The sequence below is a fragment of the Thalassobacillus sp. CUG 92003 genome (assembly GCF_013618635.1).
Lineage (GTDB): Bacteria > Bacillota > Bacilli > Bacillales > Halobacillaceae > CUG-92003.
In genome coordinates, this window is sequence record NZ_JABLSJ010000002.1 from 57,672 (window position 1) to 170,946 (window position 113,275).

Genomic DNA, 113,275 nt, shown 5'->3' on the forward strand with positions numbered 1-113,275 from the left:
TCTATTTTAGTAATATTGTTTTGTTTGGTGCTGCCGCTCTCGCAATTGTGGCTACGCACCTCGTATCAATGAATCTTAAACTTGCTAAGAATATCACGCCGTATATAGCGAAAATTTTCAGCCCGCTTGTCCTGGTCACATTGTTGGTTTATCTTGTAACGGTTATATGGGTGGAGAAAAATCCATTTCTGGACCGCGATTTTCTGATCGCTTTCAACGGCATTCTGCTTGGTGTGTTAGTCGTCACCATATTTTCCATAACGGAAAGAGATTCAGAAGAGAAAAAGAACATTTCAGATTATATCAATGTGTCGTTGATTGGCCTTGCGCTCATCATCAACAGTGTGGCTTTGTCAGCCATTGTGTTCAGACTTTCTTCGTTTGGCATTACGCCAAATCGATTCGCTGTGTTAGGTGTAAACATCCTTATATGGGCAAATCTTATTTGGATCATGTTCTCCTATATACAGTTTTTACAAAACAAATCTGGACTTTCAACTATCCAGGATGCTGTTACGAAGTATTTGCCGGTCTACGGACTTTGGGCAGCGTTTGTTATATTTACTTTTCCAATACTATTTAATTAGAACGGCTCTTTTATTCAGATTTGTATCGTTTTAGCTTATTTAATTTGAAATCGAGTATTAAACAAAAATGGGGCAATTATTCAATAAGAGTAATTGCCTTATCTTTATCTTCATTTTTCCCTCTTTAAAAACTCCACAGTGGACGCAGCCATTTGAATGATTTTATTTCGTAACGCTTTCGGTGTCACTACTTTTATTTGGTCTGCAAATCCTAAGATATACCCGATTGCTTCCTCTTCAGTATCAAAAGAGAGCTTAACAGGTATCCAGTCATCTTTTCTCTTATTTCCAATTTCAATGATACGGGCAAAACGACCAGTGAATGTTAATCTTGGTAAGATAGACTGGGTGACTTCCACACTCACTTCAAAAGCAGGCAAATTCTTCACGAAGGCCTTTGCCGAGGATTTCCAATACTGGGCAAGGTTGAAATCGGCGGGTCTTTCAAAGGTTTCATCAACAGGAACAGCATGCTGAATCCGTGAGGCTCTATAAGTTCGCAGCTCACCATTTTCTTTAGACGCAATTAAGTACCAAAGGTCCGATTTGGCCACTAGGCCAAGGGGTGCTACAATACGATCATCCTTCTTTCCGTCTGCACGTTGATAGCTGATTTTTAATTTATTTTCCTTCCATATGGCGGTTTTAAGGACTTCGAAGGAAGCTATTTCTTCTTTTTGCTTTCGCCAGCCACTTGTGTCGATATGAATTCGATTCCATACATCCTTAGCATTTTCACGGTAGATGGATGGAAGGGAAGCGACTAGTTTATTTCTTGCGTCATCAGAGGTTCGTGTCATCCCCAGGTCTTCGAGCAACTGCGAGGAAGGCGATACAAACAAAGCGCGTATTTCAGATTCTTTCAAACCCGTTAAATCTGTCTGGTAGTCTTCTAATAGTGACCACCCTCCATTTTTTCCACGTTCTCCAATAACAGGAATCCCTGTTCCACTCAAGGCATCCATATCCCTATAAATGGTTCGTTCGGAGACTTCCAGCTTCTCTGCCAATTCTTTGGCGGTCATGCTACCCTGTGCCTGTAATAATAAAAGAATGGATACCAAACGGTCCCCTCTCATCCACATCACCTATTTTCCATTGATTATATTTATTTAAATAAATATGACACAAGGTGTCAAGAATTGATGGTTATAATGGTAATACTTTAGTCATGAAAGGGATGGGTGATATGAAAGCTTTACATGGAAAGATTGCACTTGTTACTGGAGGAAGCAGAGGAGCCGGGCGGGGCATAGCCATTGAATTAGGAAAGGCTGGCGCAACTGTTTATGTCACCGGCCGAAGCATGAAAGGTGATTCCACCAATGATTGGCCTGGTACTATTGATGACACGGTTGCTGAAATTGAAGTCCATGGGGGAAAAGGGGTGGCGGTTCGTTGCGATCATACGAATGATTTAGAAACAGAAACTGTCATCAATCAAATTCGTCAGGAACAGGGAAGGTTAGATATTCTTGTCAATAATGTGTGGGGGGCGCATGATCTTGGCGTTGATGCTAAGCCTTTCTGGGAATTGCCATTGAAACATTGGGACACGATGTTCACTGCTGGTGTACGAGCCCAGTTGGCCACGAATCACTATGCCATTCCATTACTTCGTGAAAATGAAAGATCGGTCATTATTCACACGACTTTCTGGGATGATGGCAAATACACCGGACAGTTTTACTATGATTTAGCGAAGAATGCATTAATACGTATGGCTTATGGTCTTTCCATCGAATTAAAACAAGATAATGTTGCCGTACTTGCCGTTTCCCCAGGGTTTATGCGAACGGAACTTGTGTTGAAGCATCATCAATCGGATGAAGAACACTGGGAGGAATCAGAAGATTTAAGGAGAACCGAAACGCCACATTATGTCGGACGAGGAATTACAGCTGTGGCCAGTGATCCGAATGTGATGGAGAAAAGCGGACATGTATTAAAAGCGGGAGATATCGCCAGAGAGTATCAGTTTACTGATATTGATGGCAGATATATTCCGCCGTTTACCATCTAGTTTGTAGAGTATAGAATAAAAAAATGTAACATTTGCTAGTTCCTTTAAAAGTTTATAGATATTAAATACCTCTGATACAATGCCTGAGCTATAGCTTGAAAATAGTGGCGAAAGGTGGCATAAAAACTATAAAGTTGTCCTTTTTGGCAATCCTGTTTATGGTGGGTGAGCAAAAAGGCAGCCAACGTTCTATCGTAGTTCGATTCCTGAAATCTTAGTTCTAATAATAACTGACAGCATTTCGGTGTTATGAATTGAATTTAAGAAGTTCATTATATCTCTTAAGAATTTTTAACATTCTCACCAATAAGGATATAACTATAGAAAGTAATAAGATAATGACCAACCCTACAGAAAGAACGCCATTACGGTCATCAAATGCGCTTGCAAATAAAAATATTAGTATTGCACTTGAAATAAATAAACAAGCTGTATAAATCGTAACTTTTTTCATAGAGTGCCTCCACAGGAACAAATTTTAATCGATCGGTGTAAGAAAATCCGGTACTACAGAGAGAGCTGCTGGGTTTATGCTGCAATGAATCATAGTTTAACTAAATTATGACGAAGGACTCCACCTATCAAGTGGAGTCCTTCGTCGATTGGTCATATTCTACATCTTCTCACACAATTGGTTAAAAACGTGAGAAATTGAGGTCACTCCAAATTGTAATACAGGAGGGACTGTATGTAAACGTGCTTTAAAGTGTAAAAGAGCGGGTGTTATCCAATATTAAGCATTTAGATTAATGTGTTATTATGATAGTGTATTTTACATAATTTAGGCAGGGGGCATGACGAGTTGATTCATCACAACAAAATAGCAATGCATGGGACAAAAAAGTAGAAGAAGGCTCGAGATACACGACGTCTGTAAGCCGTGAAATCATCAAAAGAGCCAAAAATATTGAATGGGAAATCACTGTGACGACCGAAAGGGCTGTGCCAAGACAATAGTTTCCTGCATTGTTAAAAGGTTTGAGAATACTCTGCTTAGCGTCTGGCGGGGGACAACAAGCTCCCGTGCTTGCTGCAGCAGGAGCCGACGTAACTGTAACAGATATATACAAAAAACAGCTGGAACAAGATGAAAAAGGCCATGGGCTTACCCAGCATTTGGAATCCTACAGCGATCGAGTAGATCAATGGTTTCAAAAGCATATCAGTACCATGGGATAGTTTTGAAGGTTGGCAAATACATAGATGGCAAGGGAAGCAAATGAAGACGAAGGAGTCTTATTATGCAAAACAATAGAATAATAATGGGTACTGTCGTATGCGTGATGTTATTGGCTGCATGTGAACAAGCACCTGACGCGTCAACAAGTGACGATTCTACTCATGTGGAATCGAAAGAAAATGGTTCAAACACGGAACATACTGATACAGATACAAACGAAAATGATACAAGTGAAAAAAATAACGTGCCTCTAAAAGATGAAGACTCGAGCTCTGAGGCAGGTCTGAAAGAAGCGTATCAGACAAAGTTAGTGGACTCCAAACAAGAAACGGAACGATTGGAAGCCGCAGATTCATCAACATACGCGTTGAAAAAAGTTGAAAATGATAGATGGGACATTTGGGATGAATTATTGAATGATATTTATGGAGTCTTAAAAGAGCGACTGTCACCAGAAGAAATGGAGCAATTAAGAGAAAAACAACGGAATTGGATCGAATTTAGAGACGACCGTGCATTGGAAGCATCGCAAAAATATGAAGGCGGCACGCAAGAACATTTAGAATACGTGGCTGTGCTTGCAAATCTCACTGAAGAAAGATGCTATGAATTAGTTGAGGATTATATGAAATGAGACCTTTTGCATGGATGTTACTATTAATCCATTCCGTTATATTAGTGCTTTGGATCATGAATGCGGAATCCTTATTCTCAACCACTGGTATCGTGTTTTGGCTCATTACAGTGGCTGCCGGGTTTATGATCCAAACAAAGTTAAATACGGAATTGTTAGTAAAAAAACTCGTTGTATCGTCGAGTTACTTTATGGTATTTCTTTGCGTCATGACGCTATGTATCTATGTTACGACGCGATCTATGCCGTAAACGCTGTTATCTGAACATTCCCTGATCGTGAGGGGGTGTTCTTTTTTTGCTTGTGATGTTGTTTTTCAATCCAAAAGAATAAATATTTATTGTAATTCGATAAATAATGTGGTAAATTTAAATGGACATTAAAATTGGTGAGGTGGTCTTGTGAAACATGGAGCAACCATTTTCTTAAAGGCAGTGGTTATTCTTGTTGGATTGGCAGTTCTTGCTTTATGTATAGGTTTCATACCGTGGATGATTAACCAAGAAGGTATTAGCCCAGAGTATGCGTATATCATTTATTCCATTTTAATCGCGATGTATGTGGCGGCGATTCCGTTTTTCATGGCACTGTATCAAGCATTAAGACTGTTACACTATATTGATAAGGATACAGCATTTTCGGATTCCTCCGTAAAAGCGTTAAGGTTGATAAAATTGTGTGCAGGCACTATAAGCGTGGTGTATGTGGGTGCGATGCCATTCTTTTATCTGCTAGCGGAGAAAGACGATGCGCCTGGCGTTATCTTAATCGGATTGGTCTTTATTTTTGCTTCAATTGTGATTGGCGTTTTTGCTGCCATTCTTCAAAAGCTATTAAAAAATGCCATAGATATTAAATCAGAAAATGACTTAACGGTCTGAGGTGAATTAAAAGATGGCCATAATAATCAATATCGATGTCATGCTGGCTAAGAGGAAAATGAGCGTCACGGAACTTTCTGAACGGGTTGGCATAACAATGGCGAACCTTTCTATATTGAAAAATGGCAAGGCGAAAGCGATTCGGCTGTCAACGTTGGATGCAATTTGTAAGGCTTTAGACTGTCAGCCTGGTGATATTTTAGAATACACGGATGAGGAAGGGGATTAAGGAGCCGCCATTTGCTCGTGTTTAACGCATGAGCAAAAATAAAACAAGGCTCCTGTAGAACCTTGCTTTAACCTCGCATGATAAAATTCAGCTTCGCTTTAATCCCATCATACAACGCCTCTTTTCCGATTTCATCATGATAAAGATAAAGCAGGAACTCAAACGCAAGTGAACTGTAAATGACTTCAGCGGCCTGATTCGCAGCAAAATCCTCAGGTAGCACACTTTTTTCCTTCAGTTGGTTCAAGTAATGGATCAATTCATCCACAAACATGAAATCAAGGTCAATCATTTTTTTCAACCTTTCAGGGTTGGACATATACAGCGACACATTCATCAGCGGCCGGAGTATCTTCTTGCTTACCAGCAAATAGCGATTCATTCGCTTATAGATAAATTGAAACACAAGCTCGGAAGCTGCTTTATTTAAATCCTGTTCCTGAAGGGTGATCTCTTGTTGGTCCATCTCTTCCATAAAGTCATTGGCAAATGCGTCAATCAGGATATCAGCCTTCGAATCAAAATAGTTAAACACGGTCCCCGTTCCAACATCGGCTCGGTTCGCAATATCATCTGTGGTCGTTCCTTCATAGCCGTGTTCGAGGAAAAGTGTTCTTGCCGCCTCTATAATCGCGTCTCTCGTTGCTTCTTTCTTTTTATTCCGGATGCTTTTCATAGGTATCACCTCTTATAAAAAGTGAGCGTACTCATAAATGAACGTACTCATATTATCTGCTTCTTTTCATCTTATGTCAAATCCTTTCATATATCTTGTGAAACATTTCCCATCTCAGTCCGTATACATTAGGTAATCAAAGGGAGGGGGGTATATGAACAATTCTTTAATCGTCCTGTTGACGGTGATTTTGGAATCGCTATTTCTTTATATCATCGCTGCGCTGTTTAGCTGGAAATGGATTGATATTGCGTTTTTAGGCGGCCTAGCTATCTTCGGGGTACTATGGATTTTTCACTATCAATCAGCTCAAACTAGAAATAGGGAGAACGCCAGTATCCGTGGCAACACTGGAATCACGGCAGAGAGTATACATTCACCTTTACACTTTCACCTGTGGTGATTGGTCTGATCGTATTCCTCATCGGCAGTTTCATCATCGCAATCATTTACTACTCTTCTTACTTTTAATCATACATATACACTTACGATTTAATAGGGGGCAGCTTCTTATTTTTGATAAAATGGTAGAATAAACATAAGCACTGAAGTCATGAGGTGAACCTATGAAACGCGAAACAATCGTTGAGAAAATGAAGGATCATACGCCTGCGATTATAGGCAAACAAAATTTAACAGAATATTCGATTCTATTACCACTCATTGAAAAGGACGGCGAGCTCCATCTCGTATTTGAGGTCCGTTCCCAAAAGATGAGGAGGCAGCCTGGAGAGGTGTGCTTCCCGGGAGGTAAGGTTGATGCTGAAGACTGGTTGAAGCAAGACACAGCGACGCGGGAAGCGGAAGAAGAGTTGGGAATCACCCACGATGAGATTTCAGATATCTACCCGTTCGATTATATCGTGTCGCCGTTTGGTATGATTGTGAATACGTATGTCGGGTTTCTTAGTTGTGCGGAAAATCGTCTTCAACCCAACCCGGATGAGGTGGACGAGGTGTTTACCGTTCCGCTTAGCTATTTCATGGAAACCAAACCGCACATCCACTATGTGAATGTGGAAGTAAAGCCGCAAGCTGATTTTCCATTCCACCTAATCGAAAATGGGCGGGACTACCGCTGGCAAACGAAGCAGTTAGAAGAATTATTTTATATTTACGATGATCGCGTGATTTGGGGCCTCACGGCAAGAGTACTCTATTATTTTGTTCAGATGATTCAATCAAGCGGCATGGAATGAGGTGGGGGTTAGTTGAATAAGAAGCCGAATCGCATACATATTATTGGTTCTGTGGGAAGCGGAAAAACAACTTTAGCAAAAGCGTTATCCGAAACGTTCACTATCCCCTTTTTTGAGATCGATAACATCGTATGGAAAAGGTATCCCTCAGGCGATATCAGAAGGACCGAGCAAGAAAGAGACGATTATTTGCAGGAGATTATCCAGTCAGAGCGCTGGATCATCGAAGGGGTGCACAACGAAGCCTGGGTGGCCGATAGTTTTCGAAAGGCTGATTTGATCATCTTTCTCGACCCCACGTATTCAATACGAACGTATCGGATCATAAAGCGGTTCGTGTGGCAAAAACTTGGATTGGAACAGGCTAATTATAAGCCGACGCTGCGAATATTTTTTAAAATGTTTAAATGGAATAAGTATTTTGAAGAGGTAGGGAAACCGAATTTCTATAAGGAATTTGGAGCGTATCAGGACAAGGTATGCGTTGCTACTAAAAAGCGGTGTATTAAGAAGCATTTCGAGTAGGGGGAGAGTGTACTTGGCTTTGTATGTTTCTAGTGTCATTCTCTGAACCTCATATAAAAAAATGATCATGCAGAAAAGAGCTTGAAGCATTTTCAAGCTCTTTTTTTAAAACGCACCAACTTCCTTAAAATCTGACAGGCATTTGCACGAGGTCTTGAATGCTCCCATCTCTCGCGCTTCGCGTATAAACCCATAGCTCGCCCCTGGATGTTGTGGGAGAATTGTCAAATGCGATCGGTTTGGAAAAGGTGCCATAAGCTGGGGCACCGGCTGAAGTTTGAATGGATGTTTCACGTGAAACAATTTCGTCGGCGCTATCCACGATCCGGTATAATATTGTTCCTTCAAACGCGCGTGCGAAGCCTTCCAACGGTTGTCCTTCTTGAATTTTCGTGCCTGGATAAGGCCGGAACACCACAATGTTAATGGAAGATGGGAGTGGAACGATCACCCGGAACCCTGGGTAAATAACATCTTCAGATAACCCGGGGCGTTCCCGGTTTGCCTCGAGTAAAGTGGATAAACTTATGTCGAAGCGGCGGGCGATAGCGTATAAGGTATCGCCTTGCACAACCTCATAACTAAAAGCGGGAACGAGCAGCGCCTGGTTGACGAAGATATAATTCGGATCTCCGATTTGGGGATTAATGCCTTGGAGTAAATCAACATTGGTATTATAACGCTGGGCATAGTGAAAGAGCGTGCCCCCGGGGTTGACGGTTTGATAGATATGGTTTTCTCCGAATGAGGTGGAAGGGACGACGAGAACTTGTCCCGGAAATATTAAGCCTGGATCTGTAATAGGGGGATAGAGGGCGTTGGCTTCTTCGATTAAGGCAACCTCACTCCCGAAACGTGCGGCAATGGCATACAGCGTATCGCCCGGCTGCACGGTATAAATGAATTGGGTGCGTATATTGATCGGCATACTACCTACTCCTTTTCAAGTACTCCCTTTACAATTAGCCCCTGTAAATCTCCGTGTCGATGCTCTATTTAAGCCCCTCCGCCTTATGCAGCAACAGGTCCTATCTACCAATAGACTGATAGATGAATAATACTTATATGATCCCTCACCAACACGTTTAACGGGGCCAACCATTAAAGGGGAAATGCTTGTGCTGCATGGAACATATTAATCGTTGGACGAGAACTCCAGCTGTATTATCCTACTCGTGGACTTTCTCATTTATGCTACGAGGCTCTATGTATTGAACCGGAGGGAGAGGGGTCCCCTTAATGAAAGCAAAAAGAAAAGCGCCTTTTCCTTATAGGAAACAGGCGCTTTCGCAGTATGAAGTTAACTTCTTGATTGTCGTAGGAATCTTGGGTACGCTGCATAAGCAAGAATGCCGCCTGCCGCGCCCGCTCCTACCAATATCAGAAGGGGCTTCCAAATATCAGAGACTCCGCCATCCTGAAGGATAATTTCTTTATAGCCTTCAAGCGCCCAATATTGGGGAAGCATCTGGCTGATGGTTTGCACGTAATCCGGCATGATTTCCACGGGCATCCATAAGCCTCCTAACAAGGCACCGCCGAGCGCGATAACTTGAGTCAGGGCGATGCCCATGTTTTCCGTTTTGACAAGCACAGCCATCGCCATTCCAAAGCCAGTCACGATAAAAGCAAGGGCTAACGATAATGTAATGAGTGCGATCGGGTCGCCTAAGGCAAGATCGTACACAAGGACGCCAAAGGTTAATAAAACGGTAATTTGAATTAAAACGATCATCATAAAAGGGATCCACTTGCCAATGAAATAATCCTTGATCGGCAGCGGGGTGCTGGCAATCCGCGCAACCATTCCGCGTTCCCGGTCTTTAACGAAGGCGATCACCATGGAAATCATAATAAAAAAGGCAAACATCACCGTGTAGCCGGGAATGATTTGGGTGACAACTTCCTGATAACTGGCACTCTCATCCCCTTTGAAAATCGCGACAAAAGCAACGATAAAGATGATAGGTAGGACGAACGTCCAAAACCAAAGGCCAATATCTTGAATATTTTTTTTCAACTCTGTGCGTGCAATCGCCCACATGATCAATCACTCCTTATATTAAGCATCGCGAAGCTGCGTTCCGGTCAGGTGAAAGAAAATATCCTCGAGTCTCGGGCGATAAAGCTCCAATCTGCGAGGGTCGATGCCATCTTCGCGAAAACGGCTGACCAATTGTTCCAGCGTATCTAACGGGCTGTCGCTGGTCAGTACGAATCCGTCTCCTTTTTCAACGGGAGAGCCAAAAGGTGCGAGCATGTCGTGGTCGATGCTTCCGCCAGCTACGAATAAGGAAGGGGCGGCATGCCGTTCTAACAACTCATTCATGGCGCCAAACTCCACGAGCTGCCCCTTATCAATCAGCCCGATGCTGTCACATAAATTTTCGACTTCTTCCATATAGTGACTGGAATAGATGATCGTACTGCCTGAGGCCTTCAATTGTTCGATGATGGTGAAAATTGAATTCCGGGATTGCGGATCGATGCCGACCGTAGGCTCATCCATAATCACCACGTCAGGTTCATGTAACAGGGCACAGCCGATGTTCAACCTGCGTTTCATTCCGCCCGAAAAGGTCGTAACTTTATCTTTGCTGCGGTCGCTCAGCCCGATTTGCTCTAGTACGCTCTCCATTCGGTCTTGCAGCTTTTTCCCCGAGAGTCCATAAAGCTTTCCGAAAAGTATCATATTATCCCGTGCGCTCAGCGTTTCTTCCAGGCAAATCTCTTGCGGGATATACCCGATCCGCTTCTTAATGTACATTCTTTCCTTTGCCACCGAGTGGTCGTTGAGCAGCATATCCCCTTTAAATTCAAGTAAAATACCGGATAAAATTTTCATCAGCGTCGATTTCCCTGCGCCGTTTGGTCCGACGACGCCGAAACATGACCCTTCTTCGATTTCAAAGCTGATGTTGTCTAATGCCTGAATGGCCCCATACTGCTTACTTATGTTGACGACATCAATCATTCGCCTGCCTCCCTTCAATTGTTAAGCTAACGACTATATTTATGCTTAGACAATACTGTGTACGAATGACGAAAGAATTAGTTTCATGTTCGGTACTTTTTATTCAGATGGCGTTGATGGAAAAAGATAATCGGGACTTTAGTGATCTCTAAAAGAAAAACCTTCTGCTTCTAAAGCCGTTTTTAATGTGGGAATGGAAGCTGGACCTACGCCATGAAGTTTCAAAATTTCTTTCTCGCTGTAGTGAGAGAGGTCTTGTAATGTGTGGATTTCTTCGTGAAGCAAGGCATTTCTCGCAGGTGAACTCAATTTGGAAAGGAAACCATCTTTAGGCTTACTTTCCTGATTACAAATCGGGCAACTTGTACAATCACTACTTTTATAGTACTTGTGGCCTTTGTCACATACCTTTAAATGTTTTTCTGCTGGCAATCTGAACACCTCCTCTCAATTTGATATTAAAGATGAAACGGCCTGTTTTTGAAAGAAAATGATCGGAAAGTCTACCACCATTTTTAATACGACTGAACAATGCTAGGTAAATTCCACAAAATTTACACATTTATGATCTGTGTTCATTTTATCATCGTTGAACCCCTTTGTGACAGTCCATAGAATATTTATTGAGAAGGTGAACTGGTGATGTCGGGCATAGTTGATAGGTATAAAACCTGTTACAATGGCACACACGAGGAATAGGAAAGGAGAATGAACATGAGGAATAAATGGTTATTAAGTTTAATGTTGGCCGTGTCGTTATCTATGCTAGCTGCATGTAATAGTGACGATAGTTCCAGTGAAGATAGTAATGGAGAAGCAAATCAAGAGGAGCAGGCAGACAGCGGCCAAAGTGAGGGCAGCGAAGGCGGCGAAGGTTCTGAACAAGCTCAGATGCCGGAAGCTGATTTAGAAGACGTTCCTGACGTGGTCGCGGAAGTCAATGGCGAAGAAATAACGAAAGAAGAGTTCAGTACGAATTTCGAAAGCCAATTGCAGCGCTCGGCTATGCAATCCCAGATGTCAGGTCAAGAAGTGGACCAGGAGCAATTAAAGACCCAGGTGGCGGACAGTCTGGTCGGGCAGGAGCTCCTTATCCAGGAAGCTAACAGCCGTGATTACGAAGTGACCGACAAAGAAAAGAATAAGACGTTAGAAGAGTTTGCTCAGCAACAGCAAGTTGAATCAACTGATAAACTACTCGCTACTTTAGAAGAGCAGCAAGGCATGGGTGAAGATGAAGTCATGTCTCAGATTGAACAACAGGTAAAAGTGGATAAGCTGATTGAGAAGGAGTCTGGCGACTTGGAGCCAACCGAAGAAGAAATGAAAGAAACGTATGATCAGCTGAAAGAGCAGCAGGGAGAATCTGGTGGAGAAAACCAGATGCCGTCTTTTGAGGAAGCAAAACCGAACATTAAAGAACAAGTGAAGATGCAAAAAGAATCGCAGGCTGTCCAAAAGCTCGTGGACAACCTTCGTGAAGATGCAGATGTGACGGTGAATCTATAAAGTTAGAAAAAACCAGGTCCGAATGGGGCCTGGTTTTTTTGGTCTATTTTTTGTTGCGGTATAAATACATGGTAAGCGGCGCAAAGATGATTGTGAAAATGAATGAAGCCAGAAGGACCCACCCGATTTGTTCAAAGGTCACGGCGTCATGCATAAACCCGCGGACCGCTGTCACCAAAAGGGAAATGGGGTTAATATCAACGAAGCCTTCTAGCCATGATGGCAGTGTTTCGGGTTCCACAAACACATTGCTTACGAATGTAATAGGGAAGAGGACCATCATACTCACCATCATGAGCGATTTTTCTGAGCGCATAATCAGCCCGAGTGTTGTCCAGACCCACGATAAACTGAACGAGAATACTAATATTAATGCGACAGCTCCAATGACGCCGGGGAAACCGCCTTCTGGCCGAAATCCGAGTATCAGTCCGAGCACAATCATGATGGTCGATGCCATCGAATACCGCACCGTATCGACAAGCAACGCTCCGACTAGCGCTGAAGGGAGCCATATCGGCAAGGTGCGGAAGCGATCAAAGATACCTTTTCGAATGTCGTTGTTCAAATCGATGCCGGTGTACATCGTGATTTGCGAAACGGTCATGACGAGTATGCCGGGCAGCAGGAATTGCAAATAATCGCTTGTGGATCCGGCGATGGCACCGCCAAAGAGATACGTGAACATAAGTAAGAAAATAATGGGAAACACGGTCACATCAAACAACTGCTCCGGTACATGCTTAATGCGCAGCAAGGCACGTGAAGCAAACGTGAAAGACGAGGACAACCCATTTGGCCGGCTAGGACGCTCACTTGATGCAATCGCGTCGATCAATTGTCCATTCGCGCCGCCTTGTTTATTTGTCTCAAATGATTGTGTCACCGTGTTACCCCCTCTTCATGAGCGGCATTCTCTTCTACTGGCTGGCCTGTCAGCGTCAAGAATACTTCATCAAGACTGGGCTGGCCGAGTGAAAAAGTCGTCATGCGAATGTTTTCCTTCTGCAGCTCTCCGAGTGCTTCAGCCACAACCGATGGGTCTAAGACTTGCGCGGTAAGCGAGGCAGGGTCGGAACCGGGACGGACCGAATCGTCCAGTTTTTGTGTAAGCACTTCGATCGCTTTGTCACGGTCCTGCTGATCGAAAAGGGACACATGTAACGTGCTCATTCCGACAGAGGCCTTCAGTTCACTGCTCGTGCCTTCTGCAATGATCTTTCCGTGATTGATGACAGCTATGCGATCGGCCAATTGATCGGCTTCCTCCAAATACTGCGTCGTCAGCAATACAGTGGTCCCTGCATTGACGAGGGCACGAATAATATCCCACACTTGATTTCGGCTGCGCGGGTCCAGCCCCGTGGTCGGTTCATCCAGGAAAAGCAGATCCGGCGTCACCACGATACTGGCAGCGATATCAATTCTGCGGCGCATGCCGCCTGAGTAGTTCTTCACTTGCTTTTTTGCTGCATCTGCAAGGCTGAAGGCGTGCAGCAATTCGTTAGCGCGCGCTTTCGCCTGTTTGCGGGAGTAGCCCATCAACCTGGAGATCATGATGAGGTTTTCGATCCCCGTTAAATCCTCATCAATCGAAGCATACTGCCCGGTCAAACTGATGCGGCTCTTGATGGCAGCGGTTTCTGACACAAGATCGTGTCCAAAAATTTGCGCATGCCCCTCATCCGGCTGCAGCAAGGTTGCCAGCATACGGATCGTAGTTGTTTTCCCTGCCCCATTGGGACCTAGGAAGCCATAGACGGATCCTTTTTTTATCGATAAATCCACACCATCAACGGCGCGGTCTTTTCCAAAAACTTTCACAAGGCCTTTCGCCTCGATTGCCATCGTTTGTTTCGTGTCATCCATATTTCTCATCCTCTAGTCATTTAGGTTGGGTAGATCGTTATAGAGTAAGCATACTGGAAAAATCAACAAATGAACAGTCTTGTTATTTCAGTGGGGCCCCCTTCCTGGATTCAGCTGTCACGGCGAGTGTCTTCTAGCGTTTATGCGGCAAAATTAAATTATATGCGGCGAAATCCGGATTTATGCGGCAAACTCGAAATTTATGCGCGATTTTCTTAATTTATGAGGCAAAAGCTACTTTTTATGCGGAACTCGACAAGAAGCTTAATTTTTCCCGCTCAATCTGAAACCATTCGAAAAATCTTCCCGTCAAATGAGTAAACAACATAATTGAGAAACAATGAAGCGAAAGGAGGGCTATCAGCAAGCACCCGGCATTGAAAATCAACCGTAGAGAAAATATTTCACATTACCAAGGAGGGGAAAATCATGAAAAAAACAATGTATCTTGCACCGGTTATTGCTTTAGGGATGACGTTAGGTATAGGCGCTGGCAACGTGTCAGCTGAGAAGACGGCCGTCACTGTTGAAAAAGGGGATACCCTTTGGAGCATCGCCCAGCAGCATGAAGGTGTAACGGTCAATGATTTATATGAATGGAACCCTGGTATTGAGGCAAATGCGTTGCAAGTCGGTTCGGAAATTACGGTGAACATGGGTGATAACTCAGATGACAACAACACACCACATGAAGAATTCCACACTGTCACACCGGGCAGCACGCTCACTAGCATCGCAAATCTTCACGCAGGCGTGACATTAGATGATCTCTACGAACTGAACCCTGGCATTGATGCCCGAAATCTACAAATTGGTTCTGAGGTCAGAGTCAGCCCGGGCGAAGGATCCAGTAAAGATTATCATACCGTTAGACCAGGCAACACCTTAACCAGCATTGCCAATCTTCATGCAGGTGTAACGCTTGATGATTTATATGAGTTGAATCCAGATATCGATCCTCGTAACCTGCAAATTGGGTCAGAGGTAAGAGTAAAATAAACGATAGAAAAAGCTTGCTTCGTCGATTACACCGGCGAAGCAAGCTTTTTTTTACTTCATTTTGACGGTAACGTTTCTCGTCAACAGTCGAACGAGCCAGAACGTACCTGTTAATAACAGAAGGGTAACGATAAAGGAAAAAGCGATCGAGATGTCCGCGGCGTTTACATTGAAAAAGGTGAGCCACGGCTCGCTCATATCACCTTCCCAAAATAAATCAGATAGTGAAACGATCACCATGGCGAGCACGATGTGACCTAACCCGATTAGCCAGCCTGAGCGGTAGATTCCTGCCCCGACCAGCCATCCTGCAGCAAAGTATACCAGGACATTCAAGAAGAACGAGAACATGATGAGCGGCAAGGACGCCTCATCGTTTAACATGTGCACGGTGATCTGAGATCCCGTGAGTAGATGCTGGAACCCTGAGATGATACTGGCAATTATACTTAAAGCTAGAGACAGGGCAATGGCAGCCAGTGCTGAACCGTAAAAATAATCGCGTCGTGTAATCCCTTGCCGGACGTAGAAAGTGAGAAATACGGCAGGTGACATAATGCCAAGGATCAGCATAAAGATTTTAGACGGTTGAAAGGCAAAGGGAAAGAAGCTGATTTGATTTTGATCGACCACCATACGAAAGACCACATAGATGATACATACTGTTGAAAGGAACCAGGCTGCCCATTTGCCCTGAACGAGAAACAAATCGAGCGATAGTTTCGAGGTGTTTTGCTTCGTATTCATCTCTATTCCCCCTCCCGTGTTAAATGAATAAATAAATCCTGAAGCGACACGGGGCCGATCTCAAGGCCTTTTTCCCTTGCTTCCTGTCGCTTCGCATCCGACAGTTCCCCGTAAATCATGACCGATTTAGTGCCGCCTAGCTGCTGTTCATTCAGCTTCTTCATATCATGGACAAAACCATCTACCACATCTGCGCCTCCGGTAATGGCTGCGCCTCTGTTAAGAAGCTCGTCATAAGGTTCATGCAGCACGAGCCGCCCTTTATCAATAATGACAACCTGATCAAATAAGTAATCCATTTCCGAGACTAAATGGGTGGACAAGATGATGGTGCGCGGATGAGACGCTTGTTCTTCTAACACTTCCTGATAAAAGATTTCGCGCGTGGGAGCGTCCATACCTAAATACGCCTCATCGAAAATTGTGATAGGGGAGCGGCTGGCTAATCCGATGGTCACATTAAGCGCAGACTGCATTCCGCTTGAGAGCTTTTTAACAGGTTTGTCAAAAGGCAGATTGAAGCGTTTGGCAAGTCTGTGGGCATAATCTGTATCAAAATAAGGGCGATAGCGTTCGGCTGTTTCGATGAACGCTTTCACTTTTTCTTGCTCCTCCCTGTAATCAACCTCGTATACAAAGGCTACTTGCGACATGATGCCGGCATGTTCAAACGGTTCTTCTCCTCCCACTCGAATCGAGCCCGAGGAAGGCTTCATAAAAGAAGCCAGCAAGGAAAGAAGCGTAGTCTTTCCTGCGCCGTTACGGCCAATCACACCGTACGTTTTGCCGCTTTCCATGTGAACCGTTACATCATTGAGGGCTTCAAATCTTCCGTAATGCAAGGCGACATTGTGCATATCAATATCAAGCATCATAGGGATCACGTCCTTTTACTTGTTTAATAATGGCCTTCATTTCCTCTTCGGTAATACCCAATTTATCTGCTTCCTGGATCATCGGCAGCACGTATTCATCGGCAAATTCGTCCTTCCGTTTTTGCAGCAATTTCTTCTTTGCCCCCTCGGCAACAAACATCCCAACACCCCGCTTTTTGAAAATAATACCTGCGTCGGCCAATAAGTTGATCCCTTTGGCCACGGTTAAATGGTTGACTTTATAAAAGTTGACCAATTGAGTGGTCGAGGGCACTTGATCACCTTCTTTCAGCTGATCATTCACGATTTGGTCCTCAATCCTGTCTTTAATCTGTAAGAAGATCGGTTTACTTTCATCAAACGATTGCTTCACCAGGTCACCACCACCTTACGTATAAGCTTATACGGTTATATAGTTATGTATATAACCATAATGCTATTTCTGTGATTTGTCAACACAATAAAAAAACGGCTGCTTTCCGGCGCAGACTTCAGCGCCGTTATTCAATCATATATCAGTCTAATTCATGAGATATCGGTCCAGCTCAGGCGTTTATCAGTCAGAACGATACGTATATCGGTCTAATTGAAAATATATCGGCCGGAAGTGTTTCCAGAATTCGGATTTGCTGATAAGCTATATGGTATAACAAGATACTTGGTGTTATACAAGGTAGGTGGAGAACGTGTCCCTGCGCAGTCAATTGTTAAAAGGGATTTTAGAAGGGTGCATTCTGTCTGTGATCTCCCGTCAGAGTGTGTACGGTTATGAACTCTCATTGAAGCTGCACGATTATGGGCTTTCTGTTAGTGAAGGGTCGATTTACCCTGTATTATTGCGGTTGCAAAAAGAAAAATGGATTCAGGGTGAAATGAAGCCGTCCCCGAGCGGACCCAATCGCAAGTATTATGAACTTACTGAGCAAGGCGAAGCGGCATTAGCAGAATTCAAGTCAAATTGGGAAGGCATCAAAAAGCCGGTCGATGCTTTACTGGAAGAGGAGAGATGAACATGAGTGCCGAGGAACTCGTAGAGTTGAATAACCAAAAACGCGACATGCTTAATCAAGTAAATGTGTCCTATTATGAGGATATGCTTGTTTACATCCGCCTGTCCTATGATAAGTCGGATGAAGAGTCAGAAGAAATTTTAATGGAACTGCTGGACCATTTACTAGAGGCGCAAGCAGCAGGCAAAACCGCAGAAGAGGTTTTTGGAAATCATCCTAAGCACTATGCGGATGAAATTTGCGGGGAGCTGCCAAAGATGGTGACCAAGAAACGAACCCTGTATATCCTGATGAGCCTGTTTTATTTCGTGGGCGTCAGTGCGGCTGTTTATGGTCTCTTTGATCTTATCCGATATTATCTGTTTAATGTGGGAGACGACGTCCTAACCATTAACAGTGGAACAGCTGTTGTTAACACCATGCTTTCATTGCCGATTGCATTTTTTTTCATAAATGGGCTCATTCGTTATTTACGCTGGTCCTGTTTCAAACAGATCTCTAAGGTCTTGGAATCCGTGATATTTGGTCTTCATGGTGCCGTGAGCTTTAGCGTGTTTTTCGTATTGATTTACTTCATGCCCACCTTTGGACCATCGATTGACGTTCCGATTTATGTGACGTTTTTGCTTGGTATGGCTTTGTGTCTGCTAGGGTACCTGACATTAAAAGCCATTTCTAAATAATCAGTGTGTGAATGGAAGGTTAGGTGATGACCATGAATGTTGAACTTGCAATGCCTCATCGTTTGTTACGCCCGTGGATTGAATGCTATTGGCATGTAGAGTTGGATAGGGGTGGGGTCAAGAAAACGGAAACGATTCTCCCCAACGGAAAAATTGAATTGATCTTTGCTTTGGAGGGGAACTACCACGTCCTGAATCGCAACAGCCCCCGGGTGAAGCATGCCTGGTTATCAGGTCTTCACCACACCCCTCTACATATTGAATATAGCGGAAAATCACGATTATATGGCATTCGTTTTCGCCCGCATGGCATCTTTCCATTTTTTGATATCCCTATCCATGAAACAGTGAATCAGGTGGAGAATCTTGAATATTTCTGGGGCGCATTGCAGGGGGAAATGTTCGAAGCGTTGTGCTCAGCGCCTGATATGCACCACATCTTTAACATGTTCGACTATTTTTTATTGGACAAAATTTCAGAGCGAAAGACCAGGCATCAGCGTTGTATTAGCTATTTTGTCAATCAGGTTTGTCAAGACCCCACCTTGTCCATACCACAGGTAGCAGCCGCCTTAGGTTTTACGCAACGTCATATGAACCGGTTGATTAAAGATCATATTGGACTGCCGCCAAAGTTGTTAGCTCAAATCTATCGTTTCGAGCAGTCATTTTCCTGTTTGTATCAACATCCCATCGATGATCTTCCTGATTTGACCCCCTCGCTCGGTTTCTATGATCAGTCGCACTTCATCAAAGAATTCAAGCGTTTCTCCGGTATGACGCCACGCGAATATAAGAAAAACGCATTCGAAGCTGAGAATTTTCTTTAGTGTGGAGAAAAAATGTCCAATTTTTACAATACGTGCGTGTCTGTTACCGCTATACTAAAGCTATTCGAGTAAGGGGAAGGGGAGGGTTTGATGGGACTGGAGCAATCAATCCAATCGATCAATTATTTCGCTGTATTAGCAGCGGCCTTGTCCGCGTTTATAATTGGCGGACTCTGGTATTCCGTTTTATTTGGCCGCGTTTGGATGAGAGAAAATGAGTTTGACGAAGCGCGTTTAAAGCAGAGTAAGATGGTTCCTATATTTGGAGGAGCGTTTGTATTATCTGTGCTGATCGCGTTTGTGTTGGCATTATTTCTGGGGCCGGAAAGAACTGCGTTGATGGGCTCGTCTGCCGGCTTTATGGTGGGACTCTTTTGGGTAGCTGCGGCGTTAGGCATCACCTATTTATTTGAACGGAAATCGTTCACGTTATTCTGGATTAATGCGGGCTACCACATCCTAACGTTTACGCTCATGGGCCTGATTTTAGGCGTTTGGAGGTAAGTGAAGATCGCTTTCCACTTTCATCCCTTTTTGATGGGGCTTGTTTCTTTAAAAAAAATAAACAATGTTTTTTAACAGAGCTATTCTTGAGCTAATGCTGTCAGGATAGCTCTTTTTAATATGGTAACGGCATCTGGTATGACGGATTGGTTAAACGTCATGTTCGGATGATGGAGCCCCGGCTTCAAATCACAGCCGATTCCGAGCATCGTCGCTTTGAGGTGCGGTCGTTTAATCGTATAAAAATGAAAGTCGTCGCCTCCGGGAGTCATAATCTCGGGTTTTAATTGTTCTGTTCCGACCGATGATTTGATAGCCTCTGCCATGATGGAACGTGCTTGCTCATCAATCACAGCCGCGGCTACATCGGATTCAATGTCCAGGTAGATCTCGTTCCCGTGATACGTTTGCAGGGCAGAGGTTATGTTATTCAGTTGGTCAGCCATTGTCTGCATAGCTGCATTCTGTTGGGCTCGGAGGTCCAGCGTGAAATCCGCTTTCCCCGGTATGATATTCGGCGTAGTGCCTCCCGCGTGAAATGAAGTGAGTTTAGCAGAATGAGAGATGGCAGGGTCCACCTCCATATGATGAAGCATTTGGTTAAGTTCCGCCCCGACTTGGATGGCATTGACATTCAGATGAGGGCGTGCCCCGTGAGCATCTTCGCCATTGATGCTGCCTCGTATAAATCGCGCAGCCCCGTGTTGGATAGCAGGCGCGAATGTGCCATGACCCAGCTCTTGATACGGCCGTAAATGAAGCCCGAATAAATAAGCCGCATCGTCAACAATCCCTTTTTCCACCATTTTGAGCGCCCCGGTTGCCTGTTCCTCAGCAGGTTGGAAAATAAAACGGACCGTGCCATTCAACTCCTCCTGCTTGTCTGCCAATGCAAAAAATACCCCGATGACAATCGTCATGTAGGCGTCATGACCGCACGAATGATTAGCACAGAACGCCTCTTCAACTTCTTGCCATAAAGCATCCATATCAGCACGAACCGCTACCACCGGTTCTCCCTCGAGGATTTCGGCCACCACGCCAGGACAATCCCCAAATGTTGTGATGTCGCACGAATAGCGTTCCAATGTTGCTGCGATATACTGGGTCGTCTCCCATTCATTCCAGCTGGTTTCCGGATGGCTATGCAAATGATGGAATATACGATCCAATGAAAGGTGCTCCATACTCCTTCTCCTTCGTGTTACAGGTTTACTTATGAAGATAACATACCCCAGCTTTATTTTATAACGTTTCCAGCTTCAAAAAAATTTCAGCTTAAAGGTTTAAGTTTTGAAAAGGGAAGGTATATAAAAACTATATAAAAGTTATACATTTTTTATAAAAGGAGTGGAGTTAGTATGAAAGGTCTAAACACTGTAGCACTTTTATTAATTATTATAGGTGGCTTGAATTGGTTGTTAGTCGGTTTGTTCCAATGGGACCTTGTCGGCGGTATTTTCGGAGGTATGGACAGCGCGATTGCACGTATCGTCTACGTTCTTGTGGGAATAGCAGCCATTTATTCACTGCGATTATTTAAACAAGTTGGATAAGCAAAAAGAAGAGAGGGCAGTCCCAATACGGGGCTGCCCTCTCTTTTGAATAGGATCATATATGTTTGTGGAATGTTTCAAGCCATTCCAGCCACGCTTCATAATCAGAATTAAGATACCATGTGTTAGGCATCGATTCGTCTGGTTCAGCTCCTTTTCCCCCGACGACAAATTGCAACGTCTGCTTGGTTCGGCTGAGATGGTTGATATAGTCATGCAAGGTGTCCTTCTGACTCTCGTTTGAAATCGAGAAACAGACCAGGCGTATATCTTGATTAAGAATGATGGTGTCCAATCCATCAAGCGGTGTACTTTGACCAAGGTACAAGACGGGGAATCCGTTTTCCCGCAAAAATAAGGTGAACAATAAAAGGCCGAGCTGATGGTTTTCGCCAGAAGGACAGAGCGCAAGTACTTTAGGCAGTGTGTAAGAAGTAGGGAAGACACGAAAAAATTGATTGAAGCGCTGTTCCACGATATGACTGATCATGTGTTCTTGTGCAACTCCTAATGTATCACGTTCCCATTGCTCGCCAACTTTGTTCATTAGCGGAACAATGATGGCGAAAAAGACCACCCGGTAGTGAAATTGAGTGAAGTATAAGTCCAGTAAGTAAGTGCATCTTTCGGCATCTACCTGGACGACGGCTTGATAAAGCGATTCAATTTCATTCTCGTAATGCTCTGTTTTCAAAAGCCCCGTGCTGCGGGACTCTGTTAAGGGGGGGCGAGCGCGTTTCAGCTCATGTAATTGCCTGACGGCTTCGCTGATTTTTACCCCGTGCTCATGCACTTGTTTTTTCAACCATTTTAAATCCTCGACGTTTTGCTCGGTGTAAAGCCGATGTCCTGAAGGAGAGCGTTCTGGTTCGATTGCTTGGTAGCGTGTTTCCCACGAGCGGATCGTTACTTTGGGCATATCGAGCATTTTAGCTGCTGCTTTAATATTGTACATGTTACCAGCCCCATCCAGCTTATTTATGCATAGGTTATATAAAAACGATAGGATAATTATACAACTGGAGTTGCATCGCGTAAAGATGGCCAGCCATTCATCCTCATTAAAACGACATAGATATTTCCTTAATTATGCAAGGGGGTGGGTCGATATAAGGAGTGGATTATTAATAAGATAGTGGGGGATTATGATGTTACAGATATTTGCGACCAAATCGAAATCAACCGAGCAAGCGAGCCTCGGGGAAGGATTTACTGGAATTATTGAAATGGAAAGAGGCAGTGAGCTGGAAACACAGATCAATATGATTAATTTGACGGAGGCCGATTTAGCCGTCCTCAAATCACTCCAGCCTATCGTGAAAGAGAACATTACAGCGATTGTCGATCAATTTTATAAAAACCTTGAACATCAAGCGTCACTGTTGGCCATCATCAATGAGCATAGCTCGGTTGATCGCTTGAAACAAACGCTTAACGTACATATCCAGGAAATGTTCAATGGCGTGGTGGATGCCGCTTTCATAGAAAAAAGGAAGAAGATTGCCGCTGTTCATGTCAACATCGGTCTGTTGCCGAAATGGTATATGTGCGCCTTCCAGGATATGCTCCTATCTTTAACAGCGATTTTCGAACGTACCATTGACGATACAACTCAGTTTAGTCAAGCCATGCGAGCAACAACGAAGATATTGAATCTGGAACAACAGCTGGTCCTGGAGTTGTTCGAAGCGGAGCATGCTCGTATACGCGAACAGGATGCAGAGGAAAAAGCTAAGATGTATCACAAAATTGACCAGATGTCGGGAGAACTGGCAGCGATCTCAGAAGAAGCAAACGCCTCAACGGAACAATTGACAGAGCAATCGGATAAAATTCTCGATGATTCCAAAAAGGGAGCTGAGCTTGCTCAAAACGTAGAAAATCAATCCACTGAAGGCAAAGAGCAGCTGGAATATCAACAGCAGCAAATGAATCATATCCAGGAAAGCATCAAACAAATCTCGAATGAAATGGAACAATTGAAGGGGATAGCGGATGAGATCAGTAAAATCGTCACGATTGTCTCGAACATCGCTGAACAAACGAACCTGCTCTCACTCAACGCCTCGATTGAAGCGGCACGAGCAGGAGAGCATGGAGCTGGCTTCACCGTCGTAGCCAATGAAGTCAGAAAGCTCTCGGAACAAACGAAAGATTCCGTGTCTGAGGTAACGGGGCTGATCGAATCGACCAATGCTCAAATCCATAACGTATCAAACAATGTGCTGAGTATCGATGACTTAATTACAGAAGGCACAGACAATATGAATCAAATCAATCATTTCTTTACTGAAATCGTCGATGCCATGGTTCAAAACAAGCAGTATAACACCGGCATCGAACAGGAATTAGAAAGCTTTGCGAATGTCATCCAGGAAATTAACAGTGCGGTCACCCAAGTTGCCGCTTCGGCCCAACATCTGACCGAATTGACAGAATAGCGCATAACGAAACCTCCACCGGCTCACGGTGCGAGGTTTTTTGGTGATGCTTATTTTCTCATATTGAAATGGGCGTTGAATTGCCCGCGGCGCAGCTTATCACGGACATTGCTGTTTTTCTTCTCATTTAGCATATCCTGTTTAATCTCGTATGTTTGCACGCCTTCTTCCCGTTTGTTTGCTATTTCTAACAACAACTCGATATCGGCGAAGGAATATTTTCTCGTCCCACGTTCAGAGCGTTCCGGGAAAATTAAACCACGCTCTTCGTAATAGCGGATCATCCGTACCGACAACCCTGTTAATTCATTCACAATCCCAATCGTGATTACTTTCTTGTCCTTATAAGAAGACATCGTATCCTCCTCTGCCTGCCTTGACCCACCTTTTTACTATTATCCTATGTTTTGAGGAAAAGCTCAATTTTTATGTTAGAAAATCTGACAATAAAATAAAAGGTGAGAAACCACCCTGAATGGAGGTTTCTCATCTGTTAAGCTTTCGGGAGACGCTGGACCATCATTTCCAGTTCGCTGACGGTCAAGTTGTAAGGCTCACAATCTTCAGCGTTAAAGACACCAGCATCGATCAGTTTATTAATGTAGTATTGTTTCATTATCTCTATAGCTTGACGTAATTGATTGGCCATCTTTAAGCACCTCCATAGATTAGTATTTCCTATCTTATGCTGACAGCAAGCAGGAGTATGGGCGCCAAAAGCATCAAAACACACCTGGCCGTTAACTGCTATAATTTGTTAATTTAAGCTTAGAGCATTAGAACGAGGTTGTCAGCAAACATGTTAGAAAATATCACATACTTTTTATGCTGATGCATCGCAATTGTTTCACGTGAAACATTACGTTTTACTTTGCGTGTGCGGTGTGGTGATAAAGGATAAATAGAAGCGTAATCATGGCAATATCTAACCTGGCATTAAAAAAGGCGGAAATCAGTCCGGTATGAAGGGTAGGAACTTTCGTTAGTAGGATGGCGGCGATCATGATCCCCATTAATAGAATGATAGTTTTCCTTACATACTTATTAAGCAATAGAAAAATGCCGCACACAATTTCTGTAATAGCCAAGGCATACATCAGATTCACAGGATAAGGAATGCCCAAATTGATGAAAAAGTTGATCAAATCATTACTTGTCAGTTTCATAACACCAGACACAATAAAAATGAAGGCAACTAAACAGCGAATGGTTTTCATAGTGTTCATGACTTGTCCTCCTTTAATGGAATTATATGCTGGAGGTACGTGTTGACATGACTGAAGCGGTCATAAAAGAGGAAGCGGAAGGGGGACCAGCTAATATATTGATCGATGCGGGAAATCGGAATCGTGGTAATGCTATTTATAGTCGGCTCGTGCTCATTTACCGTCGGATCATCTAGCTTTGTCGTCGGTCAGTGAGCAAATAACGTCGTTACGCAATTTATCATCGCACCGCGATCATTTATCGTCGGATCTCTGGCGCTTGTCGTGGTTCAGCGAGCAAATATCATCGTTACGCAATTTATCATCGCCTCGCGCTTAATTATCGTCGGATCTCTGGCGCTTATCGTCGTTCCGTGAGCAAATATCGTTGTTACGCTGTTTATCATCGCACCACGCTCATTTATCGTCGGATCGCAGGCGCTTGTCGTCGTTCCGCGAGCAGATATCATCGTTACGCAATTTATCATCGGAACGCGCTTAATTATCGTCGGACCTCTGGCGTTTATCGTCGTTCCGCGAGTAAATAACGTCGTTACGCAATTTATCATCGCCTCGCGCTTAATTATTGTCGGACCTCTGGCACTTATCATCGGGGCGCTTATCAATATCGTCACTCCGCAACTTTTTGCCGTATTAAAGGAAATCACAGAAGAGTAGAGAATATGTAAAGAACGAAAGGAGGACACGCATGATTATCAAGCAACGCCAATTCCCTCACCAGCTCCGTCAGCTTGAAGCGCTGCACAGGAGGCTGCCCTCGCATCATCCCAAGCTTAACCTGATATCTGAAGCTGCCGCACGTAAATGGTCAGGCTACCAAGGTGAAACGTCACTGGATTTCCACTTGGATTTTCTCCCACCCGATCAATACCTCATATTAAAAGGTCTCCGATTATTTGACGGAAAGCATTTCTTTCAACTGGATACCGTCCTTGTCTCCAGGTCGTTCCTGGTCATATTAGAAGTGAAAAATATATCTGGATACTTGACGTTGGATAGAGATATCCACCAGCTGACCCGCCAGACCGAAGGCTTTGCTGACCCCGTCATCCAAATTGATCGCCAGCAGCAACAACTCAAACAATGGGTGGCAGAAACGTGTGAAATTTCCCTTCCTGTAGAGTCATTCGTTCTCTTCACTCATCCCAAAGTGACGCTTGGTTTCACGCATGACAGAATACTGAAAAGTGAAGGTGTGGCATATCGATTAAAAAACCTGATGTCCCGCTATTCTCGGCCGATAATTTCCACCAAGCAAATGGAGAAGATCGCCAGAAAGATGGCTGCTCACCATTCCGATTTACAACAAGATATTTTGCTGCAGTACGAAATCCAGGCTGGCGATCTGGTAACAGGTGTATACTGTGAGAATTGCGCTCAAAACGTCCGTTGGTACAAAAAGCGCTGGCACTGTCAGGCTTGCGGCACCAGAAGGTTGACCAGCCATCATCAAGCATTGCAAGATTATGCTCTTCTCATCAGTCCAACCATATCAAATCGAGAAGCGAGGTCCTTTTTAAGAGTGGAATGTGCGCAAATTGTAAAACGTCTGCTCATTAATTTAGGCGGAAACAAGCTAGGCGCGAATAAAAACCGAACGTACGAGATCCCCATAACAAAATGCCGCTAATGCAGCGGCATTTTTTACTATTTTGCGTTTTATTTCCTTGCTCCGCGAAATATCGTCGGACCACATTCAAATATCGTCGTCCGCGCTGAATTTATCGTCACTCCGTTAGGGAATATCATCACTTCGCGAAATATCGTCGGCACGCGCCCAAATATCGTCGTACGCCCTGAATTTATCGTCGCTCCGCCCGCCGATATCATCACTTCGCAAAATATCGTCGGCCCGCGGCCAAATGTCGTCGTTCCTGCTCAGTTTATCGTCACTCCGCCCGCCAATATCATCATTCCGCACAATATCATCGGACCGCATTCAAATATCGTCGTCCGCACTGAATTTATCGTCGCTCCGCCCACCAATATCATCACTTCGCGAAATATCGTCGGATCGCATCCAAATATCGTCGTCCGCACTGAATTTATCGTCGCTCCGCCCGCCAATATCATCGCTCCGCAAAATATCGTCGGCCCGCGCCCAAATATCGTCGCCCGCCCTCAATTTATCATCACTCCGCCAATCAATTTCATCACTTACTAACGTCTGCAAGCTCGCTCTGGGCTGTGAGTTCGGAGGTGATCTCATCATAGAGGACATCGACTTTAGCGAGATCAAGTGCTTCTTTGTAGTAGTGCTCAAGTTTTTCTTTCAATTGTTTTGCATCGTTCAAATGCTTGATGCCTTGTTTCATGTAGGATTTATAGCTTTTGTTGAGGAGGGCAATTTCGTTTGCGTATTTTTGGTCGGTTCTTGGCCGTACTGCTTTTTTGTAGAGGTCAAAAATTTCATCGCCGTCGCGGTCCGGGAAGTATTCATGGGGATCGGTGCTGTCGAATACGCAGAACTCTAATGATCGCACGATTACCATATCGATGCTTTCTGGGTCGAAGCCGCAGTGGTAGATTTCTGTGTCGTAGCCGAGTTCTTCTGCTGAGGCGGCAATTTTTTTGAGGAGGGTTGATTTTCCGGTGCCGGCTCGCCCTTTAATGAAATAGCGTTTCTTCAGTCCTTCAGTTAAGTTGGGGATATAATCGATGACGCCGTCGGGTGTGGATGCGCCGAAAAAGCGGTGTTTGGTAATGGCGGTTTCTCCGGAGGGGTGAATGTGATCGAATAGGGTGGAGTTCAGCTCGTCTGTTGCCTGGTTGGCTTTATCGAAGTACATGTTGTTAATATAGATGTCTTCGAGATGGTCGTGGAGTTCCAGTCCTGTTTTAAAGGCAGTGTGAGCGGATTCGAATGTTTCTGTTATGTGTTTTTTCAGTTTTTTTAGGGGGGCGTCTTGTGTATTGACATGATCAAAAACTTCATCGGTGTTCATGTAATGGACCGTGGCTCCGTCGATGGTGAAGTCTTCATAGTCCCCGCCGAAGATGCCGACTTTAAGCTCGGGAAAGATCAGGCCTTCGATATAGTGGGGATCGCTGGAACAGTGAATGTATTCGAGGGCGTAGTTTTTCTTGCTCCATACATCAGCTAATTTCTGAAGCAGGGTTGATTTAACGGACTGGACGGTCCCTTCCATGATGATGATATACTCCATCCCTTGGAAATTGGAATCGTATAATGGAAAAAAACCTTTCGCTGTATGATCGCCGGCAAAATAGTGAATAGCCTTACTCGTCATAACTCCACGCTCCTTTGAAAAATACCATTTGTACTTATATTATGCAGAAAATCGGTATGGGTGAATGACTTATGTTCAATTGGAAGCTTGTGCGTTCGTCGTTTATAATGAGAGGTAGGTTTATTCGAGGAGGGTGCGAAGATGAAAAGAAACATTGCGTTACATAAAGATGATTTTATTAAAGAGCTTCAGGAGTTTTTGAAAATTCCTAGTATATCGGCTTTGGCAGACCATCAGTCTGATGTGCAGGCAGGTGCGGAATGGGTGAAAGAAGCACTTGAAGAGGTTGGCATGGAACATGTGGAAGTCATTCCTACCGATGAGCATCCAATTGTCTATGGGGATTGGCTTCACGCTAAGGGAAAGCCGACTGTGCTCGTTTATGGTCATTATGATGTCCAGCCGGCTGATCCGTTGGAGTTGTGGGAGACGCCGCCATTTGAGCCGACAGTCAGAGATGACAAATTATTTGCGCGAGGGGCTACAGATGATAAGGGTCAACTTTTCATTCACATCAAGGCGGTTCAGATGCTGATGGCCGAATACGGAGAGCTTCCCGTCAATGTGAAGTTCTGCATTGAAGGAGAGGAAGAAATTGCGAGCCCTCATCTTGGGCCCTTTATTGAAGCAAATGGGGAGAAGCTTGCTGCTGATGCTGTCGTGATTTCGGATACGTCGTTTATTGAAAAAGGCCAGCCGGCGATTTGTACTTCTCTACGCGGGGCGTTGGCTTTGGAAGTTGGCGTTAAGACAGCTGATGCTGATTTACATTCTGGTCTTTACGGAGGCGGTGTCCCGAATGCTATTCATGCACTTGTTCACATGCTTGATTCGTTTCATGATGAACAGGGCCGCATTACGGTAGATGGGTTTTATGAAGGCGTTCCGGAGCTTACGGAAAGCTTGAAACACGAGGTGGCAGCCATTCCTTTCGATGAAGCCAAAACAAAGCAGGAGCTTGGGCTGACGGCTTTACATGGGGAGGAAGGTTTTACATTTAAGGAACAAACCGGCGTGCGACCGACGCTTGAGATCAATGGTGTTACAGGTGGATTCCAGGGAGAAGGCATTAAAACGATCGTCCCGAGTGAAGCGCGTGCGAAGATCAGCTGCCGGCTCGTCGGTGATCAGGATCCAGGCCATATTTATCAATTGATTGACGCGCATCTTGAGGAACATAAGCCTGTTGGAGCTACGACGACATTGAACCAGTTGATCCAGGCGAAGCCGGTTTCCTTGGACTCGGAAGATCCGATGATTCAGCGCGCTGCTGATGCTTATGAACGTGTGTATGGCGTTCGTCCGTTGTTTCCGAAAGAAGGCGGATCGATTCCGATTGTGGAGGATTTCACACGGGTTCTTCAGGCGCCGGTTGTGCTCATGGGCTTTGGACTCCCTTCAGAAAATTTACATGCGCCTAATGAACATTTTCACTTGGATAACTTTACTCAAGGGATTGAAACGGTCTGCGATTATTTGAGATCGCTTTAAGGCTCAAAGCCCTTAGAAAGTTGTTCTGAAAAAAGGATTCAGCTCGTACATGTAGTATAGACGTAGTGGATGAGAGTGGAGGTGGGGGAGTGAAGAAGCGGTTTGCAGTCTGGACGTTGGGTCTCTATGCGGTTTATGTCCTGTTCATGGGGCTGTATTTATTTTGGTGGGCGGATTTCGGCGTTCCGTCAGACTATCAAGGATCGGGTGCGGATCCTGCGACGTTCATGACGGATCGGCAGCTGGAGCTGAGTCAGGAATATTCGCGGTACAAGCAATTTCTTTCCTTTGTCGGCCTGCCTCTGGAATGGATGATTTACCTCGGCGTATTATTTTTCGGGGTATCGAAACTGTTTTCCAATTTTAGCGAACGGGTCTCACGGTTTTCAGCTGTGAAAATCCCCGTTTTTGTGCTGTTATTGTCAGCACTCACATGGTTCTTGACGTTCCCGATTCACTATATCAATCGCTGGCTGTCTGTTAAATACGGAATCTCAACGCAAAGTTTTTCCGGCTGGATGCGGGATGATTTGATCAGCTTTTGGATCAATGTCGGTTTGACAGCAGTACTTATGACCGTTCTGTATCTGTTGATGAAACGGGCAACGAAGCGCTGGTGGTTGTATGCCTGGCTGTTGTTTGTGCCGTATATGGCGTTCATGATGTACATACAGCCTGTATTTATTGACCCGTTATATAATGACTTTTCGCCTTTAAGCGATCCTGATTTGGAAAATAAGATATTAACGATGGCTGAGCAAGCGGATATTCCAGCCGAACGTGTCTATGAAGTGAATATGTCTGAGGAAACGAATGCGATGAACGCTTATGTGAATGGGATCGGCTCCAATTTGAGGATCGTCTTGTGGGATACCACGTTAAATCGGTTAGGTGAGAATGAAATTTTATTCATCATGGCCCATGAGATCGGGCATTATGTCATGCACCATTTATATTTCATGCTCGCCGGTTCGATTGCCCTCGGTTTAGTAGGGCTGTATCTCGTTTACCGTCTGCTTCATCTTTCGGTTCGGAAATGGGGCACGCAATGGGGCGTGACCGATGTCTCGGATATCGCCTCACTGCCCGCGCTGCTGCTGATTTTTTCACTTCTGTCCTTTGCAGCCAGCCCCGTGGAATTAGCGGTTTCCCGGGGGGCCGAAAAGGATGCTGATCAGTATGCATTGGAAATGACGAGCGACTATGATGCAGCGGTCGGATCGTTCCAACAACTGACCGTCAATGGCTTGAGTGATGTGAATCCGCCCGCGCTGGTAAAATGGCTGAATTATGGTCATCCGACTATGATGGAGCGCATTTCAATGATTGAAGATTACCAACAAGTCGATAAGAAGACATCGCCTGATAAATAAAGCGACCCGGCGCCCTCTTACGTGCTTTCTGAGCAGTGAGAGGGGCCGGGTTTTTGAATGTCGCGACGTTTGCGTGATTTATAAGCGAGTTGCCCGGTTTTCTTGGCAACTTTTGCGCTCGTTCTTTCAACTTTTTCCGATTTCCAAGGAAGTGTTCGCATTTTTATGCACGGACCGCTGATTTCCTTGCAAATTCAAAGAAACGAAGGAAATGAGATAGAATGTGCAGGTAAATTCAAGAATTATCATATTTGTATTTACTTTTTGATATTATTTGGTATCATATAGAGGTATTTGCTAATATATGAACTCTTAGGGAAGAAAGGGGATCGTGAGTATGCTTACATCTCTTTATGTCTTATCTTTAACTATTCTGCTCACTTTTTTGGTGTTAACGCTCGTTGATAAATGTGTCACGAGCATGACTAAAAACAAAGTACAAGCAGACGTTGACACGGAGCAACCCCCATCTGTTTTGGAGCCAATTAAGTAAGGAACTAAAACCATAGATGCCGTCAAAAAAACGCTGTTCGAGTCTTTTTACTCGAACAGCGTTTTTTCGTTCAGCCTGTTTTAACAAACATTGGAAGCTCTGTATAACCCATTTCACGCACGTAAATGAACAGGTTGCCTTTATGGTTGATTTCATGGTCTAACGCTGCGTGCAACACTTGATTGGCTGGCAATTCAACACCGAGCACATGTGTCATATCGATAAGGCGATCGAAATCATCATCGGACATTGATTCGATGAGTTGGATGGTCTTATCGGTGTACGTCTGGGCTAATTCGGTGAGCTCGACCGAGGCGTTGTCGGTAAACACCTGTTGCGGTTCCTGCTTAGCTGCTGCGGCTGCAAATTGATAAAAGCTGGTAAGCATATGCGTGACCAGCGTGCGGGCCGTCATGGATGTCGGAGTCGGTTTATAATCTTCGTGTTCTCGGTCGATCTTAGCGATGAGTTCATTTGTAACGTGACGATGGGATAAAAAATAATCCAAAAATTGTTTACTTTTACTCATTGTGCATGCCTCCCATTTTAATTACGATTCATCTTTCAATCTAGGAGAAAAAAGAGAATGGGTCAACTTAAACCGTTTAATGACTTGCCCACACATCTTTAGCGAGTTGGCCCGACTCTTCTAAGCGCTCAAGCCATGTTGCAGCTGTTTCGTAATCCGTTTGGCAGCGCTGCTGATAACTCTCAATAAGTGCTTGCGTCACATCAGGCGCCATTTTACTGCCATCGCCACAAATATAAAGGCGTCCGCCTTGTTCCAGCAAGGTGAGAAGCGTGTCAGCATCGTGCTTCATAAGGTCCTGCACGTACGTTTTTTCTCCTGCTTTTCTACGTGAAAAGGCAGTGTGGAGCTTTATTAGCCCCTCTTGTTCCGCCTGTTTCAATTCGTTTTCATATAAAAAATCTTCCTCAGGGTGACGACAGCCGAAATATAAATGCGCTTCGCCAAGGGAAACACCTTGTTCCAGCAGGTGGCGCCGGGCCTGGATGAAACCGCGGAAGGGTGCTATGCCTGTACCTGGTCCCACAAGAATCATCGGTGTATCTGGCTCATCCGGAAGCTGAAAATTGGATTGGGGTGTGCTGACAAAACAAGCTGCTTTATCACCGGGGTCACGCTGAGCTAAATAGGTTGAGGCGACGCCCTGATATTCCCCTTTACCACTCCATGCTTGTGATTTCACGACGCTTACGGTGATGCTCACACGATTGTCCGCCACTTTAGAAGAGCTTGATATGGAATAATAGCGCGCCTTTAATGGCGGAAGCAAAGCGATAAATGATGCAAATGGCAGCTCGCAAGATGGATAGTCCTCAAGCAAATCAAGCATAGACACCCGTGAATGTAAGATATCCTGCCTGTAGGTGTCCTCTTCAAGTAAGCGTTCCAGCTCGGCTTTATGAGGCGGACAATCATTGTGAGCTGCTAAAGCACGGATTTGAGCCCGTGTGGCCGGTTCCTGGCATTCCACGTAGGTTGTCAAAAGTTCGTCCAGACGGATTGGTTGCTCAGTCGGCAGGTGAGAGGCTTTGCCTGTTTGTTCATTGAGCACGACAAACGCGTCACCCTTTACGTTGTAATGCGTCAGCACCCGGTTCACAAGCTCACGACTATTCTGCGGCAGTATTCCGAGATGATCGCCTTCCTGATAGCTCGGACTTCCTTTTTCTCTTCTGTCTCAGGTGAAGCGACCGGAGCCAGGCTGCCCTGATGATCGCGTCGCGATGAGACGCGCATGGTGAGCCCGTCTGGTTTTAATGTCAGCGTTTCTTTAATATCGAGTTGATAATCGGTATGGTCCTCGAGCTGAAAATGTTGCAGCACCATGCCGAGTACAAGCGTCGCCTCATGCAAGGCAAATTGTTGGCCGATGCAGGCACGTTGGCCATTGCCGAATGGTTTAAAGCTGTGTTCCGGAATGCTCGCCGGATCTTCGAAGCGTTCCGGCTTGAACGTTTCTGGATCTTCCCAAACTTCAGAATCACGATGCAGCTGAGGGAGAAGGAGGGTGATTGCGTCGCCTTCTTCCAACTCATAGTGGCCTGCAAGGGTCGTATTGTGTTTGGCATAAACGGAAAAAGCAGGTGCTGTCGGCCATAACCGAAGGGACTCGTTGAGGATCATCTTGACGTATTTAAGCTGTTTGACCTGTTTATAATCAGGTGTCTGATCCCCTAAAACATCATCGACTTCTTCATATGCTTTTTGTAAAATATCAGGATGTTTCATCAAAAAATAAAGCGCAAATGAAAGGAGTCCGCTCGTCGTTTCATGACCGGCGATCAGGAAGGTGATGATTTGGAACCGAATGTTTTCATCATCTAATGCTTCGCCTGTTTCAGGGTCTTTTCCTTGCAGCATATGCCCAAGCAAATCATCCTCGCCTTGATCGCCGTTTTCTTTGCGCTCGGCGATCAGCTGATCCACTAAACTGAACATATAGTCGATATCCTCTTTATATTGGCGGTGTGAGCGTACCATCAGCTTTTCTTGCAGACCAAGGCGTTGAGATTGATTCATCGATTCATCAAGCGCACGTACCATCTTCTCGACGAAGGGATGGGCTTGTTCCCGGTAGAAACTGTTGAAGCGATAGTCAAACCCGCAAAGCCCGATGGTGTCCAACGTGAGACGCGTCATGTCTTCAGGGACATCGATCGCTTCATTCGGGTTGAGCCTGGCCCACTTTTGCACCAATTGGGAGGCTACATCAACCATTTTGTTGTGGTAGCTCTTCATAGCCTGTTGGCTGAAACCAGGCAATAAAATATTGTGTGCTTTTTTCCAATTCGGTTCCCCGGTTTCACTCGTAAATAAGCCATCACCACTAAAGGCACGCACTTTTTGCAGAGGCGGGCTGACCTTTTTATCAAACCGTGACTCATCACAAATCTCAGCAGCAAACTGGGCACTCGATACAAAGGTGCTCGTACGGCCTGGGAATTGGAATTGGTAAATCGGACCTAATTCATCCGCCAAGTTCATAAACGATTGGACGGGTTTGTTTTTGTCGATCATTGGTAAGTTTTTCAACGGACCATAAGTCTTCGGTTGAGGAAGGTCGGTTACATTATGCATTCATCAACACCTCGCAGGGTTAGTTTAATATAGGAATGAATATTCATTCCGGATAAGACGAGAAGAGACACCTAGTGCCTCAAGTGTGCAAGCGTACCGCATCCCAGCAGCTTTCTTCCACGCCTGCCAGTAACTCTTCAGTCGCTTCGATATCGCCGGCACGAATCAATTGATGCAGTTCTAAGAAGGCACCATAAATAATGGCAATCAAAGCAGTAGAAGGGAGGTCACGAATTTCGTTCGCCTCTTTCCCGCGGTCAAAGAAAGAACTGAGAATCGTGCGCAAACGGTCAAAATACTGGCTGCTCATGTCATCTAAAAAGTGGCCGTCGTTATGCATTTTGATAAAGTAGAGAGCATGCTCATGGTGGTGGGTGAACCGGACCATGCCCTGGAACAAATGATGAAATTGACGACGTATAGATAGGTGTTCGGGATAGTCTTTAACGAGCATATCCGTCAACGCTTCCACATAGTGCTGAAACAGCGTATTCACCAGCACTTCTTTATTGTCGAAATACCGATAAATTGTACCTGCTCCAACTTTAGCATCGGCAGCGATCATGGGGATGGTGGTAGCGTCAAAACCACGCTCGGCAAATAGCTTGAGCGCACTTTGCAAAATATCCTCTCGCTTATGGGTGGCAACCATTTCACTCGCTCCTTTTATCCGGAATGAATATTCATTCCTGTCTATATTAACGTTTATTTTTTAATTTATCAAGTCTTAAGAAATAAAGAGAAGGAGATCGGAAAGCATGACGCGCTTTTCCGGTCTCCTTCATCAAACATGTAGACTAGTGACGTTTATGCATCCAAAGCACGCCTGATTTGGCAAGGCGAGGCAAGAGTCCCGTAACCGGCTGCTGGAGCATGTTGCCAAACCCATCGGATTTACCGAGGGAGCCAAGGGAGCCTTTCAGTTTGATCGCTTTTGGCTTCTGAGGCTGTTTATTTTTCAAAACGGCCGTGAGAATATCTGCGATTTGTTCGCCTTGCTGACCAGCGAGTTGAGCACTGGGAGAGTGTGGGGAAGAAGCGCAATCCCCTACGACGTACACATTCGGGTGACTGGGTACTTGATAAAAGTCATTGACGAGCACTTTTTCCTGGTTGTCCTTTTCAAACGGCAGGGCTCTCACAAGATAGTTCGGCCGAACGCCAGCTGTCCATACGGTTACGTCATTGACATAGCAAATGCCATTGTTGCACACACCGTCTCGTTCGACATATTCAACGTTGGCATTATGCAGGACTTCCACATCATTCTTCTTGAACCAATCTTCAACATACTCTTGAATTTTTGCATCAAAAGCGGTCAGCACCGTTTCGCCGCGATCCAGCAGTCTGATATTGAGGTCAGGGCGGCTTTCTCTGATTTCTGACGCTACTTCAATGCCGCTCAAACCGGCACCGACGATTGAAACCTTGCCGTGTGCCTTAAGGTTGCAGACCGACAGGCCCGTGTGACGGGCGTTGGAAAATGTTTGGACACTTTCAGTATATTCGCTTGCTCCTTCAATGCCGTGATAGTTATCCTCGCACCCAAGGCCGATCACTAAATAATCGTAAGCGACACGATCGTGCGTATCTTTGAATAAAATCTCCTGCTGCTCGGTATCGATTTGTTCGATGTCATTAAAAACATACTCCACTTGATCGTGCTTCGGGAAATCCGTCCGGACATCTTTATCCGCCACCGTTCCAGCAGCGATCGTATAATATTCCGTTTTATAGGAATGATACGGGTTTCGATCAACGAGTGTGATATGTAGATCCTCAGGAAGGTCGTTTTCGATCAGATTCAATAGCATTTTGAGACCGCCATAACCTCCACCTAAGATAACCAATCGCTTCATCATCAAACACCACCTTCGAATAAAATAAAGCCGTTCAACTACCATTGGCACAGAAAGCGCCAATTATCATCAATCCTTCTTAAAGATTACCAAAAAAACAGCGATAACACTAGGAAAAGTACAGGAATATTGCCAAATTTTGAATCGTATTGTCGCATTCGTTCAAATCCTGGTTCGATGGGTTTAGTTTGACCTAACCATCGGGTAGTATGCGTTGTATCAGACGTGCTTCGGTTGCAAACGAACCGTCTGGACGGTAACATTAAATCGAGACATCCAGCTTAAAGGAGGGGCTGACATGGCTTATGTATATTTGTTTCTTGGTATCGTCGCTGAAGTGTTTGGCACGACGATGCTTAAAATGTCAGAAGGACTTAGTCGAGTGTTCCCGGTACTGGGCGGGGTGGTCGGTTTTTCATCTGCTTTGTTTTTCTTGGCGCTGTCCTTCCAAACGATTCCATTAAACGTGGCGTATGCGACGTGGGCGGGCGTCGGGACAGCGGGCGCCGCATTAGTGGGTTTATTGATTTGGAAAGAAAACATCAATCTGGTTGGCCTCATCGGGTTGATTTTGATTATAGGGGGCATCGTCTTGTTGAATCTGTCGCCTGGGCATGCTTCAAAGCTGTAAAGTATAAACCAGGAACCAAACAGGTGTTGATATCTGTTTGGTTCCGGCTGCTTCGTTCATGCTTTTTGTTGCCTGCGTTGGTAAATCACGTTGATTTCGGCCCCGATCATGAGGATCAGGCCAGTCAGGAAGAACCACAACATGAGAATGATGATGCCCCCTAGGCTACCGTATACCGCAGAGTAGTTGCTGAAATTACTGACATAAAAAGAGAACGCTAATGAAATAAGCTGCCACAATACAGCAGTGATCAAAGCACCTGGTATGATATAAGCGTACGGAATATTTTTATTGGGGGCGAAGCGGTACAAGGCCATCAGGACCCCGACCATGACAAATATGCTGATAACCCACCGTAATAGGTTAAAGACAACTAATATTTCGCCAGGCAGGTTGATGGCGTTATCGATCGCACTGATGATGACTTCGCCGAACACGGGCAGAACCAATGCGACAATCAAGGTGACAATCATCCCGAGAGTCAAGAGAATGGAAAGCAGCCGGACTTTGAGAAACGAGCGACTTTCCTCGACATTGTAAGCTATATTAGTTGCTTTTATAAACGCGTTAATTCCATTTGATGCAGACCAGAGGGTGCCAATTATCCCAATAGTCAACAGTCCGCCTTGTGGGGTCTCAATGAGGCTGATGATATTTTCCTCAAGCAAGGCTGCTGTCTCGCCAGGTGCAACTTGTTCGATGAACTGCAGTGCTTCGTCTGATGTAATGTTCAAGTAGGGGAGAATCGAGAACACTAATATGAGCAGCGGCACTATCGCGAGCAAGTAATAATAGGCTTGCGCCGAGGCGAGTATCGGAACGTCATCGTTTTGAAATTCTTCTTTAAGCTGCGTGATGTAAAACTTCATCGTATTCATGCACCCATTCCTCCTCTTCCACCGTTCTTTTTTCCTTATCCCCTTTATACGACTTCGTCAATCTCATGAAATCGAATCATTTGGAAAAATAGTTTTGAATCGCTTTAAAAGGGAAACGCCCATTAAAAAGGAGGAATCTACGTATGTCACTGGTAACCATCAGCCTGTTCATCATCGCGCTTTCGTTTGCATTCATTTCAATTTATGTCATTAAGACATTGAAAGCTGTATCCAGTACGTTAACAAGTGTCTCAGGCACACTTGAGCGTGTAGAGGGACAGATGGAAGGAATCTCGCAAGAATCGGAGCATCTGTTGAACAAAACGAACGCCATCGCCGATGATGTCCAACAAAAAAGCCAGTCTCTCGATGGCGTGGTGAATTCGTTGCAGAATGTCGGTGCATCCGTGGAACACGTTAATTCATCCTTGCACGGGATGTCAGAACATGTGGCTAAAGAGTCGAACCAGAATGCTGATCAAGTTGCTAAAGTCATGAAGTGGGGCGATGCGGCGTTGCAACTATATGCAAAATGGAAGACAAAAAAAGCCCGTACTGAAGAAAACTATGGCTGATAATAGATTGGAAAAAGGAGGAGATCCACCATGGATTTATTAGGGATCGGCGTTTTGATTATCGGTATTGTGTTTGCCGTCGTCGCTATCTTTCTGATTCGCACATTGAACAATTTGGCCAATGTCCTTCATGGCGTCAACAAAACGGTGGACACACTTCCCGATCACTTAGAGGGAGTTATGACGCAAACGAGTGACATACTCCACACCAGTCAATCTACGTTATCCGATGTAAATGATAAACTTCAGGCACTCAGCCCGCTTTTTTATATCGTTGGCGATGTCGGCGACTCGTCGCGTAAATTGACATCATCCCTGGCAGACGCGACCCGTTCGATGAAAAAACGGACCTCAATAGGGGAAAAGACGATTAATGAAAAAGATTTAAGCGGTTTATACGGAGCGCTCGCCTTTGGGTATTATTTGAATCAAAGAAAAAAAGCTCTGAAACAGGCTAAGCCTGAGAGCCAATCAGCTTAATATCAGAAGGAAGGAGTCGATAGCATGGGACAATCACTGAAAGGTAAAGTCGCCATTGTAACAGGCGCAGGAAGAGGAATAGGGCGGGCTACAGCTTTAGCCCTGGCTGAAGAAGGCGTCCATGTCGGTTTGCTTGCCAGGACAGAATCACACGTGCAGGAGGTTGCTTCTGAAGTAGAAGCCTACGGTGTCCAGACCGCTTATGCGGCTGCTGATGTGTCGTCGCTAGAACAAGTGGAACAAGCCATTGAATACTTGAACAGCAAATTGGGCAGCACAAACATCTTAATCAATAACGCGGGCATCGGAAAATCGAAATCATTCCTCGATTTTGAACCAGACGAATGGAGGCAGGTCCTTGATGTCAATTTAACGGGGGTATTTTATGTCACGCGCACCGTGCTGCCTCAGCTGATCGATCAAAATGGCGGTGACATCATCAACATATCCTCAATGTCTGGTTTGCGTGGCACTCCAGGTTCAAGTGCTTACAGTGCCTCCAAGTTCGGATTACTTGGACTGACAGAATCGCTCGCCCAGGAAGTGCGCACCCACAACATTCGTGTGTCCGCCTTGACGCCAAGCAAGGTGATCACGGATTTGACGTCGACCGGAAACGAAACAGAGGAAGACAAAGAAAAGTTCATGCAGCCGGAAGATTTGGCCGAATATATGGTCTCCCAATTGAAACTGCATCCACGCATATTCATTAAATCATCCGCACAGTGGGCTACAAACCCATTTTAATCCTCAAGCCACCCCTTGAGGATTTTTTCTTTGAACCAAAAAAATGATGACAATCTATCCAGGAAACTCCATATATGAAGAATTTCACTTATATTTCAAGCAGGAGAATCACCTGATTATGTAGTAATTAATACAACACAGTTCTATTTATCTGGATCTTTGTCTTCCGTCGTGATGTCACTCAATTCCAGTTTCTGAAAGATCAGGACGGGAAATTCTAGAAACGAAACTATACGATACTGGGGGGGGGGCAAAAACATGGCAGAAGTATCTTCAATGAAGCAAGCCGTTGAGGTGTTACGTAAGAAAGGTCTTTCCAATAGGGAAATCTTGAGTAACGTGGATAACAGCCATTTTCCGTTTGAAGATGAAGAAGTCGTCATGGCTTTTATTGATTTACAAATCGAATGTTCCTCTGATGAAGATTTTGACAAAGTAGTAGCGTATTTATATGGCTTTTGAGTTAGAAGAATAATAGATGGTGATTCCGTAATCTAGATGAATAACTGAATGTATTGTATGATTGAAAAAAGAGAAGTGCGTCAACACTTCTCTTTATCACTTTCTTTAGAGTGATTTTTTCCAATTTCCACCTTATGTCTGGCAAGGCGTAGGGTGGTTCTTTATTTGTGATGATTTATCTTCAATCAGCTTCCCGTCTTCGATATGCAAGACGCGGTCACATACATCCAGCATTCTTTCATCATGGGTCACCATAATGGCCGCTTTCCTTCTCGATTTCACTTCATCGGCTATTTTTTCAACGACCGTTCTGCCGCGTTCGTAGTCTAGACTTGCTGTCGGTTCGTCAGCGAGAATGATGTTCGGATTATTCATAAAGGCTCTTCCTATCGCAACCCTCTGCTTTTCTCCTCCTGATAGACTGTTGGGATAGTTGTTCAATCGATGCTGTAATCCTAACTCCTGGACTAATTCGTTCATTTTACTTAAGTTCGCTCTTTTGTTTGTATGATTGAACTTTCCCACTAACAGAAGCTGATTCTTAACCGTCAAGTAAGGAATCAAATTCGGTGACTGAAAAATGAATCCGATGTTACTGGCGCGTGTTGCTGTTAATTGGGCTGGTTTGAAATCCGAGATATCTTCCCCATCTAAGACAACTTTTCCATTCGTTGGCGTTAATAAGGCACCGATCACTGATAGCAACGTACTTTTTCCAGAACCGGACGGACCGATGATGGCCACGAATTCTCCTTCTTTCACGGCTAATGAAATATCGTCTAAGACGGTGAGGGTGCGATCGCCATCTGGAAAGGACTTCGAAATGTGCTGTAATGTGAGGGTTTCTTTAAGCATGTTTATTCACTCCTCCCGATTGCTTCTAATGGATCAATTTTCGTTACTTTATATAAGGAAAGAAGCGATCCTGCTAAGTTCAAAATGATGAATAAAGCACCTGTTCCGAGTACCAGAGAGACGGATGCTTGAAAAGGGATCCCTTCAGGCAGAACCTGCGCCATTCCTGCAACCGCTAAGACACTGACAGATAAGCTGATTAGGGTAAGAAGCAGCACCTGTGTGACAATGCTCGTCGATATATAAGATGTTGTGGCTCCCATAGCTTTTAAAATGCCGAACTGATTTGTTTTCTGGATGGTAAGAACATAGAAAAATACCGTGGAAACAAAGGCGGAAATGATGAACATAAATGCTTTCATCACATTGAAGGAACCTTGTGTTTCAGAATATCCAGGCATGGACTGGACAATTTCATCATTTGTGGAAGTATCGTAGCCTTTAATATCCATCTTTGGGCCGTTATAGACAATAGCGTTATACATAATCTCACTGCCTTGTGTCGGTTGGAATTCGGAATCGATATCGGAATAGACGACTGGAAGAAAGGAATAGGTTTGATTTTCGATAAAACCTGCGATCGTCATCGTCTCTCCAGTACTTTCATCGACGAGTTGATCGTTCAATTCATAGCCATCTTCTTTAAAGCTTTTATTCACTAATACTTCCTTGTCGGTTATATCACTGATGTTCTTTCCTTCCGTGATGTTTAGGTCACCATAGTGTTCTGGATCGACGGAAAAATAAATCATATCCGTATCCTTTTGATTGGTTTTTCCAGCAATGGTCGACATCGTCAACGCAAGTGGTGAGGTAGGTTCTTCTAGCGAATTGCTGATCTCTTTGAGCTGTTCCTTAGACAATTCGGAATTGATGACCGCTCCTTCTGCTTCTTTGTTCGTCACTATATAATCGCCCTTGATTTTTTGTAAAGAAGAGCTGTCAGCAAACGATAAACCATTAGCAAGCCCTGTCATGAAAAATACTAAGAACAAAATCGAAATCATGATCAGACTCAGTAAAATATACCGAAGCTTAGCCCGCTTCATTTCTTTTAAAGCTAAAAACATTTGGTTGCTACCCCCGTCGTTTATTTTTTTCGATCTGTTCCTTTAGAAAAGAGCAGGCCTAGGAGCAGTCCCAGCCCGATAATGAAAAACATCATGAATGAGCTGATCGCTACAAATACTTCGCCGGTAGCCGAACCGGAAATGAAGCCGACATACATGCTGAATAATAGGATTCCTATTGCTACGGCGTATAATAGGGCTCTAATTTTATTCATCGCATACTTGGCAGCTGTTTCTCGTGTTAAAACACTATAGGTGATGAGCGCTCCGCCTACCACAATGAAAATAGCTGGCCCGAACACAGCCTCGCCCGGAATTGGCATGAAAAATAGCATGGTCGACGTCAACGCACCGAATACAGCGATGAGAATCCCTACGATTAAGCCTGCGGTGGAAATACGTGAGGCCATCGATTTATAAACGGCCTTCTTCGTATGGTCCTCGCCAATTTGCCGCATATCCTCCTTCAGTCCGCTCAAATCTCCCATCGAATTGATAGCAGTTTTAACTGCTTCATCCTCGGTTTTTCCTGCCTTTTCGTAATCTCTTACTTTCTCTTTAAGATTCATCATCAGTTCTTCTTTCAACTCAAATAATTGCTGGCTTTCTCCGATTCCGGCAAACTCCCGGTCGAGGTAATTCCTGATTTGTTTATCTGCCTTATTCTTTTGTTTCATTTAGATTGATTCCTCCTCCGATCAATTTGTTTAAGATGTCCTGGGCGAATTCCCAATCTTTCTTATTTTGTTCAAACCGTTCGATTCCTTCATCGGTAATCCGGTAATACTTGCGCCGCCCTCCTTGAGTTTCATCTCCCCAATAGGAAGCTATGAATCCCTCTTTCTCCAACCGCCGAAAAGCGGTGTACAGTGTTGCTTCCTTCAGTTCATACTGCCCCTCGCTCAGCTCAAGAATCGTTTTGTAAATTTCATAGCCATAGCTGTCGTGCTGATGAAGAATGTTCAAAACGATAGAATCTGTATGGCCGCGAATGAGGTCTGTAGAAATTTTCTTTGCCAATGGAACATCACCTCCTTGATAATAATGTATAACATATTACTGTGTGTGTCAAAGTAATATGTCACAAAAATAAAATACAGACGAGTATGGCCAGGTTCCATGTGATAAAGGCTTGATGAAAAAAAGACTATGGAAACAGCACAGATGATCTGTACCTTTAGATAGAAAAACCACGGCACTCATATTCACAAGAGCCTCTTGACGTATAGCTGACAAATCAGTGAAAGTTCAATGAGTTTGAAGTGAATTCTTTGAGTGGTAATCTTAAATTAGCATAGGAAGGAGTGAGTAGTTATGAGTTCAATTCCAGAAATCACCCTTAATGATGGTCTAACGTTGCCAGCGATCGGTTTTGGTACCTATAAACTGAATGGGCAAGAAGGTGCCAATGCCATCACCAGTGCCATTGATACAGGTTATCGACTCATTGATACGGCTTATAATTATGAAAATGAAGGCACGGTTGGTAAAGCCATTCAGCGAACGTCTGTTCCCAGGGAAGAATTAAGAGTTGCTTCCAAGTTGCCCGGCCGTTATCACTCGTATGATAAAGCTGTGACTACGATCCAAGAATCCTTGTACCGTGCAAATCTCGATTATTATGATTTGTATCTTATTCATTGGCCCAACCCAAAACAAGATATCTATGTAGAAGCATGGGAGGCACTGATTGACGCTAAAAAATGGGGGCTTATCCGTTCGATTGGTGTCTGTAATTTTTTGCCTGAACATATGGAACGTTTAGAGAAGGAAACCGGTACGAAGCCAAGCATCAACCAAGTAGAGCTACATCCATTTTTCAATCAGGAAGAACAAAGAATATGGCACGAAGAAAAGAACATTAAAACAGAATCCTGGAGTCCATTAGCCCGAGCAAGTGAGGTTATAGAAAATGAAACCATTGGATCGATTGCTCAGGATCACAATAAGACGATTTCCCAAGTTATTTTAAGATGGCATTATCAACTCGGGTCGATCCCTATTCCCAAATCGTCATCTCCTCAGCGTCAGCTGGAAAACATTTCGATCTTTGATTTTTCTCTAAGTGACAACGAAATGAGCAGGATAGCTGAATTAACGCATCCAGATGGCAGAATTCAAGATCAAAACCCTGCGACATATGAAGAATTTTAATCTTAGTTTCCCAGCACCAGTCAGGCACCCTTAGGTATTAGGGGGAGACAACTGAAGAACTGAAACGTTTGAGTTATGTATCATAATAAAGAAGCCGATTTGGATGGTTGCATCGTTCACCTCGGCTTCTTCTATAATGTCCTGGAGTTATCTGGGCTCTCACTCTTTCAAGAGCTTTCGTATTCGTTATAGTGACGGGGAATATTGCCACCGCTTACACGTCAGCTTTGATTTTAATTAATCTATCAAAGAAGCTGTCATTTCACATGTGGATTTGGAATTGTTTTCCGTTAAATTGAACGTGGTAAACACTTGAATAGAGTGATAGAAAAGGAGTTGGAAACATGGAGAAAATGACACGTCTAGGAAAGTCTGATTTAGTGGTCAACCCTGTAGGGCTCGGAACCAATGCGGTTGGCGGTCATAATATTTATCCGAATTTAGACGAAGAAGCAGGTAAAGATGTCGTCCGAACAGCCATTGAGCAGGGAGTGAACTTTTTAGATACGGCCTTTATTTATGGTCCGGAACGATCAGAGGAACTGGTCGGTCAAGTTGTGAAGGAGTATATGCGCGATGACATCGTTCTTGCTACAAAAGGTGCTCACCAATTTGAAGCAGAAGATGTGGTGATCAACAATTCCCCTTCTTTCTTGAAGAAGGCTGTGGAGGATAGTCTTCGGCGTTTAGGTACAGATTATATTGATTTATTCTATATCCATTTTCCAGATGACGTGACATCGAAGGACGAAGCGGTTGGTGCTTTGAAAGAATTAAGAGACGAAGGTAAAATACGCACGATTGGAGTCTCGAATTTTTCTGTTCAACAATTGAAAGAAGCCAATAAAGATGGATATGTAGATGTAGTTCAAGGAGAATATAATTTGTTCAAGCGTGAAGCAGAGAATGAAATGCTTCCATATACAGCCGAGAAGGGGATAACGTTCGTCCCTTATTTCCCTTTTGCATCAGGCTTATTAGCTGGTAAATATGATGAAAACACCACATTCGATGATTTCAGAGCAAAGAACCCTCTTTTTCAGGGGGAAGAATTTAAGCTGAATCTAGCTAAAGTCAATCAGTTGAGACCAATCGCTGAAGAAAAAGGAGTCGATGTTCCTCATATCGTTTTAGCCTGGTATTTGAATCAGCCATCGATTGATGCCGTCATCCCCGGGGCGAAACGGACCCAGCAGGTAGTTGACAATTTGAAAACACTGGATGTTGACTTGTCAGATAAAGAGATTTCAAATATTGATGATCTATTTTCTTAATGAAGAAGCGTTTTTGATGTCTGAGCCTACCGCTAAGCAGCGGGACTCAGGCATTTTTATTTGTGATGACGAGGGGGGGATTGGAAGATAAATCCACACTGAATGGAGAACTTCATGTAGTCCTAGACTACAAAGAACCCTAAACAATGCCTATTGGAATCGTTTAGGGCTGCGTAAATTGTTTACGAGATATCAATTCTTACATCAATCTTAGAGATGTTAGAAGTAAGTTTATGAGTAATTAGGTAGCGATTATCAACTGGCTTTGCTCCATTTGTAAGCAACTTGTTGTTAGTTATAGTCGTTTCGCTCGATTATGCGTCGATCCATCAATGACGTTCAACCGAGCGGAGGTTATCGTAAATCATCTTAAGTTCGGAGACCGGCATGTCAGAAGGTTTACGCCCATTAATATCCTCATAATAACCAGAACGTTCCAGCGCACGAATATAAAATTCACGCTGATCCTCCACGGCTTTTCTTAATTGATTCATCTTCTCCCTCCTTAAAGGTAAAGCTGACGGCAATATGTCTGCGTTGTTCATCTATATGTAGGAAGCCGCCAGTATCATGCTAGTATAGGCAGCATTGAACGCATTTAAACGTCATTCATCACCTTACTGTATAGATGTGCATATCTTAATACGGTGAAGGAGGTGGGAGCATGCAGGAGATTTTCACGTATTTCGCAGCGATGCTTGCTGGATACTTTTTATTGCAATTGCCTTTAGGCGGTACATTCTTGGAGAGTTTCAGTTCTGCCATCGATGTCGTTGGAATTATTACTGTAGCCGTATTTGCTGTCATGTTGGTTTACAAAGGGTTACTTATGCTTTTGGGCAAAGGGTAACATCCGGATGTGATCCTCCTATTTATACGAGGTAAAAATTGAGTTAAGACGTAAATCGATGAAAATCCCCTTGTTTAGCAAGGGGATTTTCATGTTCCGTATTATTTTTTGTATAGGCTGAATCGTTCATTAATCGATAAGTTGGGAAACATATATATAAACTGCTTGTTTAAAACAGGTCTAAAGTCTCATGTAATGTCCTCATCTTTTGGTAGAATTGTTAAATGGAAAGCGAAACGTTTGCTTTACTTTTTAAGGAGTTGAAACATAGTGGCATTGTTAGATGACAACACATTGTTAAAAACGTACCTTGAGGCTTTGAATTTAAAATTAGACAACAAATTCGTGAATTTATTGCGTGCTGAACTCAACAAAAGAGCGATACTATAAAAACCATACGCAACTCGTGAGCGTTACTGAACATGAATGCATGCAGTAACGCTTTTTGTTTCTATGGCCTGGATCGATTCTGCCATGCCAGCCTTGAGTTGTGGTGAATTTATAATCGTTTTAAAAACAGAAAAGACCTGAAAACCTTGACGTTTTCAGGTCTTTTTATTCGTTTATGGCTATTTTGAAATGTAGGAGCGCTTTGACTATTCGCTGATCGTTCCGCAAGCGATTCTAGAGCCAGCAGCGCCAGAAGGTTGGGATTGTTTGTCATCAGCCTTTTCGTGAATCACAAGGGCTGTCCCGTCTGAGCCCAGCAATGAATTATCTTCACCACTTGTAAGCGTCACTTTATCGGCCGTGATTTCTTTTTGAATGGTGCCGTCTTCATTGACTTCAATGTTCGGGAGGTCTCCCGCGTGTGGCCCGTCTTCATGCTCGGTTCCGTGACTGGCATTAGTTGGGTTGAAGTGACCTCCTGCTGATTTAAAATCGGGTGTTTCACACATGCCGGTTTCATGAATATGAAAACCATGTTGGCCCGGTGGTAAGTCACTGGCTTCTAAATTGATTGCAACGCCGCTTTCCTGCTGCTCTAACTTGGCAGTACCTACTTGTTCCCCTTCAGTGTTCTGAAGCTTAACGGTTACCATATCGGAACTTGATTGCTCCTGTTCGCCAGACTCACTGTTGGTCTCGGTGTTCTCGTCTTCATTCATGCTTGTCTCCTCATTGTTTCCTTCAGTATCATTGCCTTCCTCGCTGTCGCTTCCGCATGCACTTAATACAAGAACCAGGCCTAAGACCGCCACTAAATAGAACCAACGCTTCATACTATCTCTCCTAACTGAAGTTTGATGATGTTATTCATCAACGTTCACAAGGCAAAGGTCGGATTAAACCCGATCTCAAAAGATTTGTTCTTTGGTCCTATGTGTACGGCAAAACCAGCACCTATGAGAGGTATCTACGCTTATTTTGTTCCGAAATATTGCATCTGATAACCCTCATTGAGGACGACAAAAATTTAAAAAAGTCATTACCAATTTTGCATAAAAATACAAATAATCAAGCTGAATTGCCTACTATCAATCAACACGTGCATTCGCTATAATCGAAGTTATAGAAGTATTAATCTGATTGAACCTTTTTGTGTGATGTATATTTATAATTCTATATAAGGAGAGTGATGAACCATGGGCAAGGATCAAGAACCCGTCATCGATGGCGAGCATAAACGAAAGGAAAAAGTACCTCATATTTATGTCATCCTGTTTGGCATGATTGTCTTAGCCTCACTTGCTACGTATTTCGTTCCCTCAGGCACGTTCGAAAGGGAAACCAATGAGAGTGGAGCTGAGATCCTGCAGCCTGGAACGTTTAACTTTACGGACGCAGCTCCAATTGGAATCATGGACTTCATGCTTGCTATTCCTGAAGGGCTGATCCAATCGGTGGAAATCATTTTTGGTATTATGATGATTGGCGGAATGTTCGCCGTCATTGAAAGGACCGGGGTTATCGATCTTGGCGTCGATAAATTAGCCCGCAGCTTTGCGAATAAAGGGTTATGGATCGTGCCGACACTTATGATCCCCTTTTGTATCTTTACGACCATTACAGGACAAGTTGAGCTTAGTTTAGTTTACTTACCCGCTATTTTACCTCTTATATTAAAATTAGGATTCGATAAGGTTACGGCGGCAGGCATTGTGCTTGTTTCGACAATTGCGGGATTTGCCATTGCGTTAACTGTGCCAGCCAACCTGGGGACCGCTCAACAAATTGCTGAATTACCCTTTTATTCCGGTATCGGGTACCGCTTAATTATTCTCATCATTATTTTATCTATTGGAATCATCTATGTATGGCGATATGCCAAGAAAGTTCTTGAGAACCCGGAACACAGTATCGTTTATGGCGAGCAAAGCGATGTGGTGCCTGAGGATGTGCCAGAAACGCCGAAAAAAGCGACGCGAAGGCAATTAGCCACCTCTTTTACGTTACTCATTTTCTTCGGCATCCTTATTTATGGCTTATTGAATTTTGGCTGGTATTTCCGGGAACTCACCGGCCTCTATGCGTTGATCGGTATTGTAACCGGCCTGGTGGCAGGTCTCAGACCAAGTATGATTGCCGAGTCGTTCAATGAAGGGTTCAAACGCATATTGTTAGGCGCGATTGTCGTTGGTATTGCGCGTGGCGTAGCAGTGGTATTGGAAGAAGGACAGATCATGGATACCATCATTTATGGGTTCGGTGAATTGGTCGGCATGATTCCGGACTCGATGACAGCCGTATTTATGATGATTGTGCAAGGATTACTGAACTTCCTCATTCCCTCCGGAAGTGGACAGGCGATGGTCTCTATGCCGATTATGACCGGGCTGGCCGATTTGTCAGGTGTGACAAGGCAGACAGCTGTGCTTGCCTTTTTAATGGGGGATGGTTTCTCTAATATCTTTTATCCAACATCGGGATACTTTATGGCCACGTTAGCTATCGGAGGATTACGATGGGAAAAGTGGATCAAGTTCATCTTCCCGCTATTAATCATATGGTATGGCCTGGCCGTCGTGTTTTTGATTATCGCGCAATTCATTGATTACGGTCCGCTATAAATAGAAGGGGATGTTGATATGACAGTAAAGGATTTGCAGCAGCGTCTCATGACTGCTTATGATACATCACTAAATGGTTCAGGCGTAAGCGGGGAGCGGTTAGCTTCTCGTTTAGCTGCCTTAGCTCAAATCGGCTGGACAGGCGATGGCGGTTCTCGGCGGCTTGGTTTTTCCTCTGAAGAACGGGAAGCCAAAGACCTTGTGAAACAGTGGATGGAAAATGCAGGGCTTCATGTAAGCGAGGACGGGGCAGGAAATATCTTTGGTCGTCTGAATGGAGGATCGGATGATGAACCGGTCGTTATGTCAGGCTCTCATGTGGACACGGTTCCCAATGGCGGTCATTTTGACGGGGTACTCGGGGTATTATGTGCACTCGAAGTCGTGGAAGCATGGAACGAAACGGGATTTACGCCGGATTATCCGTTTGAAGTCGCTGTATTCACTGATGAAGAAGGCTCCCGGTTTAAAAAAGGGTTTACAGGCAGCGAGGCGATGGTAGGGGACCTGGATGTCTCTCATATGGCAACGTTGACTGATGGAGAAGGTTTGACATTTGAGGAAGTTTTGGAACAAGCTGGACTGACAAAGACTGGGCTGCTTGAAGCCAGCCGTGAAGGTGAAATCAGGGCATTTATGGAAGTCCACATTGAACAAGGGAAGCAATTGGAAAAAGCCCAGCAACCCGTTGGTATCGTTTCGGGAATTGCCGGGCCATCCTGGGTTGAGCTTTCTTTCAAAGGCGTGGCAGGTCACGCCGGTAAAACCCCGATGCATGATCGTCATGATGCGCTTGTCATGGCGAGTGAATTTATACGCGATATTCCTTCTTTCCCGGAACAGGTCAGCTCGACCGCTGTGGCTACCGTGGGCAAGCTTGAGGTCATCCCGAATGGCGTAAATGTGATTCCTGGCGAGGTTAAATTATATGTTGATGTTCGCGACATCAACGAAGGTGCCAGAGACGAGCTCGTCACGATGATTACCGGCCATGCCGAACACATTGCCAAGCAGCATGGCATGAGTGTGCACTACAAAGTTAACACGCGTATTAAGCCTGTACCTGTTGATGAAACGTTGACTCAATACGTGGTGAGTGCTGTTGAGCAAGCGGATATAAAGCCGATTAAATTGCCGAGCGGAGCCGCACACGACGCCATGATCATAGGACGACATATCCCGGTGGCAATGCTTTTTGTCAGAAGCAGGGACGGGATCAGCCATAACCCGGAAGAATGGTCGTCGTTGAATGATTGTGTGATGGCTGTTCACGTCCTCAAGCGAGCATTGGAGCACATGAAATAGATTATTGTTCTTTTTGGAAGAGGTGTCGATAGTAATCCGTATCTAATATCTTCGTTGAATAGTAAAATTTATTATCGATCATAGCTGATATCGTTTTCACATAGTCTTCTTCCACTGAAGCTTTTTCATGAGCTGTGAATTCCCCAGTTGCGGCGTTATAACGCCCTTTATCCGTGATGAAGCTTTTATTTAGAAACGTGACGAGAGGAGCGGAATCCGAGAAAATGTCGCGGCCCATCAAAAGGCGAGAATCATATTCCAGCCCAAGCAAATTCGACAGGGTAGGGATAATATCTAAACTGGAAGCTGGTTTGTCGATGGTTACAGGTTCCATGCCGTCAGCATATAAAAGGAACGGACTTTTATACAGTTCAAAGTTTTTCTCGACTTCGTGCCCGGCTAGTTCATTGATGGTTTTATCGTCTAATCCGTAAGGGAAGTGATCTGCGCTCATGGCGATTAATGTTTTATCTGCTATTCCAGCTTCTTTAAGCTTGGCAAGTAAGTGTTCCAACGCTTTATCGAGCTCGACTTGGGTGGCCAAGTAAGCTTTGGCTTGATCCGAATATGGCAAATGATCGACAGCTTGTTTATTTTTCGACGCCATATTATTTCCGGGGAAATTGTACTGCATATGACCACTGACCGTCATGTAATACGTGTGGAAGGGCTGGTTGTCGATATATGACGGGATGGTTTTCTCCATCATTTCCAAATCGGAGGCAGGCCAGCTTTCCTTGATTTCCAGACCATTGCCTACCCCTTTATAGTCGTAGCCCATATTAGGATGGGAGACGTCCCGGTTGTAATAATCATAGGTATGATTATGGTAGGCTGTCGTTTTATAGCCGAGCTTTTTAAGCTGATTACCCATGGCAAAGGGCATATGGTTATCGCCGGACTGAAAGTAACTCCACACGCCTTTTTTAGGTATCAGCCCCGTGGTCGCGACATACTCGCCGTCTGAGGTACTCACTTCCCAGGAAGGATTGTAGAAATTGGTGAAATGATACCCTTCGTTGACCATTTTATATAAGGTCGGGGTAACATCCTGATGAACGGCATACGGCGAAAAACTTTCAGCTGTGATAAAGATCAGGTTGTACCCTTCATATTTTCCGGTGTAGCTATTTTTGGCTGTAGGCTCGACTTGACTGAAATACTGATGCATCCGTTTTAAGGTTTTATTGGTTTCGTTGGCTTGCAGCGTCTTAAAATCGATGTCCATGGTTTGATAATCTTTTTCTTCTTCTTTTTCAAATGAAGGCGAAGGCAGCGAAGACGGGGAATCGGTCAGGTTGGGAGACCAGCCGAAAGTCAAACGTTGCAAATCTAACCGCATGGTGGTGATCAACCCCAGCCGTTCAGCTGAAAGGATAGGATAACTGCTATTAAAGTAAAGGTCATAGGCTGAATGCTGCTCTTTTCCGTTTAAATTGACTAAAACGAGCGCAAAGGCGTGGGAAACCAGCATGAAACATATCAGCAAAGCCTGAGTGTGGTGCGGCCATTCAGCAAAGTTCAGCCGGTTTTTACCCCATTTTGCTAATAGGATCATAGGCAGGAACAGTAATAACAGCCAGAATGATTGTTTTAATATCGTCATTAGGATGTCCTGCCAGAAGTCTAGAATTTGAGTAGCGTTACCGGCAGAATACACGCTGTAGAACGTGCGAAAAAATGTATAATAGATGAGCTGGGAAGAAAATAGAACCCCGCCGAGTGCTAAGATTCCCAGCGACAGTTTATAGGTTGTCTCAGCTTTAAAAAAGCTGAGAATCACAAATAAAAAGGCAACGATAGATAGCGAAAATAACAAGGAAATAAGAAATCCCATTGAAACGATCGTTGCTGTGGTAACGGCTCTTAATACAACTTCCATGAACAATAGAGAAGCAAAGAAATACAAACATAATGATAATGATCGACATGCTTGTTTCATATGTAAGCTCATCCTTTCTTCATACATCTTATTCACTGTGATAAGGAGGTATGCAGTAGGGTGAGCTTCTTATTTATGGTATTTGTTCCCCGTGGTGACTACGAAAATTTCATAATTCATTGCAGTTTCTCTTTCCAATTTCTACAAATTTCTAGAAATTGGTGACGAGAGATAGGGATTGGTCAGGTTCATCACGAATAATAACTAGAGCCGCAAACGAGTGGCAAAAATAGTCATTTATATAGGAGGACCGAGTCCATGCTGAATTTTTCACATCCGGATGTTGAGAATTTTTTTCAAACGTTCGGCATTCAAACGTTTGCAATAAGCCCTGACGAGTCTCAGCTTGTTTTCAGTACAAATTTGAACGGTAAGTATAATCTGTGGGCGATGGATTTGCCCAATGCTTTTCCTTACCCCTTAAGCTTTATGAATCAGAGTTGTTCGGAACTTACATACGAAAAGAACGGACGCTTTTTAATCGCTATCATGGATCATGATGGGGACGAGAACGGTCAAATTTATGCTTTACCACCTCAAGGAGGCGAAGTGAAGCCTGTTCGTACGAAAGCAGACAGTCGCCATATGGGGCCAGTCTTATCCAAGGATGGCTCTAAGATTTACTATACTTCCAACAAAGATGATGCCACGTTTTTAAAATCATACTGTTATGATGTGGAGACAGACCACGAAGACGTGGTGCTTCACGGCAGCGGGGCTGCGACAAGTTTGTTGAAATTCAGTCCTGATGAAAAGAGTTTCATCTACGGGAAACACTTCGCGAACACGTATGCACTTGCCTATGTGAATTATAACAATGAAGAATTGCTTTTGACCCCTGAGGCACTGCCGCAGCATACGGTATCCGATGCCGTGTTCGTGTCAGATACTGAGATTTATATGATCACGAATTACGAAGCAGACTTCTCCTATTTGGCCAAATTTGATCTCAATACTCGGCAATTCCATAAGGTATGGGCGAACGAAGGGGAGGACTTTAACGGTCTCGAATATGACAAAGCCAACCATTCGTTATATATCACCACAGAATACGGTGTAAAGGAACGCCTGCACTATTATGATTTGGCACGTGAAGAAGCGCAAACACTGGATATCCCCACGCGAGTAATTGATCAATTGACTGTAGCAGACTCGGGAAACGTGTACGTGTTAGGAAATGCACCAACGCAACCGCAGAACATTTATAAACGTGATGCCCAAGGATGGTCGCGGGTGACGAATTTTGGTGTTCCGGGTGTTAAAGCAGAAGACATGGTAGAACCTGAAATTCTTCATTATAACTCTTTTGATGACCTGACGATTGAAGCTTTATTCTACCGTGCTAAACCCGAAGCAAGTAATGGCCACGTCATCCTATGGCCGCACGGAGGTCCTCAGGCTGCTGAACGTGAAGACTTTCGTGCGCTATTTCAGTTTCTCGTTCACCGGGGCTACAGTATTTTTGCGCCAAACTTCCGGGGATCCACGGGTTATGGCCTAGCGTTTACGAAAATGATAGAAGGCGATTGGGGGCATGGCCCGCGCCTGGATAACATAGAAGGATTGAACTGGCTGATTAAGCAGGGATACGCTGACAAGGAGAAGATTCTATTATTAGGGGGCAGTTACGGAGGATACATGGCCTTGTTGCTTCATGGGCGACACCCCGAGTATTTCAAGGCTGTCGTGGACATTTTCGGCCCTTGTAACTTATTCAGTTTCATCGAGTCAGTACCTGAACATTGGAAACCGGTTATGACACAATGGGTGGGGGATCCGGTGGCAGATAAAGACAAACTGACCACAGATTCGCCTATTCATTATCTTGATTCCATGACTAAACCGATGCTGGTGATTCAAGGGGCCAAAGATCCTCGCGTCGTCCAGGCTGAATCAGATCAAATTGTTGAAGCTCTACGCAATAAAGGAAGAGACGTTGAGTACACGGTTTTAGAAGACGAAGGACATGGGTTTTCCAAAAAAGATAATGAGATTAAGGTATATCGACAAGTGCTTGATTTTTTTGACCGATATATATAACATCAGTTTTTCGAGTATCAGGGGTGTGACGCTCCTGATACTTTTTTTATGTTTTAGTGTCGAATCATTAACAATTCAACCTACATTTTCATTTATTTATGGTAAAATGGAACTAAATGATTAGCATTTAACGTATGACACTTAGTATAAAAGGGTGAGAGGATATGGTGGCGACAATAAAAAATCTAGCCTCAAATCGAGGATTTACATTGATCGAAGTCTTAGCCTCGATTGTCATTATGACCATAATCATTACAATCTTTTTCACCCTGTTTACCCAGTCAGCTCGGACAACTCATCAGTCTGAGTCCATCATCAACGCCACGTATACTGCTCAGCAGGAGATGGAGAACATCTACCATCTCAGTGAGTCGATGACAGTGAGCGACGGGTTTGCTCATATGGAGGACAACGGATACGCGATTGCTAACCCAGGAGAGGCCTACATACTCACGCATGATAAGCACGGTTTCCATGTGCGTATTGAAATCGAACGTCGGTCTGAGGATGCTTTAAATCAAGTACGTGTAAAGGTTTTCGAAAATTCCTCTGAAGAAGCTTTAGAAGCTCAAATGGAGACGATCGTAACATGGAGGGTTAGCGATTGAAACAGTGGCTGTATAATCAAAGAGGCATGACCCTTGTTGAACTACTTGCGGCTTTAGCGGTCATGACGATTGTGCTTCTCCTAATGGGGAGTCTCTCATTGTTTGGTCAAAAACAGTTTATGAGCCAAACAAACAGTGTGGAAGATCAAGCCAATGTGCGTCATGCTGTCAGCTTTCTTACGAAAGAAATACGAGGTGCCGAGTCTGTTTCTGTGGATGATCACGTGTTGTCCATTGATAACGACAATTATCAGTTGATAGATGGAGAGATAGTGAGAGATTCGACTACGGTCGCGCAGTCTATTAAAACATTCCATGTGGTTAAATCGAGCAATGAGATTAAGATAAACATCACAGGTGCTTCACAACATGATGGTGATGGGAAATCTTTGTCTACGGTAATTTATCTAAGGGAGTAGGCTTAATGATGAAGTGGGGCTATCTGAATCGGCCACAATTGAATAATGAGCACGGCATGACGCTAGTGCTTGTCCTGCTGGTACTTACTGTCTTGTCCATATTAGGGATGGGTTTATTGGGCGTTGTCATGAATAATGCCCAAATGAGTTCCGGAGAACGGGATTACCAATCGACCTACTATATTGCAGAAGCGGGAATCACGAAACGCTTCCAGGAAGTGAAATCAGAGGTTCAAGATGCTTATGAATCGACCTCGTCAGAATCTGATTTCTACCGTGAACTCGAATCTGCTATGTTGATTGAGACCTCGTTGGATACCTTTGAAGCGGCTTTCGGGGAACAACCGAAAGCTGACATGAAGGTGGAAAAATTGAATCAATCAAATCCGCGCCAGTATAGGATGACATCTGAGGGCATGATTGATAACCGTTCCCGTACGGTTGAACGAACATTTGAAGTAGGGTGGGCCCCTAAGCGCCAATTTAGTGTACCTGAGCACATGTCTGTGTTTACGGAGACGACGATTGATTTATCAGGTGGGGCTACCATAACGGGAAATCTTGGTACCAATTCTGCCGCTGCTCGATCAATCCGGTTGGATGGCGGGGCCCGTATTAATGATGGGGATATATACGTTCCAGAAGGCTCCGAACGCGATGCGGTGGATGCCCCAGATTGGATGGATGTTCCTCCCACTATTGCTATGGGATCGCCATCTGAGTTGAAGCTTCCTCCGTTCCCTGTGTATCCGAACTATGAACCGTTACCAGATCAACGCTGGAATGATTATCACGTAATAGAAGATGGCAATCTCAAGATCGATAGTTGGAAGTCCAATGGGTACACGTTAAATTTAGAACGCAATGCTTCTCTTTCAGAGATTATTCTGACGAGTAACCGTAAACTTACCATTGATACAGGTAATAACGATAAAGCGATCGTTGTGGATGATTTGAATGTGCAAAATGGCCACATTAATCTAGCAGGCTCTGGGAAACTGACGGTATATGTGAATGGTGAGATCAATATGGGTGCCGGAAGTGATATCAATAACGGCGGTAACATTGAGGATCTGCAAATCTACTTGAAGTCTTCACAAATGTCGAATAGCTTGAACCTCTCCGGAAGCCAGAAGATCTTCGGTTCCTTATATGCAGAAGATGCTGACATTACATTGTCTGGTGGGGGAGGGTTTCAAGGTCATATATTTACTGGCGGCAGCAATTTCACAATCAATGGGGGTGCGAGGGCATACGCTTCGTTACTATTTGCCCCCCATGCTGATTTTTCGATTAGCGGCGGTGGCTCAGTCGATGGATCTGTTATTGCCCATCAATTTTCGGCCAGTGGCGGTGCGCGTGTAAAGTACGAAGAAGAAGATATGGATATCCCATTTGACCCAGGTGGCGGCAGCACTGAGCCTGAAGAGTTGATTGACGCCGAGCCTATCAGAGAAGCACCTTAGTCAATGTTTTACATTTTATTTTCTCTCTCCCTCTTTTTGGCTCCCTTTACTTAACTTTAAATTTCGTTTTGCGGAAGGGGGCTCAATCTTCCACGGGTCTATCACTCCTCCACCCTCTATTATCATTGGAGTTTCGCCATCTCTAACGCTTTTGTGAAGAGAGCATATATGTGCTTTTACGGATTTAATACGTTTTTTTCTATCCTCTTAGCTAGGTATCTCTATTCTTTCCTTTCCTCCTCTTTTTCGATTGCCTGTTATTGTAACCTATTGTTTCTGTAGTTACCCTCCTTTAATCCCTTCTTTCTTTTTTTTATCTCCAATAAAACTACTATGCTAATTCCCGGACTAACTTTTAACCCTTAATTCAAACTCCCGGACTAAGTCTGGTTGATTTTTCTAACTTAGCTTGAATAACTGGTTATTATAGTTTAGTTGGGTGAAGAACACCCTTTCTATTCACATAGGTGATTATATTATCATGGTCTTTTAGACTTTATTAAGCGTGAACCTCAATGTGTACACATTTGTGTACATGATTACAATTTGAACACTGTGTGTACACAAATAAGAACACAAGTACACAATAACGTGTACATACTGTTATAACAACATGTATGCAAATTTGTACACAAGAACACAAAAACGAAAACATGTATGCGTTAAAGAATACATCAAATGGCACATTGACTATGAAAGATTTGTTTAATATGTTGTTAATAGTAAATCTAGTAAATTACTTCATAAAAGAAGGGGAGCTGTATCATGACAAATTCAAGAATAGCAGCTGTTGATGTGGGAAATGATTCATTAAAAGCGAATTTCGGGAAAATGGAATCCGAGTTATACATTCCGAACGTCATCGCACGTGATGTAGAAGATAGACCGGTCATTGGAATTGAAGAATTGGATGAAAAGGACCCGATTGATAATATACATATTCGGGTTCATTCCCCTGCATTAAAAGAAAACAATGCCATCTACCGTGTTGGTAATCTAGCTACTAAAGCTCATAACTCTACCGAACTTGATCCTGGCAGCGGAAAGTCCGAAGAAGACCAAACGTTAGTCATGTTGTTCGCTTCATTAGCGTTAGATGCCGTAAGCAATGAAGTTGGGACAAAATCGAACAAAAATAAGCAGAATATGATCGATGCGAATTATACGCTCGGCACAGGTTTACCGCTTCGTGAAGTAAAAGAAGGTAAAGATGTAGGTTACCGCTCGCAACTACTCGGGTCTGTACACCAAGTTGAGTTCCTCGTAACACCTCGCTATCAGGGTAAGAAAGTGAATATTAAGTTTGATGAAGTGAAAGTCTACCCTGAAGGTTTCGCGGCGTTTATTAATCTTGTGATGGACAATGATTTGAATATTATCAATAAAGATTTAATCGATCGACAAATCCTGATCCAGGATATCGGGGGTCTATCGACAGATATTGCCGTTATTCGTAATCGAAATGTTGATGATGACAAAGCGCAAGGTTTCAATTTGGGTGTGGCTGAATCGTTAGAGGCCATTCGTGAAGAAATCTACACAAAACATGGAGTGGAGCTAGACAGCAGACGTGATGTCGTGGATATTATCACGCGTAATAATGATCGCCACCATATTATGGTGAAAGGAAGCCGGACAAGCGTTCATGATATTACGGATCGCATTTTGCTGGAACTGGCTAAAAAGCAATATCGTCATCTCAGGAACGTATGGCAGCGAAACTCTCAATCTGAAATCTGCTATTTCGTTGGCGGGGGATCAGCCGTGTTAAAAGATTATCTGAAATCCCTCAACAATAATCTAGACGGGTTCAACATTGAATTTTTCGAGGATTCAGGGGAGAGTATTTGGATGATGGCGAATGCCTACTACAAATTGATCTCTGATTTCATCGCGAAGTCAGAAAAAGCAGAGAAAAAGGAAGAGCAAAAAGTATCTTCATCGAAATAAGGTGATTGTATGAGTGAATCTAAAAAAATGATCGAACGAGGCCAATCCATTACATTCAGAATCCCGTCTGACACACCTGATCACTTACTAAAAGAATTGCAGAAGCTGAAAGAGACAGAGCGGCGGAACTTTTCAAGTCAAATTGCTCAATTTGTGCTGCAAGGCGTGCATGATCATCTTGGAAAAGAAAGAGAAACCGTGACGGTCCCCTTACCGAGGCAGCTCACAAAGGAACAGCGCAATTGGATCAAACATGAGCATTCCGAGGCTCTGATTGGCAGCATCGTCCACCAATTATTAATGGACCCGGTCCGGGCTACAACGCTGCTTGCGTCATTGAATAGCAATGCATACGACATCGATGAAGCGCTCTATCTTCAAGAGGAAACAGCAGCTACCCAGACGGTCCAGCAGGATGATCAAGTCGAGACGGAGGCCGCTTCGCCTATTAAAACTCAACATCACGATGAAGAACAGGCAAGTCAGCAACAGGACAACGATTTGGATGACATCAATCTAGCTTCCTTACAAGATGATCTTCGCTCTCATGATGAAGATGAAAACAAGGCAGAAGACGATGACGATTTGCTCGGAGATTTCTTGTCGAGTATGAATAAATAAGCCAAAAAAGCCCGCCCCTACACAGTAGAAGAGGTGGGCTTTTTGATTGTTGAGTCATTTAAAAAATAAAAATCGCGACCAACGTCACTGTTATAATAAAAGTAATAAGATAAATGATTGATAACATCCGAATGCTTGAATTTTTTTTATTATAGGAAGCCTGCAAACTGGCAAGATCGTCTTCCGTGGAGTTACCTTGGCCTTCACTTTTATTGATCTCTTTGCCAATGTATATCGTCCCGATTAAAGCAATCACACACACGGCCACCGCCACTGTAACTAAGATGGGGTACATGGACATGTCCCTCCTCATCAATTAGGGTTCACTTGTTATTATATGAGATAATACGTGAGAATGAAATTAGAAGCTCTGAGGGAAAATAGTCTAACCTTACGTAAGTCAATGGTTGAGAAATAGCCCACACGGAGTGGCAACGTAACAAAAAGTCGAGTATAAATTGATTATACTCGACTCGTTTGCTTCACGGTGCGCTGTACGACTAATTTCTGTTGCTTTGTTCACCGAATTTGATAAAGGTCATCTCATCTTCAATCAACCCACACGCCCCACATTGAACTTTACGTTCAGGACCACGGTAGTCCATATGAAACGCATCAAGGTTATCACTGGTGTATTCGTTCATGACCTCGCCTGATTGGGGATCCAATTTAACAAATGTAGGCACTTGTGCAATGATATTAAATCTGGAGCGGTTCGTTTTGCAGCTGGGACATAAATAAGGATTTGTCATTGTGTCACCTCCACAGTATAGGTTTTCCAATTATCCATCTATTATCCAATTCAGGGCCTGAATCGATTAAGCACAATCGTTGCTATTTTTAAGCGAGTTGCTGATAATGTCTGGTGAAATCAATTTATACGCTAAGGAGGATGTGCCAAGTGAATGTTGAGGTTTGGTCGGATATCGTTTGTCCATTCTGCTATATTGGTAAAAGAAGATTTGAGTCTGCGCTTGAACAGTATGAAGGTCGTGAAAACGTAACGATCATTTTTAAAAGTTTCCAGTTGGATCCTAACGCCAAAAAAGAGGCGGGTCAGGACATTCACCAACGATTGGCTACAAAATATGGTGTAAGTTATGAAGAAGGCAAAAATATGAATCATCAAATGGCAGAGCAAGCGAAAGAAGAAGGGTTAGATTATCACTTCGACACAATTGTGCCTACGAACACATTAGATGCTCATAGGTTAACCCATTACGCCAAAGCTCATGGCAAAATGAATGAGATGACAGAACGGCTTATGAAAGCCTATTTCACGGACTCCCTTGATATTGGCGATCATGATACCCTTGTGGACTTGGCAGAAAGTGTCGGATTGGATAAGCAAGCTTCTCGAAACATACTGGAGGCAAGTACGTATGAACAGAATGTCATCGGGGAGCAGCAAGAAGGTGCGGAGCTTGGTGTCCAAGGAGTGCCATTTTTTGTGTTTAACCGGAAATACGCTGTTTCCGGAGCGCAATCGCCGGATACATTCTTAGATGTTCTTCATAAGGTTGAACAAGAAGACAAGGGAACTGAGCAATAAAAAAGCAGAGTCAACACTTTGTCGCTTCTCGTTTTATTACGCTAAATCTACTTCTTAAAACACATTTAATAGGCAAATCAGCTGAAACTTTCCCAAAAAATGGGGAAGTTTTTTTGTATTGTGACGAAATAAATGGAATCACCAGTAATATTAATCAAATAGGTGTATTTCTTAGGAATATGAAGGAAACTTTTATAGAACAAATAAAAATGAGAGCAAATGACATTATATAGATAATTCAGAATATTTCTATTAGGGGGAAATTTTGAGATAATGAATCTCATAACTAAAAGGGGGAAATAGAATGTTTAGTAGAAAAGGATTTGGATTCATTTTAATGATTTTAACATTATCCATGCTGTTAGCTGCTTGTGGCTCCAGTGATGACGAGGGGTCAGGCGACACGAATGGTTCTGATGGCGGCGACGGTGATAGCGAAAATTCAGAAGCTTATACAGTAGCTACTGATAACAACTTCGTCCCGTTTGAATTTTTAAATGAGGACACGGGAGAAATGGAAGGCTTTGATATGGATTTGATCCGTGCCATTGCGGATGAAGCCGGGTTCGAAGTAAATATTGAATCGATGAAATTTGATGGGGTCGTAACCGGTATGCAATCATCCCGATACGATATTGGTATCGCCGGTATGACCATTACGGATGAAAGAGCAGAAACGATTGATTTCTCTGATCCATATTATGATGCTGGTTTAATACTGGCTGTACAAGCTGACGAAGAAGAGATTCAGTCTGAAGATGATTTAGCTGGCAAGGTCGTAGCGACACGTTCAGGTACAACAAGTGAAACATATTTAAGTGAAAATCATCCGGATGCAGAAGTGGAAACGTTCCCGGGTATTGTGGAAGCATACATGGATTTGCAGGCAGGTCGTGTTGATGCGGTCATGTATGATGTGCCTAACGTGCAGTATTACGTGAATAATGACGCTAAAGGCGAATTGAAAACAGTAGGAGAGGTTTTACAAGGTGAGCAATACGGCATTGCCTTCCCTAAAGGTTCTGAACTCGTAGAAGATGTCAATGAAGCGCTAGCTACATTGAAAGAGAACGGGACCTATGATGATATCTACGAAGAATGGTTTGGTGAGCGTCCAACAGAATCATAACTCTATACCCAACTAGTGAATGAGTGTTCAAATAAAAGCGTGGCAAGTTTAGAGCTTGTTACGCTTTTAACTTGAGAACATCCACACATATCAGGATAAGGTGTACAACATACAAGGAGCGATTACGACATGGAGTTTTTGACGGAATCTCACTATTACAGGGTTATGCCCTTTTTATTTGAAGGTCTCGTTTATACGTTAATGATTACGATTGCTGGTCTTTTGATCGGTTTTGTGCTAGGGGCAATATTCGGGCTCGCCCGGCTGACTAAAAATAAATTTATCTACGGTATAGCCAGCATTTATGTAGAAGTTGTGCGCGGGACACCGATCTTAGCGCAAATCTTATTCATTTACTTTGGTTTGCCGGATTTGCTGGAATGGAATATTGATAAAGTGACGGCGTCTATTATTGCTATTGCTTTGAACGCAGGAGCTTATATCGCCGAAATAGTACGTGGAGCCGTGTATTCGATTGATAAAGGGCAGTCAGAAGCAGGGCGTTCGATTGGATTGAACAAATCACAAACGATGCGGTACATCATTTGGCCTCAAGCTTTCAGACGTATGATTCCGCCGTTAGGCAACCAATTTATCATCAGCTTGAAAGATACGTCACTATTCTCAGTTATTGCTGTAAGTGAGCTGCTTTATATGGGTCAGCAATATTATGGAACCACTTTTGCTGCCTTTGAGGCTTTGACGATGGTATGTGTGCTTTACTTGTGTATTACCATCCCAACTTCACTGTATCTGAGAAAGGTTGAAAGGAGATTGGATGTCTAATGATGATCACCGTGAAAGATTTGCACAAGTCCTTTGGTAAAAACGAAGTATTAAAAGGAATAGACTTAGAAGTGGAAGAACAGGAAGTCGTTTGTGTCATCGGCCCTTCAGGTTCCGGAAAAAGTACGTTTTTACGGTGCATGAATTTGTTGGAGGAAGTCACCTCTGGCGATGTATATATCGAAGGGGATAATTTAACAGACCCGAAAGTCAATATAAATGAAGTGCGGTCACGAGTGGGCATGGTATTCCAGCATTTCAATCTCTTTCCGCATATGACCGTGTTAGAAAATATAACCATCGGACCTAAGAAAATCAAAGGCCACAGTAAAGAAAAAGCTGAAGAAGAAGCCCGCCCCTTATTGGATAGGGTTGGCTTACAAGATAAAGCAGATGTTTACCCCGAGAGTTTATCGGGAGGGCAAAAACAGCGGGTTGCCATTGCCCGGTCTCTTGCAATGAACCCGAAAATCATGCTATTTGACGAGCCCACTTCCGCGCTTGACCCCGAATTAGTGGGCGATGTGCTTGCAGTTATGAAAGATTTAGCCCAGGAAGGCATGACCATGGTCGTGGTCACACACGAAATGGGCTTTGCCAAAGAAGTAGGGGATCGTGTCCTCTTCATGGATGAAGGGGTGGTTATGGAAGAAGATACACCTGAAAATTTATTTGATAACCCGCAAAACCCAAGAACACAAGAATTCTTAAGTAAGGTACTCTAATATTTATAAAAGCCTTCCCACTATCAGGGGAGGCTTTTATAAATGGACGATCACCATATGATTGATGCGCCTCCGATACGCTTCACCCCTCGTATGGCAGCAACATCCTCGACAAACTGTAAGGCAGCTTTGTCTTTTTGTTTAGCCTCAATCATCACATCTACATCTTGATCGATCGCTTTCAATTGCTTCAAAAAAGGTTTCGCGAATTCTACGTCGACATAATCGGCATGGCTTCTGAATTGCTGTTCAGATTTAGGTGATGAGATGTGGACCTTTGGGGGCCACGGATGATTTTGCCACGTCTGGAAAATTCGAGGGAGCAGCTCTTCTAGCGACTCTTCGGAATCACGATTAGCCCAGTAGTGATGATAATCAAACATCATGGCGATTCCTTCTCGTTCACAAATTTCCAATGTCTCGGTCGCTGTATATGTTTTATCATCATTTTCCAACGTCATTTGCTGCTTGACCGGCTTTGAAAGTTGTTTGAGATTGGCATGAAAACGGTCAATTGCCGCTGATTTATTGCCATACGCACCGCCGACGTGCAGATTGATAGCCGCCTGTTTTTCTAACCCCATTGCTTCTAGCACGGCGTAGTGATAGTTCATATCATGCACAGCATTCCCTGAAACATGTGCTTTATCACTGGTAAACAGGGTGAACTGATTTGGATGAAAGCTCGTCCGTAAACCGTGTTCCTTAACCAGGTCCCCGATTGTAAGGTACAAATCTTGAAAAGGCGTGATATAGTCCCAATCAACCTCTTGGTGGGTGGCAAGCGGGACCAAAGAGGAGGAAAACCGGTATAATTCAATTTCCTGGGCAATATTGTGATGCAAGGCACGTATGGTATGTTCTAAATTGGTACGCGTGATACGATTTAAATCTTCAAGACGCTGCTCGGGGTCAAGCTGGTTCCAGCGCGAAAATGTCATGGTTTTGGAAGGCGTGGCGTTCCATAGCATAAGGGGATGGGCCACATAACCGAATCGTAATCTCATTATTATGTCTCCTTTAATGATAGAGCTGCTTAAGTATGTTCCCCAAATAATCAATCTGTAACGCATTATTTTAACAGATAAGAGGCAGGGAATTCTTTAGACATGGAGAATTGAAAAAGTGGAGCTTAGATTGTGCAACCATAAAATGAATGAACAATCACCCATTAATAGAGGGGAGCATTAACCATGAATATTTCAGTTGGAGATGTTTTGACATGGAAACGAACATTTAATGAAGAAGAAACCTTGCAATTTGCAGAACTCTCAGGTGATCAAGGCAGACATCATATGGAACGCGATGAAAAGGGAAGGTTGATGGTCCACGGCCTCTTTACCGCTAGTATCGGCACAAAAATTGGTGGTGATTTGAATTACATTGCCAAGGAGATGGTAAGCGAATATATCAGACCTGTGTTTACTGGAGACACAATTACGTGTGAGGTGACCATTACACAAGTTGAACAAAAGAAAGGCTTTAAAGAAGTCGCAATGAGCTCCGTGTACCGTAATCAACATGATAAAGACGTGCTGATCGGGTCCAGTCACGGCATCATACGTGAATCATGATCATCCAAACAAACCAACATCATTTAAACGTTGGTTTGTTTTTTTGTGGGGAACTTTAACTTGCGAAAATAGTTAACCAGGTGTAATATTTAGTAAGTGATATAAATGGGTAAGGAGAGATCTTTGTTGCAGGATAATGAAAAAGTAAAGCTGATTTCAGAGCTGGAAGGATCGATGCGCTCATTCATTAGAGGGTTCAGGCGAGATCTGAATGATATGTTAGGTGATGGTTTTACTAGCAGTGAATACTCTTTTTTAAGAGCCATCAAAGAATCTAATACACAAAATATATCAACGCTAGCCTCGCTGTTAGGGGTGTCAAACAGTCATGCGACGTCCGTTACAGATCGACTCGTAGACAAACAGCTGGTCACGAGAAAGCGCTCGGACAAGGATCGCAGAGTTGTTGTGCTTGACCTGACTCCTGAGGGAGAGGAAACATATCAAAAGCTTGAAACGAGGCGGACAGAATTTATCCGGAATCGATTTGAGCATCTGACAAAAGAAGAATTACAAGAACTTATTCGCATTTTTAATACGATTTAAAGAGTACGGACGCTCAAGTGGGGCAGAAGCGCCCAAATAGAGGGTGTAATCGCCCAAACAGAGTTAGAGACCGCCCAAGGCAATCAAAATTATAAAGGATGAAACATTCATGGAGCATCTTGAACATAAACAAAAAGTGGTCATCATGATCGCTATTATGGCGGCTATGCTGTTTGCTGCATTAAATCAAACCATTGTTGGCACGGCCTTACCGGTTATCGTAGCTGATATTGGCGGCATGGATTATTTCAGCTGGGTGTTTACGATTTACATGCTAGCTTCTAGTTTAACAGCGCTGCTTGTCGGAAAACTATCAGACTCTTACGGCCGGAAGCCTTTCATTTTGACAGGGATCGGCATTTTTATTGTGGCTTCTTTTCTAGCTGGTACGTCTGAAACGATTTATCAACTCATCGCTTATCGATGTATCCAAGGTTTCGGCGGCGGGATGATCATCTCAACTGCCTTTACAGCCATCGGGGACCTGTTCCCGCCTCGTGAACGAGGACGCTGGCAAGGGATGATGGGCTCGGTATTCGGTTTAGCGAGTGTCTTCGGGCCGACACTCGGAGGGTATATTGTTGATACGTGGCAATGGAACTGGGTTTTCTGGGTGTTTTTGCCGTTCGGATTAGTCGCATTTATGATGATTTTAAAAATGTTTCCGAATGTAAAACCCGAGCATAACCAAGCGGTGGATTATGTAGGGGCCATCATTTTGGCATTGTCAATTGCACCTCTATTATTGGCGTTTTCTTGGGCTGGCAATACGTTTGCCTGGGGTTCGTCTGTGATTATCGGTTTACTGATATGGTCGTTGGTGACGCTGAGTGTTTTCCTATTCATTGAAACCAGGGCTGAGAACCCGATTATTCCCCTGCATTTATTTAAAAACAGTGTCTTCACGATATCTAATGTTACCGGCCTCTTGATGGGAATGGGGATGTTTGGGGCCATCATGTATATGCCCTTTTTCATTCAAGGTGTACTGGGGATTTCGGCTACGAAGACGGGATTCATCATGATGTCTATGATGTTAAGTATGGTTGTCACGAGCACCATTGGCGGTCAGCTCATTACGAAAACCGGCCGGTATAAAGTATTTGCCATAGCAGGCTTAGGTATTATGGGTATCGGGATGTTTTCAATGTCGCTCATGACAGTAGACACGACGATACTTGGCGCTATTCGAAATCTAGTGATGATTGGTCTGGGGCTCGGACTCAGTTTTCCCGTCTTAACCTTAACCGTGCAAAATGCTGTAGATTACGAGTATTTAGGGGTTTCCACGTCGGCTTCACAATTTTTCCGGCAGGCTGGCGGTACAATAGGCGTGTCCCTCATGGGTACCATTATGAATATCATCATGGCTGACGAAATGACTACGATGGCCAGTAGCTCCGATGCTCCTGCTAATCTAGGAAATACGCAAGCGATGGATGATCCGCAGGTCCTTATGGATCCAGATAAAATCAGCCAAGTAAAGGAAAGTGTCCCCGAGCAGATGCTGCCTGCCTTCAATGAGACGCTTGCCGGAATGAGAGAAATACTGAGCCATGCATTGAGCGGGTCGTTTGTATTTGGCACGATTATATTAGCTTCAGCGTTTATTCTTATCTTCTTTCTCAAGGAGATTCCACTTCGGATGAGCAACCAAACGAAAGAAAACAAGCCAGCCAACGAAGAAAAATTAAGCTCATAATTAGAACAAAGAGCGCATCTTAGAAAATATAATAAATAAAGACGAACGCTTGGGTTTTACATCCAAGCGTTTTGTTATAGCGAAAACTTCGTCGGTTCGGACTGTCGCCCCAGCAGATATCAGTCTAAATTTCAATATATCGGTCGGCCAGCTGATATATCGGTAAAACAGCCAGACATATCGGTCAAATCAGCGCATATATCGGTCCGCCGCAGAATATATCAGTCGCACTACCAGATATCAGTCTAAACCTCAATATATCGGTCTGTCTGTTGATATATCAGTCGAACAGCCAAAGATATCGGTCAAGCTCACGCATATATCGGTCCATCACAAAAAATTGGAAATATTACATTGATTTATGCAAGAAAGTTTTGTACGATTAGAAGCTCGACTTTAATCTGGAAGGGGAGCTCAAAATGGACGTGGTATTTGAAAAGGGTTCGATGGTATTTAACTATCGGGTGGCTGCTGTTTGGGTAGAGGGCGGGCATGTGCTGCTACATAAACAAAAGCATGATGAACAATGGGCGCTTCCGGGCGGCCGTGTCGCGACAGGCGAGACTTCAGCCGACGCGATCGTTCGAGAGATGGCAGAAGAACTCAATGCTCACGTGACAGTAGAACACATGCCCTGGGTGGTAGAAAATTTCTTTTGTTACGATCAAAAAAACTACCATGAGCTGGGCATTTATTATACGGTTACTTCACCGGAACCACCAGGTCTGTGGCATGCAGGTCCATTCGCAGGGGAGGAAGGCGAGCATCTCGTCTATCAATGGGTGCCGCTCAGGGATCTTAACAGCCTCAGGATAGAGCCTGCCTTTTTAACGGAAGGGTTGCAACATATCCCAAATGCGACCCATCATTTAGTTGTGGGGCGCTGAACCACGCTGCAATCTCACGTGTGAGAAAGAACCTGCTCCTCTTGCTGTTCGATATGATTAAGCTGATAGGTGCAGAAAAACGTGAACGCCAGGATGACGAGGGAGCCCCCGATGACACCTGGCCATTGGAAGAGATTCCATAGCCAGCCGTAATAGAAGCTCCCCAAGCTTCCTCCGAGGTAATAAGAAGTAAGGTAAAGTCCGTTAGCGCTGGCTTTGGCATAGGTGGCATGGCGCGTCACCCAGGAGCTTGATGTCGAATGAGCAAAGAAAAAGCCAAAGCTCAGCAGCAATAAGGCGCCAAAGATAATGGGAAATGAGGGGATCAGCGTCACAACTAAACTGACGGCCATCATGATGATACCGGCATATAAACAGCGTGTTTGCGGCCATTTTTGTGACGCTTTCCCGGCCAGCGTAGAACTGACAGTGCCGGCCAGGTAGGTAATAAATAACATGCCCAAGACAGACGTGGACACGGAAAAAGGTGGATCACTTAATAAGTACGTAATAAAATTAAAGACACCAATGAACACAAAAAAATGAAAACCACCGATAAGATAAGCGTAACGCATCGTGCGATCTTTAAGTAAATGCTTTTGATCAGCCATCAGTGTTTTGAAAGCTAATGGTTTGGCCTCGAAATGGCGGGAAACGGGGAGAGCTACATACACGGTAATGACAAGTAGGAGACTGATCACGCCAATGATGACAAAGGCAATGCGCCAATTAAATAAGTCGGTAAGCACGCCGCTCATTAAACGACCGCCCATTCCCCCGAGGCTGTTAGCGCTGATGTAAATGCCCACCGCCATGGTAATCGCGCGCCCGATGAATTCTTCACTGAAATAAGCCATTGCAGCTGTAGGTACGCCAGCAAACGCGACAGCTTGAATAACGCGAAAAACGAGGATCATCTCGAAGTTTGGTGCTGCGGCAATAGCAAACGTAGCTACGGTCCCCACACTCATCGTAATCATAAGGACATTTTTACGTCCGTAGCGATCGGAAATGGCACTGTAAATAAAAAAACTGCACCCTAGCGAAAGAAGGGCGAGTGAAATAAGCATACTCGAGGTAACTGGTGATATATCGAACTTTGATGAAAAAAGTGGCAGCAACGGTTGAGGATAGTAAAGGTTCGAGAAAATAAGAAATGATGCCAATCCCAATGCAATCGTTGCCCGCCAGAATAAAGGTGTTTTCAAATCGATCATGAGCAGGTACCTTCTTTCGTGCGAATGATGATTATCACTCTAACATAGTGAAGTACCTTAGATAAATAAAGCTGTTTTGTGCAGGAGAGGCCCAGTTTAGTAGATTTTCCATCACTTAATTTTATCCATTATTTTCCATGCAAATCGATGACCAATCATCGACATCAATTCTGTCATAATGAAGCTAATGGTGAAGAAAATTTCCGGGGAAATGATAGCGAGAAAATTAATAATCTGAAAAAACCTATCTGTTTACTTATACAGCTGCAGACAGACCTTTTTGCTCATGATCAAACGGACACTTCACTCATCAGCGCGTGTGTGTTCTGTTCAGAGTCTTTAAAAAAAGTCATCCATGTTTCGATTTGCTCTCGTTCTGCAACAAGATGCGGCTTATCTAGGAAGTGCACATTTTGCTCAAGCAATTCTTGATGAACACGGTTGATATCAGCAACTTGAAAATAAACAATAGAGCTTTGATGCTCAAATTCCGTCTTTTCCGGGAGGCTCAACAACAGTCTAATTCCACCGCATGCAAAAAAAGCCATGCGTTCAGTATGAAACAGTAAAGGTAAATTCAAGACATCTCTGTAAAACGAAATAGCTCGTGTTATATCAGTGACAGGGATTCCGATTTGACCGACACCCTGAAGCTCATATTCTGGCATTACAGTCACTCCTTATCGTATATAAAGGTTTACCCCTAGTATATACGACAAGTAAAATAAAAAAACCTCGCCAGCATTAAGGCGAGGTTTTAATTATGGAAATTATTTCTTGTTGAAAAAATCTAAGAAAAAGTCAATAAATGCCTGGAACATCGCAAAGGTTTGGAAAGTAACCAAGCTAAATGCGGTGATAGAAAAGAAGGCAATAAATAGAAATCTTATTAAATGGACAGAGTGTAACCAAGCCATTTCAATTCCTCCTTATTGTTTCAAAATCACATATGTGATGTATATTCAATCATACGCTTCTGAAATGAATTTTCAACACATTTTATTCAATGAACAGGAAATTAATAAAACATGGTCATGAGGCCTTCCAGCAATTGAAACGGTACGTCAATTCGGGCGACAAATAATGTAACCCTGCTCTAATTCAGATTTGGATTTGCCTGAGGTCCATGTGTTAACGTCTCCTTTCTTGTCTGAACCTTCATACTTGTACATTTCGAAGTGTTTCTACTATAAATTATACCTTCATTCTTTCAATTCGTGTATGATTGCCTTTACTATTATAGAATAAACAAAAATGAATTCAAAGGTGGTGCAACAGGATGAGCAGCATTCTCATTGCTGACCGGGACGATACAGAGCGAAAGGGAATAAGATGGTTAATTCAATCTTATCCGAATAAGTTTGAGGTATTCTATGAAGCCAGCAATGTGGGGGAATTAATTCATCTAGTAGAAAATAAAAAGCCGCAGGTGGTATGTTTAGAACTTGAGATGGTTCCGGCTGATTATATGCTGGAATTACAAACACTGTTTATTAATAATGGTCAAACAATAATTTGTACGACAGCTGAAGCAATTTTTGAACGAGCTGTTCAAGCGATGGATTTGTTTAGCGTGTCTTTATTGATTAAACCCGTTTCTCCTGAACAATTAAAGCGTAACCTTCTTCATGCCTCACAAAAAACGTGGATGGATACCGAGGTTCCTAAAGAAGAAACACACTTTCTATCCAATTTTTCTCATGAGTCATTTTTTATTCAAACATCCTCGGAGGTTGAAGACTATGCCTTATTCTTAATAAGACCGGAAAACCCAATTATGTTGCATTCTCTTTTTGAATGGGTTCAGGACTTTTCATTTTCCTATTTTTCCTGTCGGTTTGCCTTGCAAGAACAAGTAGCATGTTTGCTGAAATTTCCTAGAGAGAATAGACATGAATTATTGCAGCATGAGGGAAATCGCTTATTACATTGGTGGGGTCAGGTTTTTTCCAACTATCGTATAAATTTAGCCGTTCATCCGGGGTCTGATCACAACGAAGGATTGCAGCACATGTATCAAGAAACGAACGAGCTGTTTCAGCGGAGTTTTTTTAAAGGGTACCATCAGATATTTTGGGCTCATACGAGCGATGCCTTTTACACAATTGACCCCTTCTTGACCCCTGAAGAGCAACGGGACTGGATGGAGATGTTAGAAGGCGGAGAGATAGAGAAAATTAAAAGCTGGATGTACCAATCATTCCAGCATAGTTCTCCTCCTTTCCCTGATCCGGAATTACTGCGGATACGACTAACGAGCATCCTTGCTCAAATCAGACGTTTTATGTATACGTATAAACTTAATATCGACCAAGAATATGAGCTTGCTTATCATAATGTGTTTCAAACGATCATTCATCAACAGGTTTTGTTTCCAATTGTCCAAGAAATGATTCTATTTATAATCAAAACAATTAATGGTGCTAAACACAAAGTATTCAGATCAACTGATAATGTCGCGAGGGCCATCAGCTACTTAAAAAGTCATTATTTACAGCAAGGCCTTAAACTAAAAGATGTAGCTGAATCAATTGAAATAAGTCCAAGTTATTTGAGTGTATTATTCACCGAAAATTATGGAAGGTCGTTTCGAGAGGTTTTATCGGATATCAGATTGAATGAAAGTAAACGGTTATTGAAGGAAACAAACCAAACAATTAAAGAAATTACAGAGGAAATTGGTTACAGCGACGCTAATTATTTCAGTCGTTTGTTTCATAAAAAGGAAGGGTTACCGCCCAGGCAATTCCGTAGACAGTTCTCCATAAAACACAATAAAAAGTAAGAGACCGCAAGAAATACAAGATTTTCATCTTACTTTTTGTGGACTTATTATGCTATCAGTTCAAAATAAAAGGTATTTAAACATTTACCTCCTATTTTTTCAGAAAATTCAAACTTAAAATGAACTTACAAATTTACAAACGGTTTGAAATAAATAAGGAGGAAAATGATGTCTGAAGAAAAGACGATACGTTGGTCGGTGTTTACGCCCATTTCAATATTGCTTGTTGTAACCGTTATCATTGGTGTGATTTGGCCAAATTCGTTTTACCAATTACAAACAGGAGTTGTAGATTTTGCTTTCAACAATTTTGGCTGGTTATTTAATTTAACTGTTTTATTGTTAATTTTTGTTTGTTTATTTCTCGGGTTTTCCAAATTTGGCCATATAAAGTTTGGCGGTAGTGAGGCTGAGCCATTCATTACTAAATGGAGCTGGTTCGCCATCTCTTTAACTGCTGGGATTGGTGTAGGGATCCTATTTTGGGGGCTAGCTGAACCTATAACGCATTTTAGTGCGCCTCCTGAAGCGTTGGGCATTGAACCTGGTACGGAAGAGGCTGCGACCTTTTCACTAGCCTCAAGTTTAGCGCATTGGACATTAGCTCCTTACGCCATATATGTCATTGGTGGTATTGCGGTTGCCTATGCTCATTATAATTTGAAGCTTCCATACAGCATAAGTTCGACTCTCTATCCGTTGATCGGACGTCATGCGTTTGGTCCTGTTGGTACGTTAGTAGATATTTTGTGCATTTTTGGAATTGCAGGAGGAATGGCTGCGGTCCTCGGGGAAGGCGTGCTCCAGCTAGGAAGTGGAATTGGTTATTTGTCCAATATAAACAGCGGTACAGTATTGTGGACCATTCTTGTCATCGTGATAACATTTACTTACATTATTTCAAGTTCAACTGGTTTACGGCGCGGGATTAAATTTCTAGCTGATCAAAATACCAAAATATTTTTGTTTCTGCTCGTTTTTGTTTTTATTGCAGGTCCGACAGTTTTCATATTGAATATTGGCACACAAAGCACGGGTGTTTTTTTCAGTAATTTCACTGAACGGTTTTTGTGGAACAGTTCGATGGAAGGTTCGGATTGGCCGAGGTGGTGGCCTTTATTTCATTGGTCCATATGGCTTGCCTACGCGCCGGTAGTCGGTATGTTTCTAGCGCGCCTTGCTTACGGGCGCACGATTCGTCAATTTGTCTTGTTTAACTTATTACTCCCGGCAGGTTTTGGTATGCTGTGGTTTTGGGTGTTTGGCGGGGCTTCCATATTTTTCGAATGGCAAGGGGATAGTCAATTTTGGAATATGATTGACACCCAAGAGGGTGGTCTTGAATTATCTCTGTTTGTCTTCTTAGAGTCCCTGCCGTTTACGCTCATTATTAGCATTCTAATGCTTATTTCTATTTTTATATCATTTACGACGTTAGCGGATTCTTTGACGACTACTGTCTCCTCCTTAACCACGAAGGGGAATACGTATCAAAATCCAGAGCCACCTACGAAAATTAAAATTTACTGGGGTTCATTGCTGGGGATTATGGCGTTATTGACAATCACCTCGGGAACGGGTGGCGAAATATCCGGCGTTGATGCTGTGAAACAGATGGCTACAGTGGCAGGTTTCCCTATCCTGTTTTTTGTCATTACGCAAGTTTTTGCCACCTTGAAAGGAGTTAATCAACAAACTTCATTTGACCGTGCCAATTATCCTGAAACAGCGAAGATTGAGGATCCCGGGAAACTTGAAATGGATTATGATAGTTTGAATGCCCAGACGTCCAAGGAAAAAAGCGGCTCATAAAACCAGTAAAGCGAGGGAGCATTCATGGAGCAAATTGTATTAAATCAAAATATGGAAGTAACGATAGCGGACATTGTCGATATTGCCAGGCATAGAAAACAGCTCGTCTTATCTTCTGAATTGCAAGCGCAAATTAGCGCCCAACGACTGGCATTAGAAGATGCTATCGCAAATACGGAACGACCGATATATGGAGTGAACACAGGGGTCGGTGAAAATAGTGAAATTGCTGTGTCAAGAGAGGATGCAAAAGCCTTACAATACAATATTATTGTCAGTCATGCATGCGGGGTAGGGCCTTCTCTATCCATCGAACACGTGCGGGCAACTATGGTGATGATGATTCTTAACCTATCGTCAGGGCATTCCGGAATTAGATTGGAGACATTGAATACACTGGTGAAGTTATTAAATCAAAGCGTGCATCCTGTCGTTCCTAAAGAAGGGTCAGTGGGTTATTTATCGCATCAAGCTCATATTTCTTTGCTGCTCATTGGCAAAGGGGAAGCTTATGTTGACGGTCGCACGTTGACAGGGGAAGAGGTCAACAAGGAACTTCAGCTTTCTCCTCTTGAGTTAGGCGAGAAAGAAGGATTATCTTTGATAAATGGGACGACCGATATGACGGGGGTTGCAGCGCTTGCTCTACATGATGCTGAGCATCTCCTGAAATCAGCTGATATTATTTCCATGATGACGTTTGAAGCCTTGAAATGTAATCGCAAGGCTTACGACAGGCGAATCAGCCGCGTTAAACCACATAAAGGACAGCACCACACGATTGAAAACATCCATCAGCTGTTGAGGGATAGTAAGACAGCTTCGGAATATGTTGATTATCGTACACAGGATGCGCTTAGTATTCGATCTATTCCCCAGGTACATGGTTCGGTAAAAGATGCTTGGCGTTATTGTAAAGAAGTGGTGGAAACGGAAATCAATTCAGCAACTGATAATCCGCTCATATTTTTTGAAGATGGAGAGGTAGAAGATAACGTTTTATCATCAGCAAACCCGCACGGTGAACCCATGGCATTAGCGATGGATTTTTTAGCTATTGCCATGGCTGAACTAGCTAACATATCGGAGCGTCGCATCTTCCGTTTAGTGTCTCCCCAATATAGTGAACTTCCAGGGAATTTAATCAACGATAATGGAGTGAATACAGGATTGATGATACCTCAATACGTTGCAGCATCACTGGTTTCAGACAACAAGGTGCATGCTCATCCATCCTCTGTCGATTCGATTATGACATCAGGCGGACAGGAGGATCATGTCAGCATGGGGACCTCAGCAACCTTTAATGCAGCCAAAGTCATCGGTAACGCCATGGAAGTTATTGGAATTGAATGGCTTTCAGCCGCTCAAGCGCTTGATTTTCAGAAACCGGCTCATAGTGGTAAAGGTACCAAAGCGGCGCATGACTGTTTGCGTCATTATGTTTCTTATATGGACGGTGACCGTGTCTTACATAAGGACATCCAGCAGGCTAGTGCGTTGCTAAGGGCAGGCACATTAACGAAGAATGTAGAAGCTGCTTCAGGTACTTTACATTCGTAAAGCGGCATGTCTTTGAACTGAAACAAGTTAAAAATCCGGAGCAGAGTTGTTCTCTCTCCGGATTTTAGTTTGCTTAACCTTCATAGGTGAACATGCGGGCGTTGATTGCAACGATGACGGTGCTTAGCGACATGAGAATCGCACCCACGGCAGGGCTTAATACGATACCGACAGGGGATAAAATTCCGGCTGCTAGCGGCAGAGCCAGGATGTTATAGCCTGCTGCCCACCAAAGGTTTTGAATCATTTTACGATAGGTCGCTTTAGATAAATCTAAAATGTTCACGACATCGCGCGGATTGGAGTCGACTAGCACAATGTCAGCCGTTTCCATAGCAACGTCGGTTCCTGCGCCAATGGCAATGCCTAAATCGGCGTTGGCCAATGCGGGAGCGTCGTTTACGCCATCGCCTGTCATAGCAACGCGTTTGTTTTTCTGTTGTTGGATTTCTTTAATATACGCTGCTTTTTGATCGGGAAGTACTTCGGCTGTCACTTCATCCAAGTTCAGTTGCTCTCCGACCCATTGGGCGACTTTCTGATGGTCGCCGGTCAACATCCGTGCTTCGACATTCCTTTCTCGAAGGTCGGCGATAGCTTGTTTGGAATCCTCCTTGACTTGATCGGCCAGGGCCACATATCCGGCTATTGCCTCATCAATCAGCAGAAACACCACTGTTTTGCCTTGTTCACTTAACGGTTGAATCGCTGAGTTGTCAAACTCCAGGTTCTGTTCTTCAAGGTAGCCAGGGCTGACAACTTTGACCTGTTTGCCTTCAACTTCTCCTGTAATTCCTTTCCCCGTCAGGGATTCAAACGATTGTGGCTGCGGATAGCTGATGCCTTTTTCCTCAGCATAGCGAACGATGCCTTGTGCGATAGGGTGTTCAGATTGCGATTCGAGTGAAGCGGTATATTTTACAACATCTTCCTCAGTGTAGTCACCAGAGGCACTGACATCACTGACGCCGAATTCCCCCATCGTCAAGGTACCGGTTTTATCAAATACCACAGTTGTGATTTTTCTAGCTTCTTCAAAACTGGACCGTTTTCTAATTAACAGACCGCTTTGAGCGGCTAAAGTCGTTGATTTTGCGACGACTAATGGAGCGGCCAAGCCCAGAGCATGCGGGCAAGCGATAACCATGACGGTGACCGTCCGCTCGAGAGCGTAGTTGAATGATGGTCCAACCATGATCCAGATAATGAAGGTGATGAGACCTGCTCCCATGGCGACGTAAAACAGCCATTTCGCCATACGATCAGACAAGTCCTGCGTGTAGGATTTTGAATTTTGCGCTTCTCGAACTAAGTTGATGACCTGGGATAAATAACTGTCAGTGCCTGTCTTTTCAACTGAAATGGTTAATGACCCTTCGCTGTTGATCGAACCGCCGATGACTTCATCGCCTTTATTTTTTGTAACAGGAACCGATTCCCCAGTCAGCATCGATTCGTCTATTTCAGATTGCCCTTTAGTGATGGTGCCATCAGCGGGAACTTTCTCTCCGGGCTTGATCAGTACACGGTCACCCTGGTTCAAATCAGCGATATTAACGTCTTCGGTTTCATCTTGTTCATCAAGCCGATGTGCTGTGTTTGGCATGAGTTCGACGAGTTCCTCCAGAGAGGAAGAAGCACTCATGACCGAGCGCATTTCAATCCAGTGTCCGATCAGCATGACGTCAATCAGTGTTGCCAATTCCCAGAAGAAATTTCGGCCAGGCACACCGAAAATGGTCAGTGCACTGTACCCATAAGCAACGATGATCGCCATGGCTATCAACGTCATCATGCCAGGCTCTTTTTGTTTAACTTCATCGATCATTCCCGTTAGAAAGGGGCGTCCGCCATAGAAGAAGACGAAGGTGGATAATGCCAACAACAGATAAGCATCACCCGGGAACCCCCAATCGACGCCGATAAACTCCTGGATCATTGGAGATAATGCGAGAATCGGTAAAGTTAAGAGCAGGGCTATATAAAATCGTTTTTTAAAATCTTCCATCATATGGGCATGATGCTCATGATGATCATGGTCGTGGTTATGCTCATGTTCATGTTCGGAATGTTCATGATGATTGTGATTTTGGTGATTCATAATGAAACTCCTTTCGTATGAATTCGTCATTAATCTATATACCTCTATAGGGTATTTAATAAACATGGTGATTTACGCAGGGATTTAGCGTATATTTTTGAATAAAACTTATAGGGGGTATGACATATGCGCCATGTCCTTCCAGTCTTCCCCATTTCCTGCCTGTATATTGGGGCAAAGTTGTATTAAAATAGAATCAGCAATGGAGAGGACGTGGTACATATGACCAATCAAATTAAACTGATCGCTTTAGATATGGACGGCACCTTAGTTAACAACGATGGCGATGTTTCAACCGAGAATGAACAGGCGATTCAACGTGCTAAGGAAAAGGGCATGCATGTCGTGTTATGCACGGGTCGTTCGTTATCCGGTTGTCATGATATTGCCAACAACTTGGGTCGCTCTTCTTATATCGTAACCATTAATGGTGGAGAAATTTACGATCATCTATTTAACTTGGTGGAAAGAAGCCCGCTTGATCATGAACTGGTGAAACATATTATGGATATAAAAGATAAACACGGTGTTTTCTTTTGGTCGAGCACAGCCCAAGGCGTATTCAACAGTCACAACCCGTATGAACAGGCGATAGAAGAAAACGAATGGCTTAAAATCGGTTTTGATATTGAGGATGATGAGATTCGCCAGGTTGTACATGATGAATTGATCAAAAATGATGCATTAGAAATTACCAATTCCAGCCCGACTAATATAGAAGTCAATGCAGCAGGTGTCAATAAAGCTGCGGCGTTGTTAAAAGTATGTAAATGGCTGAACATCAAAATGGAGAATGTGATGGCAGTAGGCGATAGCTTGAATGATTTGGCCATGATACGAGAATCTGGCTTTGGTGTCGCAATGGACAACGCGCAAGATGTCGTGAAGCAAGAGGCTGACTGGGTGACCGTTTCGAACCAAGAACACGGTGTTGCTATTGCCATCGATCATATTCTCGATTAACGGAACTAAATGGATAAAACACATGAATCCCGTACGATTTCGCTGAAATTGTTCGGGATTTTTGTGTTGCAGTAAGGCGTGAACGGCTTCTGCTTTATGAAAGCAAAAACCACTCGTTTATTATTCACCTGATCGATTTTGCAGGCGACTTCGCTCGCTTTCTTCGCACCTTCACCTCATTTGTAAGCAACCCACTCACATTTGTAAGCAACTTTTCCATCATTATAAGCAAAATCAGGCTGCAGTCCATCTCCCCATGCATAAATCATCCCATTCTTGGCATGGTAAAAGTAGGAACAATAGAAACGAGGGATGGACGTGAAAAATAAAGATCAAAACAAGGCGGAAGCGGATATTACCACCCACGAAGCAAATCCGTATGAGATTGTCAAAGGGTTGCTGAAAGAAGCGGTAACTGCGCTTGGAATGGAAGAAAACATTTATCATATCCTGAAAAAGCCCATGAGAGTCCTGGAGCTCTCGATCCCGTTACGTAAGGATGATGGGTCGATTGAAAACTACACTGGGTATCGTTCCCAGCATATCGATATTTTAGGTCCGACTAAAGGTGGGATCCGTTTTCACCCTAACGTCAGTTTGGATGAAGTCAAGGCCCTTTCCATTTGGATGTCCTTGAAAGCGGCGATTCTCGATTTACCTTTCGGAGGAGGGAAGGGCGGCGTGATTGTTGATCCGGAGTCGTTATCAGAAAGGGAGTTGGAAAAATTAAGCCGTGCGTATATTCAAAAACTGGCCCCGTTAATCGGTCCGCAAAAAGACATTCCAGCACCTGATGTTAATACGAATCCGGAAGTGATGGGTTGGATGATTGATGAATTCGATAAAATGCGCGGCTATAATATTCCAGGTATGCTGACAGGAAAACCGATCATTATCGGCGGCTCCGAGGGGCGGTTAGCCGCTACTGGACGAGGTGTCGTGTTGATGATTCGGGAGGCAGCTAAAGTGCTGGGAATTGATTTAAGCCAGTCGACTGCTGCTATTCAAGGGTTTGGGAATGTTGGCAGCATGGCCGCCAAGTACTTAGACAAAATGGGTGTAAAGGTGGTGGCCATCACCGATGCACACGGTGGCATTTACGATGAAAATGGTCTGGATATCCCTGAGCTCATCAAGCTTCGGAAGCAAGGCGAATATGCATCAGATTATAACAATGCGTCTTCGATCACGAACGAAGAAATGTTCGGGCTGCCCGTTGATGTTCTGGTTCCGGCTGCGATTGAAAATCAAATCACGAAGGACACCGCTCCTTCGATTCAGGCAAAAATTTTAGCGGAAGCAGCGAACGGGCCAACGACGCCTGAAGGTGATGAAATTTTAGAGAAGAACGATATTTTCGTCATACCGGATATTTTATGTAATGCCGGAGGGGTGACCGTTTCCTATTTCGAATGGGTGCAAAACTCGATGAATTATTATTGGAAAGAGAAAGAGATAAACGAAAAGCTTGAAGAACAAATGATGTTCGGGTTTGAAAGTGTGTTGGCTATGCGTAAAGAAAAGCAATGCAGGATGAGGGATGCTGCGTATATGGTGGGCATTACCCATATTGTTAAAGCACTCAATGCACGAGGGTGGATCAACGATGCGGATTTAGGCGAGTTTACCGGTCACATTCAAAATGAAGTGATGGATGATTAGGTTGACGTAAACGACCAAGAAAACCGGGTATAAAATCAGAACGATTTTATACCCGGTTTTCTATTTGCGCGTTACGCGCGAGGGCGTTTATCGTTTAAATTTACCCCGATGAATTTCATGTCTGTCATGTCGTCAATCGCGTATTTAACGCCTTCCCGACCGATGCCGCTTTGCTTTACACCGCCGTAAGGATGGTTATCCTGGCGATAGGTCGAAATATCGTTGATCCAAACGCCGCCCATCTCCAGCTGGTCTGCTACACGAAGGGCACGGTTTATATCGTGTGTAAAGACGCCGGCTTGCAACCCGTATCTCGAATCATTGGCCATGGCCACGACTTCTGTCTCTGTTTCAAAAGGGACGACGGAGACGATGGGAGCAAACACTTCATCGGCGATGATTTTCATATTGTGATCAACGTTCGTCATAATGGTGGGAGAGAGCAGGGGGCCTTCTCGTTTTCCGCCGGATTTAATTGTGGCCCCTTTATCAACCGCATCCTCAATCCATTGTTTCGCTCGTTTGGCTTCGTCTTCGTCGATCATCGGACCGAATTGTGTCTTCTCATCAAGCGGGTCACCAATGACTAATGCTTCTGTTTTTCGAATGTACCCAGCCAGAAATGAGTCAAAGATGCTGTGATGCACATAGAGACGCTGAGCTGAGATGCAGACTTGTCCCGAAAATGCGAACGCGCCCTTGATCAAGTCATCGATGACGCGCTCCACTTGAATGTCTTCAAATAAAATATTAGGGGAGTTTGAGCCGAGTTCGAGCGTGACTTTTTTAAAGCCTGCTTCTTCCCGTATCTTTCGTCCCACAGGTAAACTTCCGGTAAACGTCACTTTATGAACATCTTTATGTTTCACTAGTGGACTTCCGATTTCTTCACCGCGTCCCATGAGTAGATTCAATGAGCCTTTAGGGAGCCCTGCTTCATGAAATAACATCGTGAGCCGGTGGGCAGACACGGGTGTTTTTTCTGCGGGTTTAAAAACGACCGTATTGCCTGCTGCGATTGCCGGTGCGATTTTATGCAACGATAAGTTCAGGGGAAAATTGAACGGTGTAATCGCTGCTACGACCCCAAGCGGTACATGTTTAACGAATCCGAGTCGATTTTCGCCTCCGTGCGCCGCATCCATCGGTATGACTTCTCCGCTGATATGTTTAGCGTGTTCAGCGGCAAAACGTATCACTTGGACGCCCCTGTCTACTTCTCCGCGACTGTATATTAGAGGTTTTCCGGCTTCGATTGAGATGATGCGTGCGAATTCGTCTTTACGCTCTGCTAATAAATCGGCTGCATTACGCAGGATGTCAGCGCGTTCATACGCGGGCATCGTTTTCATAGTAGAATGAAAGGTCGCATAACTGTATTGGATGGCTTCCTCCATATCTTCGACGGTTGCCAGGGCAATGTCTGCTACGTGGTCTTGATTATAGGGGTTGTAAACAGCCATGGTTTCGCGGTGGTCTTCTTTATAATCGTGTCCATTGATAATTGATCCGATTCTCATCATTTGCACGTCCTTAGCAGTCGATTTGACCTAATTTCTCAGTCAGTTTCATATTTTCGTCGTAGTCTACCGGGCAATCGATTAATATAGGTTTGTTCATTGCAATCGCTTGTTGTAAAGCTGGTTTCAACTCATCGGCTTTTTCTATCTGCATGGCTTCAAATCCGTATGATTGGGCTAATTTGATGAAGTCTGGGTTGCCGAAATCAATATAGGCAGGCCGCTGAAAATCGCGGAGCTGTTTCCATTCGATTAACCCATACCCGCCATCTCTCCAAAGCAGGATGATAATGGGAAGGTTTAAACGCACTGCCGTCTCAAGTTCTGCGCTCGTCATTTGAAAGGCGCCGTCACCACACACGGCAACAACATTTCGTTCGGGGCAGACCATTTTCGCTGCAATAGCGCCAGGCACGGCCACTCCCATTGAAGCTAATCCATTTGAAATTAAACATGTATTGGGATGGGTGGTGTGATACATGCGCGCCATCCACATCTTATGAGCTCCGACGTCCGAAATTACGATATCTTCATCGTGTAAGACGTTGCGTAAATCGGAAATGATTTTCTGAGGCTTAACCGGAAAGCCTTCATCATCAGCAGCTTCAGCTAGTTCGTTTAGCGCTTGTTTTCGAATCGACTCTACCCATTCGAGCGGATTGTCTTTTGGCTGAATGATCGCGCTGAGTTCCTTCAGGTTTTCCTTAATATCACCCACGACGTTCAGAGCGACAGGATAGTGAGAATCGGTTTCGGCATCGTCAGTATCAATGTGAAGAATGCGCGTGTTGCGATCCGGGTTCCAGTTCTCAGGGGGATACTCGGCCATATCAAAACCGACCGCTAAAATTAAATCAGAGCTCTCGAACCCGCAGGTGATATAATCGTTTCCGCCAATCCCCGCCGTCAGTAAACTGAGGTCATCTTTCCACGACAAAGCTCCTTTTCCCATAAAGGAATGAACGACTGGAATACGAGCCTGCAGCGCAAAGGTTTGCAAGGCCTCGCTCGCTTTTCCGCGTGTGATGCCATTACCGGCGAGAATAATCGGTTGGTTCGCCTCTTTAATCAGCTGGACAGCTTGCTGGAGGATTGATTCATCGGCTTGCGGTAACGCGTGAGGACTGATTGGAAGTGGCTCTGCATCAATTTCCATCCCGGCCACGTCTTCGGGCAGATCGATGTGGGTGGCGCCAGGTTTTTCTTCACTGGCTACCTGATAAGCTTTTCGGACAATCTCAGGCACGATACCAGGGGTTTTGACTTGGGCATTCCATTTTGTTACGGGTTTGTATAGTGAAATCAGGTCATAGTATTGGTGCGAAATTTTGTGCTGCCGGTTCAATCCTGCTTGTCCCGTGATTGCAATCAACGGGCATTGGTCCATATTCGCATTAGCCACACCGGTTACGAGGTTCGTGGCTCCAGGCCCCAACGTAGCTAAACACACACCCGGCTTGCCGGTTAACCGCCCGTAGGTGCCAGCCATGAAAGCTGCGCTCGTTTCGTGACGTGTCACGATAAATTCTATGGGTGAATCGAGCAAGGCGTCCATTAGATCTAAATTTTCCTCACCGGGTACTCCGAATATATACTCAACGCCTTCATGTTCAAGACATTTAACGAGTAATTCCGCAACTTTCATTTCCATCCATCCTTTATGCGAGTCATTTAGTCTATTTTGTGCCAGTTTCTGTATATTATGAGGCGCTCTATATAAAAAAGTGGTGGAATAGCGTATTTTTTCCAACCATTCAGAGCTATATCTTCAGTTTTCAATTTAACATTCGCTCTTGGCAGCTTCTTTGTTGTCAGCATTGGATAAGTTCCAGATACGGAAATGGGTTGCAATAATTTAAAGTATTTACACCCTATTTAAATCCCTTTAATAATGTTTCTTTATAGTGATAGATAGATCACCAAAACATGTTCGAAGGGAGAACGTGATGTTCAAAAAGATTGCTGCAGTAGTAGTAATTTCGCTCTTAATGTTTATAGGTGCAACATTTGTTGTAGAAAAGGCACACGCAGGAGGGCACGATAACGCTGAGGAAAAAGTCGAAAATGTGATCTATTTGATTCCTGATGGCTATTCTGCAGGGTATGCTACCAACTACAGATGGTACAAAGGAGAAGATTCCGTATTTGACCCCTATCTTAAAGGGATGATGAAGACGTATTCGAAGGATTCCGAAGTAACTGATTCTGCTGCTGCCGGAACTGCTATGGCAACAGGACAGAAAACCGATAATGGAATGGTTGGGGTAACACCTGATGGAAAAGAGTTAACGAGTATTCTGGATGCTTCCGAAGCAGCCGGGAAATCGTCAGGTCTTGTCGCTACATCTACGATCACTCACGCTACACCTGCCGTTTTCGGTTCAAGTGTTAAAGACCGTGATGATGAGTCAAAGATTGCTCCTCAATATCTTGAGAACGGTGTTGATGTAATCCTGGGTGGAGGAAGGAAATTTTTTCTATCTGAATCAGAAGGTGGAACACAGGCAGAGGATAATCTCGTCAAAGTGGCTCAAAATGAAGGCTATGCTTATGTAGAAGATAGAGCCCAACTCATGATGATGGACAACAGTGACAAGGTGTTGGGATTATTTGCAGAAGGGCCACTTTCCTCTGAACTGGACAGGGAGGATACACAAGAACCTAGTCTTGAGGAAATGACGTCTTCTGCAATTGATACACTCTCCAAGGACGAAGACGGCTTCTTTCTTATGGTAGAAGGCAGTCAAATTGACTGGGCCGGTCACGCCCATGATGCTCCCTGGGCGATGAAAGATACTGAAGCATTTGAAATGGCAGCCAAAAAAGCGCTAGATTTCGCGAAAAAGGACAAGCATACATTAGTGGTCATAGCTGGTGACCATGAAACGGGTGGAATGACAGTCGGAGCAAACGGAGAATACGATGTAAAGACTGAGGTGTTGCAACGTGTAAGTGCTACTGGAGACTACATGGCCGCACAATTGGACGATGAGCAGTCTAATATCAAGAAAGTCGTCAAAGAATATACCGGCCTCGATCTTAACGAAAAAGAAGTGGAGAAAATCCGTGCTTCCGAAAATCCGAATAACGCTATCAACGCTATTGTGAGCGACTATGCCCTCGTGGGGTGGACAAGTTCTGCTCATACAGGAGTTGATGTGCCTATTTATGCGTACGGCCCGTCTGCTGATGATTTTTCTGGTTTAGTTAATAACACGGATTTGCCCAAGAAGATGGCTGCAGCGATGGATATTGAGTTAACAACTGATTCCGCCAAACCCTCTTGGGAAGATCAGAATGAGAGAGAATACGCACTGCCTGCAGGGGACTGGGATCCCTTTAGTGTGGTAGATTTATTAAAATCTCACGGCTACAATTCCAGCTTGACTTTCCGCGGGAAAGTTGCTAACGATTATGATATCAATGACTATAAGGGAACGGCTAAACAAAACATCTTTCTTCTTCAAGAATTGAAAGAAGAATTGAATCGTAACTAAATTTTTCGGACAATGAGTGGAACCTGCTCATTGTCCGTTTTTTTTGTTCTACACTTGAATAACGCTTTTATAATCAATCACCAAGACCGTTTAATTGAGATGCTAAAACGTAATGTTATGACGCAATTTTCCATCTTTCTGTAAGATTAATTATGAAAGCGTTATCTTTTTTTGCAGGAAAATGAATGGGAAATCGAGAATAGACATAAACGAAAGAATTTTCTGAAATTCGTTTAAGTTGCAAGGAGGAGGCCGATGAAAGCGTCCTATATCAAAGAGGAACATGAGATGTTGCGGGGGTCATTACGTAAATTTCTCGAAAAAGAAGCGTTTCCCTATTTTGAGCAATGGGAGCAGAATGAAGAAATTCCACGTTCATTTTGGCAGAAGCTTGGTGAGCAGGTTTTTTTGTGTCCATGGTTATCAGAAAAATACGGAGGAGTCGGAGCAGACTTCGGTTATTCGGTAGTCTTGAACGAAGAGCTGGAAAGGGTTGGCACAGGGCTCATTGGCATTGGGCTACATAACGATATCGTGGTCCCATATATCGATACTTATGGTACAGAGGAGCAAAAGCAGAAGTGGCTGCCTGGGTGTGCGACGGGAGACTTGATTACGGCAATTGCCATGACAGAACCCGGCGCAGGTTCAGATTTGGCTGCCATTAAGACAACAGCCATAAAAGAGGGTGATCATTATATTTTAAATGGAGAAAAAACATTTATTACGAACGGGATTCATGCTGATTTAGTTTTGGTTGTGTGTAAAACCAATCCCAAAGCGCACCCCCCTCATAAAGGGATCAGCCTGCTGATGGTGGAGCGGGATACGCCAGGGTTTCAACGGGGAAACAAGCTGGACAAAGTAGGATTGCACAGCCAGGATACAGCAGAATTGATTTTCCAGGATGCCAAGGTGCCCGCAGCCAATTTACTAGGAGACCCGGGGCAGGGGTTCTATTATTTAATGGAACATTTGCAACAAGAGCGGTTGATCGTTGGAATAAGCGGGATAGCAGCGGCTGAACGCATGCTTGAGATTACCATCCAGTATGTTAATGAGCGTCATGCGTTTGGCCAGGCTATCGCATCATTTCAAAACACGCAGTTCACTCTGGCAGAACAGCAAACCGAAGTGGAAATCGGCCGTGTGTTTCTTGACCGTGTCATTGCGGCTCATATGAACGGAGAGGACGTCGTAAAAGAGGTGTCCATGGCAAAATGGTGGATTACCGAACTGACGAAAAAAACAGCCTCGGCCTGTATGCAGCTCCACGGTGGATACGGCTATATGGAGGAATATGAAATGGCCAGACGATACCGGGATGCGCCCGTTGCCGCTATATATGCCGGTTCAAATGAGATTATGAAAACTATCATTGCCAAAAAGATGGGCTTAGCCTAAACAGGCGGTATTTTTAGGAGGGAAAGAATATGCGTGAAGTTGTGATTGTGGATGCGTTACGAACACCAGTAGGGAGAAGGAAAGGCTGGCTCAGTCAGCGGCGCCCTGATGAATTATTAGCAGACGTTTTAGCGGAATTGGTCGAGCGGGCAGGTCTGGATCCGTCTCAAATTGATGATGTGATCGCAGGCTGTGTGTCCCAAGTAGGTGAACAGGCGGGAGACGTAGCCCGGATTGCTGCCTTGATTGCAGGGCTTCCGATTGAAGTGCCCGGGGTCACCTTAGACCGTCAGTGTGGCTCCAGCCAACAGGCTGTCCATTTTGGCGCTCAAGCGATCGCAAGTGGAGATATGGATACGGTCATCGCATGCGGGGTAGAAAACATGTCCCGAGTGCCGATGTTTTCGAATATGCAAGGAGCGGCTTACAGTGACAAGCTAACGGAGCGTTATGAAATGATCAATCAAGGCCTATCGGCAGAACGGATTGCCAAGCATACCGGATTTTCCAGACAAGAACTTGATCAATTCGCTGTGGAAAGCCACGAAAAAGCGATAGCTGCCAGTAATGAAGGGCGTTTTGCCAAAGAAATCATGCCGGTTGAAGGGACGAATGAAGAGGGTGATCGTTTTGTAGTGGAGAAAGATCAAGGGCCGCGGCCAGGCACTACATTAGCGACTCTGGCCGAATTGAAGCCCGCTTTTCAGGAAGATGGACGCATAACGGCAGGGAATGCAAGCCAGATCAGTGATGGAGCCTCCGCTCTTTTGCTCATGTCGCGTGAAAAAGCAGATGCGCTCGGTCTGAAACCGCGCTTTCGTATCATTGCCCGCTCCGTGGTAGGCTCTGATCCTACTTTTATGCTGACCGGCCCGGTTCCTGCTACGCATAAGGTGTTACAAAAATCCGGGCTTCGTTTAAATGAGATTGATTTGTTTGAAGTCAATGAAGCATTTGCCTCTGTCCCGTTGTATTGGCTGAAAGAAACGGGGGCTGATCGTGCGAAATTGAATGTGAACGGCGGAGCGATCGCGCTTGGCCATCCGTTAGGAGCAACTGGGACCAAGTTGATGACGACCCTAGTCCATGAATTGGAACGCTCAGGTCAGCGTTATGGTCTGCAAGCTGTGTGTGAAGGCATGGGGATGGCTAATGCTACGATTATTGAACGGTTGGAGGGATAAAGATGACAGGAGAAGATGTGATTGCGGTTGTCACAGGCGGAGCTTCAGGACTGGGCGAAGCGACGGTTAGACAGATCCTGCAATCAGGCGGTCGCGCTGTCATTGCCGATCGCAACCGAACAGATGGAGAACAGCTGGCCGACGAACTCGGTGATCACTGCCTGTTTCATGAAGTGGATGTGACCTCGGAGGCGGATGTCACTGCTGTACTTGATCGGTGTGAGCAGCAATTCGGATCTGTCACGGCTGTTGTGAACTGTGCCGGGATCGTCATTGCTGAAAAAGCATTGGGGAAAGAAGGTCCGCATGATCTGACTTCATTTTCAAACGTGATTGAAGTGAACTTAATTGGCACATTCAATGTCATCCGTTTGGCGGGAGACAGAATGAAAAATAATCAGCCGAATGAAGCCGGCGAGCGGGGTGTTATGATCAATACCGCTTCTATTGCGGCATTTGAGGGTCAAATAGGGCAGGCAGCTTATAGCGCATCAAAAGGGGGCGTTGCGAGTCTGACTTTGCCGCTTGCCAGGGAATATGCGCGTTACGGAATTCGCATCATGACGATTGCCCCGGGCTTATTTGAAACGCCGATGTTTAATACACTGCCCGAATCAGCACGCGATGCGCTTGGGAGCACGACACCATTTCCAAGCCGGCTCGGTCAGCCCGGTGAATATGGTCAGCTTGTCCGCAGCATTATGGAAAACCCGATGTTGAACGGGGAGGTGATTCGGCTCGACGGTGCGATTCGAATGCAGCCGAAATAGCCGCTGTTTTTGTCTGAATGCCTAGCAAAAAATGAGGAGGGACTTGTATGGGACCGACGTTAAAAAGCATGTTTGAACAGACGGCAGCCAAGTATCCAAACAAGGAAGCATTGGTTGATTTGCGATTGAAAAAGCGTTGGAATTATGCGGAATGGGAGCAGGAGGTGAATCGGCTCGCTCATACATTGAGGCGTGCAGGTGTCAGCAAAGGTGATAAAGTATCGACTGTATTATTCAACACGTCGGAGTTCGCTACGGCTTTATTCGCCTGTACCAAGATCGGCGCCATTTTCAATCCGATTAATTTCCGGTTGATGGCCAATGAGATCGAGTTCATCCTTAACGACGCCGAACCGAAAATTGTGTTGTTCGAAGAAATGACGGCTGCACAGATAAAACCGATAGCTGGCTCTTTGAAAGGAATAGAATTTTGGTCAATCGATCAGTACGATCTTGATTTTGCATTGAATTATTATGAACAGCTGGAAGGGGCTGATCATGATGATCCTGATTGTGACGTGGAGGAAGATGATATCTATGCGGTCATGTACACCTCCGGCACGACAGGGCAGCCCAAGGGTGTTCTCCATACTCACCGAGACATGATGGACCAGGCATTGATCATGGGCACGGTCTTGCAGATTACGGAGCATGATCGCGGGCTCTCAACGGCCCCCATGTTTCATTGTGCGGAACTGCATTGCGCCTTTTTTCCGCGGGTCTTAATGGGAGGAAGCAATGTGGTTGTCCACCATTTTGAACCGCAAACTGTTCTTAAGGCGGTAGCAGACGAAGACATTACGACTTTATTTGCTGCGCCAACCATGTGGAATATGCTTATACAAGAGGACTTGTCGCAGTTCAATTTCCCATCACTGCGTCAAGGCTTATATGGCGGGGCGCCGATGGCTCCTGCACTCGTCAATAAGCTGCATGAAGCACTCGGCATACGACTCGTCCAAGCATACGGGATGACAGAAATGGGACCGGCCATAACCGTTTTGTTAGAAGATGAACAACTGGATAAAGCCGGAGCTGCCGGACGTCAGCTGCTCAACCATGAAGTGCGCGTTGTACGGACGGCGGAAGAAGGTCAGACGGAGCCGGATGATAGGTGTGATCCGGGTGAGTTAGGAGAAATCATTGTGAAAGGACCCAGCATGATGCCGGGTTACTATAACCGCCCTGATGCGACGGCTGAAGTCCTTTATAAAGGCTGGTACTATTCTGGTGATATCGGCAGCTATGATGAAGATGGTTATCTGTGGGTAAGCGATCGAGTCAAAGATATGATCATTTCAGGCGGTGAAAATATTTATTCACGAGAAGTGGAGGATGTTTTGTTTGATCATCCAAAAGTATTGGATGCGGCCGTGATCGGAGAGCCGGATGAAATGTGGGGCGAACGCGTGGCCGCTGTCATCGTGAAAAAGGATGATAGTTTGACGGAAGAAGATTTGGAGACATTCTGTACATCAAATGATCGTCTGGCCCGTTATAAACGCCCGCGCCGTTATGAGTTTGTCGCCGAACTCCCTCGTAATGCCAGCGGCAAACTACAAAAATTCAAGTTAAGAGAACAAGCTAAGGAAGTGTAAAACAGCCTCCAAAATGGAACAAGCCTGCTCATAGAAATCCCCAGCTCACGCGTAATGTGGGCTGGGGATGTTGTTAGCGTTATAGTTTAAATTTATTCACTTGCTGGTTTAACTGCTCGGCTAGTTCGGATAACGCACTTGCCGTACTGGACACTTCCTCCATCGAGCTGTTTGATTGCTGAGCTGAAGCGGAAACTTGCTCGATTCCGGCCGCGGATTCTTCTGAGACAGCTGCAATATCCTGGATGGCCTCATTCATATCTGAACTGTTGTCTGCGATGTCTTTCAAGTGTTCAGAAATGCCTTTGATTTTTCCGACCATTTCAGAAACAGAGGTTTGAATATCATCGAAGGTTTCACCGGTCACTTGAATTTGTTTCGAGCCTGCATCAACTTCTTGATAACCTTCTTCTAGGGATTGAACGACTGAATCAGACTCGGTTTGAATATTACCGACAATCGAAGTGATGTCGCCCACAGAATTGGACACCTGCTCTGCTAATTTTCTCACTTCATCTGCTACGACAGCGAAGCCTTTGCCATGCTCGCCGGCACGTGCCGCTTCTATGGCCGCATTTAATGATAAGAGATTTGTCTGTTCAGCAATATCCTTGATCACTTGAATGAGCTTCGAAATTTCTTGTGATTGTTCATCCAGCCCTTTGACTTTCGTGACCGATGCTTTGACAATCTCTTCGATATTTTTCATTTGATCGACGGATTTGTTCATTAAAGCACTGCCCTCTTCAGTCATGGTCAGCACCTGCGTGGAGGTGGTTGATATTTGTTCACCGCTTTCATGCGCTTCCTGGACCTTTTGGACGAAGTCTCCCATCATTTCGGATAAGTTGGACGAACCGTTGGCTTGCGTTTCTGCCCCAGAAGTCAATTCCTCCATCGTTGAAGCAATTTGCTCGCTTCCTTCTTGCACTTCTCGTGCAGACTGGGTGAGCTGCTCACTTTGCTGTGTAACAGAGTCGGTTGCATCTGATACATTTCCGATAATGGTGCGCAGGCTTTCTTTCATTTGATCAATGGAAAGGGAAAGCTGGCCGATTTCGTCCTGTCGCTGTTCGGTTAGATCAACGGAAAGATCGCCCTCCTCTACAGCTTTCATTTTTCCTTGCAGTGACTTGATCGGTTTCGTGATTTTTCGTGTTATGACGAGTGTTAAGAAAAAGGATAATATCAGAACGATTAAAATAGTAATGGCAATCGGCAGCAAGATGGGCTGTGCTTTTTCAGCTAACTCTGACTGATTGATTGTTCCAATAATGGTCCAACCGACCCGATCGTTGTTCGTATAACCGAGTGTCCGATCTTCTCCGCTTTCGGTATACTCAACCGTGCCCGATGCGTTTTCCTGTGCCTGAATGTCCTGGAAATAAGATGAATCGGAAACATCTTCTCCGATCCGGGCTTCATCAGGGTGAGAGACAAAAGTGCCGGATTGATCGATGATCGCAGCATAACCGGACTCTCCGATTTCAACATTTTGCACGATATCGAGAATCGCTTGCATATTCAAATCAATCGCCATAACCCCGACCATCTGTCCATTATTTGATACGGATTTCGCAGCACTGACAATCAATTCACCCGAATCTGCATCGACATAGGGTTCGGTCCAAATCGGTTCCCCGGGATTTTCGGATGCTTGTTCATACCACGGCCGCGTTCTGGGATCATAGTCGGTGGGAAGGTCTAGCGTGGGCGAGGTAATCATTTCGCCGTCGCCAGCTGTTCCGAGGTAAGCCGTTTGGATCGATTCGTTTGATGACACGATGTTATGTAACGAATCCATCATCTCATCCCTGGCATTTTCATAGTTCCCGAATTCTTCTTGTTCAGCATAATGAGCGACGATGTCTTCCTGGGTGTCAAAGAATGTCGCAAAGGAATCATTCAACACCCCGGTTTTACTAGCCACATTTTTGGTGAGTTCATCGGTCGTCAATGACACACTGTACGTATAACTTATGTAACCGACTGAAACACCTGCTAAGATGATCAACGTCAAGAATGGAATGAGAATTTGACGTTGCAGTGTTTTGGTAAAGAAATTCCCGTTCGATTCTTTTTTCGCTTTGTTCTTCATGTTAATCCCCCTCTGTCCGTCACCTTAATAAATGAACGATACCCCAAAACTCCGTCTAAGGAATGATGAAAAGAGCTCTGTATCTATGAATGTAATAATGGGTGCATAAAACTAAGTTAAAAGGCATGGTTCTAATTTCATATATCGACCTAATTCGTTAAAGGTTTACCATTTCCTCGCAAAAATTCTGAATTGACCGACATTGAGGAATTTCTATATAATTCAAAGAAAAGTAGAAAGGGTGTGTGTAGATGCAAAAGAAAGTTCAAGAAGCGTTATCTGTCCGGGACGTATGGCGGGCGAAAAAACGAACGGAGGGTATCGTTTCAAAAACACCACTCGTTTATTCTGAACCTTTATCCGACCTTTCGAAGGCTAACGTTTACCTCAAACTTGAAAACACGCAGCCTACTGGGGCATTTAAGCTTAGAGGGGCGGCCAACAAGATTCTCTCATTGACAGAACAAGAGAAGGCGAAAGGCGTGGCGACGTTTTCAACGGGAAACCATGGTATTGCGGTAGCCTATGTGGCAAAAGAATTAGGCATCCCGGCGACCGTCTGTATATCCAATCGTGTTCCGCAGGAAAAAGTCAATAAACTGAAGCGGCTAAATGCCCATGTAGAAGTGGTCGGGGAAAACCAGGATGACGCTGAGCATTATTGCTATGAATTGGAGAAGACAGCAGGCGTCAGTGTCATCAAGCCGTTTGATGATCCTCACATTATTGCCGGTCAGGGGACCATTGGACTTGAAATTATGGAACAGTGCCCGGATGTCGACCAGGCCATCATTCCCTTATCTGGCGGTGGGCTGCTGTCTGGCATAGGCTTCGTTTTGAAAGCGATGGATACTGACATTAATGTCACAGGCGTATCCATGGAAAACGCGGCAGTTATGCATGAGAGTTTAAAGCAAGGCCATCCGGTCGTGTTAAAAGAAAGTGATACACTTGCCGACAGTTTATTAGGTGGGCTGGGACCAAATAATCAGCACACATTTGAAATGACGAAAGCCTATATGGATCAGAGTGTGCTTGTTTCCGAAAATTCCATTGCCAAAGGCATTATTTTTATGCTGCAGTATCATAAAATGGCAGTAGAGGGGGCAGCAGGTTCTGTCATCGCCTGGTTATTAGACGGAAATGGAACGCCCTCAGATACAATCGTTTTAGTCATCAGCGGAAATAATATTGACCATGCAACGATTAAAGAGCTGATTTAATCGCTTAGTTTATTAACATTGGGGTGGGTATATGGGGTTAACTGTTAAAGATATTGTGCAGCTGCCGATTATGGAAACGGCTAAAGTCAAGACGGGCAAAGATGTCCTCAGTGAAAAAGCGGTCGAGTGGATTTCTGTCATTGAAACGCCTGTCGAGAATTTTGTTCGCACCAATGAATTTGTTTTAAGTACAGGGGTAGGCTGCGGCGATGATCCGTTACTGCTGGAGGAGTTTGTCCAGGATGTCATCCACGCAGGTGCCTCAGTGCTGGCGTTTGCTACCGGCCGTTATATCTATCATTTACCAGACCGGGTCTTGCAACTGGCGGAGGACCACCATTTGATCGTGATTGAACTTCCGTGGGAATTGAGGTTCGGGGATGTGCTGCAAATCGTTTTAGACGAGATCAGCCAGGATAAAAAAGCTGAGCGCCAGCAGGCAGAAGGCGTAAGGCAAGAGCTCATCAATTGCGTTTTGAATGGGAATGGTCTTCAGGAAATATCGAAATTGTTATATGAAAACACACAGATCCCGATGGCCATCAGTGACCACAACAAAATCATCCGCGCCAACCACGATCTTAATCCACATATATTAAATGTATTGAACGGACGTACAGAGGGGCATGTTCAACAGATTCCTCCTTCTGAAATTCCGTTTAGTGAACATCCGCTCTATCATCACATTGAAGAATATGTGGTGGATCAGGAAACGTGTTTTCAACTGACCATATTATCGAACCACAATACGCAAGGGTATCTGCTCTTTAAGCCCGAGGACCGCTATCAGTTGACGTGGTTTGTTATGAATGTCCTCGAGCATGCCCTGACGGCTTGTGCGCTGTATTTTCTCAAAGAAAATGCTATCGAAATGACGGAAATCAGACTGCGTGATAATTTCTTGCTGGATTTAGCTAAATCAGAGCAGGAAGTGAATAATCAGGTGCTCTCTAAGGCTCAGCTGCTTGGTTACGATTTAACCCGCCCGTATATTTGCCTCGTCGGGGATATCGGTTTTGCGAAAAAGATTGATGATGAGATTGGCGAATTGCCCGAGCAATCGTTCACCTCCTCGCTCCATAGCCGTAATTATTACTTACAGAAAGAAATCACGTACGCGGGGGATCTCTTGAAACGGCGAACGATGACGACGTTTGATGATAGTCAGGTTATCATTTTTTTAGAAGCCGACCATCATCCTTATATGGAAACGTCAAACCAATTTTTGGATCTGATCGAACGCCGGCTTAACGAATTGCTGGCCGGAATTGAAATTTCCTGGGGAATCGCCACCCATAAAGATGGTCATTATTCATTTCACCAAAGTTATGAAGAGGCTAAAACGGCGTTGGACATCGGGCGGCAGCAACATGGAAAAGGCGAACGGACCTTTTTCAGCGACACCCGTATTAATCGCCTGTTAATGGCGTTATCCCATGAAAAAGAGATTGAAGCGATTGTGACCGATACGATCAGCAGTTTGATTGAATACGATCGCAAGCGGCAGACTGACTTGATTCATACGTTTATCGTGTATAACAAGTACAATAGTAATGTAAGCCAAACAGCACGAGCATTGAATTTGCATCGGCAGTCGTTGTTGCATCGTTTACGGAACATTGAACAGTTGACCCAGCTATCCTTGGTTGATTCCGATGATTTATTTTTACTCGAATTGAGTGTCCGTTTGTGGATGTTGAAAAAAGTAGAGTGACTTTCATAGAGGAGGCGTCCCTCATAAACATCACACCTCTGGGTAAAATATTGACAGTGATGAGAAGAGGGACGTGGCATATGGAGATTATGATGGACGCTGTGAAGGTTCTCGGCCGAATTGTGACGATTTTGCCGTTCTTATTGTTTATTGCGCTTTATATGGGTAAACGATCAATTGGGGAACTCCCCGTGTTTGATTTGCTTGTCATATTAGTCTTGGGCTCTGTGGTCGGTGCGGATATTGCGGATCCTGAAATCAATCATATTCATACCGTGGTGGCCATGATAGGGATCGCTTTGCTGCAGAAGTTCATTGTATTTTTGAAATTGAAAAACCGGAAAATCGGCAATCTCCTTACGTTTGAGCCTACCGTGGTCATTTACAACGGGCAGTTTCTAGTGCAGAACATGAAAAAAATTAATTATTCGATTGATAATGTCTTGCAGATGCTGCGTGAGAAAGATGTATTTAGTGTGGAGGATGTAGAAATCGCCATCATCGAAGCGAATGGCAGTTTATCGCACAAACCGGTGGCTGCAAAAAGCGGGGTGACCCGGGAGGATCTTAACGTGTTGAAGGCGGGTCATCAATATGAGATTCCGGTGATTTTGGATGGTGTGGTTCAACTGGATTTGCTGCGGCGCGTGAATAAAAGTGAAGCCTGGTTAAAAGAGAAATTATTAGAGCACAATCTCGTTGATACGTACCACGTGTTTTATGGTGCGATTACGAGTAAAGGAGAGCTGTTTGTGTCCCTGAAGGGGGAGACGCCTTCCGACGTTCCCCCGTTTGAACATTGAGTGTTTGGACAAGATCAACTCAAGCTGTCTGTTAAAGAAGGCACGATTTGTTTTTTTCGCGAGACAACTCCTTTTACAATGGCCCTGTTATTGGATAGCGATACCTGGAAGGCCGGTTCGACAGCGGGCGCTTGCTCGCCCAGAGCCAGGATCATTGAATCGCTAGTTAAAATGTCTGTAGCCATGAACACGAATAAATCCAATCCTTTTTCGGTTATCAGGTTGGAAATGGCGTGTTCTATTTCGTTTTGGCGGTCGAAGAGTTCTGGCGTATCAACGGTGTTGACTTGGGCGATGGTTACATCGTAGTTTCCCATGCGGAAGTCTTTGGCATCTTGTAAAATAATCTCTTGGGCTGATTGATCACTCATGTCTGTGCCGGCTTTCAGCATGGCTAAGCCAAATTGCTCGATGTCAACCTCGGCTATGGCGGCTAGTTCATACGCTGCTCCTCTATCTTCTTCTGTGCATGTAGGGGATTTTAATAACAATGTATCGGAGATGATCGCAGCAAGCATTAATCCGGCTGTGTTTTTATGTATGGCGACACCCTGTTCTTTATACAAGCTGTTCAGGATTGTAGCTGTGCATCCAACCGGCTCTGCCCGATAATAAATCGGATCGTTCGTCTCAAAATTAGCAATGCGGTGATGGTCAATCACTTCTCTTATGTTCACCTCGCGAATATCATCGACACTTTGTTGAGGCTCATTGTGATCGACAAGAATAACCTCGCTTACTTCATCGGAAACGCTCGTTACTTCTCTTGGAGCTTGCGTTTTGAAGTAACCCAGTGCGTATTGTGTTTCTTTGCTGACGCTCCCCAGTCTTACAGCCTCGGTTTCCTTTCCAAGCTGATTCTTTAACTGCGAATAAGCGATCGCTGAACAGATCGCGTCGGTATCTGGATTTTTATGTCCGAAGACAAGCGCTTTCCCCATGTACACAAAACTCCTTTCTTCTTCAACGTTACCCCTATTATCGTCCGATATTCAATCAATTTCAACAAATCCCGCGTCAGGCAGCCACCTTTGTGACCCTGGCCCATATTAATTAATAAAGGTTGCAAAACGTTAGGTTACACATTACGCTAATAATTTCAACGTGTTAAGCGTGAATCAAAGGAGGAGCTGTGACATGTTAAAAAAACTATTTGGCCATAAAGAAACAACGACAACGGTGCTGGCACCCGTTACAGGAGAACGCATCGCGTTAGATGACGTTCCTGATCCTGTTTTTTCACAAAAAATGATGGGAGAAGGGCTTGCGATCAAACCCGCGACAGGAGAGGCTGTAGCGCCGGTGGATGGGGAAGTCACTCAGTTGTTCCCGACGAAGCATGCGGTCGGCCTGGAAACAAAAACAGGTATAGAGATTCTTGTGCATGTTGGTTTAGAAACTGTGAGTATGGACGGGGAAGGGTTTCAATCCAATGTGGAACAAGGTGATCGGGTCAAAGCAGGGGACAAGCTGATGCCGTTTGATATCGACCTCATAAATGAGAAGGCTTCAAGTACCATCACACCTGTCATTGTGACGAACAGCGATCAATTCACGGTGGACCTACTTGAAGCGGATCATGTTGAGGCCGGTGTGAGTGAAGTCATGTATATCCAAGGGAAATAAGTGAAACTCCATGTGATGAGGCGGGCGGAAAGCCGAACGGTTTCAGAAAAAGATATGGTGCGCTTGAATGGTTTCATCAATTGTGAGGATGCCGAACGAACAAAAAGGCAGGCCACGTTTATCGGTTATGGAGCCTGGATTGAACAACATGGTTTTTTTGACGAAACGAAGCAAGGGCAAGTGAGAGTGACCGAAGATAATGCAGTCAAGCTCTTCTCCCTCAAACGCCTCTAACACGCGTTTTTCGGTTGTTTTTTTATCACCGTGGCCATGGGTGAGACCTATGCGGAAGCCGCCCGCTTCAATGATTGTATGTTCCGGCAGTTGGGTGTGTAGCTCTTCATCGTCGACATTACCGTAAACCCCTACGACCTCCCCGTAATGGGAGAGTTTCTCGTGCACCCACTTCTCCTGCCAGTCGCCGGCATGGATAATCAGGTCGGCTGTAGGCAGCTCTTCAAGCAGGCGCTGTGGAAGGGATGATGCTTTTTTAGGCATGTGTGTATCTGCAATGACGACTAGTTTCAACGATCTTCCTCCTCGTTCTGATAAAGGTTGATATGTCTTTCCAACATGCGGTGTAATAACTGCTTTGTATACGGTCTTTGTTCCAGTATGCAGGCGAGCCAATCCATTTCTCCGGTAATCAGTTGTTTTATTTTCACAACGGCATCATGATGACGCTCTGGCGTTAAACTGTTGAATATCGCTGTGATTTGGTTAGTGATTGAGGCGGGGAGGGCATCACCTGCCGTTTTCAATCCGAGCTGTGCTCTCCTCGGGTTATAGTGATGGAGGAGGACTTTGGCTAGTTCTATCATGATATCATGCCCGACGTGTACGGCCCAGAGGTCGTTTCCTCTACCGGCTGCTTTATGGTATTGCAACAGGAAAAAAGCAGTATCATCAATATGATCATGCAGCTCTTGTGGTGATAGACTAAGATCCTGAAAGTCTCGAAATGGTGCTAATTTATTGTTCGGATCATGCAGCACGCGGAAATAATCTTTATTTAAGAAGGACGTTTCGGTCACCGTAAACAGATCAACGTGCAGTAGATTATCGTACACTGCTAGGATTTGTGGTGCTATGATAAAAAACGTATCGACATACAACAAATCTCCATATGCCTTTAAATGATCGAGCCGCCTCGTCAGGAAGGCCTCTTCATCTTGTGCCTCCACCAAACAATAAAGATCCACATCGGAATAGGCATCATGCTCCCCTCGCCCCATCGACCCTTTCAAAAAAACAGCCTGCACCAACGCATCCCGCTGCAAACTCGCCGTAATAGCTTGTACCGCATCCTCCTGCATCATACAACCCCTCCCACCAAATTGAATATTACATCAGCATACCACTTTTTGTGTACCTGGTACACAAACCGTATTCTGAAAACAGCCGGGCGTGCCATTTTGGCACGCCCGGCTGTTTCGAGAATCATCGTTTTGTACCAGGTACGGGAGTGGTACAATGGTAGACAGGTTTAATTTTTTTAAATGAAGGGAGTTTCATGGATGAGGTCGAGTATGGAGCTTCGTGCTATTTCTCCTGAGCATGATCCGTGGGAAGCGTACATGGATGTTGAGGAACATGGCGATTTAACATTAAGCAATATTGAATTTACGACGACGCACCTTTGCAATATGCGTTGCGAGCATTGTGCGGTCGGATATACGCTGCAAAACCAGGATCCGGAGGCGCTGCCTATGAAGCTGCTGGTTAAACGGCTCGATGAAATCCCGCACCTGCGTACGTTGAGCATTACCGGCGGGGAGCCGATGTTATCGAAAAAATCAGTGGATCACTATGTGGTGCCGCTCTTGAAATATGCTCATGAACGCGGCGTCAGAACGCAAATCAATTCAAATTTAACGTTACCGTATAAACGTTATGAAGCCATCATTCCGTATCTTGATGTGCTGCATATCTCGCATAATTGGGGCACAATCGAAGAGTTTGTCCACACGGGATTCGCACGCATGGAGCGGAAGCCGTCTGAAGAAAACCGCCAAAAGTTTTTTGATCGGATGGTAGAAAACGCGCAGGCCCTTGCTGCAGAAGGGGTCATGGTCTCTGCTGAAACCATGCTGAACGGGCGGACTTTTCCTTACCTGGAACAAATTCATGACCACGTAAAGGAAATGGGGTGCGCCCGTCATGAAATCCACCCGATGTACCCAGTGGATTTTGCTGAAAATCTCGATACACTGAATTTAGCGGAAATGCGCGAGGGGATTACACGATTACTTGATCATCGTGATCCGGACACGTGGATGCTATTTGGAACGTTGCCTTTTTACCCGTGCAGTTCATCGGCTGAAGAGCTGGCGCTGCAAAAGCGTCTCTATCAGGAACCGAATGTGACGGTACGCAATGATCCCGATGGGCGCTCTCGTTTGAACGTCAATATTTTCAGCGGCGAAATCATTGTTACCGATTTTGCGGATGAAGCGCCGCTTGGAAACATACAGACGACGACGCTTCCGGCTGTTTTTGACCGATGGATGGCAACCGATACAGCACAACGATTGAATTGTCATTGCCCTGCCGTGAAGTGCCTGGGGCCGAACGCCCTCGTGAAAAATACGTATTATCCCGATGTGGATTTCCAACAGCGGGAAACCAAGATTCATTTATAGCGTTTGCAAAAGCCCGGATCGTTTAACACACGCCATCCGGGCATTTTTATGTCGATTGTCCTCTCGTTCTGATCAACTGCTCGCCACTTCAGTTCAACTTTTCCTATTTTTCGCTCATATTTGCGTCATTTCTTTGCAACTTCCCGCCATTAAAGCGTTTTGATAAATATTAACCGAAGTTAATAAATATAAAATTAGTCGAACTCTCTACTATCTTGTCCGACGAAATTGGGTGAGGGTCCAGGTAGATGAGCACATGGTATAAACCCTTGTAAAACCTGATGAGAACAAGCTTTCATACACAATTGTATAAAGAGTCCAAGAAAAAGTTCATACAGTTTAGACATTACATTTGAGCCGATTCTTGAATACAATGAACGTAAGAAATGTTTAAATATTCAGTTATCGTGAAGAGGGGGGAAAACTATGGTGCTTCCGTTTGATATTTTGGAATATCATGAACGTTTAAAGGCAACGAAGCAGCGTATGGAAGAAAAAGGGATAGAAGTCCTGCTGATCACGGATCCGGCCAATATGAATTATTTATCCGGGTATGATGCATGGTCATTTTATGTGCACCAAATGTTAGTTGTGATCATTGATGAACCTCAGCCTTTATGGATAGGACGTTTTCAGGATACGAACGGTGCGAAAGTGACGACGTGGATCTATGATGAAAACGTGATCGGTTACCCCGACTATTATGTGCAATCGGCTGTGTATCACCCGATGGACTTCATTGCTGATATTCTGAAGCAAATTGGTCAAGGCAATCGGAACGTTGGGGTGGAGATGGACAATTACTACTTCTCTGCTATGGCGTATGAACGTTTGAAACAACACTTGCCGAACGCCGCGTTTAAAGATGCAAGTGCTCTGGTGAATGGTGTTCGGATCATAAAGTCTGATCAAGAGATTGAATATATGAGACGGGCGGCGCGTATTGCGGAACAGGCAATGGTAAAAGGTGTGGAAAGCATTTGCATTGGCGGCCGTGAATGCGATACGGCAGCGGAAATCTATTACCAGATGGTTAAAGGCACGCCGGAATACGGCGGCGATTACCCATCGATTGTGCCGTTATTGCCATCAGGCGAAAACACGTCGACCCCGCATTTAACCTGGACCGAACGCGCTTTTCTTGAAGGCGACGCTGTCATTGTTGAGCTAGCCGGCTGCTATAAGCGTTATCATGTTCCGTTAGCTCGTACCGTTTCGGTCGGTCAACCGTCCGAACAGTTGCAATCGATTACGCCAATTGTCGTGGAAGGCCTTCAGGATGTGTTATCGTCCGTTAAACCAGGCATGACATGCGGAGAGATGGAAGAAGTTTGGCGCAACAGTATTAAAAAACACGGGATTGAAAAAGAATCGAGGTTGGGCTATTCTGTCGGATTGAACTATCCACCGGACTGGGGCGAACACACCGCTAGTATCCGTATGGGCGATTCAACGGTTCTGCAGCCGAACATGACGTTTCATCTTATCCCGGGTCTCTGGTTTGATAACTATGGCATTGAAATCAGCGAGACGTTCCGCGTTACGGAGACAGGAGCTGAACTGTTCACGCAATACCCTCAGGATCTCATCGTGCGCGATCCATTGAATATCAGTCCAAGCGATAAGATCAGTTAGGAGGTGTCCGACCCATGAAGGTCGTAACACGAGAGGAGCTTGAACGCGTTATTCACATTGAACCCGACATGATCGAAGTCGTGGAAGGCGCATTCAATGCACTTGTCAACAGAACGGTGTGGATGCCGCCGATCATGCGGATCGATGTTCCTGAAAATAACGGCGAAGTCGATATAAAATCAGCCTATATCTCAGGCTATGACAGCTTTGCGATAAAAATATCATCAGGCTTTTTCAACAATCCCCAAATCGGTCTTCCCAGTGCGAATGGACTGATGATGCTGTTGAGCTCGGAAACAGGCGTCCCCCAAGCCATCCTGGCTGATAACGGATATTTAACCGACATGCGGACAGCAGCGGCCGGAGCGATTGCCGCTAAATATTTATCCCGATCTGATAGTAAAGTTGCCGGTATTATCGGAACGGGAGCACAAGCGAAGTACCAATTGATCGCATTGACGCAGGTACGGGAGATTGACCGCGTCATCGTGTATGGACGCAGAAGTGAAAAAGCAAACCAGTATAAAGTTGAAATCGAAGAAGAACTCGGCTTATCAGTCGAAGTGGCCGACGATATAAAGCAGGTTGTTACGAACAGCGATATTGTGGTGACCACGACGCCTGCAACCGAGCCCCTTATCCAGGCAGATTGGCTTCATCCCGGCCTCCATATCACAGCAATGGGATCCGATGCAGAGCATAAACAAGAACTTGATGCTCGCGTGTTAGAGACTGCTGATCTCGTTGTATGTGATGTGAAAAGTCAAGCTGAAACATTAGGGGAATTACGGAGCTGCACTAGTCCAGACGTGCACGAACGCGTTCTGGAGCTAGGCGAGATTACGAGCGGACAGAAACAGGGCAGGACAGATGATCAACAGGTGACGGTCTGTGATTTGACCGGCACGGGCGTGCAAGATACCGCAATTGCAAGGCATGCTGATCAACTGCTCACATCAACTAACCAATAAGGAGGAATCAGTGATGAAAAATGCAAAATTCAGTACACGTTCAATTTGGGGCGGCGAAAAAGATTCGCTTGCTTTCGGGGCTACACAAGTACCTGTGGTGCATAGCGTGTCTTACGGATATGACGACATGGATGACTGGTATGAAGTCGCTATTGGAAATAAAGAAGGCCATATTTATGGACGGAATACAAACCCAACGGTGCAGGCGTTTGAAGAAAAAATAAAAATCCTTGAGGATGCCGAAGCGGCAACAAGTTTTTCCACAGGGATGGCCGCCATCAGCAACACGTTAGGGACATTTCTATATCCTGGTGACCGTGTGATTTCCATTAAGGACACTTACGGCGGCACCAATAAAATTTTCACTGAATTTCTACCGAAGCAGCAAGTCGAGGTCGTCCTTTGTGAAACAGGCGATCATGAAGCAATTGAAGCTGAGGTAGCTAAAGGGTGTAAGGTGCTTTATTTGGAAAGCCCTACGAACCCAACGGTCAAAATTACAGATATCGAGCGTATGGCAAAGGCCGGAAAAGCGGTGGGTGCGCTTGTCATTGTCGACAACACGTTTGCTACGCCCGTCAATCAAAACCCGCTTGAACTAGGCGCAGATCTTGTCATTCACAGTGCAACGAAATTTCTCGGCGGTCATGCAGATGCCCTGGGCGGCGCGCTTTGCGGCTCTAAAAAGCTCGTTGAAGCTGTTTATCATTACCGGGAAATCAACGGGGCCACGATGGATCCGATGGCGGCCTACCTGCTGCTGAGAGGAATGAAAACGCTGAAACTGCGCGTGGATAAGCAAAACGAAAATGCCATGGCGATAGCTCAATACTTGAAAACTTTTGAAATCGTGGATGACGTCTTTTACCCAGGTCTTGAAGAACATCCGGGACATGAGATAGCCAAACAACAAATGAGTAACTTCGGAGGTATGCTCAGCTTTTCAGTAAAAGGCGGTGTGGAAACCGTTCGTCACTTGCTGCCAAAACTCCGCTTTGCCAATCGTGCTGCCAACCTTGGTTCGGTGGAAACGATCGTCGGTCCATCAAGAACGACGAGCCACGTTGAATGTACACCGGAAGAACGAGCAGCGATGGGGATTCCGGAAAGTTTAATCCGCTATTCAGCTGGCATCGAAGACATTGACGATTTAAAACAGGATCTTTACCAGGCGTTCCACGCAGTATCAGAAGAAGTGGCAACGATTAATAGCTAAGAGAGGAGGGGTTCCTCTTGCATACACCAACGTATGATTTATCCCAACGCGCTCAACTTATACAATCCGACTTGGTTCAATGGCGGCGGCACATTCATCGTTATCCGGAGCTGAGTTTTCAAGAACGGCAAACGAGTTTGTATATCAAGCAAGTCCTTGAATCGATCGGCTCGTTAGATATTGAAACGGACATCGCCGGCACCGGCATCATCGCGACGTTGCGAGCCGGCGAGGGTCCTGTCATAGGGCTTCGTGCTGACATGGATGCCCTTCCTATTCAAGAAGAGAACGAAACCGATTATCGATCACAACATCCCGGTGTTATGCATGCCTGCGGCCACGATGCCCACGTAGCTATTCTGCTGGGTGCAGCAAAGCTCTTAACAGAAGATGCCAGGGCAGGTGCATTCACCGGGACGATCAAATTCATTTTTCAGCCTGCTGAAGAAGCTGGTGATAAAGAGGGTAAAACGGGTGCTGTGCACATGTTAGAATCTGGCCGTCTTGATGATGTGGAAACGGCCATTGCGCTTCATATGTGTCCGTGGCAGCGAACAGGTGATATGCAAATCCATGACGGTCCGAGTATGGCGAACGTCGACAACTTCTCCCTCGTCATTAAAGGCTCAGGCGGTCACGGCGGTTACCCTCATATGGGAACGGACCCCATTTGGATCAGCAGTTATGTGCTTCAGGGGCTATACAGCCTGATGAATCGCAAGGTCGATCCCATGGAAGTCGGCGTACTGAGTGTCGGTGAAATACATGGCGGTTTGACCTCGAATGTCATCCCCGATTCTGTGACCATCAGCGGCACCATGCGCTCATACACGCCTGAAGTGAGAGCGCAGATCACTCAGGAACTGCAAACCATGGCCGGTATGATTACCTCATTGGGAGGCACGTACGAACTGGATATTGAACACGGAGAGCCGGCCCTTTTCAATCACCCCAAGGTAAACACGGTGATCCGGAACGCCGCGAGCTCCCTCTATCCAGATAGCCGTTTTATTGAAGAAGCATTTGGAATGGGTGGAGAAGATTTCGGTCATATGACCACCCGCATGACTGGAGCCATGTTCTTTCTTGGCTGCAACAATAGTTCAAGCGATATGAAGCGATTGCATACCTCGACGTTTGATATAGATGAAAACGTCCTGCCGATGGGTACAGCAATCCTGGCAGACTGCGCTACTCGCTTGCTGCCATCAAAAGTGAAATTGGGAGGGGAGATGGAATGAGCACTAAAATAGCTTTCATTGGGTTCGGCGGAGTCGGGCAGGCGCTCGCAGAACTGCTTGTCACGCGACAGATCGAACTCAATGCCAGCCATGGACTTGATGCTGAAATTGTAGCCGTATCGGATGTAATGAAAGGAGCGGTCTACCATCCAGATGGATTGAACGTAACAAAGCTCTTGGATGTGGTGCGCGAAACGGGAAGTGTTGAAGAATACCCGGACCAGCCTGGTTTGATCAAAGGCTGGGATAGCCTGAAAACGATCAAAGAAAGCAACGCCGATATGATTGTGGAAGTGACGTTTACGGACGTGAACACGGGAGAACCAGCCATCACACATTGTCGAACGGCATTCGAAAATCGCAAAAGTGTGATTACGACCAACAAAGGGCCGATTGCTCTTGCCTATCATGAGTTAGCTGATTTAGCAGATAAAATGGGCGTCTACTGGGGATTCGAAGGAACTGTCATGAGCGGGACGCCTGCCCTCAGAATGCCGATGGAGACGCTTGCCGGCAATGACATCACGGAAATAAAGGGAATTCTGAACGGCACGACCAACTATATTCTAACCGAAATGGAAAAAGGGCAATCGTACGAAGCATCACTTGATAAAGCTAAGCAGCTTGGCTATGCCGAAGCGGACCCTACGAGCGATGTAGAAGGATTCGATGCACGGTATAAGGCCGTCATTTTGGCAAATTATATTATGAAAGCGCCTTTATCTTCGAGCGATGTCACGTGTAAAGGGATTACTGAATTAACGGGAGACATGGTCAACGAAGCCTTGCAGAATAATAAGAAATGGCGTCTGCTCGCCAGAATCACAAAACAGGACGGTGAAGTGAAAGCTTCTGTTCAGCCCGAGCTTTTGGATGCGGATGATCCACTGGCCGGAGTGGCGGGAGCAACCAACGCCATCATGTATGAATGTGACTTGGCAGGCCCGATCATGCTGACAGGGGCTGGCGCCGGTTTAACCGAAACAGGATACTCTCTCTTGATTGATCTGATTCACTATCAAAAGCAAGTTAAGCTTGCCAAAATTTGAGGAGGGTGGTGCACAATGCAAACAAAAGTGAAAGCTGTTAAGATGCTGGTCGCTGGAAAATGGGTACAGACTGAGCGTACCTTTGAGGTGAAGAATCCTCAGGACAATCAGCCGATCGCTGCGGTGCCGTCGGCGTCAAAAGAGGATATGCTGCAAGCGATTCAAAAGGCGGACAACGCTTATCAAACAACCCAAGTTTGGCCGACTCATGAGCGGATGACCATTTTAAACAAAGCAGCTGACTATATTCAACGTCACTCTGAATACTATGCCGAGACCATAGCTTCTGAAGCGAGTAAAACCATCAATGAAGCACGCGGTGAAGTGAAGCGGACCATTCAAACGATTCAAATCAGTGCTGAAGAAGCAAGGCGGATCAATGGCGAGACCATTAACTTCGACCAGAACGAAGGCAGTGAAAACAGAGTCGGTTACAGTTATCGTTTTCCGATTGGCGTAGTAGGCGCGATCACACCGTTTAACGATCCGCTTAATCTCGTCGCCCATAAAGTTGGGCCGGCGATTGCAGCTGGAAACGCGATTGTACTGAAACCTGCATCTGTCACCCCGTTGAGCGCCCTTCTCCTTGCTGAAGCTTTTGACCATGCCGGTTTGCCGGAAGGATTTCTTTCGGTGGTTACAGGCTCAGGCCGGGAAATTGGGGAAACGTTGGTCACCCATCCCGATGTAAAAATGATTTCGTTTACCGGCGGACCAAATGCCGGCGATCACATCGCGCGTCAGGCCGGTCCGAAGAAAATCAATATGGAACTCGGCTCCAATTCGCCTGTGATCGTGTTGAATGACGCCGACTTGCACGATGCCGTCCAATCCTGCGTGTCTGGCGGATTCGCGGCAGCTGGGCAAAATTGCATCGGCGTGCAGCGCATTTACGTTGAGAAGGATAGTTACAAAAAGTTCTTGGATACGTTCCTCAATCGAACTGAAGAGTTGAATGTCGGCGATAAAATGGATGAACTGACAGACATGGGACCATTGATCAACGAACAAGAAGCTAAGCGAGTTGAAGAATGGGTCAATGAAGCTGTTGCAGGTGGAGCGACAGTCCAAATCGGCGGAAAGCGCGAAGGCACTTATTATTATCCTACCGTCCTAACAGATGTACCAGACGATGCTAAAATTGCGAAAGAAGAAATTTTCGGTCCGGTGGTATTGATTTATTCGGTCGATGATATCTACCAGGCTGTCGAACGTTCCAATGATGTCGACTACGGCTTACACGCCGGTGTATTCACCTCCAACATCAACCACGCCTTCTACGCAGTGAAAAGCTTGAATGTCGGCGGTGTCATGGTCAATGACAGCAGTGATTATCGTATCGATGCGATGCCTTTCGGAGGCGTAAAAGGCTCCGGTATCGGCCGGGAAGGTGTCCGCTCAGCCATTGAAGCGATGACCGAAGAAAAAGTAGTCTGCTTCCGATTGCAGGAACATTTGTTATAAAGTATTGAGGTTTGGACAAAAACTAAATAAAACACAAAAATTCCGAACATTTCGCTGAAGGTTCGGAATTTTTGTGTTTTAGGAAGGTGTTTAATGACCGCTCCGTCAAAACACTTCGCTTTCCACGGGCACGGCCTAAGCTTCCTCGAAAAGCAAAGAACGCTTTTCTGCGGGATCTTCGGCTCGCGCTTTTCCCGTAGGAGTCTACGTGTTTTGACTACGCTCATGAACATTGTTGAAATGAGGTCCATTTTCAATGTTCGTTTTTAAAAACCCTTTTGCTTATGTGCCATTCTCATTTTGTTGGGAGAGAGGGGAAGTGCTTGCACGTTTTCTTTCGTGTTGAAAGGGTACACTAATGCTGCCAATTATCATGTTTCTAAGAGGTGAAGGTCATGTCCGCAAAGCAATTGGATTATGCTTTTTTTGAAAATGAATCTACGCTGCAGCTGGCACAGGATTTACTGGGAAAACGACTCGTGAAAGAGACGCCTGAAGGGACAGCATCCGGCTGGATTGTGGAAACGGAAGCGTATGCAGGGCCGCTCGATCGCGCAGCGCACAGCTTTGGCAATCGACGAACGAAGCGCACAGAGGTCATGTTCGGCCCGCCCGGTTACGTTTATACTTACGAAATGCACACGCATTGTTTAGTCAACGTGGTGAGCTGCAAGGTGGATTGTCCTGAAGCCATATTGATTCGAGCCGTTGAGCCTTGTGACGGCATCGAGCTGATGTATCAACGTCGCGGGCAACAAAAAAAAGAGCAGGAATTAACGAACGGGCCAGGCAAACTGACGAAAGCGCTCGGCATCGACAAAACGGATTATGGACGTCCGTTTTTTGAATCGCCGTTGTATATTGCACATGGATTCACACCAGATGCTGTCAGCAGTGGTCCTCGTGTTGGCATAGACAATAGCGGTGAGGCCAGAGACTATCCGTGGCGATTTTATTTGCCAGATCACCGTTTCGTATCAAAGGGACGGTAACGTTGCCAGGATTTACATGACCTGAGAAGACCGTCTAACAGCGCCTCCGCTTTATCACCAATATTTACCCACCTCCGACTCGGATAAAAAAATGAAGCAAGCAAATATTATAAACGCTTCAGTTTTTTATAAGAGGAGGTGACATTATGCGAAAATTATTATATATGCCATTATTCGCTCTCATAATGGTGCTCGTTGCTTGTAACCAGGGTGATCAGGAAGGTATGCAAGGCGATGACATGACCTATGATCGCGTCAACTATGGACAAGGTGAAGGTGAGCGAGGCAACCGTGGTTATGAGGGCATTTACGGTGGTCAGCGTGATTTCAATATGGATCTTTGGGGACGTAAAAGCCAGGAATACGCAGAACGTAACCAAGAGGGTAACAACGGTTTCATTCCTGATGCGGGTCAAAATAACACCAAGCAGGAAGCTCAAAATCAAACCCCGACTGAAAGTAATAGCGAAGGCCCTGTAGGTAATGACAAAGAATCGAACGATCAATCGCTGTCCAATTTGCAAACACAGGTCATTGAATTGACTAACGCAGAGCGGGAAAAACAAGGACTGGATCCCCTAAAAGCGAGTAAGGAAGTATCTAAAGTGGCCCAGGCGAAATCGAAGGATATGGCGAAAAATGATTATTTCTCACACACATCGCCAACCTATGGATCACCTTTTGATATGCTCAAGGATTTCGGTGTTGATTACACTGTAGCAGCTGAAAATATCGCAGCTGGACAACAAACACCTGAAGAGGTTGTAAAAGGTTGGATGAATAGCCCGGGACACCGTAAAAACATCATGAACAGAAGTGTAACGCACATTGGTGTCGGCTATGCTAAAGAAGGCAACCACTGGACGCAGATGTTTATCGGCAAATAAGGTGCCATCCCCTATAGAAAATTCCGAACAATTTGGCTGAAATTGTTCGGAATTTTGGTTTTTTAAGAGGCGTTCTATCACTCAACGAATAAGGACTTAAGGGAGCAAGACGATCTTTCCTAACTTCCCTCTATTTTTAAAATAAACTTGAGCGTCGCTCGCTTTTTCCAAAGGAAAGGTATGATCAATAACGGGCTCGATTTTACCTGCTGAAATGGCTTTAAGCATGTCTTTATATTCTGCTCTGGTCCCCAGTACAGAACCATACAAGGTAATATGTTTTAAATATACTGTTCTAAAGTCAAGATTAGTTTGTTGTCCCCCGGCAGAACCGGAAATACAGAATTTCCCTCCTTTTTTCAGAACATGAAGGGAGGTGGAAAATAAAGCATCTCCTACTACATCTAAGACAGCGTCAATCGGCCCGTCATTCACGTTTAAAATGTCTTCGGCAAGCTTATCGGACCTGTAAGACAACACATGTGTCGCTCCTAGTTCCTTCATTTTTTCTTCATCTTCTAGATCACCGATGATAGCAATAACGTTAGCTCCAAAGACTTTTGAGGCAATTTGCACATTCAAGGATCCAACTCCCCCATTGGCCCCCGTTACCATAACCGTTTCTCCAGGTTGAGCATCTATTTGTTTGACCATGTGCCAGGCTGTTAGGCCGCTGACCGAAAAAACTGCACTGTCTGAATAGCTTGATAAAGGCATATCAAAACAAAGATCTGCTGGCCAGACTACGTATTCAGCATAACCGCCATCATATTCGGACCCTATGAAGGACATATCCGCTGAGATGTGTTCAGTTCCTTCTTCTCCACTAGATGTGAATGGAAATAAAACAACATTTTTTCCTGACATGCCGTCGTCTACTTGCTCACCAACTTGAACAACCTCCCCGGATATGTCTGAGCCGGGAATACGTGGGAAGTGCACGCCTTCTGGCCGCCAACCAGACTGGGAACCTGTCCCATAGGCGCCTTCTCTCATCCAGATTTCCGTATTATTAATCGCGCAAGCTTTTACTTTCACAAGCACTTCATGTTCTTTAGGTTCGGGTTTTGGCATATCGACTACTTTTAACTGATCGACATCTCCATAGCCTGTTACGTGTACCGCTCTCATGAAATCATCCCCTTTTTTCAAATTCTAAATGTATTATGCTCTCCTGAATTGCGTACGATTCAAATGGTCCCCCTACTCCAGTTGTATTATTGTTCAACATCTTATTTTAATCAAATGTTCTGTTTTTGCTGCTCCCATCATTCATCGAGAGGGTTGTTTATATCGAGTTAAAAGGAAGGAAATATGCTATATTGAATTGAGAATAGAGTTTGATTAACGGAGGAAAGCCTTATGCTTCGGATGTTTTCATACATACATACGTATAAAAGGGCGGCCATCATTGCCCTGTTGCTTATGCTCATCGAACTCGCCGTGGAGCTCGTCCAGCCGTTGTTTATGGCGCGTATTATTGATGACGGCATCATGCAGGAAGATTTTTCAGTTGTTGCCAAGTGGGGAGGTGTGTTGATCGGTTTGTCACTCCTTGCGTTTGCAGCTGGTATTACGAATTCGTTTTTTGCCGCGCACGCCAGTCAGGGAGTCGGTCATGATGTGAGACGCGATCTGTTTGCCAACGTGCAATCGTTCACGCGTGCTAACTTCCACAATTTTTCTACGCCTACGCTCATCACCAGGATGACCAATGACGTGATCCAAATTCAAAACGTATTATTTATGGGGCTGCGCATTGCCCTGCGTGCACCGCTGTTCATTATCGGCGGCATGGTCATGGCTTTTATCGTTCATGCCACATTAGCGTTGCTCTTGTTAATAGCTGTACCGTTGTTGCTGTTATTTTTATTTTGGATCTTGACTCAGGGGGTCAAGCTTTTTCGCCTTGTGCAACATAAATTGGATGACGTCAACACGGTGATCCGTGAAAACTTGGCTAACGTCCGTTTAATAAAAGGATTTAATCGCGGCCATTATGAAGCGAGTCGTTTTGAACGCATTAATACATATCTCAAGGAAAAAAATAAGCATGCACTCTGGATGATGGAGGTTGCGATGCCGGTGGTTATGCTGGGTATGAATGCCGTGATCGTGATTATCCTTTGGGTCGGAGCGGTCGAATTGAATATGGGCAGCGCGCAGGCAGGGGAAATCGTAGCCGTCATTAATTATGCGACACGGATCATGTTCACCTTTTCTGTTTTCACTTTTCTCATCATGACATTTTCTCGCGGAAAGGCTTCGGCTCACAGAATTGAAGCCGTCCTCCAGGAAGAAGGTGAGAAAGAAGATGCGCCCACTGCAGTCAAGCCGCCTATCGCTGGCTCGATCCAATTTGAAGATGTATCGTTTTCCCATTTCTCTCATCAGGCGAATGGTTTAAACCATATTACATTTCAGGCTGAACAAGGCGAAACGATCGGCATCCTGGGCGAAACGGGATCCGGTAAATCATCCTTGCTGCATCTCGTGCCCCGGTTATTGAAACCGACACACGGACGCATTCTCATAGATAACACCGACACTGCAGAGATGAGCATGGACCATTTACGGAAAAACATCAGTCTCGTGCCACAGGAAGCGCATTTATTTTCGGGAACGATCGAGGAAAATATCGGATGGGGAAAAGAAGATGCAGAGAGCGC

At 44.6% G+C, this 113,275-nt stretch carries 117 protein-coding genes and 2 pseudogenes (2 of these 119 only partly in view); 71 read left to right on the plus strand and 48 right to left on the minus strand.

All coding sequences use genetic code 11. The features are described 5' to 3' along the window. Positions 1-587 carry the end of a DUF4153 domain-containing protein gene (locus HOP45_RS02915; RefSeq protein WP_181347412.1) on the plus strand. The gene continues 661 nt to the left of window position 1, outside the view, so 587 of the gene's 1,248 nt are visible here — the last part of the coding sequence; its start codon lies beyond the left edge, outside the window; its stop codon occupies positions 585-587. Between the two features lie 110 nt (positions 588-697). On the opposite strand, the gene HOP45_RS02920 is transcribed toward HOP45_RS02915, so the two are convergent. Further along, positions 698-1,666 (minus strand): helix-turn-helix transcriptional regulator, encoded by a 969-nt coding sequence (locus HOP45_RS02920; protein ID WP_181347413.1) that lies wholly within the window; start codon positions 1,664-1,666, stop codon positions 698-700. A gap of 110 nt (positions 1,667-1,776) precedes the next feature. Here HOP45_RS02920 and HOP45_RS02925 point away from each other — a divergent pair, with 110 nt between their 5' ends. Next, entirely contained in the window at positions 1,777-2,610 is an 834-nt protein-coding gene (locus HOP45_RS02925) for an SDR family oxidoreductase (protein WP_181347414.1), read from the plus strand. 247 nt (positions 2,611-2,857) lie between these two features. Here HOP45_RS02925 and HOP45_RS02930 read toward each other — a convergent pair whose 3' ends face one another. Continuing rightward, positions 2,858-3,064: a hypothetical protein gene (locus tag HOP45_RS02930; RefSeq protein ID WP_181347415.1), complete on the minus strand. Its 207-nt coding sequence runs from the start codon at positions 3,062-3,064 to the stop codon at positions 2,858-2,860. 431 nt (positions 3,065-3,495) lie between these two features. Here HOP45_RS02930 and HOP45_RS20620 point away from each other — a divergent pair. The 5 genes and pseudogenes from HOP45_RS20620 to HOP45_RS02960 all read left to right on the plus strand — a co-directional run. Then, positions 3,496-3,705: pseudogene (locus HOP45_RS20620) on the plus strand (SAM-dependent methyltransferase); the annotation flags it as partial. Between the two features lie 146 nt (positions 3,706-3,851). Beyond that, complete coding sequence (locus HOP45_RS02945) at positions 3,852-4,424, plus strand: lysozyme inhibitor LprI family protein (RefSeq protein ID WP_181347417.1); 573 nt, start codon at positions 3,852-3,854, stop codon at positions 4,422-4,424. Further along, complete coding sequence (locus tag HOP45_RS02950) at positions 4,421-4,675, plus strand: hypothetical protein (protein ID WP_181347418.1); 255 nt, start codon at positions 4,421-4,423, stop codon at positions 4,673-4,675. Before HOP45_RS02945 ends, HOP45_RS02950 begins: the two co-directional genes overlap by 4 nt. A gap of 150 nt (positions 4,676-4,825) precedes the next feature. Further along, the gene (locus HOP45_RS02955; RefSeq protein WP_181347419.1) at positions 4,826-5,305 is read left to right on the plus strand and encodes a DUF2975 domain-containing protein; all 480 of its coding nucleotides are present in this window, start codon (positions 4,826-4,828) and stop codon (positions 5,303-5,305) included. Positions 5,306-5,318: 13 nt separating this feature from the next. After that, the gene (locus tag HOP45_RS02960) at positions 5,319-5,534 is read left to right on the plus strand and encodes a helix-turn-helix domain-containing protein (RefSeq protein ID WP_181347420.1); all 216 of its coding nucleotides are present in this window, start codon (positions 5,319-5,321) and stop codon (positions 5,532-5,534) included. 67 nt (positions 5,535-5,601) lie between these two features. Here HOP45_RS02960 and HOP45_RS02965 read toward each other — a convergent pair whose 3' ends face one another. Continuing rightward, positions 5,602-6,210 (minus strand): TetR/AcrR family transcriptional regulator, encoded by a 609-nt coding sequence (locus HOP45_RS02965; RefSeq protein ID WP_181347421.1) that lies wholly within the window; start codon positions 6,208-6,210, stop codon positions 5,602-5,604. A 154-nt stretch (positions 6,211-6,364) separates the two neighbouring features. Between HOP45_RS02965 and HOP45_RS02970 the strand changes: the two genes are divergently transcribed. The 3 genes from HOP45_RS02970 (at position 6,365) to HOP45_RS02980 (ending at position 7,934) form a co-directional block, all read left to right on the plus strand. Beyond that, positions 6,365-6,613 carry a hypothetical protein gene (locus HOP45_RS02970; protein WP_181347422.1) on the plus strand — a complete coding sequence of 83 codons (249 nt, stop codon included), beginning with the start codon at positions 6,365-6,367 and terminating at the stop codon, positions 6,611-6,613. A 163-nt stretch (positions 6,614-6,776) separates the two neighbouring features. Continuing rightward, positions 6,777-7,409 carry an NUDIX hydrolase gene (locus tag HOP45_RS02975; protein WP_181347423.1) on the plus strand — a complete coding sequence of 211 codons (633 nt, stop codon included), beginning with the start codon at positions 6,777-6,779 and terminating at the stop codon, positions 7,407-7,409. Between the two features lie 12 nt (positions 7,410-7,421). After that, positions 7,422-7,934, plus strand: coding sequence for an AAA family ATPase (locus HOP45_RS02980; RefSeq protein WP_181347424.1), 513 nt, complete (start codon positions 7,422-7,424; stop codon positions 7,932-7,934). A 124-nt stretch (positions 7,935-8,058) separates the two neighbouring features. Here the strand turns inward: HOP45_RS02980 and HOP45_RS02985 are convergent, their stop codons facing one another. The 4 genes from HOP45_RS02985 to HOP45_RS03000 all read right to left on the minus strand — a co-directional run bounded on the left by HOP45_RS02985 (position 8,059) and on the right by HOP45_RS03000 (position 11,340). Next, the gene (locus HOP45_RS02985; RefSeq protein WP_181347425.1) at positions 8,059-8,862 is read right to left on the minus strand and encodes a LysM peptidoglycan-binding domain-containing protein; all 804 of its coding nucleotides are present in this window, start codon (positions 8,860-8,862) and stop codon (positions 8,059-8,061) included. 372 nt (positions 8,863-9,234) lie between these two features. Further along, positions 9,235-9,978 carry an ABC transporter permease gene (locus HOP45_RS02990; protein ID WP_181347426.1) on the minus strand — a complete coding sequence of 248 codons (744 nt, stop codon included), beginning with the start codon at positions 9,976-9,978 and terminating at the stop codon, positions 9,235-9,237. An 18-nt stretch (positions 9,979-9,996) separates the two neighbouring features. Continuing rightward, positions 9,997-10,908: an ABC transporter ATP-binding protein gene (locus HOP45_RS02995; protein ID WP_181347427.1), complete on the minus strand. Its 912-nt coding sequence runs from the start codon at positions 10,906-10,908 to the stop codon at positions 9,997-9,999. 138 nt (positions 10,909-11,046) lie between these two features. After that, positions 11,047-11,340, minus strand: a complete 294-nt coding sequence (locus HOP45_RS03000) for an RNA polymerase alpha subunit C-terminal domain-containing protein (RefSeq protein WP_181347428.1) — start codon at positions 11,338-11,340, stop codon at positions 11,047-11,049. Positions 11,341-11,622: 282 nt separating this feature from the next. Between HOP45_RS03000 and HOP45_RS03005 the strand changes: the two genes are divergently transcribed. Beyond that, a complete protein-coding gene (locus HOP45_RS03005) occupies positions 11,623-12,417 on the plus strand; it encodes a SurA N-terminal domain-containing protein (protein WP_181347429.1) in 795 nt (264 codons plus the stop codon). 43 nt (positions 12,418-12,460) lie between these two features. Here HOP45_RS03005 and HOP45_RS03010 read toward each other — a convergent pair whose 3' ends face one another. Together HOP45_RS03010 and HOP45_RS03015 are read right to left on the minus strand one after the other, a co-directional pair. After that, positions 12,461-13,303, minus strand: coding sequence for an ABC transporter permease (locus tag HOP45_RS03010; protein WP_181347430.1), 843 nt, complete (start codon positions 13,301-13,303; stop codon positions 12,461-12,463). Then, the gene (locus HOP45_RS03015) at positions 13,300-14,286 is read right to left on the minus strand and encodes an ATP-binding cassette domain-containing protein (protein ID WP_181347431.1); all 987 of its coding nucleotides are present in this window, start codon (positions 14,284-14,286) and stop codon (positions 13,300-13,302) included. The genes HOP45_RS03010 and HOP45_RS03015 overlap by 4 nt, the downstream gene beginning before the upstream one ends. Before the next feature lie 429 nt (positions 14,287-14,715). On the opposite strand from HOP45_RS03015, the gene HOP45_RS03020 reads away from it, so the two are divergent. Beyond that, positions 14,716-15,285 (plus strand): LysM peptidoglycan-binding domain-containing protein, encoded by a 570-nt coding sequence (locus HOP45_RS03020; protein ID WP_181347432.1) that lies wholly within the window; start codon positions 14,716-14,718, stop codon positions 15,283-15,285. A 51-nt stretch (positions 15,286-15,336) separates the two neighbouring features. Here the strand turns inward: HOP45_RS03020 and HOP45_RS03025 are convergent, their stop codons facing one another. From HOP45_RS03025 to HOP45_RS03035, 3 genes are read right to left on the minus strand one after another with little or no spacing between them, the layout of a single operon-like run. Next, a complete protein-coding gene (locus HOP45_RS03025) occupies positions 15,337-16,032 on the minus strand; it encodes a hypothetical protein (protein WP_181347433.1) in 696 nt (231 codons plus the stop codon). Between the two features lie 2 nt (positions 16,033-16,034). Continuing rightward, a complete protein-coding gene (locus HOP45_RS03030; protein WP_181347434.1) occupies positions 16,035-16,907 on the minus strand; it encodes an ATP-binding cassette domain-containing protein in 873 nt (290 codons plus the stop codon). Further along, positions 16,897-17,280, minus strand: coding sequence for a GntR family transcriptional regulator (locus HOP45_RS03035; protein ID WP_181347435.1), 384 nt, complete (start codon positions 17,278-17,280; stop codon positions 16,897-16,899). Before HOP45_RS03035 ends, HOP45_RS03030 begins: the two co-directional genes overlap by 11 nt. A gap of 313 nt (positions 17,281-17,593) precedes the next feature. Between HOP45_RS03035 and HOP45_RS03040 the strand changes: the two genes are divergently transcribed. The 4 genes from HOP45_RS03040 to HOP45_RS03055 all read left to right on the plus strand — a co-directional run bounded on the left by HOP45_RS03040 (position 17,594) and on the right by HOP45_RS03055 (position 19,934). Then, a complete protein-coding gene (locus HOP45_RS03040) occupies positions 17,594-17,917 on the plus strand; it encodes a PadR family transcriptional regulator (RefSeq protein ID WP_181347436.1) in 324 nt (107 codons plus the stop codon). 2 nt (positions 17,918-17,919) lie between these two features. Next, on the plus strand, positions 17,920-18,600 hold the full coding sequence (locus HOP45_RS03045; RefSeq protein ID WP_181347437.1) for a DUF1129 family protein: 681 nt from the start codon (positions 17,920-17,922) through the stop codon (positions 18,598-18,600). A gap of 26 nt (positions 18,601-18,626) precedes the next feature. Continuing rightward, entirely contained in the window at positions 18,627-19,430 is an 804-nt protein-coding gene (locus HOP45_RS03050; RefSeq protein WP_181347438.1) for an AraC family transcriptional regulator, read from the plus strand. A gap of 90 nt (positions 19,431-19,520) precedes the next feature. Further along, positions 19,521-19,934, plus strand: coding sequence for a DUF1761 domain-containing protein (locus tag HOP45_RS03055; RefSeq protein ID WP_181347439.1), 414 nt, complete (start codon positions 19,521-19,523; stop codon positions 19,932-19,934). A gap of 80 nt (positions 19,935-20,014) precedes the next feature. On the opposite strand, the gene HOP45_RS03060 is transcribed toward HOP45_RS03055, so the two are convergent. Next, positions 20,015-21,121 carry an amidohydrolase gene (locus HOP45_RS03060; RefSeq protein WP_181347440.1) on the minus strand — a complete coding sequence of 369 codons (1,107 nt, stop codon included), beginning with the start codon at positions 21,119-21,121 and terminating at the stop codon, positions 20,015-20,017. Between the two features lie 174 nt (positions 21,122-21,295). Here HOP45_RS03060 and HOP45_RS03065 point away from each other — a divergent pair, with 174 nt between their 5' ends. After that, on the plus strand, positions 21,296-21,490 hold the full coding sequence (locus tag HOP45_RS03065; protein WP_181347441.1) for a DUF378 domain-containing protein: 195 nt from the start codon (positions 21,296-21,298) through the stop codon (positions 21,488-21,490). 55 nt (positions 21,491-21,545) lie between these two features. On the opposite strand, the gene HOP45_RS03070 is transcribed toward HOP45_RS03065, so the two are convergent. Continuing rightward, positions 21,546-22,445, minus strand: a complete 900-nt coding sequence (locus HOP45_RS03070) for a MerR family transcriptional regulator (RefSeq protein WP_181347442.1) — start codon at positions 22,443-22,445, stop codon at positions 21,546-21,548. A 193-nt stretch (positions 22,446-22,638) separates the two neighbouring features. On the opposite strand from HOP45_RS03070, the gene HOP45_RS03075 reads away from it, so the two are divergent. Continuing rightward, on the plus strand, positions 22,639-23,931 hold the full coding sequence (locus tag HOP45_RS03075) for a globin-coupled sensor protein (protein WP_181347443.1): 1,293 nt from the start codon (positions 22,639-22,641) through the stop codon (positions 23,929-23,931). A 50-nt stretch (positions 23,932-23,981) separates the two neighbouring features. Here the strand turns inward: HOP45_RS03075 and HOP45_RS03080 are convergent, their stop codons facing one another. The 3 genes from HOP45_RS03080 to HOP45_RS03090 form a co-directional block, all read right to left on the minus strand. Beyond that, a complete protein-coding gene (locus HOP45_RS03080; RefSeq protein WP_181347444.1) occupies positions 23,982-24,287 on the minus strand; it encodes a MerR family transcriptional regulator in 306 nt (101 codons plus the stop codon). Positions 24,288-24,424: 137 nt separating this feature from the next. Further along, positions 24,425-24,580, minus strand: coding sequence for a Fur-regulated basic protein FbpA (locus HOP45_RS03085; RefSeq protein WP_181347445.1), 156 nt, complete (start codon positions 24,578-24,580; stop codon positions 24,425-24,427). 217 nt (positions 24,581-24,797) lie between these two features. Beyond that, entirely contained in the window at positions 24,798-25,157 is a 360-nt protein-coding gene (locus tag HOP45_RS03090; RefSeq protein ID WP_181347446.1) for a DoxX family protein, read from the minus strand. A 47-nt stretch (positions 25,158-25,204) separates the two neighbouring features. Here HOP45_RS03090 and HOP45_RS20625 point away from each other — a divergent pair, with 47 nt between their 5' ends. Next, entirely contained in the window at positions 25,205-25,333 is a 129-nt protein-coding gene (locus HOP45_RS20625) for a hypothetical protein (RefSeq protein WP_255437472.1), read from the plus strand. A 93-nt stretch (positions 25,334-25,426) separates the two neighbouring features. Here the strand turns inward: HOP45_RS20625 and HOP45_RS03095 are convergent, their stop codons facing one another. Then, positions 25,427-25,762 carry a hypothetical protein gene (locus HOP45_RS03095; RefSeq protein ID WP_181347447.1) on the minus strand — a complete coding sequence of 112 codons (336 nt, stop codon included), beginning with the start codon at positions 25,760-25,762 and terminating at the stop codon, positions 25,427-25,429. 83 nt (positions 25,763-25,845) lie between these two features. Here HOP45_RS03095 and HOP45_RS03100 point away from each other — a divergent pair, with 83 nt between their 5' ends. Next, positions 25,846-26,787, plus strand: coding sequence for a nuclease-related domain-containing protein (locus tag HOP45_RS03100; protein WP_181347448.1), 942 nt, complete (start codon positions 25,846-25,848; stop codon positions 26,785-26,787). A gap of 105 nt (positions 26,788-26,892) precedes the next feature. Here the strand turns inward: HOP45_RS03100 and HOP45_RS03105 are convergent, their stop codons facing one another. The 3 genes from HOP45_RS03105 to HOP45_RS03115 are packed head-to-tail and all read right to left on the minus strand — an operon-like array spanning position 26,893 to position 28,408. Beyond that, complete coding sequence (locus HOP45_RS03105) at positions 26,893-27,096, minus strand: hypothetical protein (protein WP_181347449.1); 204 nt, start codon at positions 27,094-27,096, stop codon at positions 26,893-26,895. Further along, the gene (locus HOP45_RS03110; RefSeq protein WP_181347450.1) at positions 27,097-27,330 is read right to left on the minus strand and encodes a hypothetical protein; all 234 of its coding nucleotides are present in this window, start codon (positions 27,328-27,330) and stop codon (positions 27,097-27,099) included. Next, entirely contained in the window at positions 27,311-28,408 is a 1,098-nt protein-coding gene (locus HOP45_RS03115) for a PRK06851 family protein (protein WP_181347451.1), read from the minus strand. Before HOP45_RS03115 ends, HOP45_RS03110 begins: the two co-directional genes overlap by 20 nt. A gap of 141 nt (positions 28,409-28,549) precedes the next feature. Between HOP45_RS03115 and HOP45_RS03120 the strand changes: the two genes are divergently transcribed. Then, positions 28,550-29,899: a dipeptidase gene (locus HOP45_RS03120; RefSeq protein WP_181347452.1), complete on the plus strand. Its 1,350-nt coding sequence runs from the start codon at positions 28,550-28,552 to the stop codon at positions 29,897-29,899. Between the two features lie 89 nt (positions 29,900-29,988). Next, the gene (locus HOP45_RS03125) at positions 29,989-31,272 is read left to right on the plus strand and encodes a M48 family metallopeptidase (protein ID WP_181347453.1); all 1,284 of its coding nucleotides are present in this window, start codon (positions 29,989-29,991) and stop codon (positions 31,270-31,272) included. Positions 31,273-31,835: 563 nt separating this feature from the next. Here the strand turns inward: HOP45_RS03125 and HOP45_RS03130 are convergent. From HOP45_RS03130 to HOP45_RS03145, 5 genes and pseudogenes are all read right to left on the minus strand, one after another. Further along, positions 31,836-32,294 (minus strand): DinB family protein, encoded by a 459-nt coding sequence (locus HOP45_RS03130; protein ID WP_181347454.1) that lies wholly within the window; start codon positions 32,292-32,294, stop codon positions 31,836-31,838. Between the two features lie 76 nt (positions 32,295-32,370). Then, positions 32,371-33,393: a hypothetical protein gene (locus HOP45_RS21105; protein ID WP_483316422.1), complete on the minus strand. Its 1,023-nt coding sequence runs from the start codon at positions 33,391-33,393 to the stop codon at positions 32,371-32,373. Between the two features lie 53 nt (positions 33,394-33,446). After that, positions 33,447-34,871, minus strand: a pseudogene (locus HOP45_RS21110) (cytochrome P450); the annotation flags it as partial. A gap of 79 nt (positions 34,872-34,950) precedes the next feature. After that, positions 34,951-35,523 (minus strand): TetR/AcrR family transcriptional regulator, encoded by a 573-nt coding sequence (locus HOP45_RS03140; protein WP_181347455.1) that lies wholly within the window; start codon positions 35,521-35,523, stop codon positions 34,951-34,953. 145 nt (positions 35,524-35,668) lie between these two features. Then, positions 35,669-36,730, minus strand: a complete 1,062-nt coding sequence (locus tag HOP45_RS03145) for an NAD(P)/FAD-dependent oxidoreductase (protein ID WP_181347780.1) — start codon at positions 36,728-36,730, stop codon at positions 35,669-35,671. Between the two features lie 298 nt (positions 36,731-37,028). On the opposite strand from HOP45_RS03145, the gene HOP45_RS03150 reads away from it, so the two are divergent. Then, positions 37,029-37,361, plus strand: coding sequence for a DMT family transporter (locus HOP45_RS03150; RefSeq protein WP_181347456.1), 333 nt, complete (start codon positions 37,029-37,031; stop codon positions 37,359-37,361). A gap of 56 nt (positions 37,362-37,417) precedes the next feature. On the opposite strand, the gene HOP45_RS03155 is transcribed toward HOP45_RS03150, so the two are convergent. Then, positions 37,418-38,239 carry a YihY/virulence factor BrkB family protein gene (locus tag HOP45_RS03155; RefSeq protein WP_181347457.1) on the minus strand — a complete coding sequence of 274 codons (822 nt, stop codon included), beginning with the start codon at positions 38,237-38,239 and terminating at the stop codon, positions 37,418-37,420. Between the two features lie 143 nt (positions 38,240-38,382). Between HOP45_RS03155 and HOP45_RS03160 the strand changes: the two genes are divergently transcribed. From HOP45_RS03160 to HOP45_RS03175, 4 genes are all read left to right on the plus strand, one after another. After that, positions 38,383-38,814: a DUF948 domain-containing protein gene (locus HOP45_RS03160; RefSeq protein ID WP_181347458.1), complete on the plus strand. Its 432-nt coding sequence runs from the start codon at positions 38,383-38,385 to the stop codon at positions 38,812-38,814. A gap of 30 nt (positions 38,815-38,844) precedes the next feature. Beyond that, positions 38,845-39,294 carry a DUF948 domain-containing protein gene (locus HOP45_RS03165; protein ID WP_181347459.1) on the plus strand — a complete coding sequence of 150 codons (450 nt, stop codon included), beginning with the start codon at positions 38,845-38,847 and terminating at the stop codon, positions 39,292-39,294. Positions 39,295-39,318: 24 nt separating this feature from the next. Next, positions 39,319-40,041 carry a 3-ketoacyl-ACP reductase gene (locus HOP45_RS03170; protein ID WP_181347460.1) on the plus strand — a complete coding sequence of 241 codons (723 nt, stop codon included), beginning with the start codon at positions 39,319-39,321 and terminating at the stop codon, positions 40,039-40,041. A 258-nt stretch (positions 40,042-40,299) separates the two neighbouring features. Continuing rightward, positions 40,300-40,503: a hypothetical protein gene (locus HOP45_RS03175; protein ID WP_181347461.1), complete on the plus strand. Its 204-nt coding sequence runs from the start codon at positions 40,300-40,302 to the stop codon at positions 40,501-40,503. A gap of 132 nt (positions 40,504-40,635) precedes the next feature. On the opposite strand, the gene HOP45_RS03180 is transcribed toward HOP45_RS03175, so the two are convergent. The 4 genes from HOP45_RS03180 to HOP45_RS03195 are packed head-to-tail and all read right to left on the minus strand — an operon-like array spanning position 40,636 to position 43,448. Next, entirely contained in the window at positions 40,636-41,358 is a 723-nt protein-coding gene (locus HOP45_RS03180; RefSeq protein WP_181347462.1) for an ABC transporter ATP-binding protein, read from the minus strand. A 2-nt stretch (positions 41,359-41,360) separates the two neighbouring features. Then, on the minus strand, positions 41,361-42,428 hold the full coding sequence (locus tag HOP45_RS03185) for an ABC transporter permease (RefSeq protein ID WP_181347463.1): 1,068 nt from the start codon (positions 42,426-42,428) through the stop codon (positions 41,361-41,363). Between the two features lie 20 nt (positions 42,429-42,448). Further along, on the minus strand, positions 42,449-43,105 hold the full coding sequence (locus HOP45_RS03190; protein WP_181347464.1) for a permease prefix domain 1-containing protein: 657 nt from the start codon (positions 43,103-43,105) through the stop codon (positions 42,449-42,451). Further along, positions 43,089-43,448: a PadR family transcriptional regulator gene (locus HOP45_RS03195; protein WP_181347465.1), complete on the minus strand. Its 360-nt coding sequence runs from the start codon at positions 43,446-43,448 to the stop codon at positions 43,089-43,091. The genes HOP45_RS03190 and HOP45_RS03195 overlap by 17 nt, the downstream gene beginning before the upstream one ends. Positions 43,449-43,742: 294 nt before the next feature. On the opposite strand from HOP45_RS03195, the gene HOP45_RS03200 reads away from it, so the two are divergent. Continuing rightward, on the plus strand, positions 43,743-44,582 hold the full coding sequence (locus tag HOP45_RS03200) for an aldo/keto reductase (protein ID WP_181347466.1): 840 nt from the start codon (positions 43,743-43,745) through the stop codon (positions 44,580-44,582). 344 nt (positions 44,583-44,926) lie between these two features. Next, complete coding sequence (locus HOP45_RS03205) at positions 44,927-45,856, plus strand: aldo/keto reductase (RefSeq protein WP_181347467.1); 930 nt, start codon at positions 44,927-44,929, stop codon at positions 45,854-45,856. 329 nt (positions 45,857-46,185) lie between these two features. On the opposite strand, the gene HOP45_RS03210 is transcribed toward HOP45_RS03205, so the two are convergent. Further along, entirely contained in the window at positions 46,186-46,350 is a 165-nt protein-coding gene (locus HOP45_RS03210; RefSeq protein WP_181347468.1) for a hypothetical protein, read from the minus strand. A gap of 170 nt (positions 46,351-46,520) precedes the next feature. Between HOP45_RS03210 and HOP45_RS03215 the strand changes: the two genes are divergently transcribed. Both HOP45_RS03215 and sda read left to right on the plus strand, forming a co-directional pair. Then, the gene (locus HOP45_RS03215; protein ID WP_181347469.1) at positions 46,521-46,706 is read left to right on the plus strand and encodes a hypothetical protein; all 186 of its coding nucleotides are present in this window, start codon (positions 46,521-46,523) and stop codon (positions 46,704-46,706) included. Positions 46,707-46,976: 270 nt separating this feature from the next. Further along, positions 46,977-47,096 (plus strand): sporulation histidine kinase inhibitor Sda, encoded by a 120-nt coding sequence (gene sda, locus HOP45_RS03220; protein ID WP_370457939.1) that lies wholly within the window; start codon positions 46,977-46,979, stop codon positions 47,094-47,096. Between the two features lie 206 nt (positions 47,097-47,302). Here the strand turns inward: sda and HOP45_RS03225 are convergent, their stop codons facing one another. Beyond that, positions 47,303-47,929 carry a superoxide dismutase family protein gene (locus HOP45_RS03225; protein WP_181347470.1) on the minus strand — a complete coding sequence of 209 codons (627 nt, stop codon included), beginning with the start codon at positions 47,927-47,929 and terminating at the stop codon, positions 47,303-47,305. 363 nt (positions 47,930-48,292) lie between these two features. On the opposite strand from HOP45_RS03225, the gene HOP45_RS03230 reads away from it, so the two are divergent. Next, positions 48,293-49,717 carry a YfcC family protein gene (locus tag HOP45_RS03230; RefSeq protein WP_181347471.1) on the plus strand — a complete coding sequence of 475 codons (1,425 nt, stop codon included), beginning with the start codon at positions 48,293-48,295 and terminating at the stop codon, positions 49,715-49,717. Between the two features lie 18 nt (positions 49,718-49,735). Further along, on the plus strand, positions 49,736-51,022 hold the full coding sequence (locus HOP45_RS03235; protein WP_181347472.1) for a M20 family metallo-hydrolase: 1,287 nt from the start codon (positions 49,736-49,738) through the stop codon (positions 51,020-51,022). 1 nt (position 51,023) lies between these two features. On the opposite strand, the gene HOP45_RS03240 is transcribed toward HOP45_RS03235, so the two are convergent. Further along, positions 51,024-52,964 carry an LTA synthase family protein gene (locus HOP45_RS03240; protein ID WP_181347473.1) on the minus strand — a complete coding sequence of 647 codons (1,941 nt, stop codon included), beginning with the start codon at positions 52,962-52,964 and terminating at the stop codon, positions 51,024-51,026. A 258-nt stretch (positions 52,965-53,222) separates the two neighbouring features. Between HOP45_RS03240 and HOP45_RS03245 the strand changes: the two genes are divergently transcribed. The 6 genes from HOP45_RS03245 (at position 53,223) to HOP45_RS03270 (ending at position 60,068) form a co-directional block, all read left to right on the plus strand. Further along, the gene (locus HOP45_RS03245) at positions 53,223-55,004 is read left to right on the plus strand and encodes a S9 family peptidase (RefSeq protein WP_181347474.1); all 1,782 of its coding nucleotides are present in this window, start codon (positions 53,223-53,225) and stop codon (positions 55,002-55,004) included. A 164-nt stretch (positions 55,005-55,168) separates the two neighbouring features. After that, on the plus strand, positions 55,169-55,612 hold the full coding sequence (locus HOP45_RS03250) for a prepilin-type N-terminal cleavage/methylation domain-containing protein (RefSeq protein ID WP_181347475.1): 444 nt from the start codon (positions 55,169-55,171) through the stop codon (positions 55,610-55,612). Continuing rightward, positions 55,609-56,031, plus strand: a complete 423-nt coding sequence (locus HOP45_RS03255; RefSeq protein WP_181347476.1) for a PilW family protein — start codon at positions 55,609-55,611, stop codon at positions 56,029-56,031. Before HOP45_RS03250 ends, HOP45_RS03255 begins: the two co-directional genes overlap by 4 nt. A 5-nt stretch (positions 56,032-56,036) precedes the next feature. Beyond that, positions 56,037-57,497 carry a DUF7305 domain-containing protein gene (locus HOP45_RS03260; RefSeq protein WP_181347477.1) on the plus strand — a complete coding sequence of 487 codons (1,461 nt, stop codon included), beginning with the start codon at positions 56,037-56,039 and terminating at the stop codon, positions 57,495-57,497. Positions 57,498-58,262: 765 nt separating this feature from the next. After that, positions 58,263-59,447 carry a ParM/StbA family protein gene (locus HOP45_RS03265; protein WP_181347478.1) on the plus strand — a complete coding sequence of 395 codons (1,185 nt, stop codon included), beginning with the start codon at positions 58,263-58,265 and terminating at the stop codon, positions 59,445-59,447. 9 nt (positions 59,448-59,456) lie between these two features. Then, entirely contained in the window at positions 59,457-60,068 is a 612-nt protein-coding gene (locus tag HOP45_RS03270) for a hypothetical protein (RefSeq protein ID WP_181347479.1), read from the plus strand. Between the two features lie 58 nt (positions 60,069-60,126). Here the strand turns inward: HOP45_RS03270 and HOP45_RS03275 are convergent, their stop codons facing one another. After that, positions 60,127-60,363 carry a hypothetical protein gene (locus tag HOP45_RS03275; RefSeq protein ID WP_181347480.1) on the minus strand — a complete coding sequence of 79 codons (237 nt, stop codon included), beginning with the start codon at positions 60,361-60,363 and terminating at the stop codon, positions 60,127-60,129. 205 nt (positions 60,364-60,568) lie between these two features. After that, positions 60,569-60,820, minus strand: a complete 252-nt coding sequence (locus HOP45_RS03280; protein ID WP_181347481.1) for a DNA alkylation repair protein — start codon at positions 60,818-60,820, stop codon at positions 60,569-60,571. Positions 60,821-60,969: 149 nt separating this feature from the next. Here HOP45_RS03280 and HOP45_RS03285 point away from each other — a divergent pair, with 149 nt between their 5' ends. From HOP45_RS03285 to HOP45_RS03300, 4 genes are all read left to right on the plus strand, one after another. Next, on the plus strand, positions 60,970-61,620 hold the full coding sequence (locus HOP45_RS03285) for a DsbA family oxidoreductase (RefSeq protein WP_181347482.1): 651 nt from the start codon (positions 60,970-60,972) through the stop codon (positions 61,618-61,620). A gap of 304 nt (positions 61,621-61,924) precedes the next feature. Next, positions 61,925-62,749, plus strand: a complete 825-nt coding sequence (locus HOP45_RS03290) for a glutamine ABC transporter substrate-binding protein (protein ID WP_181347483.1) — start codon at positions 61,925-61,927, stop codon at positions 62,747-62,749. Between the two features lie 129 nt (positions 62,750-62,878). After that, a complete protein-coding gene (locus HOP45_RS03295; protein ID WP_181347484.1) occupies positions 62,879-63,535 on the plus strand; it encodes an amino acid ABC transporter permease in 657 nt (218 codons plus the stop codon). Positions 63,536-63,537: 2 nt separating this feature from the next. Continuing rightward, positions 63,538-64,260, plus strand: coding sequence for an amino acid ABC transporter ATP-binding protein (locus HOP45_RS03300; protein WP_181347782.1), 723 nt, complete (start codon positions 63,538-63,540; stop codon positions 64,258-64,260). 50 nt (positions 64,261-64,310) lie between these two features. Here HOP45_RS03300 and uvsE read toward each other — a convergent pair whose 3' ends face one another. Then, positions 64,311-65,267, minus strand: a complete 957-nt coding sequence (gene uvsE, locus HOP45_RS03305) for a UV DNA damage repair endonuclease UvsE (RefSeq protein WP_181347485.1) — start codon at positions 65,265-65,267, stop codon at positions 64,311-64,313. Between the two features lie 186 nt (positions 65,268-65,453). Between uvsE and HOP45_RS03310 the strand changes: the two genes are divergently transcribed. From HOP45_RS03310 to HOP45_RS03325, 4 genes are all read left to right on the plus strand, one after another. Continuing rightward, positions 65,454-65,834, plus strand: coding sequence for an FAS1-like dehydratase domain-containing protein (locus HOP45_RS03310; RefSeq protein ID WP_181347486.1), 381 nt, complete (start codon positions 65,454-65,456; stop codon positions 65,832-65,834). Positions 65,835-65,960: 126 nt separating this feature from the next. Continuing rightward, on the plus strand, positions 65,961-66,380 hold the full coding sequence (locus HOP45_RS03315) for a MarR family winged helix-turn-helix transcriptional regulator (RefSeq protein ID WP_181347487.1): 420 nt from the start codon (positions 65,961-65,963) through the stop codon (positions 66,378-66,380). A 109-nt stretch (positions 66,381-66,489) separates the two neighbouring features. Continuing rightward, entirely contained in the window at positions 66,490-68,082 is a 1,593-nt protein-coding gene (locus HOP45_RS03320) for an MDR family MFS transporter (protein WP_181347488.1), read from the plus strand. Between the two features lie 419 nt (positions 68,083-68,501). Continuing rightward, the gene (locus HOP45_RS03325; protein ID WP_181347489.1) at positions 68,502-68,969 is read left to right on the plus strand and encodes an NUDIX hydrolase; all 468 of its coding nucleotides are present in this window, start codon (positions 68,502-68,504) and stop codon (positions 68,967-68,969) included. 14 nt (positions 68,970-68,983) lie between these two features. Here the strand turns inward: HOP45_RS03325 and HOP45_RS03330 are convergent, their stop codons facing one another. The 3 genes from HOP45_RS03330 to HOP45_RS03340 all read right to left on the minus strand — a co-directional run bounded on the left by HOP45_RS03330 (position 68,984) and on the right by HOP45_RS03340 (position 71,103). Further along, the gene (locus tag HOP45_RS03330; RefSeq protein WP_181347490.1) at positions 68,984-70,186 is read right to left on the minus strand and encodes an MFS transporter; all 1,203 of its coding nucleotides are present in this window, start codon (positions 70,184-70,186) and stop codon (positions 68,984-68,986) included. A 290-nt stretch (positions 70,187-70,476) separates the two neighbouring features. Next, complete coding sequence (locus HOP45_RS03335) at positions 70,477-70,854, minus strand: VOC family protein (protein WP_181347491.1); 378 nt, start codon at positions 70,852-70,854, stop codon at positions 70,477-70,479. Positions 70,855-70,956: 102 nt separating this feature from the next. Further along, a complete protein-coding gene (locus tag HOP45_RS03340; protein WP_181347492.1) occupies positions 70,957-71,103 on the minus strand; it encodes a hypothetical protein in 147 nt (48 codons plus the stop codon). 362 nt (positions 71,104-71,465) lie between these two features. On the opposite strand from HOP45_RS03340, the gene HOP45_RS03345 reads away from it, so the two are divergent. The 3 genes from HOP45_RS03345 (at position 71,466) to hutH (ending at position 76,346) form a co-directional block, all read left to right on the plus strand. Continuing rightward, positions 71,466-72,971 (plus strand): helix-turn-helix domain-containing protein, encoded by a 1,506-nt coding sequence (locus HOP45_RS03345; protein WP_181347493.1) that lies wholly within the window; start codon positions 71,466-71,468, stop codon positions 72,969-72,971. Between the two features lie 168 nt (positions 72,972-73,139). Beyond that, positions 73,140-74,783, plus strand: coding sequence for a BCCT family transporter (locus HOP45_RS03350; RefSeq protein WP_181347494.1), 1,644 nt, complete (start codon positions 73,140-73,142; stop codon positions 74,781-74,783). A gap of 24 nt (positions 74,784-74,807) precedes the next feature. Further along, positions 74,808-76,346 carry a histidine ammonia-lyase gene (gene hutH, locus HOP45_RS03355; protein WP_181347495.1) on the plus strand — a complete coding sequence of 513 codons (1,539 nt, stop codon included), beginning with the start codon at positions 74,808-74,810 and terminating at the stop codon, positions 76,344-76,346. A 73-nt stretch (positions 76,347-76,419) separates the two neighbouring features. Here hutH and HOP45_RS03360 read toward each other — a convergent pair whose 3' ends face one another. Further along, positions 76,420-78,447 carry a copper-translocating P-type ATPase gene (locus HOP45_RS03360; RefSeq protein ID WP_181347496.1) on the minus strand — a complete coding sequence of 676 codons (2,028 nt, stop codon included), beginning with the start codon at positions 78,445-78,447 and terminating at the stop codon, positions 76,420-76,422. Between the two features lie 222 nt (positions 78,448-78,669). On the opposite strand from HOP45_RS03360, the gene HOP45_RS03365 reads away from it, so the two are divergent. Then, positions 78,670-79,410 carry a Cof-type HAD-IIB family hydrolase gene (locus HOP45_RS03365; RefSeq protein ID WP_181347497.1) on the plus strand — a complete coding sequence of 247 codons (741 nt, stop codon included), beginning with the start codon at positions 78,670-78,672 and terminating at the stop codon, positions 79,408-79,410. Between the two features lie 312 nt (positions 79,411-79,722). After that, positions 79,723-81,072, plus strand: coding sequence for a Glu/Leu/Phe/Val family dehydrogenase (locus HOP45_RS03370; RefSeq protein WP_181347498.1), 1,350 nt, complete (start codon positions 79,723-79,725; stop codon positions 81,070-81,072). Between the two features lie 71 nt (positions 81,073-81,143). Here the strand turns inward: HOP45_RS03370 and HOP45_RS03375 are convergent, their stop codons facing one another. Both HOP45_RS03375 and HOP45_RS03380 read right to left on the minus strand, forming a co-directional pair. After that, positions 81,144-82,595, minus strand: coding sequence for an aldehyde dehydrogenase family protein (locus HOP45_RS03375; protein ID WP_181347499.1), 1,452 nt, complete (start codon positions 82,593-82,595; stop codon positions 81,144-81,146). Between the two features lie 10 nt (positions 82,596-82,605). After that, positions 82,606-84,237, minus strand: coding sequence for an acetolactate synthase large subunit (locus tag HOP45_RS03380; protein ID WP_181347500.1), 1,632 nt, complete (start codon positions 84,235-84,237; stop codon positions 82,606-82,608). Between the two features lie 301 nt (positions 84,238-84,538). Between HOP45_RS03380 and HOP45_RS03385 the strand changes: the two genes are divergently transcribed. The 5 genes from HOP45_RS03385 (at position 84,539) to HOP45_RS03405 (ending at position 91,045) form a co-directional block, all read left to right on the plus strand. Then, positions 84,539-86,089 carry an alkaline phosphatase gene (locus HOP45_RS03385; RefSeq protein WP_181347501.1) on the plus strand — a complete coding sequence of 517 codons (1,551 nt, stop codon included), beginning with the start codon at positions 84,539-84,541 and terminating at the stop codon, positions 86,087-86,089. A gap of 255 nt (positions 86,090-86,344) precedes the next feature. Continuing rightward, positions 86,345-87,493 (plus strand): acyl-CoA dehydrogenase family protein, encoded by a 1,149-nt coding sequence (locus tag HOP45_RS03390; protein ID WP_181347502.1) that lies wholly within the window; start codon positions 86,345-86,347, stop codon positions 87,491-87,493. A gap of 29 nt (positions 87,494-87,522) precedes the next feature. Further along, positions 87,523-88,677: a thiolase family protein gene (locus HOP45_RS03395; protein WP_181347503.1), complete on the plus strand. Its 1,155-nt coding sequence runs from the start codon at positions 87,523-87,525 to the stop codon at positions 88,675-88,677. Positions 88,678-88,679: 2 nt separating this feature from the next. After that, entirely contained in the window at positions 88,680-89,447 is a 768-nt protein-coding gene (locus tag HOP45_RS03400; RefSeq protein ID WP_181347504.1) for a 3-hydroxyacyl-CoA dehydrogenase, read from the plus strand. A gap of 47 nt (positions 89,448-89,494) precedes the next feature. Further along, a complete protein-coding gene (locus tag HOP45_RS03405; protein WP_181347505.1) occupies positions 89,495-91,045 on the plus strand; it encodes a fatty acid--CoA ligase in 1,551 nt (516 codons plus the stop codon). A 79-nt stretch (positions 91,046-91,124) separates the two neighbouring features. Here the strand turns inward: HOP45_RS03405 and HOP45_RS03410 are convergent, their stop codons facing one another. Further along, entirely contained in the window at positions 91,125-93,143 is a 2,019-nt protein-coding gene (locus tag HOP45_RS03410) for a methyl-accepting chemotaxis protein (RefSeq protein WP_181347506.1), read from the minus strand. A gap of 251 nt (positions 93,144-93,394) precedes the next feature. On the opposite strand from HOP45_RS03410, the gene HOP45_RS03415 reads away from it, so the two are divergent. The 3 genes from HOP45_RS03415 to HOP45_RS03425 all read left to right on the plus strand — a co-directional run bounded on the left by HOP45_RS03415 (position 93,395) and on the right by HOP45_RS03425 (position 96,883). Next, a complete protein-coding gene (locus HOP45_RS03415) occupies positions 93,395-94,366 on the plus strand; it encodes a pyridoxal-phosphate dependent enzyme (RefSeq protein ID WP_181347507.1) in 972 nt (323 codons plus the stop codon). Positions 94,367-94,397: 31 nt separating this feature from the next. After that, on the plus strand, positions 94,398-96,080 hold the full coding sequence (locus tag HOP45_RS03420; protein ID WP_181347508.1) for a PucR family transcriptional regulator: 1,683 nt from the start codon (positions 94,398-94,400) through the stop codon (positions 96,078-96,080). An 80-nt stretch (positions 96,081-96,160) separates the two neighbouring features. Further along, a complete protein-coding gene (locus HOP45_RS03425) occupies positions 96,161-96,883 on the plus strand; it encodes a DUF421 domain-containing protein (RefSeq protein WP_181347509.1) in 723 nt (240 codons plus the stop codon). Positions 96,884-96,897: 14 nt separating this feature from the next. On the opposite strand, the gene HOP45_RS03430 is transcribed toward HOP45_RS03425, so the two are convergent. After that, positions 96,898-97,824: a manganese-dependent inorganic pyrophosphatase gene (locus HOP45_RS03430; RefSeq protein WP_181347510.1), complete on the minus strand. Its 927-nt coding sequence runs from the start codon at positions 97,822-97,824 to the stop codon at positions 96,898-96,900. A 196-nt stretch (positions 97,825-98,020) separates the two neighbouring features. On the opposite strand from HOP45_RS03430, the gene HOP45_RS03435 reads away from it, so the two are divergent. Beyond that, a complete protein-coding gene (locus HOP45_RS03435; RefSeq protein ID WP_181347511.1) occupies positions 98,021-98,509 on the plus strand; it encodes a PTS sugar transporter subunit IIA in 489 nt (162 codons plus the stop codon). Between the two features lie 42 nt (positions 98,510-98,551). Here the strand turns inward: HOP45_RS03435 and HOP45_RS03440 are convergent, their stop codons facing one another. Both HOP45_RS03440 and HOP45_RS03445 read right to left on the minus strand, forming a co-directional pair. Then, entirely contained in the window at positions 98,552-99,037 is a 486-nt protein-coding gene (locus HOP45_RS03440) for a metallophosphoesterase family protein (RefSeq protein WP_181347512.1), read from the minus strand. Further along, positions 99,034-99,828, minus strand: a complete 795-nt coding sequence (locus HOP45_RS03445) for a nucleotidyltransferase domain-containing protein (RefSeq protein WP_181347513.1) — start codon at positions 99,826-99,828, stop codon at positions 99,034-99,036. Before HOP45_RS03445 ends, HOP45_RS03440 begins: the two co-directional genes overlap by 4 nt. A gap of 198 nt (positions 99,829-100,026) precedes the next feature. Between HOP45_RS03445 and yfkAB the strand changes: the two genes are divergently transcribed. The 9 genes from yfkAB (at position 100,027) to HOP45_RS03490 (ending at position 110,606) form a co-directional block, all read left to right on the plus strand. Then, positions 100,027-101,151: a radical SAM/CxCxxxxC motif protein YfkAB gene (yfkAB, locus tag HOP45_RS03450; protein ID WP_181347514.1), complete on the plus strand. Its 1,125-nt coding sequence runs from the start codon at positions 100,027-100,029 to the stop codon at positions 101,149-101,151. 426 nt (positions 101,152-101,577) lie between these two features. After that, entirely contained in the window at positions 101,578-102,786 is a 1,209-nt protein-coding gene (locus tag HOP45_RS03455; protein ID WP_181347515.1) for a M24 family metallopeptidase, read from the plus strand. Positions 102,787-102,800: 14 nt separating this feature from the next. Then, entirely contained in the window at positions 102,801-103,757 is a 957-nt protein-coding gene (locus HOP45_RS03460) for a cyclodeaminase (protein WP_181347516.1), read from the plus strand. 13 nt (positions 103,758-103,770) lie between these two features. Continuing rightward, on the plus strand, positions 103,771-104,973 hold the full coding sequence (locus tag HOP45_RS03465; protein ID WP_181347517.1) for a cystathionine gamma-synthase family protein: 1,203 nt from the start codon (positions 103,771-103,773) through the stop codon (positions 104,971-104,973). A gap of 17 nt (positions 104,974-104,990) precedes the next feature. After that, entirely contained in the window at positions 104,991-106,214 is a 1,224-nt protein-coding gene (locus tag HOP45_RS03470) for a M20 metallopeptidase family protein (RefSeq protein ID WP_181347518.1), read from the plus strand. Further along, entirely contained in the window at positions 106,211-107,263 is a 1,053-nt protein-coding gene (locus HOP45_RS03475) for a homoserine dehydrogenase (protein WP_181347519.1), read from the plus strand. The genes HOP45_RS03470 and HOP45_RS03475 overlap by 4 nt, the downstream gene beginning before the upstream one ends. 15 nt (positions 107,264-107,278) lie before the next feature. Then, a complete protein-coding gene (locus tag HOP45_RS03480) occupies positions 107,279-108,727 on the plus strand; it encodes an aldehyde dehydrogenase family protein (RefSeq protein WP_181347520.1) in 1,449 nt (482 codons plus the stop codon). A 395-nt stretch (positions 108,728-109,122) separates the two neighbouring features. Beyond that, a complete protein-coding gene (locus HOP45_RS03485) occupies positions 109,123-109,719 on the plus strand; it encodes a DNA-3-methyladenine glycosylase (RefSeq protein WP_181347521.1) in 597 nt (198 codons plus the stop codon). Between the two features lie 146 nt (positions 109,720-109,865). Then, complete coding sequence (locus HOP45_RS03490) at positions 109,866-110,606, plus strand: CAP domain-containing protein (protein ID WP_181347522.1); 741 nt, start codon at positions 109,866-109,868, stop codon at positions 110,604-110,606. Positions 110,607-110,702: 96 nt separating this feature from the next. On the opposite strand, the gene HOP45_RS03495 is transcribed toward HOP45_RS03490, so the two are convergent. Next, the gene (locus HOP45_RS03495; RefSeq protein ID WP_181347523.1) at positions 110,703-111,737 is read right to left on the minus strand and encodes a zinc-binding dehydrogenase; all 1,035 of its coding nucleotides are present in this window, start codon (positions 111,735-111,737) and stop codon (positions 110,703-110,705) included. Positions 111,738-111,968: 231 nt separating this feature from the next. Here HOP45_RS03495 and HOP45_RS03500 point away from each other — a divergent pair, with 231 nt between their 5' ends. Continuing rightward, a protein-coding gene (locus HOP45_RS03500; protein WP_181347524.1) for an ABC transporter ATP-binding protein crosses the window boundary here: on the plus strand, positions 111,969-113,275 show its 5' portion. The gene runs 409 nt beyond the window's last position; 1,307 of the gene's 1,716 nt are visible here — the first part of the coding sequence; the start codon lies at positions 111,969-111,971; its stop codon lies off the right edge, out of view.

What these genes read in the sequence shown, in the direction of transcription:
- HOP45_RS02920 (WP_181347413.1), bottom strand. Translation starts at nt 1,666, where the DNA reads ATGAGAGGGGACCGTTTGGTATCCATTCTTTTATTATTACAGGCACAG.
- HOP45_RS02925 (WP_181347414.1), top strand. Translation starts at nt 1,777, where the DNA reads ATGAAAGCTTTACATGGAAAGATTGCACTTGTTACTGGAGGAAGCAGA.
- HOP45_RS02930 (WP_181347415.1), bottom strand. Translation starts at nt 3,064, where the DNA reads ATGAAAAAAGTTACGATTTATACAGCTTGTTTATTTATTTCAAGTGCA.
- HOP45_RS02945 (WP_181347417.1), top strand. Translation starts at nt 3,852, where the DNA reads ATGCAAAACAATAGAATAATAATGGGTACTGTCGTATGCGTGATGTTA.
- HOP45_RS02950 (WP_181347418.1), top strand. Translation starts at nt 4,421, where the DNA reads ATGAGACCTTTTGCATGGATGTTACTATTAATCCATTCCGTTATATTA.
- HOP45_RS02960 (WP_181347420.1), top strand. Translation starts at nt 5,319, where the DNA reads ATGGCCATAATAATCAATATCGATGTCATGCTGGCTAAGAGGAAAATG.
- HOP45_RS02965 (WP_181347421.1), bottom strand. Translation starts at nt 6,210, where the DNA reads ATGAAAAGCATCCGGAATAAAAAGAAAGAAGCAACGAGAGACGCGATT.
- HOP45_RS02970 (WP_181347422.1), top strand. Translation starts at nt 6,365, where the DNA reads ATGAACAATTCTTTAATCGTCCTGTTGACGGTGATTTTGGAATCGCTA.
- HOP45_RS02975 (WP_181347423.1), top strand. Translation starts at nt 6,777, where the DNA reads ATGAAACGCGAAACAATCGTTGAGAAAATGAAGGATCATACGCCTGCG.
- HOP45_RS02985 (WP_181347425.1), bottom strand. Translation starts at nt 8,862, where the DNA reads ATGCCGATCAATATACGCACCCAATTCATTTATACCGTGCAGCCGGGC.
- HOP45_RS02990 (WP_181347426.1), bottom strand. Translation starts at nt 9,978, where the DNA reads ATGTGGGCGATTGCACGCACAGAGTTGAAAAAAAATATTCAAGATATT.
- HOP45_RS02995 (WP_181347427.1), bottom strand. Translation starts at nt 10,908, where the DNA reads ATGATTGATGTCGTCAACATAAGTAAGCAGTATGGGGCCATTCAGGCA.
- HOP45_RS03005 (WP_181347429.1), top strand. Translation starts at nt 11,623, where the DNA reads ATGAGGAATAAATGGTTATTAAGTTTAATGTTGGCCGTGTCGTTATCT.
- HOP45_RS03015 (WP_181347431.1), bottom strand. Translation starts at nt 14,286, where the DNA reads ATGGATGACACGAAACAAACGATGGCAATCGAGGCGAAAGGCCTTGTG.
- HOP45_RS03020 (WP_181347432.1), top strand. Translation starts at nt 14,716, where the DNA reads ATGAAAAAAACAATGTATCTTGCACCGGTTATTGCTTTAGGGATGACG.
- HOP45_RS03025 (WP_181347433.1), bottom strand. Translation starts at nt 16,032, where the DNA reads ATGAATACGAAGCAAAACACCTCGAAACTATCGCTCGATTTGTTTCTC.
- HOP45_RS03030 (WP_181347434.1), bottom strand. Translation starts at nt 16,907, where the DNA reads ATGATGCTTGATATTGATATGCACAATGTCGCCTTGCATTACGGAAGA.
- HOP45_RS03045 (WP_181347437.1), top strand. Translation starts at nt 17,920, where the DNA reads ATGAGTGCCGAGGAACTCGTAGAGTTGAATAACCAAAAACGCGACATG.
- HOP45_RS03050 (WP_181347438.1), top strand. Translation starts at nt 18,627, where the DNA reads ATGACCATGAATGTTGAACTTGCAATGCCTCATCGTTTGTTACGCCCG.
- HOP45_RS03055 (WP_181347439.1), top strand. Translation starts at nt 19,521, where the DNA reads ATGGGACTGGAGCAATCAATCCAATCGATCAATTATTTCGCTGTATTA.
- HOP45_RS03060 (WP_181347440.1), bottom strand. Translation starts at nt 21,121, where the DNA reads ATGGAGCACCTTTCATTGGATCGTATATTCCATCATTTGCATAGCCAT.
- HOP45_RS03065 (WP_181347441.1), top strand. Translation starts at nt 21,296, where the DNA reads ATGAAAGGTCTAAACACTGTAGCACTTTTATTAATTATTATAGGTGGC.
- HOP45_RS03070 (WP_181347442.1), bottom strand. Translation starts at nt 22,445, where the DNA reads ATGTACAATATTAAAGCAGCAGCTAAAATGCTCGATATGCCCAAAGTA.
- HOP45_RS03075 (WP_181347443.1), top strand. Translation starts at nt 22,639, where the DNA reads ATGTTACAGATATTTGCGACCAAATCGAAATCAACCGAGCAAGCGAGC.
- HOP45_RS03080 (WP_181347444.1), bottom strand. Translation starts at nt 24,287, where the DNA reads ATGTCTTCTTATAAGGACAAGAAAGTAATCACGATTGGGATTGTGAAT.
- HOP45_RS03085 (WP_181347445.1), bottom strand. Translation starts at nt 24,580, where the DNA reads ATGGCCAATCAATTACGTCAAGCTATAGAGATAATGAAACAATACTAC.
- HOP45_RS03090 (WP_181347446.1), bottom strand. Translation starts at nt 25,157, where the DNA reads ATGAACACTATGAAAACCATTCGCTGTTTAGTTGCCTTCATTTTTATT.
- HOP45_RS20625 (WP_255437472.1), top strand. Translation starts at nt 25,205, where the DNA reads ATGACTGAAGCGGTCATAAAAGAGGAAGCGGAAGGGGGACCAGCTAAT.
- HOP45_RS03100 (WP_181347448.1), top strand. Translation starts at nt 25,846, where the DNA reads ATGATTATCAAGCAACGCCAATTCCCTCACCAGCTCCGTCAGCTTGAA.
- HOP45_RS03105 (WP_181347449.1), bottom strand. Translation starts at nt 27,096, where the DNA reads ATGCGGTCCGATGATATTGTGCGGAATGATGATATTGGCGGGCGGAGT.
- HOP45_RS03115 (WP_181347451.1), bottom strand. Translation starts at nt 28,408, where the DNA reads ATGACGAGTAAGGCTATTCACTATTTTGCCGGCGATCATACAGCGAAA.
- HOP45_RS03120 (WP_181347452.1), top strand. Translation starts at nt 28,550, where the DNA reads ATGAAAAGAAACATTGCGTTACATAAAGATGATTTTATTAAAGAGCTT.
- HOP45_RS03130 (WP_181347454.1), bottom strand. Translation starts at nt 32,294, where the DNA reads ATGAGTAAAAGTAAACAATTTTTGGATTATTTTTTATCCCATCGTCAC.
- HOP45_RS03140 (WP_181347455.1), bottom strand. Translation starts at nt 35,523, where the DNA reads ATGGTTGCCACCCATAAGCGAGAGGATATTTTGCAAAGTGCGCTCAAG.
- HOP45_RS03145 (WP_181347780.1), bottom strand. Translation starts at nt 36,730, where the DNA reads ATGAAGCGATTGGTTATCTTAGGTGGAGGTTATGGCGGTCTCAAAATG.
- HOP45_RS03150 (WP_181347456.1), top strand. Translation starts at nt 37,029, where the DNA reads ATGGCTTATGTATATTTGTTTCTTGGTATCGTCGCTGAAGTGTTTGGC.
- HOP45_RS03155 (WP_181347457.1), bottom strand. Translation starts at nt 38,239, where the DNA reads ATGAATACGATGAAGTTTTACATCACGCAGCTTAAAGAAGAATTTCAA.
- HOP45_RS03160 (WP_181347458.1), top strand. Translation starts at nt 38,383, where the DNA reads ATGTCACTGGTAACCATCAGCCTGTTCATCATCGCGCTTTCGTTTGCA.
- HOP45_RS03165 (WP_181347459.1), top strand. Translation starts at nt 38,845, where the DNA reads ATGGATTTATTAGGGATCGGCGTTTTGATTATCGGTATTGTGTTTGCC.
- HOP45_RS03170 (WP_181347460.1), top strand. Translation starts at nt 39,319, where the DNA reads ATGGGACAATCACTGAAAGGTAAAGTCGCCATTGTAACAGGCGCAGGA.
- HOP45_RS03175 (WP_181347461.1), top strand. Translation starts at nt 40,300, where the DNA reads ATGGCAGAAGTATCTTCAATGAAGCAAGCCGTTGAGGTGTTACGTAAG.
- HOP45_RS03180 (WP_181347462.1), bottom strand. Translation starts at nt 41,358, where the DNA reads ATGCTTAAAGAAACCCTCACATTACAGCACATTTCGAAGTCCTTTCCA.
- HOP45_RS03185 (WP_181347463.1), bottom strand. Translation starts at nt 42,428, where the DNA reads ATGTTTTTAGCTTTAAAAGAAATGAAGCGGGCTAAGCTTCGGTATATT.
- HOP45_RS03190 (WP_181347464.1), bottom strand. Translation starts at nt 43,105, where the DNA reads ATGAAACAAAAGAATAAGGCAGATAAACAAATCAGGAATTACCTCGAC.
- HOP45_RS03200 (WP_181347466.1), top strand. Translation starts at nt 43,743, where the DNA reads ATGAGTTCAATTCCAGAAATCACCCTTAATGATGGTCTAACGTTGCCA.
- HOP45_RS03205 (WP_181347467.1), top strand. Translation starts at nt 44,927, where the DNA reads ATGGAGAAAATGACACGTCTAGGAAAGTCTGATTTAGTGGTCAACCCT.
- HOP45_RS03210 (WP_181347468.1), bottom strand. Translation starts at nt 46,350, where the DNA reads ATGAATCAATTAAGAAAAGCCGTGGAGGATCAGCGTGAATTTTATATT.
- HOP45_RS03215 (WP_181347469.1), top strand. Translation starts at nt 46,521, where the DNA reads ATGCAGGAGATTTTCACGTATTTCGCAGCGATGCTTGCTGGATACTTT.
- HOP45_RS03225 (WP_181347470.1), bottom strand. Translation starts at nt 47,929, where the DNA reads ATGAAGCGTTGGTTCTATTTAGTGGCGGTCTTAGGCCTGGTTCTTGTA.
- HOP45_RS03230 (WP_181347471.1), top strand. Translation starts at nt 48,293, where the DNA reads ATGGGCAAGGATCAAGAACCCGTCATCGATGGCGAGCATAAACGAAAG.
- HOP45_RS03235 (WP_181347472.1), top strand. Translation starts at nt 49,736, where the DNA reads ATGACAGTAAAGGATTTGCAGCAGCGTCTCATGACTGCTTATGATACA.
- HOP45_RS03240 (WP_181347473.1), bottom strand. Translation starts at nt 52,964, where the DNA reads ATGAAACAAGCATGTCGATCATTATCATTATGTTTGTATTTCTTTGCT.
- HOP45_RS03245 (WP_181347474.1), top strand. Translation starts at nt 53,223, where the DNA reads ATGCTGAATTTTTCACATCCGGATGTTGAGAATTTTTTTCAAACGTTC.
- HOP45_RS03250 (WP_181347475.1), top strand. Translation starts at nt 55,169, where the DNA reads ATGGTGGCGACAATAAAAAATCTAGCCTCAAATCGAGGATTTACATTG.
- HOP45_RS03260 (WP_181347477.1), top strand. Translation starts at nt 56,037, where the DNA reads ATGATGAAGTGGGGCTATCTGAATCGGCCACAATTGAATAATGAGCAC.
- HOP45_RS03265 (WP_181347478.1), top strand. Translation starts at nt 58,263, where the DNA reads ATGACAAATTCAAGAATAGCAGCTGTTGATGTGGGAAATGATTCATTA.
- HOP45_RS03270 (WP_181347479.1), top strand. Translation starts at nt 59,457, where the DNA reads ATGAGTGAATCTAAAAAAATGATCGAACGAGGCCAATCCATTACATTC.
- HOP45_RS03275 (WP_181347480.1), bottom strand. Translation starts at nt 60,363, where the DNA reads ATGTACCCCATCTTAGTTACAGTGGCGGTGGCCGTGTGTGTGATTGCT.
- HOP45_RS03280 (WP_181347481.1), bottom strand. Translation starts at nt 60,820, where the DNA reads ATGACAAATCCTTATTTATGTCCCAGCTGCAAAACGAACCGCTCCAGA.
- HOP45_RS03290 (WP_181347483.1), top strand. Translation starts at nt 61,925, where the DNA reads ATGTTTAGTAGAAAAGGATTTGGATTCATTTTAATGATTTTAACATTA.
- HOP45_RS03295 (WP_181347484.1), top strand. Translation starts at nt 62,879, where the DNA reads ATGGAGTTTTTGACGGAATCTCACTATTACAGGGTTATGCCCTTTTTA.
- HOP45_RS03300 (WP_181347782.1), top strand. Translation starts at nt 63,538, where the DNA reads ATGATCACCGTGAAAGATTTGCACAAGTCCTTTGGTAAAAACGAAGTA.
- uvsE (WP_181347485.1), bottom strand. Translation starts at nt 65,267, where the DNA reads ATGAGATTACGATTCGGTTATGTGGCCCATCCCCTTATGCTATGGAAC.
- HOP45_RS03310 (WP_181347486.1), top strand. Translation starts at nt 65,454, where the DNA reads ATGAATATTTCAGTTGGAGATGTTTTGACATGGAAACGAACATTTAAT.
- HOP45_RS03320 (WP_181347488.1), top strand. Translation starts at nt 66,490, where the DNA reads ATGGAGCATCTTGAACATAAACAAAAAGTGGTCATCATGATCGCTATT.
- HOP45_RS03325 (WP_181347489.1), top strand. Translation starts at nt 68,502, where the DNA reads ATGGACGTGGTATTTGAAAAGGGTTCGATGGTATTTAACTATCGGGTG.
- HOP45_RS03330 (WP_181347490.1), bottom strand. Translation starts at nt 70,186, where the DNA reads ATGATCGATTTGAAAACACCTTTATTCTGGCGGGCAACGATTGCATTG.
- HOP45_RS03335 (WP_181347491.1), bottom strand. Translation starts at nt 70,854, where the DNA reads ATGCCAGAATATGAGCTTCAGGGTGTCGGTCAAATCGGAATCCCTGTC.
- HOP45_RS03340 (WP_181347492.1), bottom strand. Translation starts at nt 71,103, where the DNA reads ATGGCTTGGTTACACTCTGTCCATTTAATAAGATTTCTATTTATTGCC.
- HOP45_RS03345 (WP_181347493.1), top strand. Translation starts at nt 71,466, where the DNA reads ATGAGCAGCATTCTCATTGCTGACCGGGACGATACAGAGCGAAAGGGA.
- HOP45_RS03350 (WP_181347494.1), top strand. Translation starts at nt 73,140, where the DNA reads ATGTCTGAAGAAAAGACGATACGTTGGTCGGTGTTTACGCCCATTTCA.
- hutH (WP_181347495.1), top strand. Translation starts at nt 74,808, where the DNA reads ATGGAGCAAATTGTATTAAATCAAAATATGGAAGTAACGATAGCGGAC.
- HOP45_RS03360 (WP_181347496.1), bottom strand. Translation starts at nt 78,447, where the DNA reads ATGAATCACCAAAATCACAATCATCATGAACATTCCGAACATGAACAT.
- HOP45_RS03365 (WP_181347497.1), top strand. Translation starts at nt 78,670, where the DNA reads ATGACCAATCAAATTAAACTGATCGCTTTAGATATGGACGGCACCTTA.
- HOP45_RS03370 (WP_181347498.1), top strand. Translation starts at nt 79,723, where the DNA reads ATGGACGTGAAAAATAAAGATCAAAACAAGGCGGAAGCGGATATTACC.
- HOP45_RS03375 (WP_181347499.1), bottom strand. Translation starts at nt 82,595, where the DNA reads ATGATGAGAATCGGATCAATTATCAATGGACACGATTATAAAGAAGAC.
- HOP45_RS03380 (WP_181347500.1), bottom strand. Translation starts at nt 84,237, where the DNA reads ATGAAAGTTGCGGAATTACTCGTTAAATGTCTTGAACATGAAGGCGTT.
- HOP45_RS03385 (WP_181347501.1), top strand. Translation starts at nt 84,539, where the DNA reads ATGTTCAAAAAGATTGCTGCAGTAGTAGTAATTTCGCTCTTAATGTTT.
- HOP45_RS03390 (WP_181347502.1), top strand. Translation starts at nt 86,345, where the DNA reads ATGAAAGCGTCCTATATCAAAGAGGAACATGAGATGTTGCGGGGGTCA.
- HOP45_RS03395 (WP_181347503.1), top strand. Translation starts at nt 87,523, where the DNA reads ATGCGTGAAGTTGTGATTGTGGATGCGTTACGAACACCAGTAGGGAGA.
- HOP45_RS03400 (WP_181347504.1), top strand. Translation starts at nt 88,680, where the DNA reads ATGACAGGAGAAGATGTGATTGCGGTTGTCACAGGCGGAGCTTCAGGA.
- HOP45_RS03405 (WP_181347505.1), top strand. Translation starts at nt 89,495, where the DNA reads ATGGGACCGACGTTAAAAAGCATGTTTGAACAGACGGCAGCCAAGTAT.
- HOP45_RS03410 (WP_181347506.1), bottom strand. Translation starts at nt 93,143, where the DNA reads ATGAAGAACAAAGCGAAAAAAGAATCGAACGGGAATTTCTTTACCAAA.
- HOP45_RS03415 (WP_181347507.1), top strand. Translation starts at nt 93,395, where the DNA reads ATGCAAAAGAAAGTTCAAGAAGCGTTATCTGTCCGGGACGTATGGCGG.
- HOP45_RS03420 (WP_181347508.1), top strand. Translation starts at nt 94,398, where the DNA reads ATGGGGTTAACTGTTAAAGATATTGTGCAGCTGCCGATTATGGAAACG.
- HOP45_RS03425 (WP_181347509.1), top strand. Translation starts at nt 96,161, where the DNA reads ATGGAGATTATGATGGACGCTGTGAAGGTTCTCGGCCGAATTGTGACG.
- HOP45_RS03430 (WP_181347510.1), bottom strand. Translation starts at nt 97,824, where the DNA reads ATGGGGAAAGCGCTTGTCTTCGGACATAAAAATCCAGATACCGACGCG.
- HOP45_RS03435 (WP_181347511.1), top strand. Translation starts at nt 98,021, where the DNA reads ATGTTAAAAAAACTATTTGGCCATAAAGAAACAACGACAACGGTGCTG.
- HOP45_RS03445 (WP_181347513.1), bottom strand. Translation starts at nt 99,828, where the DNA reads ATGATGCAGGAGGATGCGGTACAAGCTATTACGGCGAGTTTGCAGCGG.
- yfkAB (WP_181347514.1), top strand. Translation starts at nt 100,027, where the DNA reads ATGAGGTCGAGTATGGAGCTTCGTGCTATTTCTCCTGAGCATGATCCG.
- HOP45_RS03455 (WP_181347515.1), top strand. Translation starts at nt 101,578, where the DNA reads ATGGTGCTTCCGTTTGATATTTTGGAATATCATGAACGTTTAAAGGCA.
- HOP45_RS03460 (WP_181347516.1), top strand. Translation starts at nt 102,801, where the DNA reads ATGAAGGTCGTAACACGAGAGGAGCTTGAACGCGTTATTCACATTGAA.
- HOP45_RS03465 (WP_181347517.1), top strand. Translation starts at nt 103,771, where the DNA reads ATGAAAAATGCAAAATTCAGTACACGTTCAATTTGGGGCGGCGAAAAA.
- HOP45_RS03475 (WP_181347519.1), top strand. Translation starts at nt 106,211, where the DNA reads ATGAGCACTAAAATAGCTTTCATTGGGTTCGGCGGAGTCGGGCAGGCG.
- HOP45_RS03480 (WP_181347520.1), top strand. Translation starts at nt 107,279, where the DNA reads ATGCAAACAAAAGTGAAAGCTGTTAAGATGCTGGTCGCTGGAAAATGG.
- HOP45_RS03485 (WP_181347521.1), top strand. Translation starts at nt 109,123, where the DNA reads ATGTCCGCAAAGCAATTGGATTATGCTTTTTTTGAAAATGAATCTACG.
- HOP45_RS03490 (WP_181347522.1), top strand. Translation starts at nt 109,866, where the DNA reads ATGCGAAAATTATTATATATGCCATTATTCGCTCTCATAATGGTGCTC.
- HOP45_RS03495 (WP_181347523.1), bottom strand. Translation starts at nt 111,737, where the DNA reads ATGAGAGCGGTACACGTAACAGGCTATGGAGATGTCGATCAGTTAAAA.